The 92,979-nt window shown below is 47.6% G+C and carries 80 protein-coding genes, 1 tRNA gene and 2 pseudogenes; 30 read left to right on the top strand and 53 right to left on the bottom strand.

The annotated features are described in order from the left end of the window. Positions 1–299 precede the first annotated feature (299 nt). Positions 300–2,207, top strand: a complete 1,908-nt coding sequence (chxA, locus tag GOU96_RS02565) for a cholix toxin ChxA (protein WP_267782122.1) — start codon at positions 300–302, stop codon at positions 2,205–2,207. 67 nt (positions 2,208–2,274) lie between these two features. Here chxA and GOU96_RS02560 read toward each other — a convergent pair whose 3' ends face one another. Continuing rightward, positions 2,275–3,465 (bottom strand): DUF3103 domain-containing protein, encoded by a 1,191-nt coding sequence (locus GOU96_RS02560; protein ID WP_001959694.1) that lies wholly within the window; start codon positions 3,463–3,465, stop codon positions 2,275–2,277. A 385-nt stretch (positions 3,466–3,850) separates the two neighbouring features. After that, on the bottom strand, positions 3,851–5,557 hold the full coding sequence (locus GOU96_RS02555; protein WP_162797034.1) for a methyl-accepting chemotaxis protein: 1,707 nt from the start codon (positions 5,555–5,557) through the stop codon (positions 3,851–3,853). A 275-nt stretch (positions 5,558–5,832) separates the two neighbouring features. Between GOU96_RS02555 and GOU96_RS02550 the strand changes: the two genes are divergently transcribed. Beyond that, positions 5,833–6,234, top strand: coding sequence for a ribosome recycling factor family protein (locus GOU96_RS02550; protein ID WP_267782104.1), 402 nt, complete (start codon positions 5,833–5,835; stop codon positions 6,232–6,234). A 91-nt stretch (positions 6,235–6,325) separates the two neighbouring features. Beyond that, positions 6,326–7,099 carry an EAL domain-containing protein gene (locus GOU96_RS02545; protein WP_267782107.1) on the top strand — a complete coding sequence of 258 codons (774 nt, stop codon included), beginning with the start codon at positions 6,326–6,328 and terminating at the stop codon, positions 7,097–7,099. Between the two features lie 149 nt (positions 7,100–7,248). Here GOU96_RS02545 and rplY read toward each other — a convergent pair whose 3' ends face one another. From rplY to GOU96_RS02520, 5 genes are all read right to left on the bottom strand, one after another. Continuing rightward, positions 7,249–7,527: a 50S ribosomal protein L25 gene (gene rplY, locus GOU96_RS02540; protein WP_000667185.1), complete on the bottom strand. Its 279-nt coding sequence runs from the start codon at positions 7,525–7,527 to the stop codon at positions 7,249–7,251. Between the two features lie 157 nt (positions 7,528–7,684). Further along, the gene (locus tag GOU96_RS02535; RefSeq protein ID WP_175230259.1) at positions 7,685–9,058 is read right to left on the bottom strand and encodes an ATP-binding protein; all 1,374 of its coding nucleotides are present in this window, start codon (positions 9,056–9,058) and stop codon (positions 7,685–7,687) included. Then, a complete protein-coding gene (locus tag GOU96_RS02530; RefSeq protein ID WP_000699609.1) occupies positions 9,048–9,707 on the bottom strand; it encodes a response regulator transcription factor in 660 nt (219 codons plus the stop codon). Before GOU96_RS02530 ends, GOU96_RS02535 begins: the two co-directional genes overlap by 11 nt. Positions 9,708–9,718: 11 nt before the next feature. Further along, a complete protein-coding gene (locus tag GOU96_RS02525) occupies positions 9,719–10,120 on the bottom strand; it encodes a PepSY domain-containing protein (RefSeq protein ID WP_001165432.1) in 402 nt (133 codons plus the stop codon). Positions 10,121–10,238: 118 nt separating this feature from the next. Beyond that, on the bottom strand, positions 10,239–12,008 hold the full coding sequence (locus GOU96_RS02520) for a DEAD/DEAH box helicase (RefSeq protein WP_057554902.1): 1,770 nt from the start codon (positions 12,006–12,008) through the stop codon (positions 10,239–10,241). 133 nt (positions 12,009–12,141) lie between these two features. Here GOU96_RS02520 and rsuA point away from each other — a divergent pair, with 133 nt between their 5' ends. Further along, complete coding sequence (gene rsuA / locus GOU96_RS02515; protein ID WP_001234869.1) at positions 12,142–12,837, top strand: 16S rRNA pseudouridine(516) synthase RsuA; 696 nt, start codon at positions 12,142–12,144, stop codon at positions 12,835–12,837. 291 nt (positions 12,838–13,128) lie between these two features. Here the strand turns inward: rsuA and fadR are convergent, their stop codons facing one another. Then, entirely contained in the window at positions 13,129–13,968 is an 840-nt protein-coding gene (gene fadR / locus GOU96_RS02510) for a fatty acid metabolism transcriptional regulator FadR (protein WP_000234820.1), read from the bottom strand. Positions 13,969–14,612: 644 nt separating this feature from the next. On the opposite strand from fadR, the gene nhaB reads away from it, so the two are divergent. Together nhaB and dsbB are read left to right on the top strand one after the other, a co-directional pair. Then, complete coding sequence (gene nhaB, locus GOU96_RS02505; RefSeq protein WP_267781427.1) at positions 14,613–16,205, top strand: Na(+)/H(+) antiporter NhaB; 1,593 nt, start codon at positions 14,613–14,615, stop codon at positions 16,203–16,205. Between the two features lie 79 nt (positions 16,206–16,284). Beyond that, positions 16,285–16,806: a disulfide bond formation protein DsbB gene (gene dsbB, locus GOU96_RS02500; protein ID WP_001221801.1), complete on the top strand. Its 522-nt coding sequence runs from the start codon at positions 16,285–16,287 to the stop codon at positions 16,804–16,806. Positions 16,807–16,881: 75 nt separating this feature from the next. Here dsbB and ftsK read toward each other — a convergent pair whose 3' ends face one another. Together ftsK and lrp are read right to left on the bottom strand one after the other, a co-directional pair. Further along, entirely contained in the window at positions 16,882–19,764 is a 2,883-nt protein-coding gene (gene ftsK, locus GOU96_RS02495) for a DNA translocase FtsK (RefSeq protein ID WP_267781425.1), read from the bottom strand. A gap of 177 nt (positions 19,765–19,941) precedes the next feature. Beyond that, positions 19,942–20,436 (bottom strand): leucine-responsive transcriptional regulator Lrp, encoded by a 495-nt coding sequence (gene lrp / locus GOU96_RS02490; protein ID WP_000228497.1) that lies wholly within the window; start codon positions 20,434–20,436, stop codon positions 19,942–19,944. Positions 20,437–20,592: 156 nt separating this feature from the next. Between lrp and ald the strand changes: the two genes are divergently transcribed. Next, on the top strand, positions 20,593–21,714 hold the full coding sequence (gene ald / locus GOU96_RS02485; protein ID WP_267781423.1) for an alanine dehydrogenase: 1,122 nt from the start codon (positions 20,593–20,595) through the stop codon (positions 21,712–21,714). Positions 21,715–21,755: 41 nt separating this feature from the next. Here the strand turns inward: ald and GOU96_RS02480 are convergent, their stop codons facing one another. Beyond that, on the bottom strand, positions 21,756–22,952 hold the full coding sequence (locus GOU96_RS02480) for a methyltransferase (RefSeq protein ID WP_174499680.1): 1,197 nt from the start codon (positions 22,950–22,952) through the stop codon (positions 21,756–21,758). A gap of 61 nt (positions 22,953–23,013) precedes the next feature. Next, positions 23,014–23,988, bottom strand: a complete 975-nt coding sequence (gene cysB / locus GOU96_RS02475; protein WP_000776223.1) for an HTH-type transcriptional regulator CysB — start codon at positions 23,986–23,988, stop codon at positions 23,014–23,016. A gap of 288 nt (positions 23,989–24,276) precedes the next feature. Here cysB and GOU96_RS02470 point away from each other — a divergent pair, with 288 nt between their 5' ends. Both GOU96_RS02470 and miaE read left to right on the top strand, forming a co-directional pair. Continuing rightward, the gene (locus tag GOU96_RS02470; protein WP_001020611.1) at positions 24,277–25,041 is read left to right on the top strand and encodes a hypothetical protein; all 765 of its coding nucleotides are present in this window, start codon (positions 24,277–24,279) and stop codon (positions 25,039–25,041) included. A 67-nt stretch (positions 25,042–25,108) separates the two neighbouring features. Then, complete coding sequence (gene miaE, locus GOU96_RS02465) at positions 25,109–25,879, top strand: tRNA isopentenyl-2-thiomethyl-A-37 hydroxylase MiaE (protein WP_000581753.1); 771 nt, start codon at positions 25,109–25,111, stop codon at positions 25,877–25,879. A gap of 57 nt (positions 25,880–25,936) precedes the next feature. On the opposite strand, the gene pyrF is transcribed toward miaE, so the two are convergent. The 14 genes from pyrF to GOU96_RS02395 form a co-directional block, all read right to left on the bottom strand. Next, entirely contained in the window at positions 25,937–26,632 is a 696-nt protein-coding gene (gene pyrF / locus GOU96_RS02460; protein WP_000999555.1) for an orotidine-5'-phosphate decarboxylase, read from the bottom strand. 72 nt (positions 26,633–26,704) lie between these two features. Further along, on the bottom strand, positions 26,705–27,874 hold the full coding sequence (gene lapB, locus GOU96_RS02455; protein ID WP_000889971.1) for a lipopolysaccharide assembly protein LapB: 1,170 nt from the start codon (positions 27,872–27,874) through the stop codon (positions 26,705–26,707). Positions 27,875–27,885: 11 nt separating this feature from the next. Beyond that, a complete protein-coding gene (locus tag GOU96_RS02450) occupies positions 27,886–28,167 on the bottom strand; it encodes a LapA family protein (protein WP_000691492.1) in 282 nt (93 codons plus the stop codon). Between the two features lie 138 nt (positions 28,168–28,305). Then, positions 28,306–28,584, bottom strand: a complete 279-nt coding sequence (gene ihfB / locus GOU96_RS02445; protein ID WP_000167341.1) for an integration host factor subunit beta — start codon at positions 28,582–28,584, stop codon at positions 28,306–28,308. Between the two features lie 288 nt (positions 28,585–28,872). Continuing rightward, positions 28,873–30,543 carry a 30S ribosomal protein S1 gene (gene rpsA / locus GOU96_RS02440; protein WP_000140316.1) on the bottom strand — a complete coding sequence of 557 codons (1,671 nt, stop codon included), beginning with the start codon at positions 30,541–30,543 and terminating at the stop codon, positions 28,873–28,875. 108 nt (positions 30,544–30,651) lie between these two features. After that, the gene (cmk, locus tag GOU96_RS02435) at positions 30,652–31,329 is read right to left on the bottom strand and encodes a (d)CMP kinase (RefSeq protein ID WP_000094752.1); all 678 of its coding nucleotides are present in this window, start codon (positions 31,327–31,329) and stop codon (positions 30,652–30,654) included. Positions 31,330–31,511: 182 nt separating this feature from the next. Further along, on the bottom strand, positions 31,512–31,823 hold the full coding sequence (locus tag GOU96_RS02430; protein WP_001166105.1) for a ComEA family DNA-binding protein: 312 nt from the start codon (positions 31,821–31,823) through the stop codon (positions 31,512–31,514). A 134-nt stretch (positions 31,824–31,957) separates the two neighbouring features. Continuing rightward, a complete protein-coding gene (gene ppiD / locus GOU96_RS02425) occupies positions 31,958–33,817 on the bottom strand; it encodes a peptidylprolyl isomerase (protein ID WP_175248033.1) in 1,860 nt (619 codons plus the stop codon). A gap of 152 nt (positions 33,818–33,969) precedes the next feature. Continuing rightward, complete coding sequence (locus GOU96_RS02420; RefSeq protein ID WP_001044516.1) at positions 33,970–34,242, bottom strand: HU family DNA-binding protein; 273 nt, start codon at positions 34,240–34,242, stop codon at positions 33,970–33,972. Positions 34,243–34,425: 183 nt separating this feature from the next. Continuing rightward, entirely contained in the window at positions 34,426–36,786 is a 2,361-nt protein-coding gene (gene lon / locus GOU96_RS02415) for an endopeptidase La (RefSeq protein WP_001047611.1), read from the bottom strand. 122 nt (positions 36,787–36,908) lie between these two features. After that, positions 36,909–38,189, bottom strand: a complete 1,281-nt coding sequence (clpX, locus tag GOU96_RS02410; protein WP_000130332.1) for an ATP-dependent protease ATP-binding subunit ClpX — start codon at positions 38,187–38,189, stop codon at positions 36,909–36,911. A gap of 79 nt (positions 38,190–38,268) precedes the next feature. After that, the gene (clpP, locus tag GOU96_RS02405; protein ID WP_000121678.1) at positions 38,269–38,895 is read right to left on the bottom strand and encodes an ATP-dependent Clp endopeptidase proteolytic subunit ClpP; all 627 of its coding nucleotides are present in this window, start codon (positions 38,893–38,895) and stop codon (positions 38,269–38,271) included. A gap of 105 nt (positions 38,896–39,000) precedes the next feature. After that, positions 39,001–40,302, bottom strand: a complete 1,302-nt coding sequence (gene tig, locus GOU96_RS02400) for a trigger factor (protein WP_001198446.1) — start codon at positions 40,300–40,302, stop codon at positions 39,001–39,003. A 290-nt stretch (positions 40,303–40,592) separates the two neighbouring features. Further along, a complete protein-coding gene (locus GOU96_RS02395; RefSeq protein WP_001905151.1) occupies positions 40,593–40,811 on the bottom strand; it encodes a hypothetical protein in 219 nt (72 codons plus the stop codon). Here GOU96_RS02395 and GOU96_RS02390 point away from each other — a divergent pair. Beyond that, a complete protein-coding gene (locus GOU96_RS02390) occupies positions 40,801–42,594 on the top strand; it encodes a sensor histidine kinase (protein ID WP_076008172.1) in 1,794 nt (597 codons plus the stop codon). The two genes, GOU96_RS02395 and GOU96_RS02390, sit on opposite strands and share 11 nt — an antisense overlap. Positions 42,595–42,596: 2 nt before the next feature. Continuing rightward, a complete protein-coding gene (locus tag GOU96_RS02385; RefSeq protein ID WP_069216762.1) occupies positions 42,597–43,937 on the top strand; it encodes a sigma-54-dependent transcriptional regulator in 1,341 nt (446 codons plus the stop codon). 115 nt (positions 43,938–44,052) lie between these two features. On the opposite strand, the gene GOU96_RS02380 is transcribed toward GOU96_RS02385, so the two are convergent. From GOU96_RS02380 to GOU96_RS02365, 4 genes are all read right to left on the bottom strand, one after another. Continuing rightward, complete coding sequence (locus tag GOU96_RS02380; protein WP_000257380.1) at positions 44,053–45,414, bottom strand: TRAP transporter large permease; 1,362 nt, start codon at positions 45,412–45,414, stop codon at positions 44,053–44,055. Positions 45,415–45,417: 3 nt separating this feature from the next. Next, positions 45,418–46,080, bottom strand: coding sequence for a TRAP transporter small permease (locus tag GOU96_RS02375; RefSeq protein ID WP_267781414.1), 663 nt, complete (start codon positions 46,078–46,080; stop codon positions 45,418–45,420). Between the two features lie 67 nt (positions 46,081–46,147). Next, a complete protein-coding gene (gene dctP, locus GOU96_RS02370) occupies positions 46,148–47,146 on the bottom strand; it encodes a TRAP transporter solute-binding subunit DctP (protein WP_000476112.1) in 999 nt (332 codons plus the stop codon). A 231-nt stretch (positions 47,147–47,377) separates the two neighbouring features. After that, entirely contained in the window at positions 47,378–48,847 is a 1,470-nt protein-coding gene (locus GOU96_RS02365) for a protein adenylyltransferase SelO (protein ID WP_175248030.1), read from the bottom strand. A gap of 568 nt (positions 48,848–49,415) precedes the next feature. Here GOU96_RS02365 and GOU96_RS02360 point away from each other — a divergent pair. The 4 genes and pseudogenes from GOU96_RS02360 (at position 49,416) to GOU96_RS02345 (ending at position 51,693) form a co-directional block, all read left to right on the top strand. Then, entirely contained in the window at positions 49,416–49,877 is a 462-nt protein-coding gene (locus tag GOU96_RS02360) for an oxidoreductase (RefSeq protein WP_000646483.1), read from the top strand. A 134-nt stretch (positions 49,878–50,011) separates the two neighbouring features. After that, a pseudogene (locus GOU96_RS02355) lies at positions 50,012–50,164 on the top strand (GGDEF-domain containing protein); the annotation flags it as partial. 165 nt (positions 50,165–50,329) lie between these two features. Beyond that, a complete protein-coding gene (locus GOU96_RS02350) occupies positions 50,330–50,779 on the top strand; it encodes an acyl-CoA thioesterase (protein WP_134987218.1) in 450 nt (149 codons plus the stop codon). A gap of 293 nt (positions 50,780–51,072) precedes the next feature. Further along, positions 51,073–51,693, top strand: a complete 621-nt coding sequence (locus GOU96_RS02345; RefSeq protein ID WP_001090433.1) for a LysE family translocator — start codon at positions 51,073–51,075, stop codon at positions 51,691–51,693. Between the two features lie 46 nt (positions 51,694–51,739). Here the strand turns inward: GOU96_RS02345 and GOU96_RS02340 are convergent, their stop codons facing one another. The 3 genes from GOU96_RS02340 to GOU96_RS02330 all read right to left on the bottom strand — a co-directional run bounded on the left by GOU96_RS02340 (position 51,740) and on the right by GOU96_RS02330 (position 54,439). After that, positions 51,740–52,402, bottom strand: coding sequence for an HAD-IB family hydrolase (locus tag GOU96_RS02340; protein WP_000042805.1), 663 nt, complete (start codon positions 52,400–52,402; stop codon positions 51,740–51,742). A 313-nt stretch (positions 52,403–52,715) separates the two neighbouring features. Further along, positions 52,716–54,011: an OpgC domain-containing protein gene (locus tag GOU96_RS02335; RefSeq protein WP_095463989.1), complete on the bottom strand. Its 1,296-nt coding sequence runs from the start codon at positions 54,009–54,011 to the stop codon at positions 52,716–52,718. Between the two features lie 351 nt (positions 54,012–54,362). After that, positions 54,363–54,439: transfer RNA gene (locus tag GOU96_RS02330), tRNA-Arg, on the bottom strand. Between the two features lie 201 nt (positions 54,440–54,640). Here GOU96_RS02330 and folD point away from each other — a divergent pair. Beyond that, the gene (folD, locus tag GOU96_RS02325; protein ID WP_000126770.1) at positions 54,641–55,501 is read left to right on the top strand and encodes a bifunctional methylenetetrahydrofolate dehydrogenase/methenyltetrahydrofolate cyclohydrolase FolD; all 861 of its coding nucleotides are present in this window, start codon (positions 54,641–54,643) and stop codon (positions 55,499–55,501) included. Positions 55,502–55,670: 169 nt separating this feature from the next. Here folD and GOU96_RS02320 read toward each other — a convergent pair whose 3' ends face one another. Continuing rightward, complete coding sequence (locus GOU96_RS02320; RefSeq protein WP_000633735.1) at positions 55,671–55,961, bottom strand: hypothetical protein; 291 nt, start codon at positions 55,959–55,961, stop codon at positions 55,671–55,673. 266 nt (positions 55,962–56,227) lie between these two features. On the opposite strand from GOU96_RS02320, the gene GOU96_RS02315 reads away from it, so the two are divergent. Both GOU96_RS02315 and GOU96_RS02310 read left to right on the top strand, forming a co-directional pair. Further along, positions 56,228–57,076 carry a TauD/TfdA dioxygenase family protein gene (locus GOU96_RS02315; protein WP_001146419.1) on the top strand — a complete coding sequence of 283 codons (849 nt, stop codon included), beginning with the start codon at positions 56,228–56,230 and terminating at the stop codon, positions 57,074–57,076. Then, a complete protein-coding gene (locus GOU96_RS02310) occupies positions 57,061–58,524 on the top strand; it encodes an FAD-binding protein (protein ID WP_148507743.1) in 1,464 nt (487 codons plus the stop codon). Before GOU96_RS02315 ends, GOU96_RS02310 begins: the two co-directional genes overlap by 16 nt. A gap of 128 nt (positions 58,525–58,652) precedes the next feature. Here GOU96_RS02310 and GOU96_RS02305 read toward each other — a convergent pair whose 3' ends face one another. After that, a complete protein-coding gene (locus GOU96_RS02305) occupies positions 58,653–59,543 on the bottom strand; it encodes a LysR family transcriptional regulator (protein ID WP_042988199.1) in 891 nt (296 codons plus the stop codon). Between the two features lie 358 nt (positions 59,544–59,901). Here GOU96_RS02305 and GOU96_RS02300 point away from each other — a divergent pair, with 358 nt between their 5' ends. Then, positions 59,902–61,728 (top strand): L-tyrosine/L-tryptophan isonitrile synthase family protein, encoded by a 1,827-nt coding sequence (locus tag GOU96_RS02300; protein ID WP_267781404.1) that lies wholly within the window; start codon positions 59,902–59,904, stop codon positions 61,726–61,728. A gap of 89 nt (positions 61,729–61,817) precedes the next feature. Here GOU96_RS02300 and GOU96_RS02295 read toward each other — a convergent pair whose 3' ends face one another. The 6 genes from GOU96_RS02295 to GOU96_RS02270 all read right to left on the bottom strand — a co-directional run bounded on the left by GOU96_RS02295 (position 61,818) and on the right by GOU96_RS02270 (position 69,498). Continuing rightward, positions 61,818–64,265 carry a molybdopterin guanine dinucleotide-containing S/N-oxide reductase gene (locus tag GOU96_RS02295; RefSeq protein WP_267781402.1) on the bottom strand — a complete coding sequence of 816 codons (2,448 nt, stop codon included), beginning with the start codon at positions 64,263–64,265 and terminating at the stop codon, positions 61,818–61,820. Between the two features lie 22 nt (positions 64,266–64,287). Then, positions 64,288–65,382: a NapC/NirT family cytochrome c gene (locus tag GOU96_RS02290; RefSeq protein WP_000023443.1), complete on the bottom strand. Its 1,095-nt coding sequence runs from the start codon at positions 65,380–65,382 to the stop codon at positions 64,288–64,290. A gap of 167 nt (positions 65,383–65,549) precedes the next feature. Continuing rightward, entirely contained in the window at positions 65,550–66,755 is a 1,206-nt protein-coding gene (locus GOU96_RS02285) for a NupC/NupG family nucleoside CNT transporter (RefSeq protein ID WP_000096607.1), read from the bottom strand. 341 nt (positions 66,756–67,096) lie between these two features. Beyond that, the gene (locus tag GOU96_RS02280) at positions 67,097–68,044 is read right to left on the bottom strand and encodes a LysR family transcriptional regulator (RefSeq protein WP_267781400.1); all 948 of its coding nucleotides are present in this window, start codon (positions 68,042–68,044) and stop codon (positions 67,097–67,099) included. 179 nt (positions 68,045–68,223) lie between these two features. Beyond that, positions 68,224–69,195, bottom strand: a complete 972-nt coding sequence (locus tag GOU96_RS02275; RefSeq protein ID WP_000735487.1) for a lytic murein transglycosylase — start codon at positions 69,193–69,195, stop codon at positions 68,224–68,226. A 24-nt stretch (positions 69,196–69,219) separates the two neighbouring features. Further along, a complete protein-coding gene (locus GOU96_RS02270; RefSeq protein WP_000882651.1) occupies positions 69,220–69,498 on the bottom strand; it encodes a YcgL domain-containing protein in 279 nt (92 codons plus the stop codon). Positions 69,499–69,697: 199 nt separating this feature from the next. Here GOU96_RS02270 and minC point away from each other — a divergent pair, with 199 nt between their 5' ends. The 4 genes from minC to GOU96_RS02250 all read left to right on the top strand — a co-directional run bounded on the left by minC (position 69,698) and on the right by GOU96_RS02250 (position 72,241). Then, positions 69,698–70,360: a septum site-determining protein MinC gene (minC, locus tag GOU96_RS02265; RefSeq protein WP_042988204.1), complete on the top strand. Its 663-nt coding sequence runs from the start codon at positions 69,698–69,700 to the stop codon at positions 70,358–70,360. A gap of 20 nt (positions 70,361–70,380) precedes the next feature. Further along, entirely contained in the window at positions 70,381–71,193 is an 813-nt protein-coding gene (gene minD, locus GOU96_RS02260) for a septum site-determining protein MinD (RefSeq protein ID WP_000086775.1), read from the top strand. Between the two features lie 4 nt (positions 71,194–71,197). Continuing rightward, positions 71,198–71,461 (top strand): cell division topological specificity factor MinE, encoded by a 264-nt coding sequence (gene minE / locus GOU96_RS02255; RefSeq protein ID WP_000054416.1) that lies wholly within the window; start codon positions 71,198–71,200, stop codon positions 71,459–71,461. 291 nt (positions 71,462–71,752) lie between these two features. Further along, positions 71,753–72,241 carry a copper resistance protein NlpE gene (locus GOU96_RS02250; RefSeq protein ID WP_000748182.1) on the top strand — a complete coding sequence of 163 codons (489 nt, stop codon included), beginning with the start codon at positions 71,753–71,755 and terminating at the stop codon, positions 72,239–72,241. An 81-nt stretch (positions 72,242–72,322) separates the two neighbouring features. On the opposite strand, the gene GOU96_RS02245 is transcribed toward GOU96_RS02250, so the two are convergent. Together GOU96_RS02245 and GOU96_RS02240 are read right to left on the bottom strand one after the other, a co-directional pair. Then, entirely contained in the window at positions 72,323–72,646 is a 324-nt protein-coding gene (locus GOU96_RS02245; RefSeq protein WP_000046692.1) for a DUF1244 domain-containing protein, read from the bottom strand. Positions 72,647–72,801: 155 nt separating this feature from the next. Then, the gene (locus GOU96_RS02240) at positions 72,802–73,677 is read right to left on the bottom strand and encodes a Tim44 domain-containing protein (RefSeq protein WP_000825368.1); all 876 of its coding nucleotides are present in this window, start codon (positions 73,675–73,677) and stop codon (positions 72,802–72,804) included. A gap of 193 nt (positions 73,678–73,870) precedes the next feature. Between GOU96_RS02240 and GOU96_RS02235 the strand changes: the two genes are divergently transcribed. From GOU96_RS02235 to GOU96_RS02225, 3 genes are read left to right on the top strand one after another with little or no spacing between them, the layout of a single operon-like run. Then, positions 73,871–74,461 (top strand): TetR/AcrR family transcriptional regulator, encoded by a 591-nt coding sequence (locus tag GOU96_RS02235; protein ID WP_042988205.1) that lies wholly within the window; start codon positions 73,871–73,873, stop codon positions 74,459–74,461. A 12-nt stretch (positions 74,462–74,473) separates the two neighbouring features. After that, positions 74,474–76,345 (top strand): MFS transporter, encoded by a 1,872-nt coding sequence (locus GOU96_RS02230; protein WP_162811726.1) that lies wholly within the window; start codon positions 74,474–74,476, stop codon positions 76,343–76,345. 35 nt (positions 76,346–76,380) lie between these two features. Continuing rightward, positions 76,381–77,541 (top strand): benzoate/H(+) symporter BenE family transporter, encoded by a 1,161-nt coding sequence (locus tag GOU96_RS02225; RefSeq protein WP_033929781.1) that lies wholly within the window; start codon positions 76,381–76,383, stop codon positions 77,539–77,541. A gap of 31 nt (positions 77,542–77,572) precedes the next feature. Here GOU96_RS02225 and menE read toward each other — a convergent pair whose 3' ends face one another. From menE to GOU96_RS02195, 6 genes are all read right to left on the bottom strand, one after another. Beyond that, positions 77,573–79,003: an o-succinylbenzoate--CoA ligase gene (menE, locus tag GOU96_RS02220; RefSeq protein ID WP_267781181.1), complete on the bottom strand. Its 1,431-nt coding sequence runs from the start codon at positions 79,001–79,003 to the stop codon at positions 77,573–77,575. Then, positions 78,979–79,977 carry an o-succinylbenzoate synthase gene (menC, locus tag GOU96_RS02215; RefSeq protein WP_042988208.1) on the bottom strand — a complete coding sequence of 333 codons (999 nt, stop codon included), beginning with the start codon at positions 79,975–79,977 and terminating at the stop codon, positions 78,979–78,981. The genes menE and menC overlap by 25 nt, the downstream gene beginning before the upstream one ends. 88 nt (positions 79,978–80,065) lie before the next feature. Continuing rightward, positions 80,066–80,932 (bottom strand): 1,4-dihydroxy-2-naphthoyl-CoA synthase, encoded by an 867-nt coding sequence (menB, locus tag GOU96_RS02210; RefSeq protein WP_001918720.1) that lies wholly within the window; start codon positions 80,930–80,932, stop codon positions 80,066–80,068. Positions 80,933–80,956: 24 nt separating this feature from the next. After that, complete coding sequence (menH, locus tag GOU96_RS02205) at positions 80,957–81,748, bottom strand: 2-succinyl-6-hydroxy-2,4-cyclohexadiene-1-carboxylate synthase (RefSeq protein WP_053033496.1); 792 nt, start codon at positions 81,746–81,748, stop codon at positions 80,957–80,959. Further along, a complete protein-coding gene (gene menD / locus GOU96_RS02200) occupies positions 81,738–83,450 on the bottom strand; it encodes a 2-succinyl-5-enolpyruvyl-6-hydroxy-3-cyclohexene-1-carboxylic-acid synthase (protein ID WP_175248022.1) in 1,713 nt (570 codons plus the stop codon). Before menD ends, menH begins: the two co-directional genes overlap by 11 nt. After that, positions 83,447–84,754 (bottom strand): isochorismate synthase, encoded by a 1,308-nt coding sequence (locus GOU96_RS02195; RefSeq protein ID WP_175248021.1) that lies wholly within the window; start codon positions 84,752–84,754, stop codon positions 83,447–83,449. Before GOU96_RS02195 ends, menD begins: the two co-directional genes overlap by 4 nt. A 214-nt stretch (positions 84,755–84,968) precedes the next feature. Here GOU96_RS02195 and GOU96_RS02190 point away from each other — a divergent pair, with 214 nt between their 5' ends. The 3 genes from GOU96_RS02190 to GOU96_RS02180 all read left to right on the top strand — a co-directional run bounded on the left by GOU96_RS02190 (position 84,969) and on the right by GOU96_RS02180 (position 88,306). Then, positions 84,969–86,183: a pyridoxal phosphate-dependent aminotransferase gene (locus tag GOU96_RS02190; protein WP_001179458.1), complete on the top strand. Its 1,215-nt coding sequence runs from the start codon at positions 84,969–84,971 to the stop codon at positions 86,181–86,183. 156 nt (positions 86,184–86,339) lie between these two features. Further along, positions 86,340–86,924, top strand: coding sequence for a 5'-deoxynucleotidase (gene yfbR / locus GOU96_RS02185; RefSeq protein WP_001158197.1), 585 nt, complete (start codon positions 86,340–86,342; stop codon positions 86,922–86,924). 56 nt (positions 86,925–86,980) lie between these two features. Beyond that, positions 86,981–88,306: an anti-phage deoxyguanosine triphosphatase gene (locus tag GOU96_RS02180; protein ID WP_001198179.1), complete on the top strand. Its 1,326-nt coding sequence runs from the start codon at positions 86,981–86,983 to the stop codon at positions 88,304–88,306. Here the strand turns inward: GOU96_RS02180 and GOU96_RS02175 are convergent. Beyond that, a complete protein-coding gene (locus GOU96_RS02175; protein ID WP_071180411.1) occupies positions 88,300–88,902 on the bottom strand; it encodes a tRNA-uridine aminocarboxypropyltransferase in 603 nt (200 codons plus the stop codon). The two genes, GOU96_RS02180 and GOU96_RS02175, sit on opposite strands and share 7 nt — an antisense overlap. A gap of 3 nt (positions 88,903–88,905) precedes the next feature. On the opposite strand from GOU96_RS02175, the gene rrtA reads away from it, so the two are divergent. Next, positions 88,906–89,463 carry a rhombosortase gene (gene rrtA, locus GOU96_RS02170; protein ID WP_088128925.1) on the top strand — a complete coding sequence of 186 codons (558 nt, stop codon included), beginning with the start codon at positions 88,906–88,908 and terminating at the stop codon, positions 89,461–89,463. 107 nt (positions 89,464–89,570) lie between these two features. On the opposite strand, the gene rnd is transcribed toward rrtA, so the two are convergent. From rnd to GOU96_RS02155, 3 genes and pseudogenes are all read right to left on the bottom strand, one after another. Beyond that, positions 89,571–90,692: a ribonuclease D gene (gene rnd / locus GOU96_RS02165; protein ID WP_171008786.1), complete on the bottom strand. Its 1,122-nt coding sequence runs from the start codon at positions 90,690–90,692 to the stop codon at positions 89,571–89,573. Between the two features lie 109 nt (positions 90,693–90,801). After that, positions 90,802–92,502, bottom strand: coding sequence for a long-chain-fatty-acid--CoA ligase FadD (gene fadD, locus GOU96_RS02160; RefSeq protein WP_000360594.1), 1,701 nt, complete (start codon positions 92,500–92,502; stop codon positions 90,802–90,804). A 124-nt stretch (positions 92,503–92,626) separates the two neighbouring features. Next, positions 92,627–92,979 (bottom strand): annotated as a pseudogene (locus tag GOU96_RS02155) (alpha/beta hydrolase); the annotation flags it as partial.

The raw sequence follows: 92,979 nt of genomic DNA, 5'->3' as shown, positions 1-92,979 counted from the left end.
CCTGCAACTTCAAGTAGTTTTGGTATAGATCTAGGCTATGAATTTAATTTTTAAACAAGCCTTACAAATATAAATAATTAACTTTAAGTAAGTTGATTATTTATATTTTTTAAGGTTGAAATTAAAAAATATAAATACTTATTTTGTGTGATGATGCTTCTGGTTTTTGTTAATTTTATTGGCGATTTTAATTTCATTAACTTAATCCTAATTGCGAGTACATTCTGTACTTGACATTTTATTTGGAGAAAGTAATGAAGAAGATGTTATTAATAGCAGGGGCTACGGTGATATCCAGTATGGCTCATCCCACATTAGCAGTCGAAGATGAGTTAAAGATATTTGATGAATGCCGTTCGCCATGTTCGTTGACCCCGGAACCGGGTAAGCCGATTCAATCAAAATTGTCTATCCCTAGTGATGTTGTTTTAGATGAAGGTGTTCTGTATTACTCGATGACGATTAATGATGAGCAGAATGATATTAAGGATGAGGACAAAGGAGAGTCCATTATTACTATTGGTGAATTTGCCACAGTAAGAGCGACTAGACATTATGTTAATCAAGATGCGCCTTTTGGTGTCATTAATTTAGATATTACGACAGAAAATGGTACAAAAACGTACTCTTATAACCGAAAAGAGGGTGAATTTGCGATTAATTGGTTAGTGCCTATTGGTGAAGATTCTCCTGCAAGCATTAAAATTTCCGTTGATGAGCTCGATCAGCAAAGAAATATCATCGAGGTGCCTAAACTATATAGTATTGATCTCGATAACCAAACGTTAGAACAGTGGGAAAATCAAGGTAATGTCTCTTTTGCGGTAACGCGACCAGAACAAAGTATTGCCATTTCTTGGCCAAGTGTCAGTTACAAAGCGGCGCATAAAAATGGTTCGCGTCATAAGCGTTGGGCAAACTGGCTCACGACATTACCAAAAGTGGTTTTATGTTTCTATGAAGATCCTGAGCTTTGTACTTATGGTGACGATTGGCATGGTGGAGCCTATAAAACTGTTGCAGGAACTCCGAAGGCGATTACGGTTAAGCAAGGGATAGAACAAAAAACCGTTGAACAGCGCATCCATTTCTCCAAGAAGAATGCGATGGAGGCACTTGCTGCTCATCGAGTCTGTGGTGTGCCATTAGAAACTTTGGCGCGCAGTCGGAAACCTAGGGATTTAACGGATGATTTATCATGTGCCTATCAAGCGCAGAATATTGTGAGTTTATTTGTCGCGACGAGAATTTTATTCTCTCATCTAGATAGCGTATTTACTCTGAATCTTGACGAACAAGAACCAGAGGTGGCTGAAAGGCTAAGTGCTCTTAGACAAATTAATGAAAATAACCCCGGCATGGTTACACAGGTTTTAACCGTTGCTCGACAGATCTATAACGATTATGTCACTCACCATCCCGGATTAACTCCTGAGCAAACCAGTGCGGGTGCACAAGCTGCCGATATCCTCTCTTTATTTTGCCCAGATGCTGATAAGTCTTGTGTGGCGTCAAACAACGATCAAGCCAATATTAACATTGAGTCTCGTTCTGGTCGTTCATATTTGCCTGAAAACCGTGCGGTAATCACCCCTCAAGGAGTCACAAATTGGACTTATCAGGAACTCGAAGCAACACATCAAGCTCTGACTCGAGAGGGTTATGTGTTCGTGGGTTACCATGGTACGAATCATGTCGCTGCGCAAACCATAGTGAATAGAATTGCCCCTGTTCCGAGAGGCAACAACACTGAAAACGAGGAAAAGTGGGGCGGGTTATATGTTGCAACTCACGCTGAAGTTGCCCATGGTTATGCTCGGATCAAAGAAGGGACAGGGGAGTATGGACTTCCGACCCGTGCTGAGCGGGACGCTCGTGGGGTAATGCTAAGAGTGTATATCCCTCGTGCTTCATTAGAACGTTTTTATCGAACGAATACACCTTTGGAAAATGCTGAGGAGCATATAACGCAAGTGATTGGTCATTCTTTGCCATTACGAAATGAAGCATTTACTGGTCCAGAAAGTGCGGGAGGGGAAGACGAAACTGTCATTGGCTGGGATATGGCGATTCATGCAGTTGCGATTCCTTCGACTATTCCAGGGAACGCTTACGAAGAATTGGCGATTGATGAGGAGGCTGTTGCTAAAGAGCAATCGATTAGCGCAAAACCACCTTATAAAGAGCAAAAAGATGAACTGAAATAAATAATAAATAAAGCCTCACGCTTAAGCTGTGAGGCTTTGCAATCGATCATTAATGAAATTACGGTTCTTATTTCGTCGGATAAATCGTCAAAGGCTCAAATGTTGCCGTTGCATTGCCGTTGGCTCCCGGATGATCGGTGTATTGTGTGTCTTGCATTAGGGTATAAAACACATCAACGAAGTCGTCATCATTCACAAGGACACCATCGGGAATGGCCTCGATAATTTTTCCCGTGATCTGCGCAATAATCGCGTAGCCTTGCACTTCAGGATCAGGGATAAGTTTGAGCACCTCTTCCGCCACTTTCACCAGTTGTTTCGCTAGTTCTTTATAATCCGTGCCATCATCTTGCTCCATGAGGATCATGTCCGCAGCACCCCAGCGATAGCGAGTCCAGTGAATGACTACCTGATTCGGGAAATAATCTTGCTTATCGTAATCCAGATAAGGCATATCAATCAGATCAATGGTTGGTTTATCGCGGCTTGGATCAACTCCAGTGACTAGCGCATAAATTTCGGCACGGCCTGAAATCCAAGGTTCTTTGTCATCTTGCAGACGAATTTTCTTTAAAACAGTGGTGGAAATGGGCGCTGTATCGGCGGATGCAGAGCGACTCAAAGAACGTGTCGATGCTTCAATTGAGCTACTCTCTTGCGTAGACAATTGTGGGCTTTGCCCCAAGCGCTGCATTTCCGCACGCATGGCTTGTAGACCCGCTTTGAGTTCGACGGCGCTGTCGTTATCAACCACAAAGACGGGAACATCTGGCAATTGGTAGACATCGAGTTGGTGGATTTGGCCATACACATCATAAGCTTCAATGTATTGCCAGCTATCATCGTTACCACTCGGCTCAAAAGCAAACAGCGGACTTTGTCCTTCTTGCCACTCTTTGAGCATCGAAGCATCGGCCAAACGCAGTTGCAGAAGTTGCTCTGTAAACTGGTCAATACCTTTTAAGGTGCGCACATTCTTATCTGCAGAGCGTAACTGTTGGCTTATCTCAGTATTTGGCGCGGATTCCACCAGTTCAGAGACTGAAATGCTCAAGTTATCTGCACTGATTTGTGTTTTGAGTGTGTGCGCGTAAGCGGCATAGTTTTGGCTGAAGGATTCCGCCAATTGACGCTTTTGTGCAACGACGGCATCCGCCTTCGCTTGCGCTGTTAGTCCGGTGTTGCTTTGTGTTTCTTCTGATTGGCAGCCAACCAGTGCAACAGTCAGAAGCACTGCTATGGAGAGTGGTTTATGCATAGGTGAACCCTTTTTCTTGTTGTAGTGAATAGAGCCATAGCTCTATTGGGCTCAAACTACCACGCTTTGCACGTTACACAGAGAGAAACTATTCAGCAGATTTATCTTTGTGGCTCAAGATCAAATTCTGCAACATAAGGGTGAGATCGCAGCATAAAGTGCTACTGTGCTCGGGTGAATGATTTTTAGAGTTGTCAAAGTTTGGTTAAACGTCGAATTATCTTCTGTTTCAAGCAATTAGCATCACGTAAACCTATTTAAGGCATTTCTCCCCACTTGAAGCAGCAGTGTTCGCACGTTCGCTCACCCTAATCACATCGTTTGAGATGTTGATGAATAGACTCGTTTTTCGTTTCGCTGCCACTCCAAGTCGTTTTGGGATATGTCAGGCATTGTAACGCGCGACTTCCTGTTGCATGCTCTCGGCGAGTCTTGCCAACTCCAAGGTTGCTTCAGAGCTTTGTTGTGCTCCCAACGCGGTTTGGTTGGAGATTTCGCTGATGGTGATGATGTTTTTATTGATCTCCTCAGTCACCGCACTTTGCTCCTCTGACGCCGTCGCAATTTGCGTGTTCATGGTCGAGATACGATCGACGTTAGCCGTAATTTGAGACAGCGCCGTCCCTGCCAAACGTGCTTTTTCAACGGCTTTTGATGCTCCAGAAACCCCTTGTTCAATTAAATTCGCCGAATCTCGACTGCTCTGCTGTAAGCGCTGCACTGTCTGTAGGATTTGTTTCGTCGATTCTTGGGTGCGGCTTGCTAAGGTTCTGACCTCATCGGCGACGACTGCAAATCCGCGTCCTTGTTCACCCGCGCGAGCGGCTTCGATCGCAGCATTCAGCGCCAATAAATTGGTTTGCTCTGAAATACTCTGAATCACATCCACAACACTGCCAATGTCTTCTGAATCTTTGGCAAGTAACTGCATGGCGGCAAGCATCTTTTGTAAATCGTTGGATAGCCCTTCAATCATCGCAATATTTTCCTCAACGACCTTGCGTCCCTGCATCGCGGCTTGTTCTGCTTCTTCAGAGGCTTCTGCAGCAAGGCCTGCACTTTGCGCGACTTCGTGTACGGTGGCGGTGAACTGATGGATTGCGGCAGCAATTTGCTGTGTTTGCGACTGCTGTTCGACGATATTTTGCTTCGTTTGCATCGCAACGGCCGCGTTTTCCTCGGCAGCCGTCGCTAAAGCAGAGACTGAGTGGCGATTACTGCTAATGACTTCTTGAAAGCTCGTTACAATTCGGTTGACGTATTTAGCAATATCCGAAAATTCATCGTTCCCAGTGACGGGGATGCGTTGAGTGAGATCGCCAGCGGCAATATGGGTGGCAGAACTTGCTAAGTGATGCACGGCATTATTGACTCGCTTAGCAATCAGTAGTGCTAAGCTGGTAGTCACTATCAAGGCAAAAGCACCCAGTAAGCTGACTATCCAGATAAATTGGTTAATCTCGTGTTGAGAGGCAGAAAAGTTATTTTTTCCTTCTTGGGTTTGAATGTCGAGAAAGGCTTCCGCCGCTTTTTTTATCTCGTTATAAAGAGGGTTAATGACTTGGAGCAGAATTAAGTTAGCCGCATCGTATTTTTCAGCCTTGAGCTGTTGGAGAGCGGGTTCAAATCCTTGACGAGTGACTTGATCCAGCTTTTCTTTCAAGGTTTGGATCACGGCTTTTTCTTGAGCATCCAATACGGTAGCTAATATTTCGTTATCCACAATACGGTGCAAATTGGTCAGCGATGTTTGGATTCCTTCGACGTGCATTGTGATCGGATGATCATGCATCAACGCGTACTTGGAGGATGGGTCATGTTGGAAAGCTAATAGCAGTTGGCTGCGCGCGCTGCCTAATTCATCCAATATGCGTCCAGCACGAATCGTATGTTGCATTCCTTTTGTATAAAGCGATTCAATCGAATCTGAAGCACTTTGCATGCCTGTTAAGCCTTTGAAACCCAAGAAAAGAATGGAAACCACGATCAGCACCACGATCAGTTTCAAGCGTAGGCCAACGCTATGCAGTGAGTTTGTAGTGCCCGCTATTATTGTGCGATGAGCATTGTTATGTTGATTGGATACCATCATCCATCCCCCCGACAAAAATTAAAAAGTTAATGAAATTATACTGATTTGAGTATGGTCCAAACTGGATAATTGGATTGAATTTCATAACGTTATGATACGTAGATCATGATTTTTATGGATGATATCCACAAGGATGACGGTCTACTGACAATATCAGACACTGAAAATGAACCCACTGTTATAAAATACCCATTGAATGCTCTTGGTATATTGATGTTAATTATCATCACTATCCAGAACGTATTTGAGAGAACCTTAATAACTGGAGTGGAGAGATGCCAACAACCGATCAAGCGATAGCCATTACTTTGCCTTCTTTGATTCATCGGATAGGTAGCGATACCGTTAAGCGATTGAAACTGCAGGCACAGACTTTTGATTGCGAGTTAAATCGTATTCGTCGCTCGCGAAATTGGCAGTTATTAGGTGAAGCTGCCTCGATGCAGAAATTTGTTATCCAAATCAAGCAGACCGAATATCAAGTTGCTGAATATCTGATTCGACGCGTGGAAGCCGGTTTAAGGCTGCCGAGCGACAAGATTGAACCCATCGAAGTCCAGCTGCAGCGTTTAGTTCAGCAAAATCCGTCCATAACCTTAGCGGAACTCATGGCAGCTACACATTGCAGCTTGATGCAGGCGCGAGCGGCTCGTTTTGCTGAGGAGAGCTTTGAGTGACCCTTTTGATGAAGTAAGATTCAGTAGAATCTTTGCTTTATGTGTCGAATATAACTAGTCTTTAATCAGTCTATAATTAAGGCATAGTCAAATGCATATTATTCCTGTGGCGTCAGATCCCAAAACTTGTTCATGTGGTGTGAATGAAAATTCGCTCGATTTTGATTTTACTATGGCATTTCAACCCATAGTAAATTGTAGAACGCAAGAGATATTTGGCTATGAAGCTTTAGTGAGAGGTTTAAATGACGAATCGGCTTATTCGGTTATTTCAAGAGTTAATGAAGATAATCGTTATTTATTTGATCAAATGTGTAGAGTTAAAGCGATTGCTCTTGCCGCCAAGTTAGGACTGACCAGTAAATTAAGTATAAACTTTCTCCCCAACGCTATTTATGTGCCAGAGCGTTGTATTCGTACTACGTTAGAGGCCGCGAAACGTTACCAGTTTCCGATCGAAAATATTATGTTCGAATTTACCGAGGCTGAGCGGGTAGAAGATGTTAATCACATAAAAAGGATTGTCGAATACTATAAATCTTTGGGTTTTCAAACAGCAATTGATGATTTTGGTTCTGGCTATTCAGGGTTAAATTTATTGGCTGATTTTCAAACCAATATTGTAAAAGTGGATATGGGGTTGATAAGAAATATCCATGCCGATCAGGTTCGTCAGTCGATCATGAAAAACTGTTTAAAGCTGTTTAGTGATTTAAATATTCAACCGCTGGCTGAAGGTGTGGAGAGTCATGCTGAGTTTGCTTGGTTAAAAGCGGCAGGCGTTGAGTTAATGCAAGGCTATTATTTTGCAAAGCCCTGCTTTGAGAGCCTACCAAGTGTCAATCCTGAGTTCAGCGAAGCGTGAATTGTAAATTAGATTGGTTCTAAAACGGTGAAACCCCGACAGTTGGTAGCTATCGGGGTTTCGAATTTTTAGATTTCTCGGTTGGTAATGCCGATGATCTTATTTATGCAAAAGGCTGGATTTAATCCGAGTAATTCCTTGGTAGGGAATTAGATACGGATGAAGTCCATGTGCTCAACTTTTGGCTTGTACGCGTGGCGTTGAACGTCTTGAGGCTTCACTTTCACTTCTTGGCCGTCGATAACCAGAACGATAGCTTCGTAAAACTCAGGCTTGTCCATTTGGTTCATCACGTCATCGTGGTTCAGTGAGATAGAAACTGGAGCTGCTTCACCACCGTAAACGATCGCTGGGAAGTAACCAGTGTTACGTAGGCGGCGGCTCGCACCTTTACCTAGATCAGTACGTAATACTGCTTCGAATTTCATAGTATTTACTCTCAAATTAGTAAAAAACAGAGTGACAGGGCAATGCGACCTTGCCCGTGTCGTAGAGTTTCCAAACCTATAGGAGGGTCAGAAACGAGCGCGGATACTAGCATTCATTGCTCTCTCGGGCAACTGAAAATCCGTTTTTGCACCGCATTTAATGGGATTTGACGGCTTTGGCTGCGCGAGTGGGTTGTTTTAAGGTCAGTGTGGCTTTTAAGCCGCCTAACTGACTCTCTCCTAAAGCCAATGCTCCACGATAACTGTGCGCCATTTCACTCACAATATTAAGTCCAAGCCCAGTGCCGGGCGTGGTTTCATCCAAGCGCACTCCGCGTTTGAGGGCTTTTTCGCGGTTCGTTGCACTGATGCCTGCGCCATCGTCTTCCACGCAAATCTGTACCCAATCGTCACTCAGTATTTGGCTGTGTACACGAATTAAGCTGTTGGCCCATTTGTAGCTGTTTTCCAGAAGGTTACCGATCATTTCATCTAGGTCAGTCGGTTCAACGGCCACTTCTAAGTCCGAATCCAGCTCATTCACCAAGGTGATTCCACGTTCAGCGTAAACCTTATCAAATGCTTGTGAAATAGCATCGACTCGCGCACTGGGTGCGGTTTTAACCGAAAGAATATTGGCGGAACCCGCCATACGAGCACGCCCTAGATGGTAGTCAATTTGCTGCTGGATCTGCTCAACAGAAGGCTGTAACTGGCTTCTGAGCTGGGCATCATTCAACTGAGCGACTTCGTTTTTGAGCACAGAAAGTGGTGTTTTTAATGCGTGGGATAAGTTCCCTGCATGGTGTCTGGCTCGCTCAAGCAGCTCTTGGTAATGAAAGAGGAGAGCGTTGAGATCATTGACTAGCGGTGAAATCTCTTGTGGATAATCGCCATTCAACGCATTTTGCTGGCCATCTCGCAAGGCTGAGAGCTCGCGTTGCATTTTCGAAAGTGGACGGAGTGACCACGTCACTTGTACGCCAGTTAAAATGAGTATTCCGCTGAACAATAGAGCCAGAATCATCCACAACTCTTTGCTCACGCGCTGTAGCGTGGCTTTTAGCGGGGCATCGTCTAAGCCTATCGTGATTGTGATGGGTTGTGAAAATTCGGGCAGATAAACAGTACGCTTTAATACAATTAACGATTCCTCTTTCGCGCCAAGATAAATCGTACCGTGAACATGGGTTTCTTCGGTCAAAAAGCGATCCCACAACGAGCGTGAGCGAAGCGTTTGATCGCCTAAAGTGGCTGACCAGTAAAGGCCACTATAAGGCTGGGTAAAACGGGGATCGGCAAGTCGAGTGGTGAGGGTTAATTGTCCTTGTGGATTGGCTTCCAAGTTGGCGGTGATCTCATCCATCGACAGTTGCAACTGGTTTTGCACATCTTCCAGCAGATATTGATGGATGAGATTTGGGATCAAATAACCGGCGGCCAAGATCATCGCGCCTAGCCATAGTGCCGCAGCAAGGAGCAAGCGGGTTTTTAGGCTGAGATGACGTAACGCCCGAGATTTAATTGGCATGCAGCTGATACCCAAGACCGCGCACGGTTTTGATCACATCCGGCGCAATTTTCTTACGAATGCGCCCGATGAATACCTCAATGGTATTGGAATCGCGGTCAAAATCTTGCTTATAGATATGTTCGACAAGCTCAGTGCGTGAAATTACTTTTTCAGGGTTATGCATGAAATAGGCTATCACTTTATATTCGAGGGCGGTGAGGCTAACCGCTTGCCCTTGCCACATTACTTTGGAAGTGCGCGTATCTAAACTCAGGTCACCGACTTGCATCACCGGGGAGGCATTGCCAGACGCACGGCGCAGTTGGGCGCGAATACGAGCAATCAACTCAACCATTTCAAAGGGTTTGGTGAGGTAATCGTCCGCTCCTGCATTCAAACCTTCGACCCGTTGAGTGAGGGTGTCGCGTGCACTCAAAATCACCACAGGAGTGTTGATGTTTTCGTCTCGAATGCCTTTAAGTACGGTCAAACCATCCAATTTCGGTAGGCCGAGATCGAGTACGATGACGTCCCACTCTTCCGCGGTGGCGCGGTATAAGGCATCGATGCCATCTTGTGCCAATTCGGGAACCCAACCTGTTTGCTCTAATGCCGAGAGGATCTGCTGGCCTAACTGAACATCATCTTCAACAACTAATATTTTCATGGTCTGCTCGATTATTTTTTGATGGCACGAATCACATTACGCCCGCGAATGGACATCAACTCCAACGTAGCGGCGTTGTATTCGACACGAAAGACTTGATTGTCATACACCAATTTCAGCTCATAAATCCACTCATCGTCATCTTCGTCAAGCTCGACTTTGATCAAACGCCCATTCAACTGCTGATCGACCGTGGCATAGAGTTCGGCAAAAGGGCGAATCAACCCTTTTTGGACGGCGCGATAAACGTCATCTTGGTCTTCATCAATTTCAATTTGCGTCCCTTCACGATACGAGCCTTGTTCCCAGTCTCGCACCTTGTTATCAGCGTGAGTGGGCAGTGCAAACCCTAGCAACAACAATAGGAGTAGGAGGCTGGCTTGCGGTCTTTGCTGCATACGAAAAATCTGCATAGTCAATACCTGAATGTTGAATCTGTTGCCGAGTATAACGAGATAAAAATGAACAGAAAGTGAATTGCGAAACCCCCATCGCTATGGTTTAGATGATGAACGTCTGCTTTGGGTTTGCCTAGTCTCGGTTTGATAGGTGAACGTCGGTTGGGGAGGCGAACTCATCGGCAAATACTTTGTCTCGAATGGCCCAAAAGCGGCCCGATTTTCGCGCAATCACAAACAGGGGTGGACGAAAACGGTGCTGATGATCCACGACTTTGGCGGGCGTTGCTGCCTCAAAAGGCCGATGTTTGTCAGCCAGATGTGGACGTACAAATTGGTCGTGAAATTGCTGCTTTTGGCGCGGCGTATTCAGTGACCAAAATTGGTGTACTTGCACCGCATCTTGCCCGTGGTAAGTCACTTGAAGCTGGCTTTTCCCTTTGGCGTCTTTATGAACTTTTAGGCTCATGTCGGTACATTCAAACACCAGCGCATCTTTCAGGTTGAGTGCCTCTTTGAGTTTCTTGTCGGGGTCCACTAACGTGGCGTCACACTCATGGCAGATGCGAGCGGCGATGTCGTTATCCGCACCACATTCATTGCAGTATTTGGCTCGAAAACGGTAGCCACAATGCTCGCGCTCACCCGTCTCATCATCGGTGAAATAGCCTTGGCAGCGGCGGCCATAGTGCTCAATCAGAAAGCCGTTCGCATCCAGCTTGCCCCAAAAGTTATTGTTAAAACCGCAAGCGGGGCAGGGAATGGTGATGATTTCGCTGTCTGAATCGGGTTTTGGATCGCCCACTTCAGGTTGATACAGATCGTACTGATTACCCGCATAGTCGAGCACCAAACAGTCGGATTTGCCCGCCGCAAGGCGTAGCCCGCGGCCGACAATTTGTTGATAGAGACTGACCGATTCTGTTGGCCTTAAAATCGCAATTAAATCGACATGCGGCGCATCAAATCCGGTGGTGAGTACGGACACATTGACCAAAAACTTAATCTGTTGCTGCTTGAACGCTTGGATAATGCGATCACGCTCTGGCGTTGGGGTATCACCGATCACTAAGGCGGCGTGCTCGGTAGGCAGTAAACGGTAGATCTCTTCGGCGTGACGCACGGTCGCCGCAAAAATCATCACCCCTTGTCGCGCTTTGGCAAGCTCGATGATCTGGGCAACAATTTGCGGAGTGGCGCGTTGTGACTGCTCAATCACCAAGTCGAGTTCTGATTCACGATAGCGCCCCGTATTGGCTGGTTTCAACTGCGAAAAGTCATAGCTCATGACAGGGGTATCAATCAATTGAGCGGGGGTGAGAAAACCTTCATCCAATAAATAGTGAATGGGTAGCTCAAAAATACAGTCGCGGAAAAAACGCGGCTCTTCACTGCGCACTAAACCACGGGTGTGATACTGGTAAATCCATCCCATCCCGAGCCGATAGGGGGTTGCGGTCAATCCGAGCACTTTCATGCCCGGATTGAGTTCCAGCAAATGGGTGATCACTTTTTGATAACTGCTGTTTTTGTCATCGGGGACGCGGTGGCACTCATCAATCACCAATAAAGAGAACTGGTTTTGGAACTCAGATAAGTTGCGCACCACCGATTGCACTGAGGCAAACACCACTTGTTGATCGGTTTCTTTGCGCCCCAAGCCTGCGGAAAAAATCGCGCCGGTTAAGCCATAGCCTTCATATTTGGCGTGGTTTTGCTCAACCAACTCTTTGACATGGGCCAACACCAATACGCGGCCACGGGCAAGGCGCGCAAGCTCTGCGATCACTAAGCTTTTTCCTGCGCCGGTCGGAAGCACAATCACGGCCGGGGTAGAGTGCTGGCGAAAATAGTGCACGACGGCTTTCACTGAGTCGGCTTGATAAGGTCGTAACGTATACATCCGCTGGGCGTTACCGAGGTTATCTGGGCAATTGACGGCTTTTGCATCGTTTGATGTTGGCCGCAAGCAATTGCGCTGGGTAATTATTGTGTGAGGTCTGTATAATAGCCGACTTCCAGCAGATGAGGTAAGCATGCGTTTAGACAAATTCCTGTGTGATGCGCTCGGTACAACGCGTAAAGAGGCCACTCAACTTCTCAAAAGTGGTGAAGTGACCGTCGATGATGTGGTGCAAAAAAGTGGTGCGTTCAAACTTAAAGAGACGTCGTGCGTTGAGTGGCAAGGCCGTGAAATTACGTTGCATGGTCCGCGTTACATCATGATGCACAAACCAGATGGCGTGGTCTGTTCACATGAAGATGGTTTTAACCAAACGGCGTTTACCTTGCTTGATGAAGTTAATATTCAAGATCTGCACTTTGCAGGCCGCTTGGATGTCGATACCACAGGTTTACTGCTGATCACTGATGATGGGCAATGGTCGCACCGAGTCACGTCACCAAAACATAAGTGTGAGAAGACCTACCGCGTGTGGTTGGCGGATCCCATTCAAGCTGATTACGCAGAGCAATTTAACCGAGGTATTGAATTGCGTGGTGAACGTGAGCTGACTTTGCCCGCGCAACTGGAGGTGATCAGTGAAACGGAAGTGCTATTGACTATCCATGAAGGAAAGTATCACCAAGTGAAGCGTATGTTTGCCGCTTTAGGTAACAAAGTCATAGGGTTACATCGTGAACGCATTGGTCAGATTACCTTAGATGAAACCCTTGAACCGGGGGAATACCGCTATTTGACGGAAGAAGAAGTGGCCTCAATCTGGAAATAAACCAAGATTTAGGAAATAGATTGTTTCTGAATTAGCACTAGTTAATCGCGGCGATTATTAAGATCATATACCCAAACAACTTGGAGTTGCAGGTAGGCGGCAAGTGAGTTCATCCCCATGAGCATAGAGAGACTATGTGATTGGGGTGAACGAACGTAGCCAACCCCCCTGCAGCTTCAAGTAGAAAGGGGATAATCATCATCACTAAACTCAAGGGATTGAGATTAATTTCAATAGTAAAAAGCCCACGTGACAATGCGGGCTTCTTTAACGAAAACGAACAGTGCTAGATTAGCAATCGTCTTCAGTAAAATTGGACGGCAGCGTCATTTTCATCTGATTCCAGATGTGTCCGCTAGCAATACCATACTGACGAATAACCTGAGGCAAATGCTCACGCTCGCCGCTTTGGCACACAGCTAACAGCTGACGGTAGAATTCCATGGCCAATTCACGCGCTTGAGGATTGGAAAAATAGTAACTTCCCACACGGTCATACAGCTTTTTCAACCCGTTAAAGATCAAACCGTAAATCTGGTTACCAGAATGGAAAGCGAGACGTTGGAATAACATATAATCGTAGAAATTAAATGTTTTCGCGATCAAGATTTCCTGCCTTTTGAGCTCATCTTTTTCGCTGTCTTCTTTCACGTGCTGCTGGATTTTTTCCGCATAGGGAGAAGCTGCGATAAACGCATCCCAAGAAGGGGCGTTAACCAAGGCTTCACAAGACTCAATCACATTGATCATGATCCGCTCTGCGCTCTCTTTATTTAGCTTAAAAGCGTAACGCATGAAAATGGGGCTGATATTGGTTCTTGCAGCTAGTAAGTCTTCAACAATGCTGGTGGCATTCTCTGCATCAAGAGTCATCAAGGTATCAAGAATATGCAAACCTGATGTTTCCATAAACTGATTCACTTTGGTGGGTTTACCGTGTTGAATCGTGAGCCAACCATCACGCGCTAAACGCTGTAACACCTCACGTAGTGTGGTACGCGTAACACCGATCAATTCAGAAAGCTCACGCTCTGCAGGTAAGATGGAACCTGGCGGAAAGCGGCCGTTCCAAATACTTTCAATAATATACTTCTCAGCGAAACCGGCTGGGCTTTTTGCCTTAATGACCATTAATGACTAATCCAATACTTGTTTTATTTGGGTCGAATGGCACTCATCATACCACTAGTTGGTGTACGTCGAAAACCAAGCATCGATAAACTTGTCACAAAGCAGACATAGTGCAATTACTCTAATTTAACTTGAGCGAATCATTGTGAACATTTTGCTTATAAGATGACTGGTAAACACTTTTCTTTTCATCGACTACATAAAACACCTGAAATTAAATGGACACAGCTCACACTCTCCTATTTCTAATTAGCAAAATAAACTTACTCGAAAGAGGTATTTCTTTGGAGTAAAGATGTATTAAATTCAATTTCACTTAACTCACGGCTTCTAAATGAATTTTTCGTCAACTTTGTGTTATGCTTACACCACTTAGATCGCGTTTTTTAACGAAAGTTTAGTAACTTTTTATCATCATGATATTTGTTGTTGACTATTGTGTAACGACAAGTAGAGTTGCGGTCGAAGTACGGAGTGCTTGTTTTTCTCAGGGAGTGACTTAGCTGGAATTGAATCGGTGAACAACCTTATTTTCCTGCTAAATCACTGTTGAAAAGATTTTGTCTACACACTGAGTCTCATGCTTTGGTGAAAGCAGGTACGACACAAAGTCTATCTATAACAACAGTTAAAGAGTAATCATCATGCCGATGTCCCTCGGAAACGCGTTTATCAAGAATTTCCTTGGTAAAGCGCCTGATTGGTACAAAGTTGCCATCATTGCTTTTCTTATTATTAACCCAATAGTGTTCTTCTTTATTAATCCCTTCCTCGCGGGTTGGTTATTAGTGGTTGAGTTTATTTTTACTCTGGCCATGGCACTGAAATGCTACCCTCTACAACCCGGTGGTTTACTTGCGATTGAAGCGATTGCGATTGGGATGACAAGTCCGGGGCAAGTTAAGCATGAACTGGTTGCCAATATCGAGGTATTGCTACTGTTGGTGTTTATGGTGGCAGGCATCTATTTTATGAAGCAACTGCTGCTGTTTATTTTCACTAAAATTCTGCTTGGCATTCGCTCCAAAGTTCTCCTTTCGATAGCCTTTAGTGTTACGGCAGCGTTTCTCTCTGCCTTCCTAGATGCGCTGACAGTGATTGCGGTCATCATCAGTGTGGCGGTGGGTTTCTACTCGATTTATCACAAGGTTGCTTCGGGTCAAAGTGTTCACTCTTCTCACGATCACACCCATGATGAAGGTATTTCAGAATTAACTCGTGATGACTTAGAAAACTATCGTGCATTTTTACGTTCACTGCTGATGCACGCAGGTGTGGGTACAGCACTGGGTGGTGTCACCACCATGGTGGGTGAACCACAAAACCTGATCATTGCTGACCAAGCAGGCTGGCAATTTGGTGAGTTCTTACTCCGCATGGCTCCCGTTACCGTACCCGTGTTTATTGCAGGTATGCTGACCTGTATGTTGGTTGAGAAATTCCGCATTTTTGGCTATGGAGCTTGTCTTCCTGCCAATGTTCGTCAAATTCTGCTCGATTTTGACTCAGAAGAGCGCAAAAACCGCACAAACCAAGACGTTGCCAAACTCTGGGTGCAAGGTGCTATCGCGGTTTGGTTGATTGTGGGCTTAGCTCTTCACTTAGCCGCCGTTGGTCTTATTGGTTTGTCGGTGATTATTCTCGCCACGGCGTTTACTGGTGTGATTGAAGAACATTCGCTAGGTAAAGCGTTTGAAGAAGCGCTGCCGTTTACCGCATTGCTGGCTGTTTTCTTCTCGATTGTTGCGGTTATTATCGACCAAGAGCTGTTCAAACCCGTGATTGATGCGGTACTAAATGTCGAAGACCATGGCACTCAGCTCGCACTCTTCTATGTGGCGAATGGTCTACTTTCCATGGTGTCAGACAACGTGTTTGTGGGGACGGTTTACATCACAGAAGTGAAAACCGCACTGATGGAAGGCATGATTTCACGTGACCAATTTGATTTGTTGGCCGTCGCCATCAATACCGGCACCAACTTACCTTCAGTAGCCACACCGAACGGTCAAGCGGCCTTCTTATTCTTGCTCACTTCGGCTTTGGCGCCACTGATCCGTCTCTCTTACGGTCGTATGGTCATCATGGCGTTTCCTTATACGCTGGCGCTTTCACTGGTTGGTTTTATTGGCATCATGTTCTTACTTGAGCCAATGACTGAAGTGTTCTACAGCCTAGGTTGGATCAGCCATCATGTCGCGCCAGCTGCAGATGCACTACTGCAAAGTGGCCACTAAATTTCAATTGAACCTGAAACTAATCCAAGATACAAAGCTCTGAGTATTCAGAGCTTTTCTTTTTAACAAGGATCTATCTGTGCGTATATTATCCTCCCTTAAAACCTTTTCTCAGTCGCGATTATCTTGGCTGTTGCTGCTGGCATTTGTCGTTTTCTTTACCTTGTGTGCCATGTACTTTCAACATGTGATGCTACTTGCACCGTGTGTCATGTGTATCTATGAACGTATCGCTATGCTGGGGATTGGTGTCGCCGCCTTGATTGGCGCAATTGCACCACAAAACCCTGTCGTACGTTGGCTCGGTTTTGCTGCTTGGGGTGCCAGCAGCTACAAAGGTTTGATGCTGGCGATCGAGCATGTGAACTACCAGTTTAACCCTTCGCCTTTTGCTACTTGCGATCTGTTTGTCACCTTCCCGGCTTGGGCTCCGCTCAACCAATGGGCTCCCAATCTGTTTGAAGCATATGGTGACTGTAGCAAGGTGGTATGGCAGTTTTTGACGCTCTCTATGCCGCAGTGGCTCGTCGTTATCTTTGCGGCAAACTTACTCGCATTAGCGATTTTTGTCATTGCACAACTGGCCAAAACCTCACGTTAAGCCAATCACATCGCTCAATCCGGTTGATAAAAAAGGCGCTTAAAGCGCCTTTTTTACTTTTGTTGTTTCTACTGTTTAATCTCGTATAGGTGCAGGAGCCAATACATCACGATTACCGTTATGCCCTGGCGCACTCACAATACCTTGAGCCTCAAGCTGCTCAACAATACGTGCAGCGCGGTTATAACCAATTTTAAAACGGCGTTGAACCCCAGAAACTGAGCCTCGGCGCGTTTCGACAACGTGCTCAACCACTTGATCAAACAGTGGGTCAAGTTCTTCGTCTGATTCAGACTGCTCTCCGGGCAATAAGGCTTCTGGGCCGTGATCGCCTTGGATAATCTCACTGATGTAATTCGGCTTGCCCCTTGCCTTCCAGTTATTGACCACAGCATGCACATCATCATCCGAGGCAAATGCACCATGTACACGAATCGTATGACTGGAACCGGCAGGTAAATAGAGCATATCCCCCATACCGAGCAGCGACTCTGCGCCGCTCTGATCCAAAATCGTCCGAGAGTCGGTTTTCGTGGAGACAGTAAAAGCAACACGGGTCGGGATGTTGGCTTTAATCAGACCCGTAATCACATCCACAGATGGGCGCTGCGTAGCCAAAATCAAGTGAATACCCGCCGCACGGGCTTTTTGTGCCAAACGCGCAATCAGCTCTTCGACTTTTTTACCTACTACCATCATCAGGTCAGCAAATTCATCGACCACGACCACAATATAAGGCAGTTTTTCTAATAGTGGCGGCTCACTCTCCATGCTATCTCCGTCTTTCCAAAGAGGATCGTAGATAGGATGTCCGGCTTCAGCAGCCATACGCAGTTTATCGTTAAAGCCTTTGATATTACGTACACCAAGTACCGACATCAGCTTATAACGACGCTCCATTTCTCCGACACACCAGCGCAGCGCGTTAGAGGCATCTTTCATGTCGGTCACCACCTCCGCCAACAGATGAGGAATGCCTTCATACACGGAAAGCTCCAACATTTTCGGGTCAATCATGATGAAGCGGACATCTTCTGGGGAAGCCTTATACAACATGCTCAGGATCATCACGTTGACCCCAACCGACTTACCTGAACCAGTGGTACCCGCCACCAACACATGAGGCATTTTAGACAGATCCGCTACCACGGCATCGCCGGCGATATCTTGGCCAAGCACGACGGTCGTAGGTGACTTCGACTCTTTAAATTGCGTACTGGCAATCACATCGGATAGATACACGGTTTGACGTGACATGTTTGGCAGCTCAAGCCCGACATAAGGTTTACCGGGAATAACTTCCACGACACGCACAGCCATCGCCGAGAGTGAACGGGCTAAGTCCATCGACAGACTAGAAATTCGGCTCACTTTCACACCCGGCGCTAAATCTAGCTCAAAACGGGTGATCACAGGCCCCGGGAAAATATCCACGACTTGCGCTTGGATTTTGTAATCAGCCAGTTTGGACTCAACCAGACGCGCGATCTCTTCTAAAGCTTCACGATCGATAAAGTTTTCACGCTTTTCTGGATGGTACAGCAGCTCTAGCGTTGGCATAGGCTCTGTTGGTTTCGGCAAGTTTACTGCCTTCTGCACTAAAAACGGGTTTTGCTGCGCAGCCGCATTCGCTTGTGCTTGCGAAACGATGTTTTGAAATGCCGCCACATCGCGATCGTCAGGCTCATCCTCGTCTTCCCAATCAGACTCTATTGCGGGCGATACCATAACCGAAGGCGTTTCTTCAAGCTCATCTTCATCATCTGACCAATGCAAGTTAGCAATGCTGGGCTCAACTTCTTCATCTTCTACCTCAATATTGAACGAGTGGTTAAAGTTTTCAGAGAGGCTCTCCTCTTCTTCATCCACCGAGATGGCAGTGGTCAAAATGGAATCTTCAACATCCGAAAGAGTGCTGGAGGTAAGAACGCTTGGCACTGCATCATCCTCGACAGCATAGTCATCGACTAGACGAGCCTGTTGCTCCAGTTCTTCTATCGTGGCATCCCATTGCTGAGTGCGCGTAGAGCTGACAGGCTCTACCTGTGTATTTTGAGCGGCTACCCGTGAGAAATGAGGGGCAGGTTCGCGCTGCCTTGGCGGCTCTGGTTTCAACTCGACTTTAGGCTCTACTTGGGGCTCAAAATGAATGTCAGGTACGTCACGCTCTTCTGGCATATGAATATTGAAGCGACGTAAGCTCGGGGCAGGCTCGTCAATCTCAGTATCCATTGGCGCAGAAAATGTCGGTTCTAGCTCTTCAACTGGCAGTTCAGGCTTTACCAATGCCGGTTTCACACGCTCCGCTTTTTCACCGCGTAAGCGGTTAAACAGCCCGACAAATGCCGCAATGCTACGCTCACCAATCCATTCCACAATCCGAAGCCAAGAGATCCCAGTCAACAAGGTAATGCCAGCCCCCCACAAAAAGAGCAACACAAGCGTTGTTCCAAGAATGTTCAAGATCGGCAGTGCTAAGCTGGTCAATACATCGCCAATCACTCCACCTGATGAAAAATACCAAATGTCATCAAAGTTGATGTCGGCAAGACCACAACTGGTCAATAGCACTATGGTTAGACCAAGGAGTCGAGTTCCCCAAAGAGTGAAATCGATTTCGTCACCTTCATCACGTTTGCGCAACAGCACCCATGCTGCAAATGCAATAATAAAAGGTAATGGATAGGCTAAAGAGCCAAAAACGAAGAACAGGGTGTCAGCTAACCAAGCGCCAACTAAACCACCCGCATTGTGAATGTCAGTCCCCCAAGCCGTTTGTGACCAAGATGGATCAGCGGGGTTAAAACCAAACAGAGCAACGGCAAGAAATATCGAAAACAAGAAAGCTAAGATCAATCCGCTTTCTTTAAGACGTTGTGAGCCATTGAGTCGAGAAGAAGGAGCCTCTTCACTCGTTTTAATAATGGTTTCGACTTTATTTTTGTTCTCTTTGAACATAAACCAACTTGACTATGATTAAGGCCATAATGCGCAACACTATACGCAGTTTCATGGCGGTGAAACAGTCCGAGCGGCCAACGCCGCTCGGTTTGTTTGGAGATTTAACCATATCAAGGGCAAAAACCCAATTCGCGAAAGTCAGAATGTGGAAAGATCTCCAACATTCGCTTTAAGTTAGCGAGTTTTAATCACTAATTGGTTGGTTTGCTTCACTTCTTCCATGACCACGTAAGTACGAGTGTCATTGACTCCCGGCAAACGGAGCAAGGTATCACCTAACAAACGGCGATAAGCCCCCATATCCGATACACGGGTTTTCAGCAGATAGTCAAAATCACCAGAAACTAGGTGACACTCTTGAATATCATCCAACTTTTGTACCGCGGCATTAAACTGTTCAAATACATCGGGCGCGCCACGATTTAACGTAATTTCAACAAACACCAACAGTGACGCGTCCAAATACTGAGGGTTCAATAATGCAGTATAACCAGTAATAAACCCTTGACGTTCTAGACGACGAACACGCTCAAGACAAGGCGTAGGTGAAAGCCCTACACGCTTTGATAACTCTACGTTTGAAATTCGACCGTCTTTTTGCAATTCATTCAATATATTGCGATCTATACGGTCTAAGTCCTTAGACGGCTTCTTATAACTATCCACCATTTTTTATTCCACCTTATTACTTCCTTGCAAAAAAATATACTACAACTTCTTAATATTTAGCATCAAATTTTTCACACTAGTCACTATACTAGCCACAAATTCGATAGAACAACCCTACATGTAGTCAATACAACCAAATTAATCTAAGGAGTTAGGATGATCATTGGCGTTCCTAAAGAAATCAAGAACCACGAATATCGTGTGGGCATGATTCCAGCTAGCGTGCGGGAGCTTGTCTCACACGGACACCAAGTTTACGTAGAAACAAATGCCGGTTCCGGCATCGGCTTTTCAGACGATGATTACATCGCTGTAGGCGCATCCATTCTTCCTACCGCTGCAGACGTCTTCGCGAAAGCAGAGATGATTGTAAAGGTTAAAGAACCTCAAGCTATCGAGCGAGCCATGCTCAAAGAGGGGCAAATTTTATTTACTTATTTGCACCTGGCTCCAGATTTTCCACAAACTGAAGAGCTAATCAAGAGCAAAGCTGTCTGCATAGCCTATGAGACTGTAACAGATAATATGGGTCGCTTACCACTACTGGCACCGATGTCTGAAGTCGCAGGCCGTATGTCCATTCAGGCTGGCGCTCAAACCTTAGAAAAATCACGTGGCGGCAGTGGCTTATTACTCGGTGGCGTTCCCGGTGTTGCTCCTGCAAAAGTCGTAGTACTCGGCGGCGGTGTAGTCGGCGCTAACGCAGCCCGTATGGCTATTGGCCTACGTGCCGATGTCACTATTCTAGATCGCAACATCGATACTCTACGTAAACTCGATGAAGAGTTTCAAGGCCGAGCTAACGTCGTATATTCCACCGCAGATGCCATCGAAAAATACGTATTAGAAGCAGACTTAGTGATCGGTGCCGTTCTTATCCCTGGTGCTGCTGCGCCTAAACTGGTCACTCAGCAACACATCAAACGCATGAAACCCGGTTCAGCCGTAGTTGATGTAGCGATCGACCAAGGGGGTTGCTTCGAAACCTCTCACCCTACCACTCACGCAGAGCCCACTTATATTGTTGATGATGTGGTGCACTACTGTGTAGCCAATATGCCCGGCGCTGTGGCGCGCACTTCTACCTTTGCTCTTAATAACGCCACGCTACCATATATCGTTAAACTCGCCAATAAAGGCTACCAAAAAGCCCTAGAAGATGCAGGATTTTTAAAAGGCCTCAACGTAATTCACGGAAAAGTGACTTACAAAGAGGTTGCAGAAAACTTTGGCCTCGATTATGTCGACCCCGCTAAAGCGATTGCGATGTTTAATTAATGATTCAGAGAGCCGATATTATCGGCTCTCCCCTCTTCAATTCAGCGCCAAGCATTGACCACTAAATTGCGCGGTGTTGCTTTACGATCGCAAAACTCACTCACCCTGACTTGATAGCCCTGCTCCTGCAAATAGAGCGCTTTATCCAACACCAACCATAGCTCTAGCAGCCGCCGAAACCCGTCTTGAACTAAACTTATCCGTTCCATCTGCCAGAATCGCTGATAGCCTAAACTTTCAAAATGAGCCAAATCGACGTGAGTGAAATCCATAGCGATATTTTTCTCTTGAGCCGCCCACTGGCAAAACTCGGCAAACCCTTGGTTGAGTTTTGATTTCTGAATACTAGGGATAGGTATATAACCCGCTTGATGGCCGACTTGACTCACCAGAGCATCAAATCCTAACCGATAAACCATCTCTTGCTGTCGCTGCCGTCTAACCCTTTCCCCTCCGGTCACGGTTTCTTGCAGTGGCAGTCGCAGTTCTCGACGGGTCAATTGCAAATCTGACTGAGCCGCCACTTTCGACATCGCGTGATATTCGTTATCTCGAATCAAATGGTAGCAGCAGGGAGAAAAGCTAATCGCCGCGGCATGCGAAGAAGTGGCGTAATGAAGCATCTTTACGTGTAAGTCACCACACGCATGTAGGGCAACAGCATGAGTACTGGAATTAAACAGGGCAGCAGAACGCTCATCAAATGCATCCCCCTGCACAAACTGCATAGGGAGTTGCAACGCATCGGCTTCTTGTTGTCCAGAGCAGCAAAGCTCGGCTTGATACTCAAAACTGACGACTGGTTGCTGAGTCACCCCCGCCAAAATACGCCCCAAGTAACCTTTCCCAGCACACCACTCTAACCACTGAGTGCCTTGATGGTGCGCAACAAGCACTTTACTGATCGCTTCTATTTGTTGCCATTTACGTCCGGGGATCCCTTTGTCAAAAAACTTTGGTAATCGGAGTAAAAGCAAGGAAGAGTCTGAAATGTCGACTGGGAGTTTCATCTCCTCTAACCCGGGAAAAAAACCAGATAAGACGGAAGAGAGTTTCTCTGGATCGGTTTTGAACTCCACGACCTCATCCTGACTAAGAGCATAGAGCCAAGCGGTTAACTCGGGATACGCATCCCCCCAAGGCAACGCCGATAAACGGCAAGCATGAAAAGCCTCATAACGCCAAAAAGATTGGGTTTGAGTTAAGAATGAATCGAGTTGTATGAATAGAGCTTGCATGCTTCCTCCTATCGGTGAGCCATTCTAGGAGGAAGCACAATGAAGTGAAAGTAAAAGCGCGTTAACGCACAGGCAGATCAATGTCCTTAAACATTTCTGCTATTTCAATATTCGATTTCAAAGAGATGGCTTGCTCTACTACGGGACGGGTAAGATGTGGAGCAAAGCGCTCCATAAAATCAAACATATAAGAGCGAAGGAAAGTACCACGGCGAAAACCAATACTGGTGGTACTCGCACTGAAGATATGGCTTGCATCAATCGCCACCAGATCCGTGTCCTGCTTTTTGTCTACCGCCATGCTAGCAATCACACCAACCCCAATGCCCATGCGCACATACGTTTTGATCACATCCGCATCAGTGGCGGTAAAAACCACTTTCGGTGTCATGCCAACTCGATTGAATGCACTATCAAGCTCTGAACGTCCGGTAAAGCCGAAAACATAGGTCACTAATGGATAAGCCGCTAAATCTTCTATGGTCACCTGCTCTTTCTTGGTCAGCGGGTGATCTTTAGGCACGACTATCGAACGATTCCAGTGATAACAAGGCAACATGATTGCATCTTGGTACAAATGCAACGCTTCTGTCGCAATCGCAAAATTTGCAGTGCCTTTGGCAATCGCTTCCGACATTTGAGTTGGCGTGCCTTGATGCATGTGCAAAGAAACTCTTGGATAACGCTTAGTAAAACCTTTAATCACCTCTGGCAGAGCATAGCGGGCTTGGGTATGGGTAGTGGAAATATTCAGCGTGCCCATTTCTGGATGCGTATGCTCGGCAGCAACCGCCTTGATGCTTTCGACGCGCGATAAAATTTCCGTCGCAATACGCACTATGTGCTCGCCCGCAGGCGTTACTTGCGTTAAATGCTTGCCGCTTCGCTCAAAAATCTGAATTCCAAGCTCATCTTCTAACAGCCTGACCTGTTTACTGATCCCCGGCTGAGAGGTATATAGGTTTTCCGCGGTCGCAGACACATTCAAATTATGATTGACCACTTCCACAATGTACTTTAACTGCTGCAGTTTCATCTTTTTCCCATAATCCCTTGCGGTGTTTTGCCACAGACACACATATTTTATAATTATTAGTTATAACGCTTCAGCGCGACAATTCCTAGCCTTTATCGAGAGAAGCGTGAAATGAATATTCAGCGCCTTGCTTATTCGGTGGAAAATTTGCCACGCAACGCCCAAACTCATCGTGGGAAAGCGGTTTTTGCTTGATAAAACGGGAATAATCAAAAGAGTAAATTGTCGGGATCACAACGAGCGTGTATCCTTAATCGTTAGCCATTGAAAACTGAAGATACGGATTTTATGAATATAGGTTTAATCATTGCTCTGGTGGCCATTTTGCTCATTTTGGTTCTTGGCTACAACATCATGTTGCAATATCGGGTGAAAGTCGAAAGCGCCAAGAAACAGGAGTCATCACGCTATGTAGCGATTATTGATGCAACTGAAGATTTAATCGGCAATGCTCATCATTTGCCATTCAGTAAAGAGCTTTTAGTCTGCTTGAATAACCGTATTCTTGATGCACTACAAAGCATGTATGACCTTGATCCTAAAAATAAGCAACTCGCTCAACGTATCGAAAATATGAAAGGGCAGATCAACCACCTGCAAAATAACCATCCAGGCGGTGAAAGTACTTCATTTAAAATTCCTAGCAGTGACAAGCAAGCTATCATCATGCTGAAGTTGGTTAAACGTCTACGTGACACCATTCGTAGTGAGCACAATAAAGGGCGTTTTGAAACCCAAGCTTATGTGGCAGAAAATGCTCGCTTAGAGACCATTCAGATTCGTATCAACATTGAAAATGTAATCAAACGTGCGAATGATTCGATTGTACGTGGTCAACCTGGTACTGCAATCCAATTGTTACGGAAAGGGATTGATGTGCTGGCATCAAAGAATGATAGCTATTCCAACCAAGCCCGTGAAAAACTACAGTCCATGTATGATGATCTCGAGCAGAAACGCCAAAACAAAAGTGCTTCTGACCTACAGCAGGTTGAAGTTAATGAACGTAAAAGTGACATGGATGCACTCTTCGGTGAGAAGAAAAAGTGGTAAGATACCACGCGATAATGACTTGATTAACTTCAGGCCGCTTATGCGGCCTTTTTCTTAAATAGTGCCCATGATTCATCCATCTACTATCCAACAACTTTTAGAACCGATTAACCATTTCTTGCTATGCCCGACACCTGACGAATGGGTTGATGAAGCGCGCAAACCTGAAAACCTACGAGTTTTGTTGCTAGACCATTTGCTATGTGAGCTGAAAGCTGGTCAATCCGCCATGTTTCTGATCCGTAAGTATGCGGTTGATAAAGAGAGTGAACTTTCGCTATTGGATTGGTTTAAACCTTATGAAGACTTTGCGTATCGCAAAATGGGAGATATCCACTCGCTCAAAGGCAAAAGCCAAATCTCCAAAGCGATTATTGCCAAATCGGATTCTCCTTATAGCCAAGATTTGATCGATAAAATGGTCTTGCTAATCAAGGAAGAGCTACACCATTTCTATCAAGTGTTGGAAATTATGCAAGCGCGCAATGTGGAGTATGAGTCAATTCCGGCTAGCCGTTATGCCAAAGGACTTCTAGCCCATATGAAGACCCATGAACCACAGACATTGATTGATAAGCTGATAGTAGGCGCTTACATTGAGGCTCGCTCTTGTGAGCGCTTTGCCAAACTCGCCCCCTACTTAGATGACGAGATAGCAAAATTTTATGTTTCTCTGCTTCGCTCTGAAGCTCGCCATTATCAAGACTACTTGCAACTGGCTGAACAAATTGCGGGCTACGATATCTCTGAGCGTGTTGCGTATTTTGGCCGAGTCGAAGCGGAGTTAATTTCCACTCCCGATAGCGATTTCAAGTTTCACAGTGGTATTCCTAAATAGCCTTTTTAAAAAAGCCCAGTACTGTGACTGGGCTTGAGTTTATCCAATCTAGTAAAGCTAAACTAAAGAGCTGTTTATTTCTTCCAGAACCACTTCAGGATGTGCGGCTTGGGTGATAGGGCGACCGATCACGAGATAATCTGAACCAGAGGCAATGGCTTGGGCTGGAGTCATAATACGGCGTTGATCGCCTTGCTCTGAACCCGCTGGACGAATCCCTGGCGTCACCAGTTTGAATTCACGCCCTAAATGTTGCTTCAATAGTGATGCCTCTTGTGCGGAGCATACTACACCATCAAGACCAGCATTTTTGGTAAGCGTTGCTAATCGCAGCACATGATCTTGTGGCGCACTCAAGATGCCAATACCTTGTAAATCGGCAGATTCCATACTGGTCAATACAGTGACACCAATCAGCAGTGGGCGATCTTTACCATACGGCTCCAGAATCTCACGCGATGCTGCCATCATTCGTTCGCCACCACTGGCGTGCACATTCACCATCCAAACCCCAAGCTCAGCGGCAGCTTTCACCGCTTTTGAACAGGTATTCGGAATATCGTGAAATTTCAGATCCAGAAACACAGAAAAACCTCGTTTATGCAGCTCACAGACAAAATCAGGGCCAAATAGAGTAAACATCTCTTTACCCACTTTGAGTCGACATGTGCTTGGGTCAATTTTGTCCACAAACGCGAGCGCATCCGCCAGATTGTCATAGTCCAGTGCAACAATCACTTTTGGGTCGTTCATCGTTTCTCCTATCTGTATATCGAGTTAAAAAAAAGCAGCCATAAATAGCTGCGTCATACTGTTGATTTTTAATTACTCACCATCTAAGCCTCTGATTGGCTTGATTGAACCCCAGTTTTTACATGATGGGCAATGCCAATAAAGTGAATGGGTCGAAAAGCCACATTTACGGCAACGGTAATGGGGTTTTACTTTAAGCTGTTCACCCACTAAGCGTTGTAACGTAGAGAGACTGGCTTTGGCTCTGCCCTCTTCCGCTTCGGCAATATGGTAATCAATCAACCGGTAAAAGCCTTTCATAGTAGGATTTTTAACCAACTGACGAGTTAAAATCTCTTGTGCAGCGGCAATACCTTCATGCTGTGCAACCAACTGAGCGAGCATTAATTCGGCCGATACCCCTGCTTTATTGGCAATACAGCGACGTAAGAAGGTGATCAAATCTTGCTCTCGCCCCAAATGGTGGTAACACTCAGCCAACGTATTGAGCACTTCACCGATAAAATCGATATCTTGCTCAAGAACCATCTCTAGATGGTCAATAGTCTTCTGATAGTCTTCGTTTTGTAGGTAGAGTTTACCGAGTGAAATGGTTGCACGTACACATTTCGGATCTTCTTGTAATGCTTTTTTAAACAGTTGGATGGCTTTGTTATCGTTACTGTCCGCCTTTTCAAGCATGGCCAGCTCGCAGTAGAAATGCGCAATGTTCACCTTCATACGTTTGCGCCCAAGCTTAACCAAAGCGGTGGCACACTCGATCGCTTTGTGCCACTCACGAGTCTGTTGATAAATTGCCGTGAGCTGCTGGAGTGCGGATTCACGATGCTCAGGCTCATCAATCAGTTGTTCAAATATTTTCTCAGCACGATCAAGAAAACCGGACACCATATAGTCCTTAGCTAACTGCTGCAGCGCCAAGTTTTTCTGGTCTATGGTCAAACCAGAGCGAGAGATAAGGTTTTGGTGAATACGAATAGCGCGATCCACTTCGCCACGAGACCGGAAAAGGTTACCGAGTGCTAGATGGGTATCAATGGTTTCATTATCGACTTGCAATAATTCGATAAAGTGATCAACCGCTTTATCCGATTGATCAGAGAGCAAGAGGTTCAAACCAGTCACGTATTGACGCGAAATTTGGTGTGATTGTTTCTGTTTATCTTGCTGGGCGCTACGATGGCCCATGTACCAGCCGTAGGCGGCGGCGATGGGCAATAACAGGAACAGTATTTCTAACATCGAAAACAGCCTTATCCGCTATGCACTTTCGTTTCAGGTGCGGATTGCTGATTGGCCAATTTTAACTGTTTGGTAAGTTTGCGAATTCTCAGTTGCGACTTGAAATGCATGCCACCGAAAAGAATCGCTGCACAAGCAAAGCCGACAATAAAAACCGTACCCAGTAAGGTCGATAAATGAAACTCACCTTGCGCTAGTAAGTAGTTAAATACCACAACCGATTGGTTTTGCGAGCCTAATGCTAATGCGATTAAGAAAAGAGCGAGTACGGCGACTATCTTTATAATTTTCATAAGTCATTACCTTTTCACAAATTGGCACACCGATTATGCAGGAAAACGGCGCGACAAACCACGGCTAATAGTCATGCTGATATAAAAAAGCGGCACGCTGGATTAGCATGCCGCTCGTGTGAACAAACTTTACTCAGATTACAAGTTAACGCGTTCGCGTAGTTCCTTACCTGGTTTGAAATGCGGAACGTACTTACCTTCCAACTCCACCTTATCGCCAGTCTTAGGATTACGCCCTACACGCGGCTCACGATAGTGTAAGGAAAAGCTACCGAAACCACGAATCTCGATGCGCTCCCCCGCTTCTAACGTTGAGGCCATATGCTCAAGGATATTTTTTACCGCATCTTCGATCTCTTTCGCAGACAAGTGCGTTTGTTCGGCACAGAGTCTTTCTATCAGTTCGGACTTAGTCATAGTTTCCCTCTTCGAGTTGTTACTGCTCAATTATAGTCAGTAATATCAATTCCAACAAACACTTGATTTACATTGTAGAAAAAGAACTCGACGTTGGGCGAGATCTTACATTAGGTTTACTGTTTTATTTCTAAGAGTGAACGTTATGCGGCTTTTTGGCAACTGCTCATGTTTAATCTTAGGTGGCGATCATAAGATTACAACAAGCACCATCGCTAAAAGCGGTGGTTTAGGGATGACAACAAAAAAGGAGCCTTGCGGCTCCTTTTGTCTATTAGCGTTTGGCTATTATTCGCCTTTCGCTGCTTTGAAAGCGTCAGCCATAGCATTACCGAACGCAGCTTCATCTTGCTTGTTCAGAGTTGCCATTACTTCTTGCTCTTCAGCTTCATCTTTCGCTTTGATAGACAGGTTGATTACGCGGTTTTTACGGTCAACACCAGTAAATTTCGCTTCAACTTTGTCACCAACGTTCAGGATCAGTGATGCATCTTCGATACGGTCACGTGATACTTCAGAAGCGCGGATGTAACCTTCAACGCCGTCTTCTAGCTCGATGGTTGCGCCTTTCGCGTCAACTGCAGTTACAGTACCGTTAACCAGAGCACCTTTCTTGTTGTCTGCAACATAAGCGTTGAATGGATCGTTTTCCATTTGCTTGATGCCCAGAGAAATACGCTCACGCTCAGCGTCTACTGCTAGAACAACTGCAGAGATTTCGTCGCCTTTCTTGAATTCACGAACAGCTTCTTCTCCTGGTACGTTCCAAGAGATGTCAGACAGGTGAACCAGACCGTCGATACCGCCTTCTAGACCGATGAAGATACCAAAGTCAGTGATAGACTTGATCTTACCAGTTACTTTGTCGCCTTTAGCTTGCGCTTCAGCGAATGATTGCCATGGGTTAGCTTTACACTGTTTCAGGCCTAGAGAGATACGACGACGCTCTTCGTCGATATCCAGAACCATAACCTCAACTTCGTCGCCAACATTAACAACTTTAGATGGGTGGATGTTCTTGTTCGTCCAGTCCATTTCAGAAACGTGTACTAGACCTTCAACGCCTTCTTCGATTTCAACGAAGCAGCCGTAGTCAGTCAGGTTAGTTACACGGCCAGACAGTTTGTGACCTTCTGGGTAACGCTTAGCGATTGCTACCCATGGATCTTCGCCTAGCTGTTTCAGACCTAGAGATACGCGAGTACGATCACGATCGAACTTCAGTACTTTAACTAGGATCTCGTCACCAACGTTAACGATTTCTGATGGATGCTTAACGCGCTTCCAAGCCATGTCAGTGATGTGTAGCAGACCGTCAACGCCGCCCAGATCAACGAATGCACCGTAGTCAGTCAGGTTCTTAACGATACCTTTAACTTCAGTACCTTCTTGCAGAGTTTCAAGCAGTTCATCACGCTCTACGCTGCTTTCAGATTCGATAACTGCACGACGAGAAACAACAACGTTGTTACGCTTCTGGTCTAGCTTGATAACTTTGAACTCTAGCTCTTTGTTTTCTAGGTGAGCAGTGTCACGGATTGGACGTACGTCAACCAGAGAACCTGGCAGGAACGCACGGATACCGTTCAGTTCAACAGTGAAACCGCCTTTAACTTTACCGTTAATGATACCGATAACAGTTGCAGCTTCTTCGTAAGCTTTTTCAAGTACGATCCAAGCTTCATGGCGCTTCGCTTTCTCACGAGAAAGTTGAGTTTCGCCGAAACCATCTTCAACCGCGTCCAGAGCTACGTCTACTTGAGAACCGACTTGAACTTCTAGTTCGCCAGCAGCGTTCTTGAATTGTTCAGCAGGGATAGCAGACTCAGACTTCAGGCCAGCATCAACCAGAACGTAGCCGTTCTCGATTGCTACTACAGTACCTTTAACGATAGTACCTTGTTGGAATTGGGTCTCGTTCAGAAACTCTTCAAAGAGTTGAGCAAAAGATTCAGTCATTTATTTAATCTTCAATAATTAAACGGCCACGGGTGTCCTACCACGTGGGGTTATTAAATTCGCCAGTCATCATCCTTGCGACCGACGTTCTTACCTAGCGTGAACCATTCACACTAGCTTAGATTCAATATATTGTAGCGCTTGTTCCACCACTTCATCGATAGTCAATGTGGTTGAATCAAGCACTAATGCGTCTTCAGCAGGACGTAATGGAGCAACAGCACGATTTCTGTCGCGGTCGTCTCTTTCCTGAATTTCGCTTAAAAGGGCGTCAAATTTAACATCAAGCCCCTTCAGTTGCAACTGCTTGAAGCGTCTACGGGCTCTTTCTTCCGCACTCGCATCAAGGAAAATTTTTGCTTCCGCCGCTGGAAAAACCACAGTGCCCATATCACGGCCATCTGCAACTAATCCAATACCACTAGCAAACGCGCGTTGACGGCGCAGCAGCGCTTCACGTACCCGAGGTAATGCCGCGACTTTTGACGCAGCCATCCCAGTTTCTTCTTTACGCAGCTCGCGAGACACATCTTCACCTTCGAGGATGACTTTCACTAAGTCGCCTTCCGCGATGAACTGCACATCAAGATGCGTAGCAAGAGGAACCAAAGCGTCTTCCGATTCAAGATCAACGCCATGATGAAGAGCCGCCAAGGCCAACACGCGATAAATCGCGCCAGAATCCAATAGCTGAAAACCGAGTTTTTTAGCCAACAACATGCACAATGTGCCTTTACCTGCACCGCTAGGTCCATCAACGGTAACCACTGGCGTATGAGAAGACATGTATTTCTCCACTTTTTTGTTTTTAGGCGATTGGAATCGTCACGCCCGCGTTTTCGGCGAAGAATTATAAGTGCAAAGGCTCTCTGGTGCTAGGTAAGAGTCCTGATTAACCATAAAAAGGCTACTGAGTTAAAAAATTAACTCGGCCGAAGCCGAGTTATTACGAGACACATGATTGCAGCTTATAACAAGATCCTTGCGGCATTGTTGCGCACTGTCGCTTCACCAATCCCTTTCACATTCGTCAGATCATCGATATGAGTAAAAGGGCCGTTGGCTTCTCGATAATCGACAATGGCCTGAGCTTTCTTAAGCCCGATGCCTTTGAGTAACGTCGCCAGTTCTTCTGCAGAAGCGGTATTAATGTTGACAGTGATCACAATACCTTCTTCTACCTGCGCAGCGGGGGCCGTTTCCTCGGCATTGGCCAGTAACGGTAATGTCGGCAGGCAGAGAGAAAGAAACAGTGTCACTATTTTGGTTTTGATTTGCATGATAGACCCTCATTTTGGTTGTTGAGGGCTTATGATAGCGAGGGGAAAAATGATGGAAATTTCGACAGTTTATAAATAGAACGGGCTACTGCTGTAGCCCGTTTCTTTAAACATATCAATTACACTAAGAATGCTTATTCTGTCGCAATGTGATACTCAATATCGGTGTTTTGACGCAACACACTGATCACACCCGCCAGATCTTGCTGAGAACCGATACGTTCTAACTGTGTAGCGATCTGTTCGTGATAAGCTGGTGTCAGTTTACTTTCCACTTTGCTCAACTCAATCACAACGATATTGCCGTCAAAATCTTTCGCTTGGGCATAAACCTTCTCGCCCTCTTGTGGTTTCACCATGGCGTAAACCGTGTTGGCAAGAGGTGAACTGCGATCGATCATTTGTAATTCGCCAAAAGACACACCTTTTTGCGCTAGCAGATCCGTTTCACCCGCTTTCAACGCAGTCACAAGCTGGTTACCCAGTTCAAGTGCTTGTTGTTCACCTTTCATACGAGATAGCTGCTCAACCACTTGCGATTTGACTTCATCAAGTGGCAGCACAGTTTCTGGACGAAACTCTTCAACACGCACCACCACGACATGCTCAGGAGCCACTTCAATCACTTCAGAGTTGAGACCATCTTCTTTCACTTCTGGTGATTTCAGCGCTTGCAGTACCGCAGGAGTGGTTAACACCTCAGGAGCTTGTTCGGCAGAGATAAAATCGGTGTGCACAACCGTTGCTGAGATAGCCTTGGCCGCTTCATCCAGAGAGTCTGAATGTTCAAATGCCATCTTTTCAAGTTCACTCTGCTTAGCATAGAAACTATCAAGGGCTTGCTGATCAATCAGTTCTTGTTTGATCGCCTGCTCAACTTCACTGTATGGCTTCACCACAGGTGCTTTGATCTCGTCTAAGCGAATGATGTGATAACCGAAATCAGACTTTACAAGACCCGAAACTTGGCCCTTCTCAGTTAACGCAAATGCTGCCGCTTCGAAAGCTGGGTCCATAGTGTCAGGTTCAATCCAACCCAGTGAACCGCCTTCTGCCGCACTGCCGAGATCTTGCGATTTTTCTTTCGCTAAAGTCGCAAAATCAGCACCAGCATTCAGTTCATCCAAAATCGCTTGCGCTTTTTGCTCATCATTACCTTCAATCAGGATATGGCTCACATTGCGCTGCTCTGCAGTAGAGTACTTATCCAAATGTTCTTGGTAGTACTGCTGCGCTGCCGCATCATCGACGCTCACTTGCGCTTTCAGTCCATCAGCAGAGAGCTCAACATAAGAGACTTTTACCTGCTCAGGGCGAGTAAAACGCTCGGTGTTAGTTTTGTAGTACTGATCGATCTCTTCATCGCTTAACGTCACTTTTTTTGCGAAGTCTTCTAGAGATAAGGTGATCGTACGAATATCACGCGTCTGAGAAATCAATTGGTCTTGCAAGTTTACTTCACCAGAAAGGCTGAATTCACTTCCCTGCAATGCACTCATCAATTGATTACGCACTAAATCTTTGCGTAAGTATTCAGCATACATCTCAGGAGTAAAGCCTGCGCGACGCAGAGTCGCTTGGTAAGCCGCAGAGTCAAATACGCCTTGAGATTGAAATTGTGGGATTTCTAAAATCAATTGGCGAACTTGCTCATCACTCACACGTAGCCCTAGTGACGCTGCATGTTGCTCTAAGAGCAAATCGTTCACCATACGATCTAATACTGACTTACGGAAAGAGGCGACATAGGCCGGATCCGCCAGCAAGTTTGAAAAATAATCGCCCAGTTGAGCTTGCATACGGTTACGTTCGTTTTGATAGGCTTGCTCAAAATCACCACGACTGATTTCCGCATTGCCTACTTTAGCGGCCGCGTTATTACCGCCGCTGATCAGGTAGTTACCTACACCAGCAAAAATGAAAGACAGGATGATTAATCCAAGGATAATTTTAACCGCGATGCTGTTCACGCCTTCGCGTAATCGATCCATCATAGTGCTACTACTCTCCGGGGTTGATATCAGGCACGTAAGCCCAAAATGAATGGCGCGATAATATCAGAAAAAGAAATGCGCATCAGTAGGATGCGCATAATTTCAAAAGGTTCGAATTTATTTTGCAGAAAAGTGCAAAATCTTCATTCAAATTAGTTGCAAGCGTCTTTCAGAGCTTTACCTGCTTTGAATGAAGGCACTTTCGCTTCAGCGATTTTGATCTCTTCGCCAGTTTTTGGGTTACGACCAGTACGCGCTGCGCGAGTACGTACGCTGAACGTACCAAAACCAACCAGTGCCACTTGGTCACCTGATTGTAGTGTGCCGCTGACTGCTTCGATGAATGCGTCAAGAGCGCGACCTGCAGAGGCTTTAGAGATATCTGCGTTCGCTGCAATTTGTTCTACTAGTTGTGTCTTATTCACTGTGATTCCCCTTTGGTCACCCTTTATTATTTTATCGGTGCCGATTTCGTTCCATTAAAGTTTAAAACTAGCCTAAAGCCTTGTTGCATCAGGGCTAGAAGCTATTGACAGTAACGTTAGCCTTCAAAAAAAACGCTGACAAGCCTTTTTAGACCTATCAGCGTAAAGATTTACTTATTTTTGCTATGCATCACTCTTTTTGCTCTCAAAGCTAACCCCTGTCGGGTCTTGCTCCAAGGCAACTTTGAGCACCTCGTCAATCCACTGCACTGGAAGTACTTGCAGATCGGCGATCACGTTATCTGGGATCTCCTCCAGATCGCGCTCATTATCTTTCGGGATCAGCACCGTTTTGATGCCACCGCGATGTGCTGCCAGCAGTTTCTCTTTCAAACCACCAATCGGTAATACTTCACCACGTAGAGTGATTTCACCGGTCATGGCAACTTCTGCTTTGACTGGGTTACCGGTCAAACTAGAAACCAGCGCTGTACACATGGCGATACCCGCACTTGGGCCATCTTTAGGTGTCGCACCTTCTGGGACATGGACATGGATATCTTTTTTCTCGTAGAAATCAGGGTTGATGCCCAATTTTTCTGCACGAGAGCGCACCACCGTCATCGCCGCTTGAATCGACTCTTGCATCACATCACCCAATGAACCGGTTTGGGTAAGTTTACCTTTACCCGGCATCGATTGGGTTTCGATGGTTAGTAAATCACCGCCCACTTCCGTCCACGCGAGGCCATTCACTTGACCAATACGGTTGCTCTCTTCCGCTTTACCGTAGTCAAAGCGTTGTACACCTAAAAACTCTTTTAAGTTTTGTTGGTTTACAACAACGGTTTTCACGCCTTTATCGAGCAGAATTTTCTTCACGGCTTTACGACAGATCTTTGAGATTTCGCGCTCCAGACCACGCACGCCCGCTTCACGAGTGTAATAGCGAATAATGCCGACAATCGCAGAATCTTCAATCACGATCTCGCTTGGCTTGAGGCCGTTACGCTCAACTTGCTTACTGACCAGATGGTCTTTGGCAATATTGAGTTTTTCATCTTCGGTGTACCCCGATAAACGAATCACTTCCATACGGTCCAGTAATGGGCCTGGAATGTTCATCGAGTTTGAAGTCGCAACGAACATCACATCCGACAGGTCATAATCCACTTCTAGGTAGTGATCGTTAAACGAGTTGTTTTGCTCAGGGTCAAGCACCTCTAGCAGTGCAGAAGCCGGATCACCACGCATATCCGATGACATCTTGTCGATTTCATCGAGTAAGAAGAGTGGGTTTTTCACCCCGACTTTCGCCATCTTTTGAATAAGCTTACCCGGCATAGAGCCAATGTAGGTGCGGCGGTGACCACGAATTTCCGCTTCATCACGCACACCACCCAGCGCCATACGCACATACTGACGCCCAGTTGCAGCGGCAATCGAGCGACCCAGTGAGGTTTTACCCACACCCGGAGGCCCCACTAAGCATAGGATTGGACCTTTAAGCTTATTGATACGACTTTGCACGGCGAGATATTCCAAAATACGCTCTTTGACCCGCTCTAAGCCGTAGTGGTCAGCATTGAGGATCTCTTCTGCTTTAGAGAGATCTTTTTTCACCTTGCTGCGCTTAGTCCACGGAACATTGACCATCCAATCGATGTAGCTACGCACTACCGTTGCTTCTGCTGACATCGGCGACATCATTTTCAGCTTGTGCAGCTCTTGCTCTGCTTTGTCGCGTGCCTCTTTCGGCATCTTCGACTCTTCGATTTTCTTTTTCAGCGTTTCAAATTCGTCAGGCGCGTCATCCATCTCGCCTAATTCTTTTTGAATCGCTTTCATCTGTTCATTCAGATAGTACTCGCGCTGTGACTTTTCCATCTGCTTTTTAACGCGGGTGCGGATGCGCTTCTCAACCTGCAGCAGATCGATTTCAGACTCCATCTGCCCCATTAAGAATTCTAAACGTTCACTGACATCCAGCAGTTCAAGCACTTTCTGTTTATCGACCAATTTCAGCGGCATGTGCGCGGCAATCGTGTCTGCTAAACGTGCGGCTTCATCAATCCCGTTCAGTGAAGTGAGTACCTCAGGCGGGATTTTTTTGTTGAGTTTGATAAAGCCTTCAAACTGGTTAATCGCACTGCGAACCACCACTTCTTGCTCACGCTCATCCAATTCTGGTGTCACCAGATATTGTGCATCGGCAAAGAAATACTCTTCTTCATAGAATTGAGTGATTTTGGCACGCTGTTGACCTTCGACCAGTACTTTCACTGTGCCATCAGGCAATTTCAGCAACTGTAAGATGGTTGCGACGGTACCGACTTCAAATAAGTCGGCGACTTTCGGCTCATCGGTTTCCGCTTTCTTTTGCGCCACCAATAACACTTGCTTGTTGTTATCCATCGCCGCTTCTAGGCACTGGATCGATTTTTCTCGGCCAACAAACAAAGGAATGACCATGTGTGGATAGACAACCACGTCGCGCAGGGGTAGTACGGGGATCTCGATACGCTCGGAACGCTCCAAGTTCATATTTTTCTCTCTTCCGCTTTGCATTTGTTACGCAGTATATGGGGGCTAACTAACTGGATTCAATGACAGAATAAAAAAAAGGAGGTATTGAATACCTCCTCGTTATTTTTTGTTGCTTGAGATTACTCCGCACCAGCGGCTTGGCTCTCATTAGCGCTGTAAATCAGTAGCGGTGCAGACTCTCCGTTGATCACAGATTCGTCAATCACCACCTTGCTGACCTCTTCCATTGAAGGCAGTTCATACATGGTTTCCAGTAGAACTGCTTCAAGGATTGAACGTAGACCACGTGCACCAGTTTTACGCTTCATCGCTTTAGCGGCAATCGCTTTCAGCGCATCTTCACGAAACTCCAGATCAACGTTTTCCAGTTCAAACAACGCCGCATACTGTTTGGTCAGTGCATTCTTTGGTTCACACAGAATTTGAATCAATGCCGCTTCATCCAGTTCAGTCAGCGTTGCCGTAACAGGCAGACGACCAATGAACTCTGGGATCAAACCGTATTTCACCAAATCTTCAGGTTCAACCTGAGTAAACAGTTCGCTCAAGGTTTTGCTGTTGTCTTTAGAACGCACATCTGCGCCAAAACCGATACCAGTCCCTGTCGCAACACGCTGTTCAATCACTTTATCTAGGCCAGCAAACGCGCCACCACAGATAAATAGGATTTTTGAGGTGTCGACTTGCAGGAATTCCTGCTGAGGATGTTTACGGCCACCTTGTGGTGGAACCGAAGCAACTGTACCTTCAATCAGTTTTAACAGCGCTTGCTGAACCCCTTCACCCGACACGTCACGTGTGATGGATGGGTTTTCAGACTTACGAGAAATTTTGTCAATTTCATCGATATAGACGATACCACGCTCCGCTTTTGCAACATCGTAATCGCATTTTTGCAGCAGCTTTTGAATGATATTTTCTACATCTTCGCCCACATAACCCGCTTCAGTTAATGTGGTCGCATCCGCCATGGTAAATGGCACATCCAGCAAACGCGCCAGCGTTTCAGCCAGTAGTGTTTTACCGCTACCCGTTGGGCCAATCAGCAAAATGTTACTCTTGCCCAGCTCAACGCCTTCGCTAGTCGTATCACCATTACGTAAACGCTTGTAGTGGTTATATACCGCAACGGCTAGCACCTTTTTGGCGTGTTCTTGACCAATCACATAATCGTCGAGATGTTCACGAATCTTTCTTGGCGTCGGTAACGCCGCTGATTCCTTTTTTGGCAGAACATCTTTGATCTCTTCGCGGATGATGTCGTTGCATAAATCAACGCACTCATCACAAATATACACGGACGGACCTGCGATCAGTTTGCGAACTTCGTGCTGGCTTTTGCCACAGAAAGAGCAGTACAGCAGTTTACTACTACCGCCCTCTTTGCTTTTATCTGTCATTCGCTAACCTCTTAGCCTTTACTCACTTTGGTTTGAGTGTATAACAATTCAATCAAAATTGCGTTATACAATTACGAGCTTACTCGCCACGGTGTTTCAGCACCGCATCCACCAAACCGTATTCCACTGCTTGATCTGCCGACATGAAGTTATCACGATCAGTATCGCGTTCAATCACTTCGATTGGCTGGCCTGTATGTTCTGCCAACAAACGGTTCAGTTTGTTTTTAATGGTCAGAATTTCTTGAGCATGAATTTGAATATCAGAGGCTTGGCCTTGGAATCCACCCAGTGGTTGGTGAATCATGACACGAGAATTCGGCAGTACATAACGCTTGCCCGGTGCACCACCAGCAAGCAAGAAAGCGCCCATTGAACAGGCTTGCCCCATACACACTGTGCTCACGTTTGGCTTGATGAACTGCATAGTATCGTAAATCGACATCCCTGCAGTGACACTGCCACCGGGTGAGTTAATGTAAAGGAAAATATCTTTATCAGGGTTTTCAGATTCTAAGAAAAGCAGTTGAGCCACGACAAGGTTTGCCATGTGATCTTCTACTTGCCCGGTTAAGAAAATCACTCGTTCTTTTAGTAAGCGAGAATAGATGTCGTATGAACGCTCACCACGAGAGGTTTGTTCAACCACCATAGGTACGAGTGCGTCAAAAATGGGCGACATTGCATTTTTTTCTTGGTAGCTCATAGTCTTATGTCCCTAAAATAAATGGCCCGGATGATGGGTATCACACGGACCATTGTTAGCAGATGATTGCTTGTTTCGTCAACCTTCTACGCTACAGTTTGCTTATTAAGCAGCAACTGGGTTCATCAGCTCGCTGAAGCTGATCGCTTTTTCAGTTACTTTTGCTTTCGCAATGATCGCGTCTACCGCTTGCTCTTCAAGAGCAACGTTACGCATGTTGTTCATCAGCTGTTGGTTTTGCTCGTAGTAAGAAACCACTTCTGATGGGTCTTCATACGCAGTCGCCATTTCAGTGATCAGTGCTTTCACTTTTTCTTCGTCCGCTTTCAGCTCGTGAGTACGGATCACTTCACCCAGCAGCAGACCTACCACTACGCGACGTTTCGCTTGCTCTTCGAACAGTTCACGAGGCAGTTGAGCCGCAGCTTCAACATTGCCACCGAAACGTTGTGCAGCTTGCTGACGCAGAACGTTGATCTCTTGATCGATCAGCGCAGAAGGAACTTGGATTTCGTTCTCTTTTACCAGACCTTCAATCGCTTGCTCTTTGATGCGCGCTTTGATCGCTTGCTTTAGTTCGCGTTCCATGTTCTTACGTACTTCTGCTTTCAGAGCGTCAACGCCGCCTTCAGCTACGCCAAAACGTGCAACGAACTCATCGTTCAATTCTGGCAGTTCACGCGCTTCTACTTTGTTCACTTTGATAGCAAACTTAGCCGCTTTACCTTTCAGGTTTTCAGCGTGGTAATCTTCTGGGAAAGTCACGTCAATAACAAATTCCATGCCCTTGGTTTTGCCAACGATACCGTCTTCAAAACCTGGGATCATGCGACCTGCGCCCATTTCCAGAGGGAAGTTTTCTGCTTTACCGCCTTCAAACTCTACGCCATCGATAGAACCTACGAAATCGATAGAAACGCGTTTGCCGTTTTCTGCCGCTTCGTCAACTTCTTTCCAAGTCGCTTGTTGCTTGCGCAGAGTTTCCAGCATTTCTGCTACGTCAGCGTCAGTCACTTCTGCTGCTGGCTTCTCTACTGCGATGTTTTCTAGGCCTTTCAGTTCAACTTCTGGGTAAACTTCAAATGTTGCTGTGAAAACCAGATCTTTGCCTTCGCCAATTTCAACTGGAGCAAACGTTGGTGCGCCAGCTGGATTGATTTTCTCTTTTACGATCGCTTCGATGAAGTGGCGTTGCATCACTTCACCCAGCACGTCTTGACGTACTGCTTTGCCGTACATTTTCGCAACCATCTTCATTGGCACTTTGCCTTTACGGAAACCATCGAAACGACGGTTTTTCGCGATGTTGCGTAATTCAGCTGCTACAGCGTCTTCGATGTTTGCAGCTGGAACAGTAATATTCAGACGGCGCTGTAGGCCTTCTAGCGTTTCAACAGTAACTTGCATTATTTCTAAACCTCAAAACTGGCTCAGGGTTCCTGAGCGTCATGAGCCAACACGACGTGTGGCTGCATCCTTGTGTTGTGCCCGATTGAACACTGATATGTAAATATTGAGCATCGGCTTTCAAGCGAATCACCAGAAAACCAGACTAATGAGCGATATCTTTTGGCAAAGGTATCTCCGATTAGTCTCAGGACCAAATTTCAGACGCGACATTCTAACGACCACAGCCGGAGCTGTCGAGTTAATCCCCGGTCAGAGTCAAGCCAATCTCCTGAAAACCCAATCAAGTGCTAAAAATTCCACCAAAAGGAAACCGATAGCGACTCTGAAATGGGGACAATATAGGCTTTTTCAATGGAATCGAGGCTTTTTTTTATTGAAAAGCGTAAAAAGAGATCTTGCTCTTGTTTTGCAGACCGAGATTGCGATCTTTTTAGACGCTTCGGCTGTGCATTCTCAGTATGATGTAACAAAAGGATTTGTTGATAAGAGCCAAGGATGCCATCCATTCGTCGTCTCAGCTTGATGTTGTGGGTCATGTTTATTGTGCTGGTGAGCATGAGCACGCACTTATACTGGCGTTTCCAGTATCAAGCGCTGCTCAATGAGCATCAGTCGCAGCTTGATCGTTTTTCAAGCCATATCGTTGCGACTTTAGATAAATACGCCCACATTCCCCACCTGATTTCTAAAGATAAAGAGTTGGTGGATGCACTGCTCTCAGCACAAAATTCGGCGCAAATCGACATCACCAATCGCTATTTAGAGCAAGTCAATGAGGTGATCCAAGCCGCAGATACCTATTTGATCGACCGCTTTGGCAACACGATCGCGTCCAGCAACTGGAATTTGGAACGCTCTTTTATCGGGCGCAACTTTGCATGGCGACCTTATTTTTACCTCTCCATTGCGGGTCAAAAAAGCCAATATTTTGCGCTGGGGTCAACCTCAGGACAACGCGGCTACTATTACGCTTATCCAGTGATTTATGCGGCGGAAATCTTAGGGGTTATCGTGGTCAAAATGGATTTGTCGGCCATTGAACAGGGCTGGCAAAGCAAGAGCAGCTATTTTGTGGCGACTGATGATCATCAAGTGGTGTTTATGTCGAGCCAACCCGCTTGGCTGTTTCATAGCGTTGCAGATTTATCTCCCGCACAGCTCAACGACATTCGCCAAAGCCAGCAATATTTAGACAGCCCTATTCCTTCCCTCGGCTGGCAGGGCGACTTGCAAGCGGAGCAAAGCGAATGGCACAAGCCTGAAAAACATTGGCTGCAAGATGACTACATTGTTTCGAGTCGCCCGCTTCCTGAACTTGCTCTGACCATTCGCGTACTTTCACCGAAAATCGAACTCTTTTGGTCGGCGTTTGGCTTAGTGATTATTCTCTGCATGTTGTTTGCGATTGTGTATTTGGGCTTTCAACTGTGGCATCACCGGCAGCTGCGTCAGCGACAAATCGAGCAGCTGCAACAAGAAACCAAGCAGAAACTGGAATTTGAGGTGATGGAGCGCACCGCCAAATTGCATGCGGAAATTGCAGAGCGGATCAAAACCGAGCACGCACTGCGCCAAACACAAGATGAGCTGATCCAAGCGGCGAAACTGGCAGTGCTCGGCCAAATGTCGGCCAGTATTAGCCACGAGCTGAACAATCCGCTGGCGGCGATCCGCAGTTTTGCCGATAACGGCCGCCGTTTCCTTGCCACCAACAAGCCTGAACGCGCTGAAGAAAATCTCTCGCGTATTTCCGCACTGACGGAGCGCATGGCGAAAATCAGTGAGCAGCTGAAATCTTTCGCCCGAAAATCCACTTCCAATGAGCAGCAAGACGTGCAGTTGTACCCGTTGATTTTGTCGGCCAAAGAGTTGATGACTGGGCAATTTAAAGCGCAGATGACTTTGTTAGAGCTGTGCGACCTCGAAACGCCCGTTTGGGTACGCGTCAATCCCATCCAGTTAGAACAAGTACTGATTAATCTGCTCACCAATGCGCTGCAAGCGTTAGAGGGACAAGCGGAGCGCGTGGTTCAAATTCGTCTGCAAACCTCTGAACAGCAAATAGCCCTTTTCGTTGATGATAATGGCCCCGGTGTCGGCATTGAAACCTTGCCCCATCTGTTTGAACCCTTCCACACCACGAAAAAGAATGGTTTAGGGCTTGGACTTTCTATCTCACAGCAAATTTTGCACAGCATGCAGGGAACATTGAGCGTGGCGACTTCACCACTCGGTGGAGCGCGCTTTACCATCACCCTGCCTCGTTTCAGACCTCTCAATATGGACTAACCATGTGTGATGTATTTTTGATTGATGATGAGAGCGATATCCGCATTGCGCTCGCTCAAAGTTTCGAATTGGCAGACCTCAACGCGCAGTTTTTTGCCAGTGTCGAAGAGGCACTGCTGGCAATCAAGGCGCAAGGACTCCCATTGGTGATCGTCAGTGATATCTGCTTACCCGGTTTAAGTGGACAGAATTTACTGAGCTCCGTATTGCATCAAGACAGTGAACTGCCTGTCATTCTTATCACTGGGCATGGCGATATTTCGATGGCGGTCAAAGCCATGCATGATGGTGCTTACGATTTTATTGAAAAGCCCTTCGCGCCTGAGAGGTTGATTGACACGGTACACCGTGCCATCGAAAAACGTCGCCTTACTTTGGAAAACCGTCAGCTAAAACGCAGTTTAAAAGTCAGCCAAACCTTAGGCCCGCGAATTATTGGTGAAACCGCCGCCATTCAAACTCTGCGCGATACCATTGCCCAAGTGGCGGATACCCAAGCGGATATTTTATTGTTTGGTGAAACAGGAACCGGCAAGGAGTTGGTTGCCCGTTCACTGCATGAACAGAGCTCGCGCCGTGAACAGAATTTTGTTGCGATTAACTGTGGTGCGGTGCCGGAGAACTTGATTGAGAGCGAGCTCTACGGCCATGAAAAAGGCGCGTTTACGGGGGCAGACAGCCGTCGAGTGGGTAAGTTTGAGCATGCTCAAGGTGGCACTCTGTTTTTAGATGAGATTGAATCGATGCCGATGCAAGCGCAGATCCGGCTGCTGCGTGTGCTGCAAGAGCGAGTGATCGAACGGATTGGCTCGAATGAACTCATCCCCCTTGATATTCGGGTGATTGCTGCCACTAAAATCGATTTAAAACAAGCCGCTGCCGAAGGGAGATTTCGGCAAGATCTCTACTATCGGCTCAACATTGTCACCCTAACGATCCCACCGCTGCGTGAGCGTAGAGAGGACATTCCTGCCCTCTTCCACCATTTCTTACTGGTCGCTGCCGCACGTTATGGTAAAGCGGCTACAGCACTGACGGCCTCCGATGTGCAAAGCTTGCTTAGTCACGATTGGCCGGGCAACGTGCGGGAATTGCGTAATGCCGCAGAGCGCTATGTGTTACTCGGTAAGTTGGCACAATTTGCTGAAAGCCATGAGCCAAAATCCAAATTACTCGGACTGAATGAACAAGTCGCGGAGTTTGAGAAGTCAATTTTGGAGCAGACGCTGATTGAGTGTGGTGGCAGCATTAAAGCCACCATGGAGCGTCTCCACCTTCCACGTAAAACCTTGTATGACAAAATGCAGAAATATCAGCTCGATAAAGAGAGTTACAAACCCTGAAACCATCCCGCGTTCTGGTTAAAAGTCTAGGTCTCAGATTTAAGGTCGGCATAAAAAAACCAAGCCCTTCGCATGCGAAGGGCTTGTCGTTATTTGCAAACTTAAGCGTTAAGCGCTAGCGAGTGATGATTTCCGGCCCCATCAAGAGCGTCGGTAACCAAGTGGATACCCAAGGCACATAAGTGACAATAATCAGGAAGAGGAACATGACGCCCACCCACGGCAGTGCAGCTTTAACCACATTCATCATCGACATCTTGGCTACCCCAGAGGTCACAAACAGGTTTAAGCCGACGGGCGGCGTGATCATGCCAATCTCCATGTTCACCACCATCATGATGCCGAGATGGATAGGGTCGATGCCCAGTGCAATCGCAATCGGGAATACCAAGGGAGCGACGATAACCAGAAGACCCGATGGCTCCATAAACTGACCACCCACCAACAAGATTAGGTTCACGACAATCAAGAAGGTAATTGGCCCAAGCCCAGCAGACAGCATGGATTCGGTGATCATCTGCGGGATGCGCTCTTCGGTCAGTACATGTTTTAAGATAAGCGCGTTAGCAATGATGAACATCAGCATGATGGTCAGCTTACCTGCATCATACAAGGTCGCTTTGGTGTCTTTGTGGACAAAGGTTTCCACTACTTTGACCAGTACCGGTTTGGTATTGGTCTTATCCGCAAACGGCCCCATATCACGATAGATGAAGTTGGCGATAAAAAAGGAGTACACCGCCGCCACAGCTGCCGCTTCTGTTGGGGTAAAGATCCCTCCGTAGATCCCACCGAGAATAATCACCACCAGTAATAAGCCCCAGCTTGCTTCTTTGGCTGCTTTCAGCGCTTCTTTCCAGCCAACAAAGGGCTGCTTGGGTAGATTTTTTATCCGCGCGGTAATGTAAATCGCGATGATCAACATTAGACCAGCCAATAAGCCTGGGACAACACCACCTAAGAACATGCGGCCAACCGAAACGTTGGTCGCCGCTGAGTACACCACCATCACAATCGAAGGGGGGATCAAAATACCCAAGGTTCCTGCGTTACAAATCACCCCCGCCGCAAACTCTTTGCTGTAGCCGTTTTTGACCATGCCCGCAATCACGATACTGCCGATGGCAACCACCGTTGCCGGAGATGAGCCCGAGAGCGCCGCAAACATCATACAGGCGACAACAGAAGCAATCGCCAAACCGCCGCGGAACCAGCCAACCATAGCAATCGCAAAACGGATGATCCGTTTAGCTACACCGCCAGTAGACATAAACGTTGAGGCGAGAATAAAAAACGGGATCGCCAATAAAGTGTAGTGGCCAGCAAACGCGTTAAACAGGGTTTGTGCAACCGAAGCTAAAGAAGCATCCGAGTGCCACAATAGGAACAAAATACTGGATAAGCCCAGCGAGATAGCAATCGGCACGCCAACAATCATCATGCCGATAACCAGAATAAATAACAGTGCAACGGCCATGGCTTACTTCTCCTTGACTTGAGTCTTAGGCATCATTGCCTCACCCGCTTCTGAAAGCTCTGCTTTTAGTGCTTCTAAATCTTCTTCGGCTTCATGACCAGCAATCATGCGATCCAGTTTGCCAATGAGAATTTGCCAAGCGATCTGCAGAAACCGGAAAGTCAGCAGCGCCATACCTATCGGCAGAGCGGCATAAGGGATAAAGCGCGGCAGCTTTTCATAGCGCTCACCTTCATTGAACCAATCCGCCATAAACTGCAGCATTTCAGGCATGGGAATATCATCAGTTTCATACCATGCACGTTCGCTAATAAAGGGGTACCAGTAGTTCCAAGAACCAATCAGTAAGAGGATTGAAAATGCCAAACAGCAGGCCACAGCAACCAATGCATACAGCTTACGCAATCGTGCTGGTGCGATATTGATCAGCACATCGACACCAATATGAAAGTGGCGTTTTACCCCAAATGAAGCCCCGACAAGCACCATCCAAGCGAACATAAACACTGTTCCCTCAAGCGCCCAGAGAATATTGTCGTTGAATAGATAACGCATGATGACGTTTGCAAAGGTCAGTAGCGTCATCGCGCCCATAAAAAACGCGATCAGAAATTCTTCAATCGAGTCGGTAAACTGGCCGACTCTCGAAAACCATGACTGTTCCATGTGATACATCGCTCTAATAGTGTGACGAACAGACAAACGGCCCCACCGTGATGGGGCCAGATAAAGGTTACTTCTGGTTAGCTGCCAGAGCGGCTTCAATCAGATCGGCACCGATGTCTTTCTCAAACTTCTGCCATACCGGTTTGAGTGCATCGACCCATTGCTGACGCTGCTCTGGAGTCAGAGTGCGTACGACACCGCCCGCTTCAATGATGTACTGCTTATTGAGTTCTTCCACTTTGTTGGATTCTGCGTTGCGCTCAATCGTGACTTCATTGAGGATCTTGGCAAACTGATCACGAACATCTGCAGGTAAGCCATCCCACCATTTGCTTGAGGTCACCACGAGGTAATCCAGAATGCCGTGGTTGGTTTCGGTGGTGCCATCTTGTACTTCAAAGTACTTTTGTCCGTAGATGTTTGACCAAGTATTTTCTTGTCCATCAATGACTTTGGTCTGTAAACCGCCGTAGGTTTCCGCAAACGACATTTTCTGTGGGTTAGCACCGATCTGCTCAAACTGAGCCACCAACACATCGGACGCTTGTACACGGAATTTCAACCCTTTGGCATCCGCAGGCACCAGAATTGGCTTGTTGGCAGAGATCTGCTTCATCCCGTTGTGCCAGAACTCCAAGCCTTTTACACCACGGCGAGTCATGGCATTTTTCAGCTCTTCGCCCTTGGCGGAACTTTGGAAACGGTCAACGGCATCCACATCTTCAAAAAGGAAAGGCAGGTCAAAAATACGGTACTTTTTGGTGAATTTTTCAAATTTAGACAGCGAAGGTGCAGCCAGTTGTACGTCGCCGTTGAGCAGGGCTTCTAACACTTTGTCATCATCGTACAGCGTTGAGTTAGGGAAGACCTGCATACAGGCTTTACCGTTCATCTCTTCGTTGACGCGTTTTTCCAGCAGTGATGCCGCAATCCCTTTCGGGTGCTTGTCGGTATTGGTCACATGGCTGAACTTGATCACGATTTCGCCTGGGTCACAATTAGCGGCAGCATTAAAGCTTGTGACAGCGAGGATAGAAGCGGCAATTAGGGTAAGCGGCTTGAACATTCTTATTCTCCTTGGTTGGATTTTTCAGCCCATCATTGGACTGCGTACCCATACCAAAGCAACTTGCGCGCCACTCATTACATAAAATTAACATTTATTTAAAATCAGTAACTTGTAAAACCAGTGATGGCATTCCTCTCTTGTGTTCGAGGTTTCAGCCATAAAAAATGGGTGGAAATCCACCCATCCAATTTCAGTAATGGGTCACTTTCCACCCATACGTAACAGGCCTTAGGAAGAACAACTGATCTCCAGTTTTTTCCCCCATTCTGGCGGTAACTTTGCGTAGCGTTCAAACTCGGGATGCTCGGCATAAGGACTAGCCAACACAGTGGCTAAGCGTTGCATTTCCTCAAAATCGCCTCGTTCAGCAAACTCAATTGCTTGCTGCGCAAGGTAGTTACGCAAGATGTATTTCGGGTTCACTTGGCGCATGGCTTGGCAGCGCTCACTGCTGCTGATGGGTCGCCCCTCTTGACCTAACTCACGAGCAGCGCGCTCAAGATAACGGGTTAACCAGGTCTTAGCCGCTTCGCGATCTAACACCAAATCGATCACCGCCTCGTTTCCTTGCCGATCCAGACAGGAGAGCTCGCGTAAAAAGCGCGTGTAATCGGTGTGATTGTTGGCCAGTAGCGCGAAGAAATCAGCAAACAGCTCACCATCCCCCTCTTGCTGGGTCGCTAAACCGAGTTTCGCGCGCATCAAACGGCTGAAATGCAGATTGAGGCGTTCAGAATAACTCCCCAGTGCGGCTTCTAAATCATCTTTGTCGATCAAAGGTGACAGCGCATGCGCTAATGCGGAGAGGTTCCAAAGGCCAATGCGTGGCTGCTGATCAAAGGCATATCGTCCCTGATAATCCGAGTGATTACAGATGAAGTTCGGATCGTAGTCATCCAAAAAGGCAAAGGGACCATAGTCAAAGGTTTCCCCGAGAATCGACATATTATCGGTATTCATCACCCCGTGGTTAAAGCCGTACGCTTGCCACTGCGCAATCATCAGTGCAGTGCGCTCAACCACTTGCGAAAACCAAGCCGCATAAGGTTTCGATGTTTGCACGCAATCTGGGAAATGCCATTCGATGACTTTATCCGCCAGTAATTTCAGGTTCGCATGCTGATCGGTGTAAAAAAAATGCTCGAAATGGCCAAACCGCACATGGGTATGGGCTAAACGCACCAAGAGTGCGCCGCGCTCTTCACGCTCTCGATAGACTGGCGTTTCACTACTCATTAGTGCTAATGCGCGAGTCGTGGCAATACCGAGTCCAGCCATCGCTTCACTGCACAAATATTCACGAAGGGATGAGCGCAGCACCGCTCGCCCATCACCCATCCGTGAATAAGGCGTAAGCCCTGCTCCCTTGAGGTGAATATCAAACACGTCGCCCTGCTTGGTCGCCATTTCCGCCAATAATAAACCGCGGCCATCGCCTAAATCGGGGTTATACACCCCAAATTGATGTCCTGCGTATTTCATCGCGACGGGAGAAAAATCAGCAGGTAGCTGCTGCCCTGACAGCGATAACAATAACTCATCATTCGGTGCTTCAGGCAAACCAAATTGTTGCGCCAAACGAGCATTCCACATCCCCCAACGTACATTTTGCAAAGGCTGAGGATGAACTGGGGTATAAAAAGCTTGGGGTAACGCCGCAAAACGTCGGCTAAGATGAACAGCATTCCACACTGACATAAGTAGACTCGCGATCAATGGTTTGCTCGCACGGTAGCAAATACTTGACCTTTTCACTAGGTTTTATTGTGCTGACGTTGTAGAGAAAGATAACCCGAACCTCTCGCTCAACGTCCCCTTTCTTCCTATGCTTACCAAAGGTGTTAGAAGGCAGCTCAAGTGGATAAAAACCCGCGGATAAAAAAGCCGAAGCAATCTGCTTCGGCTTTGGTGAATCTTAGGTGTTGCTATAACAGCATAAAGGTGAAGCCTAATGCCAATAAGGAAAACACCAGCGTACGACCCACAACACCTAGAGCACTAGGTTGCACCATTTCAACGTGTTCCATATCGATCTCCTCACCTTTATGTTTATGACACGGTAATGACAATATGGTGAAACTTTGAAAAATCAGCAAGAGATTGAGACGTTAATTTTTTGTGACAAAAGTGGGATGCCGCCAGTTCTTCCAAGGGATGAGCGAAATCGACTTTAGTCTCAAACTAAAGATCGACCTTGCACGCGTGAAATGGGCTACCTATACCTATATAAACCTCACTCACGATAAAGGGACAACCAATGAGAACAATGAAGGCCATGTTATTGACGCTGTTGGCGTTAATCAGCAGCAAATTGTTTGCACAAGAACCGATCCTCACGATAACCCATCAAGGGCAAACCGTTTCGGCCACTTATCAAGAACTGTTAGCCCGCAGTGATTTAACTATCGTCACCGAAACGCCGTGGACACAAGGTAATACGGAGTTTAAAGGCATTTCTGCTCAGGCATTATTAGCTTGGATGGGAGTAAAACAAGCCGACCTTAAAGTGATTGCCCTAAACAAATATTGGGCCGAAATCCCTTATTCTGATATTGAGAAGTACAACCCTGTTTTCGCGATTCAAAATAATGGCAAACCGATGCAGATCCGTGACCGTGGACCAATTTGGTCAATCTATCCACTCAGTAGTAGTGGCGAGTTAGATAATGAAATACTGCACAGCCGTATGGTTTGGCAGATCAGCAGTATAGAAATCATCACCCCTTAACGTCGATGAAGAAGTCTCTACTTGCATTTTTCACGCTAGTATTCGTCATGGTCTTGCTGTCAATCTGGGCCATGGTTCGCTTTACTAATACTTATAATATGCTCACCAAGTACACCCAACTGGCGGCTTGGTCTTTGGCGCAATTGGAGCAGCTCAAACAATTGGGGGTAGATGAATTTCAAGGCTACTATTTCTCTCGTCCTATCACTAAAACCGAGTTCGCCACTTTTTGCGATCACTACTTTTCCTCAGAGAATACCTCGTTATCCACGCAAATTAATGAGTAATGCATTAGCAATACCGTGCAACAAGATTGATTCCATCTCTCACTCTCCCTTAATCAACGAAACCCTCGGCAGCTGAGGAATTTAACGTTTTGCTAACAAGCTCAAGCTTACAATTGCCATTTACCGTTAGAATATTTGTTCTAATCACAACACGAGTAAAAAGGCATGGAATCGCTTTTAAAAGATTTCCCTGTGATCACGAAAATCGTGGTCGCATGGGGAGAGATGGATGCGCTGCAACACGTCAATAATGTGGTCTACTTTCGCTACTTTGAAACCGCGCGAATTGATTACTTCGCTCATCTTAAGCTGATGGAAGAGTTACAACGCACTCAAATTGGCCCTGTGTTATCGGAGACACAAGCGCGTTATAAAATTCCGGTCACTTTTCCCGATACGCTGCTGATTGGCTCACGCATTACCTCTGTTCAAGCAGATCGCTTTAGCATGGAATACCAAGTGGTGAGCCAAAAACTTGGTAAAGTGACTACCGTCGGTAGCGCTACGGTTGTGATGTTTAACTTTAAAACGGGTGAGAAAGCCTTGCTACCGCCTACGGTGCTCGAAGCCATTCACACTCTACAAGCTGAATCAGTCTCTATGAACGATGCATAGACAAACCCTGTGATTGAGGTGAAAGCACGTTCCCACTTCAGGTGATAAGGGCACGGTCACCAAGCGATCAAACCCGCTTGGTGACTATCTGCAAAATAGCAGTGTCCGATACGACGTACCCACCCCTCCGCTATTTTCAAATAGTTGCTCACCAACCCAAGTCATTACGTTATATTCTGCATCCTTCAAAGTGCCTCATTCAATTGAAGATTGCGCATTTCCCAATCGGCCTATATTGTGGAGTTGTTGTTAATGGAACTAACACGATAATCCTCAGGCTAGGGAGAGAATGGATGAATACGGCACTTTTGGGACTCTTTATTCCCACCTTCTTTTTTGTTTCGATTACCCCAGGTATGAATATGACCTTGGCCCTCACTCTGGGCATGAGCGTTGGCTATCGAAGAACACTATGGATGATGGTAGGCGAACTACTGGGTGTGGCTTTGGTCGCGGTCTCGGCAGTGGTAGGCATTGCGGCGGTCATGCTGCGTTATCCAGATATTTTCACTCTGTTTAAAATCGTGGGGGCAAGCTATTTGGTGTATTTAGGTGTGCAAATGTGGCGTTCACGGGGCAAGCTGGCGATCAATATCGAACAAGAAAACACGTACCAAGGCAGTGACTGGGGTCTATTAGTACAAGGTTTTGTGACCGCAATTGCTAACCCTAAAGGCTGGGCGTTTATGGTATCTCTGCTGCCCCCTTTTATTGATCAATCGTTAAGCCTTGCTCCACAACTGACTGTATTGGTTGCCATTATTCTGCTTTCCGAATTTATCAGCATGAGTTTGTATGCCACGGGTGGAAAAGGGTTAAAGCGCTTATTAAGCCAAGCTCACCATGTCCGTTTACTCAATCGGATTGCAGGTTCGCTAATGGCTGGGGTGGGTATCTGGCTCTACTTTAGTTAGCGAATTGGCCATCCGCCCACCGTAAAACGGATGGATGGCCAAACACTTACACCGCCCAAGATAATATGGGCCAACCATGCTGCTCAGCCTGAGCTTTCAAGCGCGGGCAAGGATTGACCACATACGCGAAATCGGCATGCTGACATAACGGCAGATCATTGATGGAGTCGGTATAAAAATGAACGTCGTGATAGGTTTCATTCTGCTCCGCTAACCATTGTTGTAAACGCAGCACTTTACCTTCTCGGTAGCTAGCAACGCCCTCGATGTTACCGCTGTAGCAACCGTTTTGGCTCACAAGATCAATCCCTAACGCGTGTTCAATTCCGAAACGTTGAGCGACGGTTTTCACTAAAAACGAAACAGAAGCGGAAATAATTAAGCAGGTATTGCCTTGCTGCTTTAACTGCGCAATCAACTCACGAGCTTGGGCAAATTGTTTTGGAACAATCCAGCGTGACACGCACTCTTCAACCCAATCTTGCACGGTTGTACTTGGCACTTGGGTTAACGGTCTCATCGCAAAAGCAATGTATTCCGCCATATCCATCTTGCCTTGCGCGTACAGCGCCATGCGTCTTCGATCTTCTTCCACAAAATTGCGCTCCATCGCAATGCCTTTCTCGGCAAGAAACGCATTCCAAATCATTGCGCAGTCCCCATCAATCAGGGTGTCATCCAAATCAAACACATAAAGGGGCTTGCTCATTTCAGGCTCTCACAGGTTGTACTGGCTTCAAAAAATCGTGAATGATAAAAACTCACTGTAACGCGAGAATGTGACGGTTGATAGGCTGTCCAATAGACGTCGTCCGATTTGAAATACCTCTTGATTTACCAAAGCTGCTCTTAAGCTTCGGCATCAAAACGGTCTACCTCAGTAAGGTCTTGATGGCTATATATAAAGAATTATCCGGCGAGGAAGGTACTCAGAAAAAGTATGCAGGTATACGGACAACTGCGTTAGCCGATGCAGCTAAAAACGGCATCGGCATAACATACACAGGACAGTTTATTCCGGCTCAGTTCACGGGTGTCTCATCACTGTTGATCGGTTCACTCAGCAGCTCATGATTAGAAATCTCACTGCTGGGTAAAGCATCGGTGACGACCTCATCACTGCTCGCCACAATGTCACTTTTGGGTGGTTGAGGGAAGCTTGTAAAATTCGTCGTCATCACTAAAACCAGTGAAAGGCAAGCCACCACCGTAGATGACAAATTGATTGGCTTTTCTTTACGCTGTGTCTGTAGCCAAGCGGGAATCCACAATGTTGTACAGAGCAGTAGAATGATCGCTGTATGCCAAACCGAGTCGCGCGTGGTCAGAAGCCAAGGTGCAGTGATAAAAATCAGTACGGTTTGCCAAGTAAAAACTTGTAATGAATGGCGGCCGAGATAGCTCAGCGGCTCATACACTAATGCCGTTGGGAAAAAGCGGATCACAACAGAGATTAAGTAGATCCATACACTCAAACTCAGTACACGTAACCAGCCAAGCTCTGGCTTACTGGATGCCGCATACACCATCTGCTTAGTAATACCCAATGGCGTTAAAAGATCGCGGTAAGCCATAAAGATAACCAAAGCTATCGCCGCACATAACCAAACCAATTTAGGGTGGAACCACGCCAACTCGCCTTGACGCTTGCAATAACCTAATGCACCACCAAAGAAAAACAGCAGTTGCCAAGCAAAAGGGTCAAAGTAACCGAGCTCAGGAATGTATTCTGCAGAAAGCCACTTAAAGAGTGGCAAAAGCATAGCGCCTTGAATCCAACCACTGCTTGCCCAAATCAGCACGCTCAGCGCAAGTACCCATTTAAGATAACCGCGACGAAACCCGTACAGTGCCAAAGGAAACAGCAACATATACATGATATAGAGTGGCAAAATTTCCAGATAGGCGGGTTTATTGAGCAGCAGGAAGCTCATCAACATGGTCATAAAAGGCATAGTAGGCAGATTACTAAAGCTGCCACCAAACACGGTGACTTGTTCAGCAAAATAGTGGCTGCCCAGCCAAAACCAAAGCATGGCAATAAAGAGTCCTGCAATGTGGTATTTGTAGATAATGAACGCACGATGCCACACTTTCCCAGCCGCTTGACGGTCAGTGTATTCACGGCGGCTATAGACCATACCAGCCAGTAGCCCAGACATGAAAATGAAACCTTCCGCAGCACCAAACACGCCGACAGGTTCATGAGTAATCATTTGCAGTATGGTTGTACCGCCGCTGTACCAGATAAGATGGTTGAAGGTGATCAGCACCAACAATAATCCTCGGATACTGTCCAATGCGGGGATGCGTTTCATGGGTATCTCCCTGCGTTTTCAGTCCAATAAATTGGTAGTCACAAAAATACCAAGTCGACTAAAAATGCGGATAAGCGGTTGAATATATTGGGTAATACGGCAGGATGGTGATATCTAGTTTGGACTTACCTTTCCCTGAGCACGCGGATCCTTGCACCACCTGATGGCTTTGTAAATAGGGGGCATAAAAAAAACCGAGAGGTCGCACAGCTTGTCGATGATACCGATGCAAAATCGCCACTTCTCAACTACCCAACGCAACAAAATTTAAAACCGTCACCGCTCAAAACAGTGATTTGAGGATAACAATAAAAAACCCCAGCAAATGAGCTTTGCTGGGGTCTGAAATAATGGCACGCCCTACAGGATTCGAACCTGTGACCACATGCTTAGAAGGCACGTGCTCTATCCAACTGAGCTAAGGGCGCGCTACAGGGTGAGGATTATACGAGTTAAACGGGCTAGATCAACGCCTTTGTCTAACTTTCTGTTTCGAATGAGCAATATTTTACCGATCTCATCTCAACTGCCGAAAAACAGAACAAAGCAAACGTTTGCCTGTGGATGTTATCAAAAATATCTGCGACAATGCGCGCAAAAATTTTCGCTCCAAACCTGTAAGGAAAGTCATGACTGCTCAAAATATTGATGGAACGCTGATTTCGCAAACGGTGCGCTCAGAAGTGGCAGCCCGTGTTAAAGCTCGTGTTCAAGCTGGGTTACGAGCCCCAGGACTGGCGGTTGTGTTGGTGGGCGAAGATCCTGCTTCACAAGTGTATGTCGGCAGTAAACGCCGTGCCTGTGAAGAAGTCGGTTTTGTCTCCAAATCTTTCGATTTACCCGCCACCGCTAGCGAAGAAGCCTTGCTGTCACTGGTTGAAGAACTCAATAACGATCCGCAAATCGATGGCATTTTGGTACAACTGCCGTTACCTGCGGGTATGGATACCACCAAAGTGTTGGAAAGTATTCACCCAGAGAAAGATGTGGATGGCTTCCACCCTTACAACGTCGGTCGCTTGGCGCAGCGCATTCCGAAACTGCGCTCTTGCACACCCAAAGGCATTATTACTCTGCTTGAACGCTACAATATTCCACTACGCGGCAAACACGCGGTGATTGTGGGAGCTTCCAACATTGTCGGTCGTCCGATGACGTTAGAGCTACTCTTGGCAGGCTGCACCACCACCACTTGCCATCGCTTTACTCAAGATCTCGAAGGCCATATTCGCCAAGCAGATATCTTGGTGGTCGCGGTCGGTAAACCTAACTTTATTCCGGGAGCATGGATTAAAGAAGGTGCTGTTGTGGTCGATGTTGGCATTAACCGCTTAGATACTGGCAAGCTGGTTGGCGATGTGGAATACGATGTTGCCCGTACGCGTGCAAGTTTTATCACTCCAGTACCCGGTGGTGTAGGACCTATGACCGTCGCAAGCTTGATTGAAAACACTATGATGGCGTGTGAGCAGTTCCACACTCAAGGTTAGCCACGGTGGCTATCTGCAACGCCAAAGCGTCGCGGTATTCACACTCACCTTGTGTTAACGCCTTGTACTAACACCTGAGAAGCAGTAAGAGGTCAATACTATGCATGGATTGACCTCTTTCGTTCTGTTTGCGCTTTATACTCCAACCAATCACCTCTTTCTAAAACCGCTAGAGATCGGTCATCAGCTGTTCATATTCATTGGTAGCATCTTGCATCAAATGTTCCAAATCCTGAGCATCGGGCGCTTCTAGTGCGATCTGCCAAGGCCGTTTTTGATTAGTACTGACGATTCGAACATGGCCTTGCTGTTTTTCAAACTTAACCTGCTCAAATTCAGCCACATGATGTTGATGCGTTTCCAATACATCAACCGATAATTTTCCCAACGGATTAACTTCAACATGAGCATGCAACTGCGGTTTACCTGCCACTCGATACTGTCTATGCACTGTGATCATACTTTCCCTCCTAGCGTAACGTCGGTTGAACCTTATTGAGTTTAGAACAACCGATTGAACTTGAGGTGTGAATATCATCTCTAACCGATTATCCAGCACACCGCTGTTTGAATTCCCTGAGATTTACAGCCCCCTCAATAACGCAGAGACTGTTCCCGTATCGGTAACTCTCGGTTCTTCTTTTGTTATCTAGTCAATTCCAGCGGTTGTACAAATAATCGGACTAGATAAAGGAAAAACCTAAGCCCATTTTGGAGGCCATTGATATGCCGTACAAAATTACCGCTCTGCAACCGTTTGGAGTGATCGTAGAACCGAAACATGCTCCGATTCATGTCAATGAGTTAGATATTGATGAGTTACGCGAACTCTTTTTGCGTGAACAACTTGTGTTACTGCGTGGTTTTGAAACCTTTGAACATTCGGAGCAGTTTGCGGACTACTGCGAACGTTGGGGAGAAGTGAGTGTTTGGCCGTTTGGGCGCGTATTAGATCTGGTACAAAAAGAGGATCCTGGCGATCACATTTTTGACAGCAGCTACATGCCTATGCATTGGGATGGCATGTATCGCCCACAAGTCCCTGAATACCAAATCTTTCAGTGTGTAAAGGCTCCTTTACCGGGGCATGGCGGGCGTACGACCTTCAGTCATACCATGCTGGCTTTACAGCACGCCCCTCAGCCAGATCTTGAGCTTTGGCAGCAAGTCACCGGACACTACCAGCGTAAAATGGAGTTTTACCACAGTAAAACCGTCTCCCCGATTGTGATGCAGCATCCATACCGAGACTATCAAGTAATACGCTACAACGAGCCGCATTTTGAAGAAAATGGCGACCTGCTCAATCCACCTGATGTATCACTGTCTGGCATTACTCCTGAGCAAGCGATCGAGTTTCACAAAAGTTTACGCCGTGCACTGTACGACCCACGTAACTTCTACGCTCATGAGTGGCAAACGGGTGACATAGTGATCACCGATAACTTCTCCTTACTCCATGGCCGTGAAGGCTTTACCTCTCACACGCCGCGTCACATTCGTCGTGTGCAAGTGTTAAGTAATCCTCCTTATAACAATCCAAGCTTGGAGTCGTACCAATGTCCACAAAAATAACCGACATCGTCATTATCGGCGCAGGCCCAGTTGGGTTAATGAGTGCCTACTTAGCACAGCGCTGCGGTTTAAACGCGCTGATCATTGATAAGTCAGCCGAACCACTTCAAGTCGGGCGCGCCGATGCGTTAAATGCCCGAACCTTACAACTGCTCGAAGTCGCGAAGCTTTTTGATGATCTTTACCCTTTAGGCAAGCCGTGTAATACCAGCTCGGTTTGGGCTAATGGCCATTTTATCTCGCGCCAATCGAGCTGGTGGGAAGCCTTGGAAGGCTGCTTGCACAAGCACTTTTTGATGTTAGGTCAATCGTTTGTTGAGCAGCTATTGGACAAGAAATTACTTGAAGCGAATGCCCCCGTTTGGCGCAACACAAGCGTCGACAATATCGAGCTCAATCAAGCAGGCTGCCTAACTCATCTCAGCAATGGTGAGCTTATTCAATCGCGCTTTGTGATTGGTGCGGATGGGTCTCAATCTTTTGTGCGTCGTCATTTTAGTGTGCCTTTTCACATTGTGCGCCCCGAAATTATCTGGGCGGTGATTGATGGTGTGATTGACAGTGACTTTCCTAAAGTCCCTGAAATTATTGTGTTCCAAGCAGAAACCTCAGATGTGGCATGGATCCCTCGCGAAGGTGAAATCGATCGCTTTTATGTCCGTATGGATACGCACGATTTCACCTTAGAGCAGGCTATCGCCAAAATTAACCGGGCAATGGCACCTCATCAATTGGGTTTTAAAGAAGTGGTCTGGTTCTCGCAATTTGCCGTGAAAGAATCGGTAGCAGAACATTACAGCGTCGATGACCGGGTTTTCCTTGCAGGGGATGCCTGTCACGTACACTCAGTCAACGGTGGACAAGGATTAAATACTGGGGTTGCTGACGCATTTAACCTGATCTGGAAACTGAGTATGGTGATTAAAGGTCAAGCCTCTCCTGCTTTATTGAAAAGTTATCACGCTGAACGTCAACCAGTGGCGCAGAGCGTGATAGACAGCTCCGGCGAACTGGTACGCTCAACGAAGTTTTCAGCCACCAACACCCATGCGCAAGACTACGTAAAAATCGTTGAAAAGCGTTCAGGTAATATCACGGGAATGGGCATTCGCTACTCCGAAGAAGGCTTAGCTGGTACTCGAATGTGGGATTTCGTGCTCAATCAAGGTACTGAGATTACTCGTTTGTACTCACTGCTTGACTACTCAAGATGGACACTGTTCTTGTTTAGTGATGACGAATGCGTGGTTGACGTACCGCCGCATGTACATGTGATCCGCATCGGTACCCAATCCGAAAATGCTCAACACTGGACACGTCACGCACCTTATCCGGGACAAGCGGTGTTGGTTCGCCCTGATGCTTACATCGAATGGGTCACTCCACTGCATCAGGTTCACAGTGTGTTGGCAGAAGGTGTGTTGACAGAATTCAACTTACCTCACTAGTTCAATACCTGCGTTCACTCGATCTTCATCAAGCCCTAAACGGGCTTGGTGACTTTCCCCGGCACTAGAAGCCATCGACACCCATGCGGCTCATTGCGCGTTGGCTCTACCTGTTTAAACACTCTCCATTAACCACACAATGTTCCCACCAGATAATCGATAAATAAACGCACCCTTGGTGGCAAATTTTTACGACTGGGGTAAAGAATATTCATGGTAGTACTGATCTGATAGAAGTCCGGAAACAATCGCACCAGCGATGCATCAGGCAACTTATCAATCAAAAAACTGGCAATCGATCCCACACCCAAACCATTTTGCACCATGGTCATGACGCCAAGCGGAGAATTACTGCTGTGTTTGCTATGGAATTTGACCTTATGTTGTACGCCCTCTTGATTGGTTAAAGTTAGGGTTTGGTTAGGCAGATTTAAGCGTGTGAGATAGACCCAATCGTGCTGCTCTAAATCCTGAATCGTATGGATCGGCGGCGCGTTCTCTAAATAGGTTTGACTGGCATAAATACCTAACTCAAAAGGCGCTATAACACGGCCAACTAAAGAGGATGACGTCAGCTCACCAATTCGGATCACCATATCCAGATTAGAATCCACCAAATCTTGCAGTCCATCATCGAGCTGAATATCGAAATTCACCTTAGGGTACTGCTTATAAAACTCAGCCAGTAGCGGGTTGAGCAAAAAAGTGCCGACATCAATAGTGGTACCAATGCGGATCGTTCCGGAAACTTCTGACGCTAAGTGGTTAACGGAGCAAAGCGCCTCCTCCGCAATATTCAATAATCCGTGGCTGCGTTGATAAAATGTGTCCCCCTCTGTGGTTAAACTGATTTTACGGGTAGTTCGGTTTAGCAAGCGCACATTCAGTGTTTTTTCTAAAGCGGTGATCTGTTCACTGACCTTAGATTTGGTCATACCTAATGCTTCTGCTGCACAAGTAAAAGAACCACACTCAACCACTTTATTGAATATCACTATGCGTTTTAACTCATTTAGCATGACTGTTCCTTTATTAGTAACTTTGGGTTCTATTTTCATTATCTAGTCAGTACAAGGAATAGCAGAAATAATAATTCCGCCTGTTAGAGATGAGTAATTTTTATTGGTTTCAAGCAGATTTCATATAACCAAACGATTTTTTGAATTTGTGGTATTAATTCCAATTCCTATGTGCGGAATTAATTCACCTAGAGTAGATGTACGGTGAGATGAGTAGATACGTTATCCAATTACTGATGAATGGTTCAATAATGAGCCAAGATGTCATTCTCATTTGTGCACAAATTACTCAACAAGAAAACGACCGTATTGAATATGTTGAATTGCATTCAACCAATCCAACGAATGAGGAAAATTTATGCTCGATGCTCAACAAGAAACCTATGTGGAGAAGATCTCATTTATTCTTCTAAATCAACTGATTGCACAATGCAATGCCAGTTACAACGGGCTTGCTCACTTAAAAAGTCAAATTCGTAGATTTGTAAATAGCCAAGAGAAAATTAAATTACTCCTCCCCGCTTTCCCCTGTAAAACAAATAACTTAGATAAAGTACTTAGCCATACACCCGATCTCGGTGAATATGTCGTTTTAAGAAAGTTTGTTCAATGCATCCGTGACATTGAATCCGTTTATGAACCGGGTGTGACGTTTTATATCTTTTCTGACTATCATACATTCTCTGATTATATCTCCGTCGACTTAGACCACCATTATGATTACTCAGACAATCTGCGTAAAATGGTAGCAAACATGAATTGCAGCGATGCGTTAAAAATTGTCAATTTCGAACATTTTGATGAATTTTCCAATCTGAAAGACACGGAATATTTTGATGGATTACGTGAGAAGTTTGGTGATCCTGACTATGCAGATAATTTCACTGAACTTAAATTAAAAAATAATAAGATGAATCAAACCTATCTGGGTTTGAAAAAATTCATGAATCAGGATCAGAAATTCGTTCTTGCTCCTCTCTCATACAAAGATCGCCGACGTCGTCTTGCGGATATCGCTAAGGGGATGATGGTGCAGGGCAAAGCGCTGGATAACTTCTTGCAGCAAAAATTTGCCGATTGCATTCGATTAAGCATTCATGAACATCCGATGATAGGTAAGAAATACTCGCTGTTTCTGTTCCATGAACGCCAATTCAAAACGCCTTGGCACAGTACTTTGCTGTTTGATGCCAGCCGCGGTGAATTCATTATTGATAGTAAAGAAAATCACTTAAAACGTTCTGGGGTGATTTTGCCTGTCACTCATGATGGCAAGCCTTGGTGTTACCTGCAATTGAGCGCATCCGATGAAGTGCACGCCCATGCGCTGCGCCAAATACGGGCAGAATTACAACATGAAAAATCGGGGTTGTATTTAGAGTGCCCAGCCAATCGCGCTTCACTGGATATGCTACTTCCCAAAGAGCTCAGCCAACTGGTCAAAGAATTTGGCTCGGTTTTGCTGCGCGGTTTTGCACCACTGGCTGACTCTGAACAGCTACAAACTTGGTACCTCAATCACCGTTCTGCCGTCACTTGGGCTTATGAGGTTAGCGTACAAGCCTTCAAAGGCAGTGCTGGTGAGCAACCTTTACATTGGGAGCTCTCCTGCCCACCCGCTTATATGGCCGTACACCCACATCGCTATCAATATGAAGATTACACCCCCCATGAGTACGCGGTTTACAGCGTTGCATCCCCTGAATCGAATACTTGGACCGTGGTTGACGCTGCACTCGCCGTCCTGACCATCAACGGTCAAGAGCGCGAACAGCTGCGTAACACCATCATGCACTACAGCAACTTTTCACCTGAACATGGCGGGAATACTTTACACCCCCTCGTCCGTTACTGTTCGACATCACGCCAAGATGTGCTGCGTTGGCAAGATTTTCAGCATGCGCAGGGCTACCTCACTCATTTAGAAGGGGTCAGCGAATTAGCCGAGCAGTCGCGGATCTATCAACGCCTCAACACGTTATGTCATGACCCAAGAGTTTGCTTTGAGTACAGGCTACAAACCGGCGATTTGCTGTTGGTGAATAATTTAACCACCTTGCAAGCGAGCCATACGAGTTCGATGCATAACGAATACTGGTCTATTCATCTACAACCAGACTCAATCAACTCACCTTGGCAGCCGCACAATCGTATTGTTGAACAAGCTGAACTCACCTCGGCTTAGGCTTCAGCCAAAGCAGCAAGTCGGTTAAGAACGCAAAAAGCCGAGGCACTCGCCTCGGCTTTCTATTGGTGTTGTCTTATTACTCGCGATTAGCCATTTTTCGGTGGCATAAACGCCGTCAGTTCCAACGCCGGCCCTGTGTACTTTTCAATACGCACCAGAGAGGAGTTCGCCGCACAGCCATTGGCCAAACGTGAAGTCGGAATGTCTGAAGTCAGCACATTCGCACCACCGTTTTTACATAAGCCGGTTTGCGGATCAAGATCTGGCCAGCCGCCTTCGTGAATACAGACTGAGCCTTGTTTGATGCGATCCGTCACCAAAGCGCCGACCAGTACTTGGCCACGCTGGTTATAGGCACGAACCAAATCGCCCGTTTGAATGCCGCGTGATGCCGCATCTTCTGGGTGGATCCAAATCGGCTCACGGTTAGCAATCGCATACTCTTCCCGCAATTGAGCGTAGTTGAATTGACTGTGCAAACGGTGCGCCGCGTGCGCCGTCATTAATTGCAACTCGCCCTGCTTCGCATTACCGGTAAATTCATCAGGAGCCAACCAGGTTGGATAGGCTGGACAATCAGGCAAATTAAAGCCCGCCAGAGTCTTAGAGTAAATCTCAATCTTGCCGCTCGGTGTACCTAATGGATTGAGGATCGGATCCGCGCGAAAATCGGCGTAACGCACAAACTGAGCATTTTTCGCGTTCCACTTCATTTCAATCAGCTGGTTATCTTCCCAGAACTTACTGAAATTCGGCATCGCCACTCGTGCTGCACGGCCGCTCTTCTGCGCGGTTTTGTAGAAACCGTACAACCATTCCATCTCGGTTTTGCCTTCGGTAAACACATCACGGCCTCCGGGACGGATCATTTCCGCCATATCGGCAAACACATCAAAGTCGTTACGTGCTTCGCCTTGTGGCTCCACCACCTGTTTCATTGGTACCAAGTGTTGGTTACTGTAGTCACCCGTCATGGTCAAGTCATTACGCTCAAACGTTGTGGTGATCGGCAGTACGATATCGGCATGCTTCGCCGCCGCTGTCCAATACGGCTCTGAAATCACAATCAGCTCAGGCTTTTGCCACGCTTTGATCAGACGATTGGTGTCTTGATGGTGGGTAAAGTTGGCACCACCCGCCCACCAGATCATCTTGATCTCAGGGAAGGTCAGCGTGTGACCATTGTGTTGATAGGTCCCGCCCGGATTCTCCAACGCTTCCACAATACGCGCGACCGGGAAACTTTGCGTCGCCCCTGAAATCGCCCAATCATTCCCCGCCGAAGATCCACCACCAATAGCTGCCGAAATGGCAGGCAGTACACCCGCGTCACGCGCGGGGTTCCCGCCATTCGAGTAATGGTAGGAGAAACCAAAACCACCGCCCGGCAAGCCAATTTGCCCCAACATCGCGGCTAAGGTGACCACCATCCAGTGACGCTGCTCACCATATTGTTGACGCTGCATACCCCAGCCTGCCATTAGCATAGTGCGATGGTTGCTGAAAATCTCAGCCAGCGTTTCTAGTTGCTTGGCTGGTACGCCACAAATGCCTTCTGCCCATTGCGCGGATTTTTCAACGCCATCTTCTTTACCCAGCAAATACGCTTCAAAGCGATCGTAGCCTACGGTGTATTTGTCCAAGAAGGCTTTATCGTGCTTACCTTGTTTGATCAGCGAGTGCGCGATACCCATCATCATCGCCACATCTGTCATTGGGTGTGGGGCAATCCATTGGGCTTGCTCACCGAAAAACTCGATGGTTTCAGAGCGGATCGGATCAATACCGATAATGGTTTTGCCGGATTTTTTCAATTGATGGAAGAATTCAAGACCTGCGCAATCGGTCGAGCTCCACGCAATTTTCAACGTGTTGATCGGGTTTAACCCCCACAGAACCACCACATCACTGTGCTCTAGCACTACGGGGTAAGTGGTTTGCTGCTCATACACTTCAATCGAACCAACCACGTGCGGCATGATGATTTGCGCCGCGCCAGTTGAGTAATCGCCCAAGTGGCCAGAATAACCGCCCGCCATACTCATATAGCGTTGCAATAAAGTTTGAGCTTTATGCAGCACGCCACTGGAGCGCCAACCATAAGAGCCAGCAAACACCGAGGCTGGACCATAGGTTTTGCGAATGCGCATATGCTGCTCATGGATTAAGCGATACGCGTCATCCCACGATACGCGCACAAACTCATCACTGCCACGTACTCCTTTCGGCGCGGCAGGGTTTGCTAAAAAGCCTTTGCGAACCATAGGGTATTTAACCCGCGCTTGGGTATACACCTGATCAGGGCCTGTCGATTGCAAGCTGTTCGGTACGGTTTGCGCCAGCGCATTTTTGGTCGCCACCATTTTGCCATCTTGCACTTCACAGAGAAGTGGCCCCATACGTCCAGCCGTTAACACGCCTTTACCACGCGCGTTATCACTGGCAACCGAGAGTGGTGAAAATGAAGTGAAAGCCATTGCACCGGCAGCCATACCTGTGCCTTTTAAAAATCCACGGCGGGTGATTTTAGTCATAACGTTATCCCTCTACTTATACTCAGTGGCTAACCATATCTTTGGCATGGTGCTGGAAGAACTTGGTGAGAATCTCCAGATTCTCAGCGGAAATATCCGTCCGCTCTCCCATACTTTTCGCCACTGGCCCCCAAGCATTCACGGTAAAGTGACTGGCTGGAATTTTCGCATGGCAGGTCGCACAGTAAACGTTATCAAGCTGTTCGGCATAAGACCAAACCGGCTCTAAACTATCCACCACAGGCGATGTGATGGTGGCGGTTAAATTCACCGCGCGCCATTGGTTACCGTAAGCATCGGTTTTGTAGTCTTGTGCTTGCAGCGCTTGTTGGCCTTGCTCGGTTAAAGTCGCGACAACCGCACGTTGCCCCTCACCCATATACAGTACTTGTTCTGCGCCTTTCATTTGGTAAGCGTTTATTTGCACGGTACGTTCAGTGCCCTTGGTACTCACAACATCCAGAGCAGTCGTCGGGTTGATCGTACCCAGTTCACCCATCGCAATCGCGGTGACAGGGTAAACTCGCTGCGCGTCAGCGGCCGTTTTCTCGGTAAAGGCCATCAAGGTTTCAAAGGCTTTGCTATCAAGCTCCGCTTCAGGCGCGAAGTGCGCGACACCTTTGTGGCAATCAATACAGGTTTGGTTATTGGCTTTGGCATACTCATGCATTTTCACCGCTTCGTGTGACTGCTCAAACGGCTCCATGGCATCAAAATCATGGCAAGAGCGACACGTTGCCGAATCGTTACCGCGCATCTGCTGCCATACCATCTCCGCTAACTCTTGGCGGTGCGCCTCATACTTCTCAGGCGTATCAATTTTACCTGTTACAAATTCGTGGTAGATGTCTTTGGTCGCTCGTACCTTAGTGACGAGATAACCGATGGGATCGCTCGGAATATGGCAATCGGCACATTCGGCGCGAATGCCTTTCGCATTGGAAAAGTGAACAGAGCCTTGATACTCCTTAAAAGGGATCTCCATAGAATGGCAGGAGAGACAAAACTCGGTGCTTGAGGTGTAATGCATCACTGCAGCACTGCCACCTAAAGTGACCCAGCCAATTGCCACCCCAATGGCAACAAGCAGTGCAACATACCTTTTTTTGATCGACATAAGCTTACACATCCTTTTACATTTATAAATATGCGATCATCCTACCCCTTTTGGGGTATGAGATATTGATCCGCATCATATACGTGCTACGACAAGCGTGCTTATGTGATCTAAAACTCAATAAAAAAGGCCAGCATACTCGCTGGCCTCCATCCATCAACCTGTGATCACAGTGATAAAATCACCCCAGCGATCGATGCACTCATTAGGTTAGCCAATACGCCTGCGCCAATCGCACGGAAGCCGTATTGGGAGATAAAAGAGCGACGTTCAGGTACAAGGCTACCCAAACCACCAATCAAAATCGCCATGGTAGAAATATTGGCAAAACCGCACAGCGCGAAAGTCACGATCGCTTGTGAATGCGCACTCAATTGCTCTTTCACTTCAATCAGTTGAATGAAAGCGACAAACTCGTTCACCACCACTTTGTTACCAATCAACGAGCCTGCCGTGATCGCTTCATGCCATGGAATACCAATCAGCCAAGCTACCGGAGCGAAAACATACCCCATGATCAGTTCAAAGCTTAGCTCGATGCCAAACCAGCCACCAAACCAACCGAGCAAGCCGTTTAACAGCGCTATCACACTCACGAAAGCGAGCAAAGTCGCCCCTACCGCAACAGCAATTTTCACACCCGACATCGCGCCATCGGCAATCGCTTCGACGACGTTAGTGGATTTCGGCAGATCCAACTCATCTTGCGCAATCGCGGCATCGACGTGTTCGGTTTCTGGCAACATGATTTTTGCCATCAAGAGACCCGCAGGGGCAGACATGAAAGCCGCCGCGATCAGATAGTTCAATTCCACACCTAAAGAGGCATAACCAACCAAAGTACCGCCAGCAACCGACGCTAAGCCGCCCGTCATTACTGCAAAGAATTGCGAGTCGGTCATTTTATGAAGATAGGGTTTCACCACGAGCGGTGCTTCAATCATACCCACGAAAATGTTTGCAGTGGCAGAAAGGGATTCTGCACGGCCTGTGCCAAGCAATTTCTGTAAACCACCACCGATGAGGTTAATCACTTTCGGCATGATGCCTAAATGGTAAAGACCAGAAATCAGTGCAGAGAAGAAAATGATGATGCCAAGGACATTAATCGCAAACACAAAACCTACGCTGCCATTGGCGAGGCCACCAAACACAAAACCGATACCATCTTGCCCATAGTTGATCAGTTGTGACACCGCGCCCGTCACACGATTGAGAGCCTCTTTACCGGCAGGTACATACAGCACCAGTAAGGCGAAGAAGATTTGTAGCAGTAACGCTAAAGAAACTGTACGCAAGTTGATATTTTTTCTATTGGTAGAAAATAGCCACGCAACCAGCAAAATTGCGCCCATACCGAGGAGTGATGACATAACGCCGCCCAAATTGTGAGTAGAACAGGAAAGGCGGCGATTTTAGTGAAGGAAATCGTATGCGCAAGGTGAGTTTGTTAATCACTCATTACCAAACCGGTAATCAAAATGCGTCTTTTCATAACGTGCTGATTTTATTAAGCCTAAACGTTTGCTTTTAAGTTATCTTTTCCATTGGGAAAATATCTTTTTAAAAACAGCAACAATCCTCATGGAATATACCCCAGCGATCTCGTGTTGCACTAGCAAGCCAGTGAGCCTATCTCACCGAGTATCGAAAGGCGGCGTTATTAGAGAGAGCAAACATGATCCACACCGCTACGGCGTTAAGTCGGCAGGAGCTATTCTGCTGCAAAACGAACATAAGGTTGTAAACGAGTATCCCAGTAACAAGGCGTACCGAGCCGCTGTTTGATGAATTCAATCACCGCCGATGTTTTTTTCGGCATATGTTGACGACTGGGATACACCGCATAAAACGGCATCTGTTGATTGGCGGACCACTCCGGCAGCAGCTGAATAAGCTGCCCTGTGCGAAATTCATCTCGCAGCAAATAGGTCGCTAAATAAGCGATTCCCCATCCTGCCACGGCAGCATCGCGTACCGCCTCCGCCAGATCGACCGAGTAGTTACCAGCCACTTTAATGGTTTGATTGTGTCCATCTCGGCTGAATGACCAACGGGTGTAATCGCGCTCCCAGCTTCGATAAATCAAGCAGTTATGCTCCATTAAGGCCATAGGTTCTGTGGGTGATCCATAACGCAGCAGGTAGTCTGGCGATGCGGCCACCACAAAACGGCAATCGGCAATGCGCTGCGCCACATAACCCTCTGGTAGCTGCTCGTTACTGGTGATCCACAAATCCAACCCTTCCTTGAGCATATCGACTTTATGATCAAACAGATGCACTTCGACGTTCAACTCAGGATATTGTTGGCGAAGCTGCTCCAGAGCAGGCAACACATGCAAGGTGCCAAAAGATTGCGATAAACCAAGCCTAATCAGCCCTGCCACTTCATTACGCTGATCTTCCATTTCACTTTGTGCATTGGTCACAATCGTTAAAAGTTCACGGCACTGAGAGTAGAAGAGATTTCCCGCATCGGTCAGAGTGAAACTGCGCGTGGTGCGCTGCACTAACTTTACCCCCAGCGAGGCTTCCAACGCGGCGAGCTGTTTACTGACATGAGAAACCGACACGCCTAGCGCATGCGCGGCGGCGGTGAAACTTTGATGTTGAATTAACACCGCAAATAAAGCCATTTGGCTCGCGCGTTCAGCAAACAAATCGCATCCCCATCAGCAAACTCTCCCCATCACAGCCTTCTCCATCAACACATCCCGATTACCGAAATGCCTATCAAAAAACCGTTGCTCACAAACAGAAAAAACAGAGGGCTCAATGAGAGCCCTCTGTTCGCTAATTGCCAATCCGTTATGTCAATCCGTTGCGCCAATCCAACAGGTTAGAACGCAATCCGATCCGCCAGATGGCTGACCGCCAACGCAAAGTAATGAGAGCGGTTCCACTTCATCAATACATTGTAGTTGTTATACACAAGATAAATGCGCCCGGCTTCATCATCAGGCATGATGAGCCACGCTTTAATATCATCAGAAAGCGCTGGCAGCGGTTTACCATCATAACGAGTGACCCCAAGCTTACTCCACTCTTGTAACGTTTTGCCTTTTTCAGGCTGACGTCCTTCTAGAGCATGGTCAAACCCTTTGGGGATTTTCACTTGGCGTCCCCAAGTGTACTTATCATCCCAGCCTGATTGGCTGAGATAATTCGCCGTAGAAGCAAATACGTCTGAACGTGTTCCCCAAATGTCTTTTTTGCCATCGCCGTTGCCATCAGCGGCAAAATTCAAAAACGAGCTTGGCATAAATTGACACTGTCCCATCGCGCCCGCCCAAGAGCCTTTCATGGCTTCAGGGGCAATGTGACCTTGTTCGAGGATCTGCAAGGCGGCCATGGTTTCTTTGCGGAAAAACTCTTCGCGGCGGCCTTCATAGGCCAGCGTCGATAACGCATCAATCACCCGAAAGTTACCCGTGAACGCACCAAAATTACTTTCAACCCCCCACAAGGCAACAATAAATCTCGGTTGTACACCATACTGCTTACCAATACGTTGCAGCTCAGTGTAGTGTTTTTCATACAGAGATTGCGCTTGCTTTACTTTCCACTCCGGTACAGCGCGCGGAATGTATTCATCCAGCGTCAACTTTTTCTCTGGCTGATTTTTATCCGCGACGACGGAACGAGGCTTGTATTCCACATCACGAAACGCTTCGTTGAGGATGCGTTCGGAAATACCTTCTTCACGCGCTTGCTGCTTTAGCCTTTCGACATATTGTTCAAAACTGACTTCATTGGCGAGTACGGGTGCCGATAACGCTAAGCCCAGTACTATCGATAATAATTTTTTCAAGATGCCCTCCTTGAGCCATCTTCATCAGGGAGTTTGGCGCGCTTTGCGCTCCTTATGTTGTTCCAGCAAATTTTCTGGTGGCGGCGGTAACTGCAAAAAGAAACCTTGTTCCTGCATGGATTGTTTCACCTTCTCCACATTCACTTGCGCCAACTGACGCTGCTCAAGATTGACCAGCATGACAAAAATAGGTTTACCAAACATCTGTTTTAAGGTGTCAGGGACCTGTGAAAAATCGTCCCGTTTCGGAATATAGAGATAAGTGCCTTCTTTTTTAGGACTTTTGTAAATAGAGCAAAGCATGACAAGCCTTTTATTTCGATTATTGACCACTTAGGGCATTTTGTCTTAATTCAGTTAACTTTGATCAAAATTGATGCCAAATCACTTATTTCACCGCAAGAGAACTTGCTGTGCTTTGGCGCTGAATATAACATGACAGCCCTGTTCTCAGCCAATGCTCTCTCCGTAAGGCTTAGAGTTTATTGAGGTCAACGTTACCATGTCGAAAAACCCTGACCTGAAAGGTAGTAGTTTTACTTTGTCGGTATTACACCTTTCTGACAACCAAATTGCGCATACTGTTCAATTTCTTCAAGAAAAGATCGCGCAAGCACCGGCCTTTTTTGCCAATGCCCCCGTGGTGCTGAATGTGGCGAAAGTCGAGGGTGATCTTGATTATCCTGCGTTAAAACAAGGGATCAGCCAAGCGGGTTTAATCCCCGTCGGTGTCACAGGATGTAAAGACAAACGTAGCCAAAACCTTGCCGTCGAAGCCGGTTTTGCAGTAATGACCGCCACAAACTCCCCAGCCCAAGCCCCAGCGCAAATGGCTCCGACCAAAGTGATTCGTACCCCAGTACGTTCGGGTCAACAGATTTATGCCAAAGACGGCGATCTGGTGATCTTAAGTCACGTCAGTGCGGGGGCTGAAGTGATCGCCGATGGTTCAATCCATATTTATGGCACGTTACGTGGCCGTGCGATTGCAGGAGCGAGTGGTCAACGAGAAGCACGAATTATTTGTCATGATTTGCAAGCGGAATTGATTTCCATCGCTGGCCGCTATTGGTTAAGTGATCAAATTGAAAGTCAGTTCTGGCAACAGAGGGTGATGCTCAGTATGACTGACGAATCGCTCTATCTCGAAACGCTCACGATTTAAGATTGAAAGGAAAAAATAACATGTCGCGCATTATTGTCGTCACGTCAGGAAAAGGCGGGGTTGGCAAAACCACCTCCAGTGCTGCAATTGCTTCAGGTCTCGCGCTGCGAGGCAAAAAAACCGCTGTGATCGATTTTGATATCGGTCTGCGTAATCTCGATTTAATCATGGGCTGTGAGCGCCGCGTGGTGTACGATTTTGTCAATGTCATCAACGGTGAAGCAACGCTCAACCAAGCCTTGATTAAAGACAAACGCAACGAAAACCTGTTCATCCTGCCTGCCTCTCAAACTCGTGATAAAGATGCGCTAACCAAAGATGGTGTACAGCGCGTGCTCAATGATCTCAAAGAGATGGGTTTTGACTTCATCATTTGTGACTCACCAGCAGGGATTGAGCAAGGCGCGCTGATGGCGTTGTACTACGCCGACGAAGCGATTGTCACCACCAACCCTGAAGTATCGTCAGTGCGCGACTCTGACCGTATTCTAGGCATTCTCGATTCTAAATCGATGCGGGCAGAACAAGGCCAAGCGCCGATCAAACAGCATCTGCTGCTCACTCGCTACAACCCTGCACGCGTCACTCAAGGTGAAATGCTCAGTGTGCAAGACGTCGAAGAAATCCTACATGTGCCGCTGCTCGGTGTGATTCCAGAAAGCCAAGCCGTATTGAACGCCTCGAACAAAGGGGTTCCAGTAATTTTTGACGATCAATCCGATGCAGGCCAAGCTTATCAAGATACGGTGGCACGTCTACTTGGTGAACAAGTTGAGTTTCGTTTCCTGACTGAAGCGAAGAAAGGTATTTTCAAACGCTTATTCGGAGGTTAACGCTATGTCATTGCTGGAATTTTTCCGCCCACAGAAGAAGACTTCCGCGAGCGTTGCCAAAGAGCGTCTGCAGATCATTGTGGCTGAGCGTCGTAGCCAAAACGATCCTGCACCCAGCTATTTGCCACAACTCAAAGAAGACATTCTGAAAGTGATTGCCAAATACGTCGCGATTGACCCATCCATGGTCGAACTCTCTTTTGAGCATAAAGGCGATGATATCTCGGTGCTTGAGCTCAACGTCAAACTGCCGGATGACGAAAAATAACCGCTTCAAGACCCTCATCAATGAGGGTCTTTTATTATCTCCCTCTGGTCTCTGCTCAACAGGCTCTCTCCAAACGATTTGGCGTTGTCGTCTGTAGGCGGCAAGTAGGAAAGGGGTATCCTTCTCCACAAGCAAATGACTATTTATTATCTGTTGGGAAATATCGCTTTTATTGAGCTAGATCACACACAACTTGTCGCTAAAATGACGCGCGTTTGACTAGGACTTAACGGCATGAGTTCATATTAGTCGTGTTTGTGATGGTCAACCTTTCTTAACCAAGGATCTATGATGAAAAAAAGTATTTTTGCCCTGAGCGCGCTGACTCTCATTCTTGTCGGTTGCGACAACCAACAAGACGCAAAAGTGGAAGTAGAAAAAGTCGTTGATGTTGCGGCAGCACCTGCTGAGCAATCTGCGGCTCAACCATCAACAGCAAGCGTTGATGCAGCGCACAATGCTCAAAACAGCCTAGATTGGGCTGGCATCTATCAAGGCACTCTGCCTTGTGCTGATTGCGGTGGCATTGAAACAGAGCTGACGCTGAACGCGGATGGCACCTACGCGCTAACAGAAAAATACCTCGATAAAGAAGGTGAACCTTTTGCCTCTCAAGGTACTTTCGTTTGGAATGAAGCTGGTAATATCGTAACACTGCAAACAGGCGACCAAACTGGCAGACAATTCATGGTGGGTGAAAACACGCTGTCCCATCTGGATATGGAAGGTAAGGTTATCGAAGGTGAGCTGGCTGAGTTTTACGTGCTAAGCAAGCAATAAACCGAGTCGCTTATACGCTTTACAAAAATACGGTTTACGAAAAACGCGCCATCCATTGGGCGCGTTTTTTATTGCCTACATTTAAGCTTTGCTTTTCGTTTTCGCTTCAAAGGCGGCGAGTTGCTCTGGCGTCGCAGGCGGCTGGTGGTTTGCCTTCCACTCATCGTAAGTCATACCGTAAACGCGCTCACGCGCATCATCAATATTCAAATCCAACCCCTGTTTTTCCGCTTCAGCAGCGTACCATTTACACAAGCAGTTGCGGCAAAAATCCGCCAAAATCATCAGGTCGATATTCTGAACTTCTTTATGTTGATCAAGATGTTGTAGCAGTTGACGAAACACTGCGGCATCGAGTTTATCTTGCTCGGCTTGGCTGAGTTGTTGATGTTTGAATTGCGCCACGTCACTTTCCTTTTGTGCCATATTGAAGGCGACCAGTATATACCCAAACATAGGCAGATTGCAGTTGAAGCAGGCTTCGGATTTTCGTGATAAAAAAACACCCAGCTTTCGCTGGGTGTTGAATATCATGACTAAATTGGGCGTTGGTCTGTTTTTTAACCTTGGATACCAACAATCAACCAAGGAGCATTGGGGACTGTCAGGTCACGTTCTAAGTGCCATACGTCCTCGATGTTTTCTTCAATACCTTCGACAGCGTCACGATAACGACCGCTGAACTGCAAGCTGAGCTGAGCGCGGTTTGCATCGTAATCTGCACGAACAATCTCTGCATCCACGTACATGACGTCCGTATGTTGATCGCCTTCGTAATTCGCACGCTCGGCTTTAAGATCTTCAAACAGGCTTGGAGAGACATACTCACGAATCGTTTCGAGTTGGTTATGGTTCCACGCCCCTTGCAAGATGCGATAGTGTTCACGTGCACCATTCACAAACGCCACGCGGTCAAAACCGGCTGGGTAATTGTGGGGTACATCGCTCTGAGCGGCACTACCAAAACCACCACCCATAGATTGTGGCTGTTCAAAGTTGTGTACGTTAGGTTGCTCAAACGGCGTGCGGTTCATGCCGCTGTAGGCCGGTTGCTGCTGAGACTGGTTTATGCTGCCTTGCTTCGATGCCAGAAAAGCACGCATCAGCTTGAAGATCACAAACGCAATCAGACCCATGATCAGGATATCCATAAATTGGATACCTTCAAATGCACCGCCAAAGAAGGCAGCAAGCAGACCACCTGCCAGTAGACCGCCGAGCAAACCGCCCATTAAGCCTTTCTTCGCCGAGCTGGCTGGATTCGCCGCATCATTTTTCACTGTGTCATTTTTTTGTTGTTGCTGTTTAGGTGCCGGAGCCGTTTTGTAACTGTTATTACCAAACGACTTACCACCTCCGAATTTTTTGGCCTCAGCAATCGGAGTTACCGCAACCGAAACCATGATTAACGCGATAAGCGAAAACAAACGTTTCATACACTTCCTTAGGGTTCGATGTTATGGGGCTTTGCAGCCGATCTATCTTCTCAAAGTCACTATAGCCAGTTCATCTCGCAATGGAAACGTTTTGCATTTATCGACATGTATCAGAATATTGCAAATCGATTCGTTGACGCTCCTATAGGGGATGTTTAGACTATCGAACGTTGTTCATTATTGAATCCAGATCATGGCTAGACGAAACGATCATACCCGAGAAGAGCTGGTGGCTCTCACCTTAGATAGAGTCAAACAGTTCCTCGATACTCACTCCTATCATGAACTGAGCTTGCGTAAAGTCGCCACTATGATTGGCTACGTGCCCAGCACCTTAGTCAACGTGTTTGGCAATTACAATTTGTTGCTATTGCATGTAGTGGCGCAAACCCTTGACGAATTGGCGCAAGAAGCCCAACAAGCGGTAAAATCCACCGCTTATCCGAAAGATGCACTCTATCAACTGGCTTATTGCTACCATGATTTTGCGAAAAAAAATCCCTATCGCTGGCAGTTAATTTTTGAGCACAACATGAATGGGGAGAAGCTGCCCGAGTGGCAAGCTCAACGCATTAATAACATGACCAGCATGTTAGAAGATCTGCTGAAAGTAATTGCGCCTTTGCGTTCAGAGCAAGAAGTGTTGCAGGCGAGCCGCGTATTGTGGTCTGGCGTGCATGGCATCACTATCTTGAGTGTCGATGATAAATTTTTTGCCAATGAACCGATTGATGGTAATGCTTTGATTAATAATCTGCTGAATCACTATCTGGCTAACTGGTAATGGATGAACAAGATGGCAAACCCGACTACGGCTCTCTTAACTGAGCGCCGCTTTTTACCCTATTTCATCACTCAGTTTCTTGGTGCCTTTAACGACAACATTTTTAAAAATGTCTTGTTACTCTTTGTTGCGTTTGCAGGTCCTCAAGCGTTACCTATCTCAAGCAACTTATTCATCAATCTCGCTGCTGGGCTGTTTATTCTGCCTTTTTTCCTCTTCTCTGCGACCGCGGGAGTCTTAGCGGATAAGCTAGAAAAGTCTCGGTATATTCGTTGGGTTAAATTGCTTGAAATCGCCATCATGCTGTGTGGTGCGATAGGTTTTATCACTCAAAGCTACGGAATCTCACTGTTTTTATTGTTTTTGATGGGTACACAATCGGCCTTTTTTGGTCCAGTGAAATACGCATTGCTACCACAACAACTGAAATCGGAAGAGCTCGTTCCCGGTAATGCCTTAGTAGAAACCGGTACTTTTCTGGCGATCTTATTAGGCACCTTAGGGGCTGGACTGATTGCTTCCGCTGATAACGCGCACTACTTCGCCGCGGCTGCGGTAGTGATTTTCGCCGTGCTTGGTTATCTCTCTAGCCGCGCAATCCCGCTCGCGCCTGCGAGTGCTCCGCATCTCGAATTTCGTTGGCAGCCAATTACGCAAACCAAGCAGACGCTACGCATCGCCAAACGTGATCGCGCCATTTTCCAGTCCATTATGGCGATCAGTTGGTTCTGGTTTCTCGGCGCGGTGTACCTTACTCAGTTTCCTAACTTCACTAAACTGCACCTCAACGGTAATGAAGCCGCGGTCTCTTTCTTACTGGCGCTGTTTTCCGTCGGCATTGCCGTCGGCTCACTGGCGTGTGACAAGCTTTCCGGACACCGGATTGAGGTCGGCATTGTGCCCTTGGGCAGTGTGGGGATCAGCCTCTTCGGGTATCTGATGGCGACCAGCATTCCCACCGATCTCCCCGTTTTCAGCACTTTTGCGGATTTTGTTACTTACTCCGCGCTATGGCCACTGTTTGCTTATTTATTATTGATTGGCGTGTTTGGTGGCGTATTCATCGTTCCGCTTTACGCCATGTTGCAGCAACGCGCTAAAGTCACTGAACGTGCGCAAGTGATCGCGGCTCTCAATATCTACAATTCGCTGTTTATGGTCGGCAGTGCCGCACTTGGCATTGTGTGCCTCAGTGTATTGGAGATGAGTATTCCGCAGTTATTTGCACTACTGGCCGTGCTTAACGTCTTGGTAGCTTTGTATATTTTCCTACAAGTGCCGATTTTTGCCGTTCGCTTTCTGGTGTGGATCCTCACTCATACCCTATACCGAGTGCGCCATAAAAACCTGCACCATATTCCAGAACAAGGTGGCGCACTGCTGGTGTGTAACCATGTCAGTTATATGGATGCCCTATTGCTCAGTGCGGTTTGTCCGCGCTTAATTCACTTTGTGATGGAAGAAGAGTACGCCAACCTGCCACTGCTGAAACGTTTCTTGAAACGCGCTGGGGTGATCCCGATTTCTGCCAACAACCGAGCCTCTCTTCGCCGCGCATTTGCGGATATTGAACACTCACTCAACGAAGGGAATTTGGTGTGCATTTTCCCAGAAGGTCGACTTACCGCCGATGGTGAAATGAATCCATTTATGCGTGGCTTAGATTTAATCCTACACCGCAGCCCTGTTCCAGTGGTTCCTCTGGCACTCAAAGGGTTATGGGGCAGTTATTTCAGCCGTTACAAAGGTCGAGCTTGCCAAGGTGTGCCACGCCGTTTTCGCTCACAGTTAGAGATTGAAGCGGGAATGCCAGTTGCCCCGGAGCAAGCCAATGCGACGGTGATGCACGAAAAAGTGGCACAATTGCGTGGCGATTGGCGTTAATCTAGTTCGGTAGCGATGAGCAAAGGGAACACTTAATGAAAGGATTCTTCAATCTTAGTCACCTCTCTGCGGGATTTACCACGGTTTTGGTGGGATACACCAGTTCGGTGGTGATCGTGATCCAAGCCGCCACAGCCTCAGGTGCCAATCCAGCTCAAATCGAAAGTTGGTTGCTGACTCTAGGCGTGGTGATGGGGCTAACGTCAATCCTCTACTCTTGGTTTTACAAAACGCCAATTGTCACGGCGTGGTCAACACCTGCGGCAGTCATGCTGGCGGCATCGGCGGGACAATATTCATTACCCGTGGTGATTGGCGCGTTTATGTTCTCTGGCACACTGTTTACTTTGACGGGCATGCTCGCGCCTTTGACACGAGCACTGAGTAAAATCCCAGTTCCTCTAGGTACGGCTATGCTTGGTGCTATTTTGCTGCCCTTTTGTGCCAAAGCCTTCACCCCACTGACCGATACTCCCGCACTCTTTGCGCTTTTATTTACTAGCTACTTACTGGCTAAGCACTTTGTTCCTCGATACACCATGTTGGTGCTCTTGCTGGTCAGTCTTGGCAGTTCTCTCGCCTTGGGAAGCTTTCAGCATGCGGATCTGGCGCTGCGGATCGCCACGCCAATCTGGGTAATGCCGGCGTTTGATTGGCTCGCCATGCTTAACCTTGCCCTGCCGCTCTACCTCATCACTATGCTTTCACAAAATTTACCGGGGATTGCGATGCTCAAAAGCTATCAGTATGACGCACCAATCAAACCGATTTTGGTGGGCACGGGATTGGCGACCCTGATGAGCGCGCCTTTTGGCGGCTTTAGCGTCAACTTAGCCGCCATTTCTGCCGCCATCTGTATGAGTGAGGATGTCGATCAAGACAAAACACAACGCTACCGTGCGGTACTTTGGGCTGGAGGATTTTATTTATTGGCAGGGATTTTTGCGGCCCTTGTCGTCAATCTCTTCCTCGCGCTACCCAAACCTATTTCAGCCATGCTCGCTGGTTTAGCGCTGCTCGGTACATTGATGATGTGTTTGCAGAGCGCGTTTAAAATCGATGAGTACCGCGAGCCTGCGCTACTCACTTTTGTGATCACGCTTTCTGGTGCCACCTTGTTTGGAATGAGCGCGACGCTGATTGGCCTTGTGATCGGATTGGCGTACTTACGATTGACGACTCGCCCGCGACCATAAACTCAACCAGCAGCGGATAAGTAACTGAATCTTATAGCGGAGTGAACTGCGTTTGGTTGGCGGCCAACCACGCTTTCACCGCCGAGCGAGAGACTTTAATTCCCCCATCCAGCAAAGCATCGGGGAGTAAAAAGTACATGATAGGCCATTTGAATTTTTCGAGTTTACCTTGGCACCAAGTATCACCGATGGCTTGACACCACTCGGCCTCACTACGAATCACGGCGACGGGTCGCGCACCAAACTCACTATCTTGAACGGGTATTACGATCGCCACTTGCACATAAGGGTGCTGGTTTAACACCGCTTCTATTTCTTCACAGTGAACATTTTCACCGCCAGAGATAAAAAGATTATCCGCTCGGCCATCAATCAACAGATTATTGCCCTGCCAGCGACCGAGATCTTTGCTGTCAAACCAACCCTGCTCATTAGTGAGCGGCACTAGCTGCCCTTGCCGATAATAGCCTTGTGCCAACGTCTTCCCAGCAATGAAAATCCGCCCATCAACAAGGCGCAGCTCACGATGATCCAAAAGCTCACCATTACCTGCAAGTCCATCGACCCGCTTTGCCGTCACGGTGGAGGCGGCTTCGGTCATGCCATAGCCCAGCCAAGTATCAATACCGCGCGTTGCCGCCATTTGAGCGAGTTCAACAGGGATATGGCTGCCGCCGAGCAAAACACGTTTGAGTGTCAATCGAGAGCGACCGTCCAACAGACGTTTAAGCTGAGTAGGCACCAATGAAGCATGAGTGACGCCAGCAATATCGTTTTGCAGATCGCCAGTGCCGATCTTGAGTGTGGCTCCGACAGCAAGCCAGCGATAGAGAATAGCCACACCAGAGATATGATACAGCGGCAAACTCAGCAACCAACTGTCTGATTCGGTAAAAACAAACTTGTTCAGTAAACCGCGCGCCGAAACCAAATGTTGCTGATGAGTGTGTGCCACCGCTTTAGGTGTCCCCGTCGAACCTGAAGTGAAAATTAATGTCGCCAGTTGTTCACAAGAAAACTGGCTAGAGACTTTCTCACCACCAACGGAGTCATCCCGCTCATCGGGCAAACTCAGACGATGGGCATTAAGCGCCTCAATCTCTTCTTCACTCAATGCGCAAGATGGCGCTAGCCAAAGGTGCTTCGGGCTTTGCTCGGCATAGAGTGTGGCGAGCTTTTCCTGCAAACGCGCCAAAGGTTGTGGTGCGACAAAGGCGCACCGCGCGCCCACTTGAGTGCAAGCCAAAAACCACAGCACAGTGGGCAGGTGATTTTTTCCCACCAGCGTCACCACTTCCCCCGACCGAACCCCTTGCTCACGCAGCGCTTTAGCGTAGTGCGCCACTTGGCTATCTAATGCTTGCCAAGTCAGGGTTTGCCCAGCATGACTCAGCGCAACCTGCTTGGGGTCACGCTCAAGCCAAGGCTGCCAAAGGCTCACAGAGCAGATTCCGAGCGCCATACGATTTGCTGCTCTTGCAAAGTAACCACAGGCAGTAAGCTATTTGGCCACGGTGTTTCGAGCTGAGCTCGGAATAATCCCATCGTATCCAGTCCCGGTACTTCATTAGGCAGCAGTTTATGCGCCAAACGCGCTAACTGGTTCAAGCCCAAGCTCGACTCTAAGCTAGAGCTGATCACCGCTTGTAGCCCAAGTGCTTTGGCTTTCTCAATCAAAGCCTCCACACGATACACCGAGCCAATCAAGGTCGGTTTGATGACAATGGTTTTGACACCTAACAGATTCTCTAAAGCAAAATCCGCATCGCGAACCGCTTCTTGTAAGGTTTCGTCCCACGCAATCGCAATCCCGGTATCAATCGAAAATGCGATGCTTTCGCTTGGCGACTGGCACGGCTCTTCCAAAAACGCAATTCGGCTACGCAAAGACGGCGCAACGTATTGAGCGAACTTGAGCGCTTTGGCTGGAGTCCACGCGCGGTTGGCATCCAAACGCAGGGTCAAATCCGGCATGGATTCCAAAAACAGGTTGACCAGCATGCCATCCCGAATCGGCTCATACAACCCCACTTTGACTTTAGCGACTTTCTGCCCCGGTAAGTTGTTCAACACCGGCAGCAGCTCATCAGGATCGCCCGTACACAGCGGCGCAACATAGTAGTTGCCTTGTGCGGGCAGCGCTTGTTCTAGCTCGTAGTGCGCCATCGAAAGACCAAAAGCGACCGAAGGATGCTGTGCATCCCACTCAATAGCGTGACCTTTAACCCACTGCTCAAGCAGCGCTTGCGCTTGTAAGCCGACGTCTTCCAGCGTTTCACGGCTAAAGCCAGGCAGCGGTGCAATCTCGCCGCGTGCAGTACGGCCGTTTTCGGTCAGTTCGACAATAAAGCCTTCACGCTGAGTCAGTTTCTCATTGCGAAGGATGACACCGCTATCCATCGGCAGTTGGTAGCGATAGAGGGTTGCATGACGCATGTGGATCTCTTCCTATATCCAATCCATTCACATAAACCGACGTTTATGTTCAAAGAGAAAGAGCGGCAGGACGCCGCTCTGAAAAGCATTATGGGTTACGTGGGAACTTGTTGAAGTCCGGACGGCGTTTTTCATTAAACGCGTTACGGCCTTCTTGCCCTTCTTCAGTCATGTAGAACAGCATGGTCGCGTTGCCAGCCAGCTCTTGCAGACCCGCTTGGCCGTCACAGTCCGCATTGAGTGCGGCTTTTAGGCAGCGAATCGCCATCGGGCTGTGTTGCAGCACTTCACGACACCAGCGCACGGTTTCTCTTTCCAGCTCTTCCACTGGCACAACCGTGTTCACCAGCCCCATATCTAAGGCTTCTTGGGCATTGTAGAAACGGCACAGGAACCAGATTTCACGCGCTTTCTTCTGGCCGACAATACGCGCCATGTAAGAAGCACCCCAGCCGCCATCGAATGAGCCGACTTTCGGGCCCGTTTGACCAAATTGTGCATTTTCTGCTGCGATGGTCAGGTCACACATCATATGCAGCACATGACCGCCGCCTACCGCCCAGCCAGCCACAGCCGCAATCACCGGCTTTGGACAAGTCCGGATCTGACGTTGGAAATCGAGCACGTTGAGGTGGTGAGTGCCGGAATCATCGCGGTAACCGCCGTAGTCACCACGAATTTTCTGATCGCCACCGGAGCAGAAGGCATCTTCACCTAAACCGGTCAGGATAATCACACCCACTTTGTCGTCATAACGCGCATCCGCCAGTGCATGGATCATCTCTTTGACGGTCAATGGACGAAACGCATTGCGTACTTGTGGTCTGGCGATGGTGATTTTGGCAATCCCATCGTCGGATTTGTGGTAGTGGATATCTTGATAGTCACCGGTGCAGTCTTGCCAAATCACTGGTGCGTAGAGTTCTTGCTCAGAAATGCCTGTAGTTTTAGCCATGGTGGTTCCCATTGTAGTTATCACTCAATCGATTATTGAGTGGATCATCGCTTGTACAATCTTGGCAAACGCTTGCGGCTGTTCGTGGTGGACATTGTGTCCCGCCTGCGCAACCTGACTGTAACTTAACCCGCTACTCTCAGCGAGTTGCTGAAATTTACTGTCTTGCTCACCACACACGTAATGGATGGGGAGCTTAAGAGCCTGCAGCGCTGGCAATAAATAGGGCTGCTTAGCCAGACTTGTTGCCAGTAACATATGTGCTACTGATGAACCAAGATTAGCACTACGTTGCGCAATCAAAGTTTGTCTTTGCTCATGATTTAGTGAACTAAATACCGCTTGTTGATACCAATCGCTCAACACATGCTCAATCGGTTGCTGACTAAAGCGCTGCGCCCACTGCTGATCATGTTGCCAACGCGCTGCTTTTTCCTCATTCTCTTGCAGCCCGAAGTGACCACCTTCGATGATCGTCCCTCGCAGATTAAGACGCGAAAAAGCCCCCTGCGCTAACCCATTCATGATTAATCGCCCGCCGAGCGAATAGCCAACCAAAATGACTGGCACCTCAGGAGTAACATGGGCTTGTACGGTTTGCTCGATCATTTCGACCGCTTCGGCAAAATTATCACAATGCCGTTCTGGATTTGCACCGTGGCCGGGAAGATCCAGCGTCAATACTGCGCACTGAGTGCGCGCTAAATGAGAGAGAACCCGTTGCCAATCCGCACCACTGCCAAGCAAACCGTGCACCAACACCACCAAGGGTGTTCGCGCAGTAGGCTTGGCAAAGTGCAGTTGGTTAGAGAGCATGGAGTTGCGATGTCATTTGTTTGATGTGCATGGAAGCTTGCTGCGGCGGGGTTGTCACCTCGATAAGCAAAGTACCTGCACCGTGTGCAAAATGCTCTTCCACCAAGGTTTGGTAGTGCTCTAAGGTTTGCGCCGCGCAATACGCTAAACCAAATTGTGAGGCGGCATGGGCAAAGTCCATTCCATGCGGCATTTGATAGAGTGCTTCGCGCTGCTCACTCGGCACAGGCAGGAGATCGAAAATCGCTCCGCCGTCGTTATTGGTCACTACTATCACGGTCGGCTGCGCAGGATTGCGCATCAACACGAGCGAGTTGAGATCGTACAGTAGTGAGGTATCTCCCAGCAGCATCAGTAATGGCTTTTGCCGCGCACGTTGCACCCCTGACGCTGTGGCGACTAAGCCATCAATGCCAGATGCGCCCCGATTGGAGAACACTTCACGCCCATCAAGCGCGCTGAACATATCCACCAAACGCACAATCAGGCTGTTGCCCAAAAACAGATCCGCTTGCGTAGCGCGCTCAGTCAAATCTAACGCCAGTGCGACTTCACTCAGGGAAGAAGAGGAGAAATGCAGTTGCGCCAGTTGGCGAACCGACTGCGCATAATGGGTTAACTCATCGGCCCAACCTTGCTGGGTATGTTGACCCGCTAAGCGTTTGCTGAGCACAGCGTCTACCCAGAGGGTAATCTCACACACCCACTGCTGCTGCATGGCGTGCCAAGGGTTATTGCGTGCGCTGTGCGGCGCAATGTAATGATACTCGCCAAGACCCGCGGCGCACCACGCTTCTAACCACTGCAACAGACGTTTGGAGACAATCCGCGAACCAAATTGAACCACACATTGAGCTTGATTGAGCTGTTCACGTGCTTTGGGATGCTGCAGCCAGAGATCAAAATGTGCCCATTGGCTACTGATGCCCGATTGCGGATCGCACAGTAGCGGCCAGCCCATCGCTTTGGCAAAACGCTTTGCCGCTTGAGCCTCTTGCAAGCTCAGCGAGCCAACTATCACCACCCCTTTAGTCAGCAAGCCATCGATTGCTGCAGGCACACTCTGCACTAATCCTTGGTGAACTTGGGTATACGGCCGAGCTTGCTCACGCCAACGCTGAATTGGTTGTAAATAGGGTTGATAAATTGCCTCATCCCCAGCCGAATACAAGGGCTCAGGAAATGGGCAATTGATGTGTACGCTTCCACCGATTAGGGCTTGACGCGCCATCACTTCATCAATCGACGTGAGTAGCCAAGAAAGTGGATGATGGATGGCAGGACTAGGCAGCTCCAGCGATGCCGTGACATGAGATGAAAAAATCCCCGATTGCACAATGGCTTGATTGGCACCACACCCCACTAGCTCAAGCGGACGATCCGCCGTGAGTACCACTAAACGTTCACCGGTGAGTTTGGATTCAGCAATGGCTGGTAATAAGTTCGCCACTGCAGTGCCCGAGGTTACAATCACCGCGACAGGCTGTTGGCTAGCTTTCGCTAAACCAAGCGCCATAAACCCTAAGCCGCGCTCGTCATAGTGAGTATGTAACGTGAAAGCCGTATTCGCATTAGCCTCAAGCGTCAACGGGGTTGAACGAGAGCCCGGAGCCACACACACTTGTGTCACTCCCAAACGGCTTAACTCTTCGAGTAACACTCGCGACCAAAGGCGGTTCAATAAAGCTTGATCGCGGTTCATGATGCCACTCCCAGCGGTAAGCGGTCGGTTATCAAGCTCAATAAGGTAGAGAGCTTTTTATCCAGCTCCTGCCATTCATGCTCAGCAATCGAGCCCGGCACAATGCCAGCGCCTGCATAGAGCTGAACTTGTTTATCCACCACTAAAGCACTGCGGATCGCCACACAAAACTCGGCTTGCGCATGGCTAAAATAACCCATGGAGCCTGCGTACCAGCCGCGTGCAAAAGGCTCATTTTCCGCGATGAAGGCCAGTGCCGCTTGACGAGGTAACCCCGCAACCGCCGCGGTAGGTTGTAATGCGCCCAGTAACTGCACGCCATTGACCCCAGATTTAAGCTGCGCATCAATGCGTTTTTTCAGATGCTGCACTTTGCGCAATCGCACCAGTTGCGCTTCTCGCTGGGTATGGATCTGCTCGGCGTGTGGCGCGAGGCTTTCGATAATGTCCTCTACCACCAACTGATTTTCATTGAGGTTTTTACTGTCATGCGTCAGCCAGTGAGCCAGTTCCATATCTTGCGTCGCATTAGCTCCCCGGCCAATCGTGCCCGCTAAAGCTTCGGTTTCCAGATTCTGCCCATGGCGTAGGTAGAGCCGCTCTGGGGTTGACCCCATAAAGCTGTGGCGAGAATCGAGAGCCAAAAGAAAGTGAAAGCTGTGGTGATTTTGGGCATGGCTGGCTTTGAGCAGCTGCGCCGCACTGAGCGATGCATCCAACGTCAGGGTAGTTTTACGCGCTAACACCACTTTTTTGAACTGTTGTTCGGTGATCCCCGCCAGCACTTTTCCCACCAAATCATGCCATTTAGCCGCCGTTGGCGTGTGTTCGACACGAGTGACGTGCGCTGTCATCGAATGCAAAGTGGGCACTTCCACCAGCAGTTTTTGCAGTGCGGTCAGCGTGCGCTGCGGCTCATTGTTGATATTGACCGCGAGTAACCACTGTTCATCCCGTCGAATCAGTTCAATCTGTGGTAGAAAGAAGAAGGAAGACATGCAACGCGGATTTTTGGCGGTATGCCCATCAAAGGAGCGTCCCCCCCATACTCGCTGCTCATCGCCTAAAATCGCATACGCCGGAGCAGGATCGGTAAACGTGTACACCTGACCGAGCGCGACCACTTCTTCACGAGTATCACGCGATTGCCAGTAAAATTTGGGGAAAATTGGTTGGGCATCAAGCCAGTCAATCAGCGCAAAGGGTGGCTTATCGGCCAACGGCTGAGTAAAACGAACATCATGATCCTTCGCGCCACGGATGTGCTCCATCAATTGAGCAACGGCCTGATAAAAATGCAACAAAGCGACCTCGTACGGGGAGAGATTCGGTAAACTGCGGCTACTCTATTGAGAGAGCCTTATGAAATCAAGGTTATGGGGTATCTTTTACTTCGGCAAGTGATCGAGGCAACATGTCTTCTGATTTTAAAACCAGGTTGTCTTAGATTTTTATTCTAAAAAATGGCAAGTTAGTGTAGTTTGATCAAGAAAACAGATTATTTTCAGGAATATTACAATGCAAAATATCGGGATGTCGTCAAAACTCGATAATGTCTGCTATGACATTCGAGGACCAGTACTTAAACATGCTAAACGCATGGAAGAAGAAGGGCATAAAATACTGAAGCTTAACATCGGTAACCCTGCCCCGTTTGGTTTCGACGCCCCAGACGAGATCCTAGTCGATGTGATCCGTAACCTACCTACTTCACAAGGTTACTGTGACTCGAAAGGCATTTATTCCGCTCGTAAAGCGGTGGTGCAGTACTACCAGAAAAAAGGTATCCGCAGTCTGGACGTCGAAGATGTGTACATCGGCAACGGTGCATCAGAGCTTATCGTGATGGCGATGCAAGCCCTGCTCAACAATGGCGATGAAATGCTGGTACCTGCCCCTGATTACCCACTGTGGACAGCCGCGGTAGCACTTTCTGGCGGCAAAGCCGTGCACTACATCTGTGATGAAGAAGCCGATTGGTATCCCGATCTCGACGATATTCGCAGCAAAATCACCCCAAAAACCCGTGGCATTGTGCTGATCAACCCCAATAACCCAACGGGTGCGGTGTACAGTCGTGATTTCTTGCTGGAAATCATCGAGATTGCTCGCAAGCACAAGCTGATGATTTTCGCCGATGAGATTTACGACAAAGTGCTGTACGACGGCGCGGTGCATACCTCAATCGCCACCTTAGCGGATGATGTATTAGTCGTCACCTTCAACGGCTTATCCAAAGCTTACCGTGTTTGTGGTTTCCGTGGTGGCTGGATGTTCCTGACTGGCCCCAAACAGCAAGCACAAGGCTACATTGCTGGGCTTGATATGCTTGCCTCGATGCGCTTGTGTGCCAACGTGCCAATGCAACACGCCATTCAAACGGCACTCGGCGGCTATCAAAGTATCAATGAGCTGATTTTGCCGGGCGGCCGACTACTGGAGCAGCGTGATCGCGCATGGGAGCTGATTAACCAGATCCCGGGGATTTCTTGCGTGAAGCCAAAAGGCGCGATGTACCTGTTCCCGAAAATTGATACCAAAATGTATCCGATCAAAGATGACCAGAAAATGGTGCTTGATTTCCTAGTGCAAGAAAAAGTGCTGCTAGTACAAGGCAGTGGTTTTAACTGGCCAAAACCGGATCACTTCCGCATTGTGACTCTGCCACATGTGGAAGATCTGGAAATCGCCATCAGTCGCTTTGAACGCTTTATTACCACTTACAGCCAATAATTCACTGGCAGCAAGTCGCAAAATGACTTGCGATTGTAGGTAGGCGAAACAGGCTCTCTTTCGATACACTGAAGAGAGCCTGTTTTTTTATCTTCTTTTCAGCGTCATCCATCGGCCGCTGAAAAGCCAATCCATCAGCAAGGAAGTGAGTGTGCTATGCAAGAGAGCCATTTTTTCGCCCACCTCGCGCGCATGAAACTGATTCAGCGCTGGCCATTAATGCGTTCCATCTCCAGTGAAAATATTTCTGAGCACAGCCTGCAAGTCGCCTTTGTCGCTCATGCACTGGCGGTGATCAAAAACAAAAAATTTGGTGGAACGCTCAACCCTGAGCGCATTGCGCTGCTCGCCATGTATCACGATACCAGTGAAGTGCTGACCGGTGATTTGCCAACGCCCATCAAATATTTCAATCCCGAGATCGCTAAAGAGTACAAAAAAATCGAAGCGGCGGCCGAGCGGCGTTTATTGGATATGCTCCCAGAAGAACTGCGCGACGATTTTCGCCCGTTTCTTATCTCCAATACGGCCGATCCCGATGAAAGCGCCATCGTTAAGCAAGCCGATGCGATTTGCGCGTATTTGAAATGTTTGGAAGAGCTCAGCGCAGGTAACCACGAATACGCTCAAGCGAAAAAGCGCCTTGATGTGACGTTACGTGAACGGCACAGCGAAGAGATGGACTATTTCCTACAAACCTTTGCCCCGAGTTTTGAATTAACACTGGACGAAATCAGCTAAGTCGCTATAACTTAAGACATTGTAAGTTAAAACAAAACTGTGCAAGGAGTAACGCGATGCAAGTATCCCTAAACCCTGAGTGGTTAGCTCGTAACAACGATGAGCACAAAATTCGCCGCAACGATCATCGCAGCCCATTTCAGCGCGATCGCGCGCGTATCCTCCATTCGGCGGCTTTTCGGCGCTTGCAAGCCAAAACCCAAGTCCACGGAACGAGCTTGAATGACTTTCATCGCACTCGCCTCACCCATTCACTGGAAGCAGCGCAAATCGGTACCGGCATCGTCGCGCAAATTAAACTCAAACAACCGGAGTTTCGTGAGCTATTACCCTCTGACAGCTTGATTGATTCGCTCTGCCTTGCGCACGATATCGGCCACCCTCCTTACGGGCATGGCGGTGAAATTGCGCTCAATTATATGATGCGCGATCACGGTGGCTTTGAAGGCAATGCGCAGACTTTTCGGATCGTCACCAGCTTAGAGCCTTACACTGAGCATCACGGCATGAACCTGTCGCGCCGCACGCTACTCGGGCTTTTGAAATACCCTGCGCTGCTGAGTGCCACGCGCGCTGCAACACCACCGCCAGCGGTCGCCCACCAACGCCAACTGAAAGCTAAAGATTGGTCGCCTGCAAAAGGCATCTACGATTGTGATCTCGCGAGCTTGGACTGGGTGCTGGAGCCGCTGTGTGAAAGTGATCGTGAATTGTTGGGACAAATGCGCGCAGAACCAAGCTCCCCCAAAGAGCACCGTAAAACTCGCTTTAAATCGCTCGATTGCTCGATCATGGAACTGGCGGATGACATCGCTTACGGCGTACATGATTTGGAAGATGCGATTGTGCTGGGTATGGTAACCCGCGCGCAGTGGCAAGAAGCCGCAGCGGCGCAGCTTGCCGAGTGCGGCGATCCTTGGTTTGAAGAACATATTGCCGAGCTCAGTGAGATGCTGTTTTCTGGCAAACACTATGTGCGCAAAGATGCGATTGGCGGCATTGTGAATGCCCTTTTAACCAGTATCAGCGTGAAGCCAGTTGAAGCGCCATTTCATAATGAACTGTTGGCGTTCAATGCTTATATCGAGCCGCACATGGGCAATGCGCTTGAAGTGCTCAAACACTTTGTGAGCCAATACGTGATTCAAATTCCGCAGGTACAGCGCTTTGAATACAAAGGCCAGCAACTGATCATGGATTTGTTTGAAGCATTGAGCGCTGACCCTGAGCGACTACTGCCACAAGCCACCGGTGAAAAGTGGCGCAAAGCCCAAGAGCAAGAGGAAGGCATGCGCGTGATCTGCGATTACATTGCCGCGATGACGGATGCGTACGCGCAGCGACTGCATCAGCAGCTTTTCTCAGCGCAGAGTCATTACTGACGGTAATTTCGCTCGAAAACGCCTTCTGGCATCTGATCGATCTGATATTGAATCATGGCATCAAACACCTTGAGCAGTGGCGAGAAGTCACGCATAGGTTGCCACTGCTGGAGCAGATGATAACCCGCCTCCACAGTCGAAAGCGCGGTATCATCCGGCGCTTTACGAATTCGGTAATGCCCAACACACTCGTCCGGCAAACGCAGACTCGGTAACTCATGCAGTTGAGTGTTGATTTGCCACATCTTGTAGGCTTTTTTCCACGTCCCATCGAGCAAAATCACCCGCTTTTTGCGCGCTGTCACAAGGCTTATCTCGGTGCATTCTTGCGCGTGTTCATTCGGGTAAAGCACATAGTGGTCCACATCCGGCTCTGCCAGCAGTTGGTTTAACTCGTCATGCTCACGAAAATCTTCGCCCACCAATAGCCGACAATTAGCCAATGACAAGCTGAGAATGCGCGCGGTACCAAGTGGGCGCTTTTGTTCCGTTGGGTGCTGAAGAATGATAAGCTCAACCGCACTTTCCAGCGCGACAATGGACGGACACAAGCACGCTTTACGCGCTTTACCACACTCGGAACAATAACGGGACATGACGTGAATCTTTACCTGCTGTTATTGGCAATAAGCCTGTTGAGTTTAAGTCTGCAGTGGCCACCACTGCATGAGCTGACTCTGTGGCACTTCAGCGCCATAGAACAAGGTCAATGGTGGCGCATCCTAACAGGAAACTTCGCCCACACCAACTTTGCCCACTGGGCAATGAACCTTGCCGCATTATGGATCATCAGCTTTGTGTTTAAACCCACAGCACGTCAGTTACTGATCCCTCTGCTACTGACTAGTCTTGCGGTGGGAGTGATAATTCTCGCCTCCGACATGCAGTCTTATGTTGGGCTCTCTGGCACCTTGCATGGCCTCTTTGCTTACTACGCGCTGAATGAAGCGCTGAATGGACGACGCAGCAGTTGGCTGTTAGTGCTTGGAGTTATCGGAAAAGTGGGATGGGAGCAGTGGTTTGGCGCATCCGCCAGCACCGCAGAGCTGATTGGCGCACGAGTAGCGACGGAAGCCCATTTAGCCGGTTTAGTCAGTGGCTTATTACTCAGCGTCATGCTGTTTAGCTGGCGAAAGAGAGTGCGAAAAAAAGACTAGGACTTCAATTCACACCTACATCGTTTAGCTATTCATATTCAAAACCACTTGGCGCGGTAGGGAAGCGAATAAACTTCACCAAAACGCTGCGCCAAGTAGGAAGGGGATTATTTCGCGACGAGCGTATTGAGCTTCTCGCCAAGTAATGGTAAACGCCACCCTTGCATTAAATCAGGCAAGCGGGCTGGGTCGCGGTCGCGCTTCCATACCCAACTCAGCAGTTGGTTAAGCTGTTTTTTCGAGGCCAGAAACTCGGTCGCGAGGCCACTGGTGTTCGAAACGCTCTTTACTTCATCTTTCAAACGTTTGAACAACTGCTTGTAACCTGGGTATTCCATGATCGGTACGATTTCTGGCGGGTAAGCATCGGCTGGAGTTTCCAGCGCCGCCTTCACCATAGCGATAATTTTGCTGCTGTGACGGCGGATTGCATGCGGATCAACCCCCTCTTCTTCCATGCGCTTCGGACTGCGTAGCGCCAAACGCGAAATGGTCAGTAAGTCCGTTTCTTTAATCACGAAGTTGAGCGCCAAATCTCGGTTTACCGCTTCATGGTAACGCCATGTTGCTAAGGGTTTGAGGATCGCCAGTTCTTTAGGCTTAAGCTGCCAAGCCCCTTTGATGTCTAAATAAGCGAGCTCTGGGTTGCTGACTTTGGTCCGCTTGGCCACTTGCAGTTCACTTTCTTGCAATGCCGCGTCCCACCAGCCGGCTTGGGTCACTCGCTCGACCAGTTTTTCGTACATCGGTAGCAGATAGAACACATCGGCTGCGGCGTATTCCAGTTGCTTATCGCTTAAAGGGCGCGCTAACCAATCGGTGCGCGATTCGCTTTTGTCTAGCTCAACTTGCAGTTGGTCTTGCACTAACGCCGCAAACCCAGTGGATAAACCGTAGCCCAAAAACGCGGCCATAATCTGAGTATCCACCATAGGGAAAGGCGTGCAGCCAAACGCATTCTGGAACACTTCCAAATCTTCGCCACAGGCGTGCAACACTTTCAATACCGAAGTGTCTTGCAATAACTCGACAAACGGCGTCATTTCATCCAGCACGGTGGGATCAATCAGCGATAGGTTTTCCCCATCAAACATCTGGATCAACCCCAGTTGCGGAAAGAAGGTGCGGGTGCGGACAAATTCGGTATCCAGCATCACCACATCCGCATCACGGGCAGCAAGACAGACTCGTTGTAGATCGCCTAGTTGGCTAATAATTTGATAATTCACAGATAACTCGCAGTTGTTGCTCAAAAGAAGAGAGACTTCTTTTGAAAGAAAATGCCGGCAGCTAAGGCCGGCATTCTAACATTAAAAAACACTCGCAGCTGGGTACAGCTTATGCGCTTTGCTTCGCCTTTGCTGCCAACTGTGCGTCATTTTCTTCACGCAGCACACGACGCAGGATTTTGCCCACGTTGGTTTTTGGCAGGTCGTCACGAAATTCAACCAGTTTTGGCACTTTGTAGCCAGTCAAATGCTTACGACAGTGAGCAATCACTTCGTCTTTGGTCAGGCTTGGGTCGCGCTTCACCACATAAATCTTCACCAATTCGCCAGAAACATCGTTAGCCTGACCAATCGCTGCGACTTCTAGCACTTTGCCGTGCAGCGCCACCACATCTTCGATTTCATTCGGATAAACGTTAAAGCCTGAAACCAGAATCATGTCTTTCTTGCGATCAACAATGTGGATCAAACCTTGGTCATCGAATTTTACGATATCGCCGGTTGAAAGCCATCCCTCAGCATTGAGCACTTCTTTGGTCGCTTCAGGGCGCTGCCAGTAACCTTGCATGACTTGTGGGCCACGCACTTGCAGTTCACCAACTTGATCGTTAGGCACCACATTACCCGCATCATCCACAATCCGCACTTCGGTTGACGGTACTGGTAAACCAATCGCACCCGTGTAATCCGTCAAATCGTATGGGTTGCCGGTAACCAGTGGCGAACACTCGGTCAAACCATAGCCTTCGAGCAAATGGACACCGGTAGTCTTTTTCCAACGCTCAGCAACAGCGCGTTGTACTGCCATACCGCCACCAACCGCTAACTTCATATTTTTGAAGTCGAGCTCGTGGAAATCTTCGTTATTCACCAGCGCATTAAACAGGGTGTTTACACCGGTAATGGCTGTAAATGGGTACTTTTGCAGCTCTTTCACAAAGCCCGGAATATCACGCGGGTTAGTGATCAATAAGTTGCGGCCACCCATTTCAATAAACAGCAAGCAGTTTACGGTTAAGGCAAACACGTGGTACAGCGGCAGTGCGGTGACCACCAACTCGCGACCCTCTTGCAGCACAGGGCCGTAAGCGCCTTTGGCTTGCAGCACGTTCGCAACCATGTTGCGGTGCGTCAGAATGGCGCCTTTCGCCACACCGGTTGTGCCGCCAGTGTATTGCAGGAAGGCAATGTCTTCACCGGACATAAACGGCTTCACATATTGCAGACGGCGGCCTTTGTGCAGCGCTTTACGCATCGAAATCGCGCCCGGCAGATCGTACTTAGGTACCATGCCTTTGACGTATTTCACCACGAAATCGACAATTGTGCCTTTGGCGCGGGGCAGCATCTGTCCAAGACTGGTCAGCACCACATGCTTGACCTGTGTATTGGCAACGATCTGCTCTAAGGTGTTAGCAAAGTTTGAGACGATCACAATCGCGCGCGCATCCGCATCATTCAATTGATGCTCCAGCTCTCGCGGAGTGTAAAGTGGGTTGACGTTCACTGCGATCATGCCAGCACGCAGAACACCAAACAGCGCCACAGGGTATTGCAGCAAGTTCGGCATCATCAGAGCGACACGGTCACCTTTTTTCAGCTTGAGATCGTTTTGTAAATAAGCCGCAAAGGCGCGGCTGCGCTCTTCCAGCTTACGGAATGTCATCACCGCGCCCATGTTCATGAAGGCTGGCTGATCCGCGTACTTATGTACCGATTGTTCAAACATTTCGACCAGTGATGGGTACTGATCAGGATTAATGGTTTCCGGTACGTCTTTCGGATAACGTGAAAGCCAAGGTTTATCCACGGTAATACTCCTCGTTATTGGCTGGCGCTATTCTTGTTGTTGTCATCATGCAGTAGTCATGCAAATACTGACCGCTATTACAGCACAGCCGAGATGCTTGAGCACGTAACTCTCAAACACTTGTTTAAATTTTGTTAACTAAGCCAAAAATCAATTCAGCGACCGCTTGAGGTTGCTCTAAATGGCAGTGATGCCCGCCCGTCACCGTTGCTATAGGGATGGTCGCAAACTCTGGGTTTTGTGCTTGTTGCTTGAGTGTGGCAAACCCCTGCGAGCCCAAAATCACCTGCTGCGGACAACGGATTGATTCACGCACCTGCGCGGCGTGTTCCGGCGTCATGCGATATAAAGAGTCCGCCTTGAGCTTTAGATCATGCCGCCAGAACCACTGCTCGTCATGCTGATAAGTGCCACGTTCGACCAACGGACGCAGCAATTCAGCCGGTAACTGATTGACCAAAGCACGGTGACGCAGTG

This window comes from Vibrio sp. R-1 (assembly GCF_035615595.1).
GTDB classification, from domain to species: domain Bacteria; phylum Pseudomonadota; class Gammaproteobacteria; order Enterobacterales; family Vibrionaceae; genus Vibrio; species Vibrio cholerae.
The sequence above is the reverse complement of the archived record's forward strand: the minus strand, read 5'-3'. Positions and strand labels throughout refer to the sequence as shown.

Coding starts and splice junctions, on each gene's coding strand:
- GOU96_RS02360 (WP_000646483.1), top strand. CDS start 49,416: ATGAAGGCCATGTTATTGACGCTGTTGGCGTTAATCAGCAGCAAATTG.
- GOU96_RS02545 (WP_267782107.1), top strand. CDS start 6,326: ATGCATATTATTCCTGTGGCGTCAGATCCCAAAACTTGTTCATGTGGT.
- GOU96_RS02555 (WP_162797034.1), bottom strand. CDS start 5,557: ATGATGGTATCCAATCAACATAACAATGCTCATCGCACAATAATAGCG.
- fadR (WP_000234820.1), bottom strand. CDS start 13,968: ATGGTCATTAAGGCAAAAAGCCCAGCCGGTTTCGCTGAGAAGTATATT.
- GOU96_RS02470 (WP_001020611.1), top strand. CDS start 24,277: ATGAATATAGGTTTAATCATTGCTCTGGTGGCCATTTTGCTCATTTTG.
- GOU96_RS02305 (WP_042988199.1), bottom strand. CDS start 59,543: ATGCTAAATGAGTTAAAACGCATAGTGATATTCAATAAAGTGGTTGAG.
- GOU96_RS02520 (WP_057554902.1), bottom strand. CDS start 12,008: ATGTATACGTTACGACCTTATCAAGCCGACTCAGTGAAAGCCGTCGTG.
- GOU96_RS02480 (WP_174499680.1), bottom strand. CDS start 22,952: ATGCAAGCTCTATTCATACAACTCGATTCATTCTTAACTCAAACCCAA.
- minC (WP_042988204.1), top strand. CDS start 69,698: ATGTCGAAAAACCCTGACCTGAAAGGTAGTAGTTTTACTTTGTCGGTA.
- GOU96_RS02235 (WP_042988205.1), top strand. CDS start 73,871: ATGGCTAGACGAAACGATCATACCCGAGAAGAGCTGGTGGCTCTCACC.
- GOU96_RS02300 (WP_267781404.1), top strand. CDS start 59,902: ATGCTCGATGCTCAACAAGAAACCTATGTGGAGAAGATCTCATTTATT.
- GOU96_RS02270 (WP_000882651.1), bottom strand. CDS start 69,498: ATGCTTTGCTCTATTTACAAAAGTCCTAAAAAAGAAGGCACTTATCTC.
- minD (WP_000086775.1), top strand. CDS start 70,381: ATGTCGCGCATTATTGTCGTCACGTCAGGAAAAGGCGGGGTTGGCAAA.
- GOU96_RS02395 (WP_001905151.1), bottom strand. CDS start 40,811: ATGGATGGCATCCTTGGCTCTTATCAACAAATCCTTTTGTTACATCAT.
- GOU96_RS02285 (WP_000096607.1), bottom strand. CDS start 66,755: ATGTCATCACTCCTCGGTATGGGCGCAATTTTGCTGGTTGCGTGGCTA.
- GOU96_RS02175 (WP_071180411.1), bottom strand. CDS start 88,902: ATGTCCCGTTATTGTTCCGAGTGTGGTAAAGCGCGTAAAGCGTGCTTG.
- tig (WP_001198446.1), bottom strand. CDS start 40,302: ATGCAAGTTACTGTTGAAACGCTAGAAGGCCTACAGCGCCGTCTGAAT.
- GOU96_RS02230 (WP_162811726.1), top strand. CDS start 74,474: ATGGCAAACCCGACTACGGCTCTCTTAACTGAGCGCCGCTTTTTACCC.
- GOU96_RS02315 (WP_001146419.1), top strand. CDS start 56,228: ATGCCGTACAAAATTACCGCTCTGCAACCGTTTGGAGTGATCGTAGAA.
- GOU96_RS02530 (WP_000699609.1), bottom strand. CDS start 9,707: ATGAAAATATTAGTTGTTGAAGATGATGTTCAGTTAGGCCAGCAGATC.
- chxA (WP_267782122.1), top strand. CDS start 300: ATGGCTCATCCCACATTAGCAGTCGAAGATGAGTTAAAGATATTTGAT.
- GOU96_RS02430 (WP_001166105.1), bottom strand. CDS start 31,823: ATGCAAATCAAAACCAAAATAGTGACACTGTTTCTTTCTCTCTGCCTG.
- GOU96_RS02550 (WP_267782104.1), top strand. CDS start 5,833: ATGCCAACAACCGATCAAGCGATAGCCATTACTTTGCCTTCTTTGATT.
- menH (WP_053033496.1), bottom strand. CDS start 81,748: ATGCTCTCTAACCAACTGCACTTTGCCAAGCCTACTGCGCGAACACCC.
- GOU96_RS02535 (WP_175230259.1), bottom strand. CDS start 9,058: ATGCCAATTAAATCTCGGGCGTTACGTCATCTCAGCCTAAAAACCCGC.
- GOU96_RS02350 (WP_134987218.1), top strand. CDS start 50,330: ATGGAATCGCTTTTAAAAGATTTCCCTGTGATCACGAAAATCGTGGTC.
- ihfB (WP_000167341.1), bottom strand. CDS start 28,584: ATGACTAAGTCCGAACTGATAGAAAGACTCTGTGCCGAACAAACGCAC.
- GOU96_RS02225 (WP_033929781.1), top strand. CDS start 76,381: ATGAAAGGATTCTTCAATCTTAGTCACCTCTCTGCGGGATTTACCACG.
- GOU96_RS02320 (WP_000633735.1), bottom strand. CDS start 55,961: ATGATCACAGTGCATAGACAGTATCGAGTGGCAGGTAAACCGCAGTTG.
- GOU96_RS02450 (WP_000691492.1), bottom strand. CDS start 28,167: ATGAAAATTATAAAGATAGTCGCCGTACTCGCTCTTTTCTTAATCGCA.
- GOU96_RS02190 (WP_001179458.1), top strand. CDS start 84,969: ATGCAAAATATCGGGATGTCGTCAAAACTCGATAATGTCTGCTATGAC.
- lon (WP_001047611.1), bottom strand. CDS start 36,786: ATGAACTTGGAGCGTTCCGAGCGTATCGAGATCCCCGTACTACCCCTG.
- lrp (WP_000228497.1), bottom strand. CDS start 20,436: ATGGTGGATAGTTATAAGAAGCCGTCTAAGGACTTAGACCGTATAGAT.
- miaE (WP_000581753.1), top strand. CDS start 25,109: ATGATTCATCCATCTACTATCCAACAACTTTTAGAACCGATTAACCAT.
- GOU96_RS02365 (WP_175248030.1), bottom strand. CDS start 48,847: ATGTCAGTGTGGAATGCTGTTCATCTTAGCCGACGTTTTGCGGCGTTA.
- menB (WP_001918720.1), bottom strand. CDS start 80,932: ATGGCTAAAACTACAGGCATTTCTGAGCAAGAACTCTACGCACCAGTG.
- GOU96_RS02385 (WP_069216762.1), top strand. CDS start 42,597: ATGTGTGATGTATTTTTGATTGATGATGAGAGCGATATCCGCATTGCG.
- GOU96_RS02310 (WP_148507743.1), top strand. CDS start 57,061: ATGTCCACAAAAATAACCGACATCGTCATTATCGGCGCAGGCCCAGTT.
- GOU96_RS02295 (WP_267781402.1), bottom strand. CDS start 64,265: ATGACTAAAATCACCCGCCGTGGATTTTTAAAAGGCACAGGTATGGCT.
- GOU96_RS02335 (WP_095463989.1), bottom strand. CDS start 54,011: ATGAAACGCATCCCCGCATTGGACAGTATCCGAGGATTATTGTTGGTG.
- clpP (WP_000121678.1), bottom strand. CDS start 38,895: ATGAGCTACCAAGAAAAAAATGCAATGTCGCCCATTTTTGACGCACTC.
- ppiD (WP_175248033.1), bottom strand. CDS start 33,817: ATGATGGATCGATTACGCGAAGGCGTGAACAGCATCGCGGTTAAAATT.
- minE (WP_000054416.1), top strand. CDS start 71,198: ATGTCATTGCTGGAATTTTTCCGCCCACAGAAGAAGACTTCCGCGAGC.
- cysB (WP_000776223.1), bottom strand. CDS start 23,988: ATGAAACTGCAGCAGTTAAAGTACATTGTGGAAGTGGTCAATCATAAT.
- menC (WP_042988208.1), bottom strand. CDS start 79,977: ATGCGTCATGCAACCCTCTATCGCTACCAACTGCCGATGGATAGCGGT.
- folD (WP_000126770.1), top strand. CDS start 54,641: ATGACTGCTCAAAATATTGATGGAACGCTGATTTCGCAAACGGTGCGC.
- rplY (WP_000667185.1), bottom strand. CDS start 7,527: ATGAAATTCGAAGCAGTATTACGTACTGATCTAGGTAAAGGTGCGAGC.
- pyrF (WP_000999555.1), bottom strand. CDS start 26,632: ATGAACGACCCAAAAGTGATTGTTGCACTGGACTATGACAATCTGGCG.
- GOU96_RS02380 (WP_000257380.1), bottom strand. CDS start 45,414: ATGGCCGTTGCACTGTTATTTATTCTGGTTATCGGCATGATGATTGTT.
- GOU96_RS02560 (WP_001959694.1), bottom strand. CDS start 3,465: ATGCATAAACCACTCTCCATAGCAGTGCTTCTGACTGTTGCACTGGTT.
- menD (WP_175248022.1), bottom strand. CDS start 83,450: ATGAACCGCGATCAAGCTTTATTGAACCGCCTTTGGTCGCGAGTGTTA.
- GOU96_RS02390 (WP_076008172.1), top strand. CDS start 40,801: ATGCCATCCATTCGTCGTCTCAGCTTGATGTTGTGGGTCATGTTTATT.
- dctP (WP_000476112.1), bottom strand. CDS start 47,146: ATGTTCAAGCCGCTTACCCTAATTGCCGCTTCTATCCTCGCTGTCACA.
- menE (WP_267781181.1), bottom strand. CDS start 79,003: ATGGCGCTCGGAATCTGCTCTGTGAGCCTTTGGCAGCCTTGGCTTGAG.
- yfbR (WP_001158197.1), top strand. CDS start 86,340: ATGCAAGAGAGCCATTTTTTCGCCCACCTCGCGCGCATGAAACTGATT.
- GOU96_RS02290 (WP_000023443.1), bottom strand. CDS start 65,382: ATGTCGATCAAAAAAAGGTATGTTGCACTGCTTGTTGCCATTGGGGTG.
- clpX (WP_000130332.1), bottom strand. CDS start 38,189: ATGACAGATAAAAGCAAAGAGGGCGGTAGTAGTAAACTGCTGTACTGC.
- cmk (WP_000094752.1), bottom strand. CDS start 31,329: ATGTCTTCTCATACGCCAGTGGTTACCGTTGATGGACCTAGCGGTGCA.
- ftsK (WP_267781425.1), bottom strand. CDS start 19,764: ATGTTCAAAGAGAACAAAAATAAAGTCGAAACCATTATTAAAACGAGT.
- GOU96_RS02340 (WP_000042805.1), bottom strand. CDS start 52,402: ATGAGCAAGCCCCTTTATGTGTTTGATTTGGATGACACCCTGATTGAT.
- rpsA (WP_000140316.1), bottom strand. CDS start 30,543: ATGACTGAATCTTTTGCTCAACTCTTTGAAGAGTTTCTGAACGAGACC.
- GOU96_RS02180 (WP_001198179.1), top strand. CDS start 86,981: ATGCAAGTATCCCTAAACCCTGAGTGGTTAGCTCGTAACAACGATGAG.
- rsuA (WP_001234869.1), top strand. CDS start 12,142: ATGCGTTTAGACAAATTCCTGTGTGATGCGCTCGGTACAACGCGTAAA.
- ald (WP_267781423.1), top strand. CDS start 20,593: ATGATCATTGGCGTTCCTAAAGAAATCAAGAACCACGAATATCGTGTG.
- nhaB (WP_267781427.1), top strand. CDS start 14,613: ATGCCGATGTCCCTCGGAAACGCGTTTATCAAGAATTTCCTTGGTAAA.
- GOU96_RS02525 (WP_001165432.1), bottom strand. CDS start 10,120: ATGCAGATTTTTCGTATGCAGCAAAGACCGCAAGCCAGCCTCCTACTC.
- lapB (WP_000889971.1), bottom strand. CDS start 27,874: ATGTTAGAAATACTGTTCCTGTTATTGCCCATCGCCGCCGCCTACGGC.
- GOU96_RS02240 (WP_000825368.1), bottom strand. CDS start 73,677: ATGAAACGTTTGTTTTCGCTTATCGCGTTAATCATGGTTTCGGTTGCG.
- GOU96_RS02375 (WP_267781414.1), bottom strand. CDS start 46,080: ATGGAACAGTCATGGTTTTCGAGAGTCGGCCAGTTTACCGACTCGATT.
- GOU96_RS02250 (WP_000748182.1), top strand. CDS start 71,753: ATGAAAAAAAGTATTTTTGCCCTGAGCGCGCTGACTCTCATTCTTGTC.
- GOU96_RS02345 (WP_001090433.1), top strand. CDS start 51,073: ATGAATACGGCACTTTTGGGACTCTTTATTCCCACCTTCTTTTTTGTT.